This window comes from Castellaniella sp. (assembly GCF_041677825.1).
Classification (GTDB): domain Bacteria; phylum Pseudomonadota; class Gammaproteobacteria; order Burkholderiales; family Burkholderiaceae_B; genus Castellaniella.
The window spans coordinates 1-103,143 of the sequence record NZ_JBAYPG010000007.1 but is presented as its reverse complement, the minus strand read 5'-3'; the positions used below and the strand labels follow the sequence as shown (position 1 = coordinate 103,143).

Below are 103,143 nucleotides of genomic sequence, written 5' to 3'. Positions count from 1 at the left end.
CTAAGGGCGGGACACGCCCGGTTCGCCTGTGAAGTGAGCGATGCAGTAATGTCGCCAGCAGCAGGAACCCACCGAAGCGGCTCATTCCGGCTCGATGCTGGGGTGAGCGCCGTAGGAATCCCCCGACTTTAGGCAGGGGAGGATGTCAACAACTTGGCAATGGTCGTGGTCACGATGCCGCAATCGATGATCGCGATCAATCGGACAATCCACAAATTGGAGATATGATGAAAAATGCGCGCATGGCTGCTGAGCGGCTGATCCTTGAAAATCAGCAGAAGATCCGTTTTCATTCGCTGGGTTCGGCGTTCGGCATTGACGACCTGGCTGCGGCTTATGCGGTCCAGGACGAATTCGTGAAGATTTTACAAGATCAGGGCGAGGTGCCTGCAGGGTACAAGATTGGTCTGACCTCCAGGGCGATGCAGGACATGACCGGCATTCCTCATCCCATCTCCGGGGTGGTGCACGCGAGCATGGTGCGGCAGTCGCCGGCCACGCTGCATCTCTCTGACTACGGGCGTCTGGGGCTGGAACTCGAGGTGGCCGCCCGGATCGGCAAGACGATCGAACCCGATGCGCCATTGCGTGATCTGGCGCAGGCCGCAGAAGCAGTCGATGCCGTATGTGTGTCGATCGAGATCATCGATGACCGCAATGCCGACTACTCGGAACCCCTCGATCTCCTCACGCTGGTGGCTGAAAATTCATGGAACCATGGCATCGTGACGAGTGAATTCGTGTCCGAATGGCCCGATCTGGCGGCCTGCACAGGACAGATCTACCGCAACGGGCAGCTCGAGAGCGAAGGCAGCGGGCGGGGCGTACTGGGGCATCCCCTGATGCCGTTGGTGTGGCTCAGCGAGCACCTGTCCAGGCGAGGTGAAGCGCTGCCGGCCGGCACGATCGTCACGACCGGCAATTTCGTCCGAACGGTGTTTGCCGAAGAACCGTGCGTATTCCGCTTCGATATTGAAGGCCTGGGATCGGTCACGGTGAACGTCGAACACTGATAGGGGCACAGGCAGTCCGTACCCCGGAAATGCCTTTGAAAGGAGCAGAAAAAATGGATTTCGGTATTGCCGGAAAACGGGCGCTGGTCTGCGGGTCCAGCAGGGGTCTGGGCTTTGGCTGCGCCCAGGCCCTGGTGGCCGAGGGCGCACATGTCACCCTGGTGGCGCGCACGCCCGAACCCTTGCAGGCGGCTGTCGAGCGTTTGCGGGCGACAGCGGGCGAGGGAATACAGGTGCAGGCCGTGGCGGCCGACATCGTGACCGAGGCGGGGCGCGACGCCGTCCTGCAGCGCACGGGCGCCGACTACGATATCCTCGTGACGAACGCGGGCGGCCCGCCACCAGGTGACTTTCGCGATTGGGGAACGGCAGAATGGCAGGCCGCACTCAATGCCAACATGCTGACCCCGATCGCACTCATCAAGGCGCTGGTCGATGGCATGGCCGCACGCCGGTTCGGGCGCATCGTCAACATCACCTCGGTGGCCGTCAAGGCGCCGCTGGCGCAACTGGGGCTCAGCAATGGGGCGCGCAGCGGGCTGACCGGGTTCATCGCCGGCCTGGCGCGTGGGGAACTGGCGGCCCAGGGGGTAACCATCAACAACCTGCTGCCCGGGTTCTTTGCCACGGATCGCCTGCGGGCGACATTCGAGGCCGAAGCCGCGAAGCGGCAGGTCGATGTGCAGGCGGTCAAGCGTGCGCGCCTGGATGGCATTCCGGCCGGGCGCTTCGGTACCGCGGAGGAATTCGGCCAGCTCTGTGCCTTTCTGTGCAGCCAACAGGCCGCCTACCTGACAGGGCAGAACATACTCCTGGATGGCGGCGCCTATCCGGGGACCTTCTGATCAGGCGCGCGGCAAACCACGCCATCCTTCAGGGCGGGGCAGAATGGCCCAGCCGGTGAAACCGGCTCATGATCGGTCAGGTCGCCCGGTCGGGGCCGCCTTGAAATGCTGGAAGAGCGCGCCGGGGTTCATCAGCCCCTTGGGGTCGAACAGGGCCTTGATGCCCTGCATGAGGTCGAGATCGACAGCGCCCAGATAGGCCTGCAGTTCGTCGCGTTTCAGGCGTCCGATGCCGTGCTCGGCGCTGATCGAGCCATCGAGGGACAGCGCCACTTCATTGATCGTGGCATTGATGGCGGTTGCAATGCTGTCCAGATCTGCAGCATGGGCACTGTCGTGCGGCAGGATGACTTCGGCATGGATATTGCCATCGCCCGCATGGCCGACGAACACCAGCCTGGCGGTGGGAAAATGTTCTGCAACCTGTTTTTCCACACCACGAACGAAATCCGGAACCCGTGAAACGGGCACCGAGGTGTCATGCGACAAAGAGCGCCCCGCCCGGTGGTTGGCCTCTGTGACTGCGTGGCGAATGGCCCAGATCTGCCCGGCCTGGGCCTGGCTGGCTGCCAGAACCCCTTCGGTCACGATGCCCTGTTCCATGGCATCGTGCAGGCTGGTGGCCAACTGGTCCTCCAGCGCGGCTGCCGGGTCGGGATCGGTCAGTTCGACGATCGCCGCCCAGGGGTGGCGCACCGATAGCGGGTCATTGGGTTTGTTGGGCAGGGCCATGACGTGATCATACTGGGCGCTCGAGATGAGTTCGAAATTCGTCAGGGTGCCGCCTGCCCGGCGCTGGATTTCATCAAGCAGCCGCATGGCGGCATCGATGTCCTTCATGCCAGCCAGGCCAACCGCCTGTGAGGCCGGCTTGGCGAACAGCTTCAGAACCGCCCCGGTGATGACGCCCAGGGTGCCCTCGGAGCCGATGAACAGGTGTTTCAACGCATAGCCTGTATTGTCCTTGCGCAGTGCCTTCAGGCCATTCATGATGCGTCCATCGGGCAGGACGGCTTCGATGCCCAGGACGAGGTCGCGCATCGGGCCATAGCGCAATACATTCGTGCCGCCTGCGTTCGTGGCGATATTGCCACCGATCTGACAACTGCCCTCGCTGCCCAGGGACATGGGAAACAAGCGATCCGATGCTGCTGCTGCCGCCTGCACGGCGGCCAGCGTGCAGCCCGCATCCACGGTCATCGTGTTGTTCGAGGGGTCGATGGCGCGAATCCTGCTCATGCGGGCCAGCGCAAGGACGATCACATCGATGCCCGCTGGCGGGGTGGCGCCGCCGCACAGGCCGGTGTTGCCCCCTTGGGGGACCACGGCAACACCCGCCTCGTGGCACAGGGTCAGAACGCGGGAGACTTCCTGGGTGGACGCCGGCCGGACGACACACAGGGCACTGCCCTGGTACCGACGCTCTTCGTCCACCAGATAGGCGGCCAGGTCGCTGGCTTCCCTGAGGACGTTGGCCGGGCCAACCACCGATGCCAGGTCCTGCAGAAAGTTGTCGGATTTTTTCTGATCCATGGATTCACCTCTGTTCATGTTCGGATGTCGTCGACCGTTCGGCAGCCGGCGAAGCGCATGGTCGTGGTCAATTCGCCGGCCAGGATCTGCATCATCCGGGTCGCACCGTGCTGGCCATCGCAGGCCAGGCCGTAGAGCATCGCTCTGCCCGTGAGCACACCCTGGGCACCCTGGGCCAGAAGCTTGAAAATGTCGCTGCCGCGCCGCACTCCGCTGTCGGCGAGGATCGTCAATCGTCCGCCCACGGTCTGGACGATGGCCGGCAAGGCGTCCAGGACGGTCATGGCCGAATCGAAGTTGCGTGCGCCATGGCTGCTGACGACGATTCCCTCGGCCCCCATGTCGGCCGCCATGCGTGCATCGTCCGGGTGAAGAATCCCTTTGATCACGAAATGGCCTGGCCATTTCTCACGCAGTTGCCGCAGGATATCCCAACTCAGGCGCGGGTGGTGGGTCAGCGAGCCCGCCGCCCCCGGGCCCAGCAGGGTGGCGCGAAATGCGGGTGGGTAATTGGCGAAGTCGGGTAGCCGGCCTCTCCGGATATAAGGCAGCATGACCTGCGCAACCCAGCCACAGTGTCTGGCAAGATCCAGAATATTGCGCATGCTGAATCTGAAAGGTATGTCAAACCCGTTGCGGATGTTGTATTCCCGGTTGGGTGCCACCGGCGTGTCGACAGTCACCAGCAGCGTGGTCACCCCCAGCGCTCGTACATGATCCAGAAGTTCGAGGCTGTACTCCAGTGGTTCCCATACATAGAGTTGAAACCAGGGCTGGCGACGTACGGAGTGCGCAATGCCTGAAATGTCCGTGATGGCCTCGGTGGCGGCACAGAACGGGATGCCAAAGCGTTCGGCGGCCCGGGCCAGCTCGATTTCACCGTTGTAGTGCACCAGCCCTGCGCATGCTGTGGGGGCCACCATGAAAGGCTGGTTCCAGTTTTCACCAAGAATGGTCACACGGGTGTCGGGCGGTGCCTCGTTGCGCAGCACCCGTGGCATGATGCGGTGTGCATCGAAGGCGTGCCGTGTGGCCAGGATGGCCGTCTCATCCTCGGTGCCCCGGTCGATATATTCAAAGACCCCGCGAGGCAGACGGCGTTGTGCGCAGGCGCGCGCCAAGTCGAAATTCAGGATCTGCACGCCGCTGTCCCCTGGTCATGCGGGCTGTGCGCCCATGCCTGTGCCCCTGGCTGGTGTCATTTGATCAGACCTGCCACGCGCGGCAGCCACAGGGAAATGGCCGGTATGTAGGTAATCAGTGCCAGCGCCACGAGCTTGACGAAATAGAATGGCAGCAGTGCGCGTGCCACCTGCAGCATGGACTTGCCCGAGATCGACGAGATCACGAACAGGTTGGTACCGACGGGCGGCGTGTTGAGCCCGATCATCAGGTTGACGATGACGACGATGGCAAAGTGGATGGGCTCGATGCCGAACTGCACCGCCGTCGGCTGCAGAATGGGCACAAAGATCAGGATGGCAGGCACCGTGTCCACGAATGCGCCCACAATCAGCAGAAATACGCCCACGATCAGCAGGAACACGTGTGGATCGCTGGTCAGGGACATGAACAGTGCGCGGGTGGCATTGGGTACGTTTTCCATGGCCAGGTACCATGCGAACAGATTCGATGTCGCAATGATGACCATGATGGTGGCGGTGGTGATGGCGCTTTCCTGAAACACCTTGAACAGCGCCCGTGGCCCGACCGAGCGGTAGGCAATCCAGCACAGCACCAACGCATAGCCGCAGAGCACGGCAGCGGCTTCGGTGGCGGTGAACACGCCCCCCCGGACACCACCAATGACTACCAGGGGCGCGGCCAGTACCGGCAGGGCCGTGATGATTGCCGTAAGCATGACCCGCAGACCCAGCGCCCGATCCTGTACGAGTGGATGATTGCGACAGGCATATGCGAGATACAGCATGAGCAGTACAGCGATCAGCACCGCCGGCAGGATGCCCGCAAAGAACAGCGCGCCAATGGAGATCTTCGCGGGTATCGCGTAGATCACCATGATGAGGCTGGGAGGCAGGATGGGCGCCATGATCGCCCCCGAGATCGTCAGGGCGGCCGCGAACTCTACGGTATAGCCACGAGCCTTCATCATGGGCACCATCACCGAGCCCAGGGCAGCCGTGTCGGCCGTTGCCGAACCCGACAGCCCGGCCATCAGCAGATTGGACACGACGTTGACATACGCAAGGCCGCCCCGTATGCGGCCCACCATGATGTCGGCGAATTCGATCAACCTCTGGATGACGCCGCCCTTGACCAGAATATTGCCGGCCAGTATGAACAGTGGCAGTGCGAGCAGCGCATAGCTGTTCATCCCCGCGAACATGCGCTGCGCTGCGATGGAAGGGTTGGCGATGCCGGACATCCAGAGCCCGACAAGGGCCAGCACACCAATCGCAAAGGCAATGGGTACGCCGATGATGAACAGAACGGCGAGAAGGATGATCAGGATGGCGGCCGTCATTCCTGGCGCGGATCCTTTGTGTAGAGTTCAGCGAGTCGGCCGATCAGGGCCAGTACGGACAGGCCGCAGGCGACCGGTATGGCCAGGTAGAACCAGCCCATGGGCAGGCGCATGGCCATCGATGGCTGGTTCCAGCTGCGCAGGGCCAGCTCGTAGCCCCCGAAGCTGATATAGGCAAGGAAGGCGGTCGAGGCCAGAATCGCCACGGTTTTCAGCGCCCTGACGGCGACCCCCGACAGATGCGCAGGGATCAGATTCAACCGGATGTGCAGGTCTTCATCGATGGCGCGATACATGCCAAAGAATGACAGGATCACCAGCAGGAGCTGGGAGAGTTCTTCGGGCCATGGCAGCGCCGCATGATAAAGATAGCGTGCCCCGACCTGGTACAGCATCGCTGTTACGATGACGGCCAGAGCCAGGGCGAGCAGGGCGTCGACCACTTTCCGGAAGGCGTTGATCACAGCCACGGATCGGTTATTCGACGAGCGCGCGCCTCTTGGCCCGGATGGCATCGATCTCGCCATAGACCGATTTCACGAAAGCCGGGTCGAGTTCTTTGTTCAGGAATTCCTGGATCGGCGCTGTCACGGCATCGCGGAAGGTGGCGATTTCTTCGGGCGAGGGGAAGGCGATTTCCATGCCCTTTTCCTTCAGGTCATTCACACCGGTGACGCGGGCCTGGTAATTGCGTTCGCCGTATTCGGTGGCGCTGGCCATCTGCGCGCCGGTCCGGACGATTTCGCGCAGTTCGACGGGCAGGCTTTGCAGGAACTGCTCGCTGACGATGATGCTCGTGAGGCCGATCTGGTGGCCGTCGAGAGTCAGGTGCTTCTGTACCTCGGCAAATGAATAGTCGTTGATGATGCCGATCGGGTTTTCCTGACCGTCGACCACGCCGGTCTGCAATGCGCTGTAGAGCTCTTCCCAGGGGATCGGGGTGGGCGAGCCGCCCATGGCCTCGACCATGATGAGCGACATGGGGCTGGGTGGCACGCGCATGCGGATGCCGCTCATGTCGTCCTTGGACTGGATGGGCTTCTTGTTGTTGGTGAAGTTGCGAAAGCCGTACGAGCCGGCAGACAGCATGCGCAGGCCCGTTTCATTGGCCATGTCTTCGTTGATCCTGGCGAACAGATCACTGGCCAGAAAATCGCGTGCCTCTTCGTCATTGGAAAAAAGGTAGGGCGCGGCCAGAATCATCATGGGCTTGTAGAACGTATCCAGCGTCTGTTCATCGGCCTGTGCGACCTGGATGGCGCCTGCCTTCACTTGCTCGAGTACGTCGGTGATCGAGCCCAGCTGACTGGCTGGCGAGATGATGACTTCGATCTTGCCGGCACTGGCCCCTTCGACATACGCCTTGAAAACGTGGTAACCCTTGTCCAGTGGGCTATCTGCCGCTTCTGCATGGCTGGCGCGCAATGTGTAGTCAGCCGCATGGGCGATTGACGGCAGTGCCAGCGCCAGAGCCAGCGTCGAAGCACCCAGTAGCCCAAGAATGTTTCTTTTCATGTCTGAATCCAGTGTCCTGATAAACCGAACCCGCGCCATGATTGGCGCGGGCAGTGGCAGAATCATCGTTGATTAACGGCCATGCTGTCAACAGCAGGCGGTATTTGAGGCTGCCCGATCTCTCCCACATCCCCAGTGCCTTTCATCATCCAGGGTGGTTGCGACGGCCTTCTTCTTCAAGCGTGCTCAAGCGGTTGAATTTCTTCGGCGATCATTTTGGCCACTTTGGCCTCTGTGATCTTGAGGTCATAGGCCTGCTGCAGATTCAACCAGGATGCCGCGTCTCCGCCGAAGTACGCGGCCAACCGCAGGGCGGTATCAGGGGTAATGCCACGGCGTTCGCGAACGATCTCGTTCATGCGAGTGGCTGGGACGTGCAGTCTGGTGGACAGGGCGTTGACGCTCATCCCCAAAGGCGCGAGATATTCTTCTCGCAGGATTTCGCCCGGGTGGATCGGGCGCATACCGTTGTTGGACATGGCTATCTCCATTTCAGTGGTAATCGACGATCTCGACGTCTGTTGGGCCGTCATCTGTCCAGACAAAGCAGATACGCCATTGGTCATTGACGCGAATGCTGTGTTGTCCAGCTCTGTTTCCTTTGAGAGCTTCCAGCCTGTTACCCGGAGGGGATCGCAGAAAGCCAAGCGTGTTGGCGCTATCGAGCAACTGCAGCTTGCGCTCGGCGACAGCCCTCACGTTCGTGAATCGAAGAGCGCGATGCCCTTCGTATAAAGCACGGGTCTCAAGGCATCGGAAGCTTCTGATCACAACCAAATTCTATGTCGTTTAACGTTAAGCGTCAAATGCTTGTTTCAGGTCTTGCCACCTGCGAACTTGTTTTGGTGCAATGTGGATATTGCAACCCGACGGCTCGAAATCGACTGCTCGATACAGTACCCCACTACAGGGACAGCCCTGGGTCTGATGAGTCTGGGCCAGTTTACGGTCAATTCGCAACAGCAGCGAAAAAAAGCTTGGGTCGTTCAGCAGGTCATGGCACGCTGGGCGCGTCTCGAATCTTAGGAAGCAAGGGATTCCCCCAAAAGATGACTTTATTCAAGCATCTCGAGGAGGATTACCCCATATCCATCACACTACCCGACCAAATTCCAACAAATATCCATCAGGAGCGGTGGACGTGCCCACGCGCCCGCGCGGGGCGCGACGTATCGGTGTCGTTCGTGAAGCCGAATTTGCGCGTTTCAATCCACGCGCCCGCGCGGGGCGCGACCGAGCCATTCGCCGAAGCGCTTCCCTTCCAACTGTTTCAATCCACGCGCCCGCGCGGGGCGCGACTTGCTCAATGCGATCCTGGCGGGCTGGGCCGATGTTTCAATCCACGCGCCCGCGCGGGGCGCGACCGCCGGTTGGACGGACGGGTATTATACGCTCGCAGTTTCAATCCACGCGCCCGCGCGGGGCGCGACTTGTCATTGGCGCAGACACAACTGGGTTTCAGAAGTTTCAATCCACGCGCCCGCGCGGGGCGCGACTTACCTTTTCATGCTATATTATACTACACACAGGTTTCAATCCACGCGCCCGCGCGGGGCGCGACTGTGTCTTTATAAACCATTCTACGGTCAGAATAAAAACCCTTGTGTTTTGCGAACTGAAGCCATGCGCGTTGCTCAACGAGTGTGCTCGAACATACCGTTCAAAAATTTTGTTTTAAATCAATTGATTGAGACGGTGCGAACAGGTCAGGGAGATTGAGATCGATTGGGGTTCGCAGATCGGTGAGTAGGCCATACTCAAAAAATAAGGGGTGCATTCAAGTTCAATGTTGTTTTAGCACCAACGTGCTCGACTTTGCTCTGCCAATTCGCACCTAGATAGTAAAAACGTAAGCTGTCATGATCGCCATCAATGATGTCCTTCAGTCTCTCTTTGAGCCTGACCCACTGTGCATTATCTACTTCGATCTCAAATACTGAATACTGTACGCGCTGACCAAAATCCTGACAGGCTCTGGCGATATGGCGTAGCCGACGCGCTCCAGCTTTTTCTTCAGTGTGGCCAATGTCGTAACTGACGAGAACCATCATGACAACTATTTCCATAGAAAGGGCGGGTAAGCATCCAAATCTCTTCGCAGGTGGCGGGCAAGCAGTTGTGCCTGAATAAATGGCAGCAATCCAATGGCTACTTTTTCTCCAAGAAAGGGCTGTAGCAGTTCCTCGCGCTTGCGCTCCTGGTAGGCTGTGAGCACAATCTTGCGCGTGTCTTCCTTCAGCACTACGGCTCCCGAGTCCATGATGAGGAAGCCTTTGGCCGTGATCTGTCGACGATTGATTAAGGATAGAACCAAGCGGTCAGCCAAAAATGCGCGGAATTCTTCAGCCATGTCCAGCGCCAGACTGGGCCGTCCAGGCCGGTCACGGTGCAGAAAACCAACGGAAGGGTCGAGACCAGTGGTCTCCAATGCCGAACGACAATCGTGTGTGAGCAGCGTATAGACGAGAGAAAGGAGAGCATTGACGGGATCCGTTGGTGGCCGGCGATTGCGGCCGTGAAACCGCAGTTCGGCATCTGGTACCTGGATAAGGTGATCGAAGGTACCGAAGTAAGCCTGTGCCGCCTCTCCTTCATGGCCACGCAGCAGATCGACTGTTTGATCATCCATGAGTACCGTCCTGATGAATTTCAGGCGACGATGAGCATGTGCAAGTGCTGCACTGGCGGCAGTAGTGAGTTTATTGCCATGATCGCGCAAACCTCGACCGAGGACTGCTCTTTGATTATGGAGTTTGCCAGCGAGAATATTGCGCACGATGCGGGTGCAATGCGCTGGGTCGTCAGTCGCGCGATATTGCTCACGGCGCAGTAACACGTTGCCCGAAACAGGCCCCTCGACACGAGCAAGGAATTTTCCGTAATTGGTTAGGAAACTGACACTGATCTTCTGCTCGGCACAGTAGCCAAGCAATGGTGGAGACACCAATACGCGCCCGAAGCAGACAAGGCTTTCCAGCATGTGCGCAGGTACTCGAGCGCGCTCCTGATGATCGACGCTCATGACAATATTGGCGCCATCCTTGGTGAGCCATGCGCCTTCGGTAGCGACATATAGGGTGTTGAGTTGCTTGCGTATGATCGAGGCTCCTTTCAGCTTGCAAGTTCTCTTGTCAGCCAAGTTTGTACACTATATTCCTTGCATGTAACTCTCGGCAGACACAAATCAAACAGCGAGCAGTGATCACAACGCCCAGATTCATAGTGAGCAGGGGGCGTTTCATGGTTATTGAGCATCGCGCGTACGGCGGCTATCGTGTCGGTCGTCAGGCGACGCAGTACGGGGTCCATGGAGACCTGTTTGCGGCGGTGGGTCTTCCCATAATAAAGCGCACCTTCGGGTACTGACACCCCAAACATGGTCTCCAGGCATAGTGCCTGGGCACATAACTGAACTTCATCCGCTCGGTGTGCCTTTGGGCGCCCCCGCTTGTATTCCACAGGGAACGGCCGCTCCCCAGTGCCCATCTGCAAAAATTCCACAACATCGGTCAAACCCGTAATTTGCAGCTCCACATGTACTATTGGCATGGCTGTGACGGTACGCACGCCACGACGATTCTGGCCTTTAGGCTGATCAGCCCGCACATGCATCACACGACCCTCGGCAGTGTAGCGATTCTCAGCCCACTGCTGCTCCAGATGTATCAGTGCGCATTGACGAGGGCAATACAGATAATGCTGGAGTGCAGAAATAGGGATGTAATCGTCGGCATCCACGGCTGGATCTACAGGAGTACCTGCATGGATACACCAGATGGCATGGTCCCACGATCGATATCGACTGTGTAATCGGCATAGCTACGTGGCGCGCCTTCGACATCATCCGGGCGCTTTGTTCGGACTGTCTCGAATAAGAGATGTGCAGGGGCATTACCCATGGCACTATCATGCCTGAACACGATGAGCTTGCGGGCTGCCATTTCACCGCGTGCTGCTGAACGATCGTGTTCGAACATGTTGGTGAGTGCTTGCCAAAAGAGTTCCAGATCCTCTGTGGAGAATCCCGTCCGTTCAGCAAGCTTGGCTGAAATGAAGCCATGGGTACGATATAGGCCATATGGGATGATATGTTTGCGACCCATCGTACGGTTATCTCCGCTCTGGGCCTCGGCTTCCTGTTCTGTAGTGACAGCCATCCGAGTAATGGATATCTCCAGCGGAATGACAGGGTCGATGGATGTAGCGAAGGCCATTTGTATTGGGCCGCGCACCTGTCCTGCATTGACTCCCGTGGTCATGACTGCGCCAAACGCCCGCACGTCATAGAAATTGCTGCACATCCAATCAGTAATCCTGCGGGCATCAACCTCGCTTCTCGGCAGTCTTTTGTAGCCATCCTTTTTGTCGGGCTTGATGGCGGTGGCATCCCAGGCTTTCTGGTGCTGAAGATTGAGGATCGCCTTTTCTGCCATATAGATGGCATGACCGGGCGAACCTTCCTTGTCGAGAGCAATGAAATTTCGTACCTTTCGCTTCAGGCAGACATCGGTTACCAGGCCGTGGTTGGTTTCTGGGTCCAGACGCGGCATATTGCCTGCATCCGGGTCGCCGTTGGGGTTGCCGTTGGTGACGTCAAAGAGATAGACGAATTCATAACGGTTTTCGATGATGGTCATATGGCTATTTCCTCGATGTGCTCATCGTCTTTATCTTGCGTTGATTTTTGAAAGCGTGCCTGAAATTGATGGTAATAGCCGATGGCAAACTGGCCCTGCGCCTCCATGGGAAGGCTGCGTGGGAAGGCCTCAGGAAGACCATCGATGATTTCGCGAATGTCCTTTTCCAGGCTGGCAGCAAGGCCTGGTTTGTCCTTTCGAAGTTTGCTCAAGTGATTTTGTGTGTTGCGCAGCAGGATAGGGAAGACTGACGCTGGCGTGGATGACGCTGCGCCATAATAACGGTCTCGAATAGTTGCATTGATTTTCCCCTGCGCACAACGCTGCGCATCCTCCAGTGTGGCAAAAAGGCGTCCCAGCCTATAGCCAGGGTGTTTGGATTCCTTGTTCAAGCTCACAGGTGGTTTCTCCTCTTGCTGATGTAGGCCCAGCCGGCGTTCTCGGGTGGGGATGGCTTTGCAAATCGCAACACGAAGACCGGAAATGACATGATCCGAGCGCATACGCATCAATGTGGTCGCCAGCATGCTTCGCGGATACGGATGGCCCGTGAGCACCGAGCGCAGGATATCGCTGGCCAGGTTGGTGGCAACGTCATCTATCTTGGGTTTCGCGCCAGTGCGGATGGGGGCGGTGGCGAGCGCTACACGCCACGTTGATGGCGCCGTTTTCCATGGTAATGGTTCAATATGAAAATCCTCCGTGTGTTGCAAGATACGGTGGGCAAAGGTGCCTAATGTGGCGATCTCCCATAGGCGGATGGACAGACGCGAAGCATTGGGTGCCAGACCAAGGACATACATCAAGGTGGTGTCGTTGAGTTTTGGGTTGACATCATCGAGCGGACGACCTTGGGCAATGTTGTCCAGTATGTTGCGAATCTTCTGGGCCTCGCTGTCATCATCGGGCGCGAAGCCATTCAGGAGGGTGCCAAAGGTCAGTTCCGCCTCCTGCGCCTGCTCACTGTCATCGGCTTCAGCCCAGAACACTACCGTGATGTCACCGATCTGCAGCTTCTGAAAATTGTCAGGACCCGCGCGCAGCAGATGGTTGAGTGCAGTGGTGTAGGCAAACGCCGCTTCTTGCGAGACGGGGGCGTTGGCGCCCTGTTCCTTGCCAAATGATTTGAAGGCGTCGAGATTGAAGGAAACAATCGAGGCGCCCGAGCTCTGTGCACCCCGCACGCCCTTGATGAATGGATGCAAAAGGACTGGCGCTCCGATTTTTCCGGTAATCAGGCACGGTTGGGCAGCCACGGTGTCATCCGTACTGATCAGCCGTGCCCATGCAACGCGGGCTGTTTCACGTTCATGCAGATATTGTCGGCTGCCGTCCAGCCGAAACACCAGTGTGGCATCCAGCATGTCTTCATTGAAAATCCCTGTAGTGACAAATTGTTCTGGAGTCCAGCGCCTGAGGAATCTGCACAGAGCTTGCAGCCCCGGATCATCTGCATCATTCAGTGCATCCAGGTGTCGCGCCTTGAATGCTGCGTGCTCTTCTTTGGTTCGCTTGCTCGTAGCGCTCACTCCAAGTACATAGCTGGTCTTGTCCGATAGAAAACAGGGTGCAATGTTGCTTGAACGCTTGGGCGGTTGTGGCACGATCAGGGGTTTCGGACGGAGCTTGCCGCCTGAAGTTTCTCGGATGTCATTGACTGCCACGATGTCACCCACCATGTTCAGCACGATTTCGTAGCTGATGCCGACAGGACTGTAGCCTGGCGGTGCCAACCCTTTGCTGCCTTGCTCCCGCAGGCGTTCGTAGTAGCGCGTCAATGCCAGAAGAATCATGCCTTGATCTCCGTGCTGTGCCAGGGCGGTACATCGATCACACCATCGGTCATTTGCGCGCGGAAGAAATGAGGAACAGCGCCCTGTGCAAAAGATATGTCGTGGAGCATCCAGCCGAGATCGCGTACACCGGCAGCGCCATCCGGTGCGTCCGTTATGAGATCATCCTCTTCGAGCAGTGCAAAGTGTGCCGGAAATTCCCGTACACCCAAGCATGGTTGCTGAAAGCATTGGCCGTTGCGCGCGCGGCGCTTGAAGATGTCAAGGTGCTTGCCTTCTGAATCATCCGGACCGGCTTTGCCAGTAAGAGTAAAGTGCGCCGCAATCACGTAGGCTACGTCACGCAGGATAAGGGCTGCGCGTTGTTGTCGGTCTTCGTCAACGGCGTTACCGAGGCCGCTGAGCGAGTTCTTTTTCATTGCACTTTTCACATTGGCGCTCGATATTTTGCCACCAACCTCATTACGGCGGATGGATTCAAAACGTATGGGTTTCAGTACGTGAATGCGGTCGATATGCCATTGGATGGCAGGTTTCCAGTGGATGGCCTCCAGGATGCCGCGAGCAGCTGACGGCGTGATGACGTCATAGGAAACCCGCTCTACCTTCATTTCGGGGCGGGTGAAACAGGCGCGTTCACCCCAGATTTTCAACCTGATACCGTAAGCCATGGATGATTCTCCGTTGTGTGTCACCAGTTCAGGTATTCGGTACCGATCAAGTTGGGTTGATCCCAGCTCAGACCGCAATGCCTGTCGTACAGACCCTCATGTGCCAGTACCATGAACTGCTCCTCCCATTTGTCCGGCGCTACCGGAATGATGGCGCCGACGCTGCGCAAGGCATCGAATCCGTTGCGGTGCACCTGTACCAGATAAGGCTGCAGTCGGCGAGCTACACGCGCACAACCTTCAGCGAATTTCAATTGTTCGACCAATGCGCGTGCCGTGTCATCCCAGGGGATGATGACCGGTACCTGCGTATCCTCGATCATTCTGAATTTTTGTGCCAGTATTTCCATGGGTAGAGAGTCAGGACGGCTACGTGCCAGCAAGCCGAGCAAATCGTGTGAGTCCAATGATTGATCACCCTTTTGCCAATAGAGTTGTGTGAAATAGGCACGGATGGCATCCGGAGACAGTGGATCGCGGTCAAGGTCTCGCAATACTTCATGGGCTGTTTGTGCATATTGTTTGAGCTCAACTGGGGGGATCCAGTCCGGATTATCAGTTGCAAATATCATCACCTCGCTCGTAGCAGGGGTACGCAGGCCTTCGCGGTTACAGCGGCCAGCCGCCTGGGCAATGGAATCCAGCCCGGCTTCGGCACGAAGTACGATTGGGAAATCAACATCGACGCCAGCCTCGATGAGACTGGTGCTCACCAGCCGACAGGGCAGGCCTTTCTTCAAGCGGAGCCGTATTTCATTCAGTGTCTTGCTGCGGTGTCTGGCGCACATGAGTGTCGTCAGATGAAATGCGCCAGGTGCAGCGTCGATTGCCCGATAGAGCGTGCGTGCATGACTACGGTTATTGACGATGACAAGAATTTGTTCATGTTCGCGCATCTGCGAGACCAGCCATTCGTCATTTACCGAACCAACATGGCGGACATGAACACGTTTGAGCTGCTTGAAGAGTTGTACTGGCTCAGGTGCCAGTTCGCGTACGTTGGTGAGCCCGCCTTCAAATTCCGGAGCTTCGAGAACAGGCTGCGTAGCGGTGCATAATACCAGGCTCGTATGATAATTGCGGGCAAGTTCGTCTATTGCTGCAACGCATGGCTTGATCAGATTCAGTGGCATGGTCTGTGCTTCGTCCAGGACAACGACACTTCCAGCGATATTATGGAGTTTCCGGCAGCGAGATGGGTGTGCAGCAAACAGGCTCTCAAAGAATTGCACTGCCGTTGTGACCACAATGGGAGCATCCCAGTTTTCCATGGCAAGCCTCAGTTTTTGGCGTGCCTGGTATTTTTCTGGGTCGTTGTCGTGGGGTGGGCGTTCGATAAAGGCACTGTGATGTTCCAGAACCGTGTCTTCGCCCAGTGGTCCAAGCACGCGACGGAAAACCTGAGCAGTTTGCTCGACGATACTGGTATATGGGATGACGAAAATTACACGTTCAAGACCATGTTGAATAGCGTGATCGAGCGCGAACGCGAATGAGGTGAGTGTCTTGCCCCCGCCAGTCGGTACGGTGAGCGAAAACATCCCCGGTTCATGCCCAGCCTGCGCGCGCGCATGCGCCAATATATGGGCGCGCAATCGGTTGACCTTGCTATCGCCAGTGAACCCGGCCAAATGGAAATCGAGTTGTGCACGCAGGTCAGCCAACGATGGCATGCAGCGTTGCCGGTGGTCGGCACTGCCTTCGATCTGCTGGTAGAAACGTTCGGTGTCTATGTAATCAGCGTCGACCAGGCAAGAGAACAACATGCGTGTCAGGAATGCAAGCTGGAATGATCCACGGGCTTTGGATTCCTGCCTGGTCGTGCCATATGGGGTGAACCCTTCCGGTGCGTTCAAATCGGCCGGCAGCGTGACCTCATGCTCCCAGATCGGATCGAGTGGCGGCAATTGCGCTGCCAGGCGTTCGGCCAGTGCCGTCCGTTCACCGGTGCCCATGCCATTGGCCAGACCTGCATGATGGCCAGCGATACCGTAGGCCAGGATCTGGCCGATCGGGCCAAAACGATGCAGGGCGATTTGAGCGCCCTGGGTTGAATGATCGACTCGCTGGCGCTGGCCATGCAAGCGGGCCTGAAATTCCTGCGTGTACTTGCCCAGGTCGTGCAGCAGCCCAATCACTTTCCCCGCATCGGCTGCTCCGAACACGGATGCAAAGGTCGACGCGATGTCCCCCACATTTGAAAGATGCGTTGCGAGCAATTGCCATTGCTCCTGGCTCTTGTCGACGGCGGAATGAGCAAAGTATTGCAATCGTCTGAAGCCCCCATGGTGGGAAAGCAACGATATCGACAGCAGCGACGGCGTAGGCCGTCGCGGGCCATTATCGGCTACAGGCCGGCTGATGTAGTCAAATGTAAACGATATGGCCTAACGTTTCAAGGTGTTTGGTGGCATCAGGCTCTGGGTGATTCAGGTGCCACGTCAGCGTCCAGCCAGCAGTTCATCCAGCCGGGCCAGGAACAGCGCCTGCCCCAGGTGCACCCGAGTTGCCCAGTCCCGGCCCGAATTGTCGTTCGAGTCATCGGTGATGAATTTGAATGCGCGCCAGGGAAGCTGCCGGCGATGGCACACTGCGGCCAGGGCAAACAGCTCCATGTCGACCAGATCCACGCCCTGCTCGAGCAGCCAGGGGTCGCTGGCCTGCAGGAAATTGTCTCCGGTTGCGCAGCGCAGCCCGTCAGCGTTCGACGACAGCACGGGCGGCGTGTCATCGAATGGCGTGGTGCCGCGCGGGAACAGCGGCTCGGTATCCATGTCGCGCTGTATCACTTCGGCCACTTCGACCAGGCCATCGGCCCGGCCAGCGAGGGCCCCGGCCGTACCGTAGTTGATCAGCCGGTCCGGCCGGTGGCGTTCGATGGCGTCCATCAGCGACAGTGCGGCATTCAGCTTGCCCACGCCCGTGTAGATCACCGGGATATCGTGGATCATGGCTGCGTGTTCCAGTTCCTGGGGTAACGCAACCGCGATGAGCAACTTCTCTCGGGGCATACAGACCTCCAGCGGGAAATGGCATGGCTCATGGGGTTTCGGATCGGTTCACAGTGTAGCGAATCCCGTGGCCTGGATGGTCTGCTACCATTCGGGCATCGTTTGCGCCCGCACCAACAGATCAGGAGACAGCCATGCACGATTCAGCCCCGTTGCGTTTCGACGACTATCCACAGACGCCGCACGGTGGGCATCTGGTCGACCAGGTCGTACCGCCTGAACGGAGAAATCAGGAAATCGAACAGGCACGCAGCCTTCCGGCCATCATGGTCGACCTGCAGGCCGTCATCACGATCGAGATGATTTGCACCGGTGTCCTGTCGCCCAACAAGGGTTTCATGAATCAGGCCGACTATCTGTCGAGCCTCGAGAAGGGGCGCCTGGCCGATGGCACCATCTGGCCCGTACCACTGAGCTTTGCGCCGGTCGGGCGGCGCAATGCTGAAATCATCGGCAAGTTGTCGGTGGGCGACAGCGTGGCCCTGGTCGATCATGAAGGCAATCCGGTGGCCAGGCTCGAGGTCAACGACTTGTTCGACTACGATCGCGAGCATCGTGCGAAGCACTTGTTCGGCACTACGGATCGTAGCCATCCTGGCGTCGCGTCCATTTTCGAACGCATGGGTGACGTCTCGATTGGCGGCCACCTGTACCTGCTCAATCGTGTGGATTGGGGCCCGTTCGAGGCCCTGCGCCGAGAACCCAGGGACATCTGGCACCTGTTCTACGAAGAACGGAAATTCAAGTCGGTCGCCGGATTCATTACCGGCGCCAACCCACTGCATCGGGGTCATGAATACATCCATCGCAACGCGCTCGAAGAGGTGGATGGCGTTTTTCTGCAGCCATTGGTCGAGATGGCCAAGCGCGAGTTCGTGCGCCCCGAGTACCGGGTACGAGCCTATCGCAATGTGCTCGACACGTACTATCCCAAAGATCGCGCCATCCTCTCGCCGCTGCGCGTCACCTACATTTTTGCCGGTCCGCGCGAGGCCGTCCTGCATGCGCTGATCATGAAGAACTACGGCTGCACGCATGCGCTCATCGGGCGGGATCATGCCGGTATCGGCAGTTTTTATGACAAATACGCCGGGCACAGCATCTTCGATGAATACGACCCACAGGAACTCGGGATCTCGGTGCGCCTGTTCCACGAAGTGTTTTACTGCATGCGCTGTGCCTGTCATGCCACCGAGCAGACGTGCCCCCACGATGAACGTCATCACCTGAATATCTCGGGTACTGCAATTCGGGAAATGCTGCGCTTTGGCATCATTCCGCCCAAAGAGGTGGTCCGGCCCGAATCCGCGCTGCCCGCCATGCAGGGCGTGCAGCCCAAGGGGGTCGATGAGCGCGACTTCGGTACCATGCACGTGGGTGGCGTGGTCAGGAAAATATTCCCCTACTACATGAAATACGCGGCGCTCGGGGGTCAGGCCCGGGCTGTTCCCCTGAAGGAAGAAGACCTCGGCGTGGCCGATCTCGAGGCGGCCTGTCGTGACGTGCGTGAGCATGCCTCCCGCCTCTACGGTGACATCTACCGTGAATACAGCGCGCTGCTGGATGTCAACAGAAATGTCCAGCCCGGTTGGATCACGGAGGCCCGGGATGCTGTGGCTGGCTATCAGAAGGATCTCATCGGCGACCTCGAAAACAAACTCGCCCAGGCGCAGGATGAGACATCAGACCAGTTCATGTATCAGGATCGTGCCGAGGTCGAACGCGAGTTGCAGGCGGCGCGCGATCTTCTTCAGGATATTCCACCGACGGTCAGCAACAATCGTCTGCAGCAACGCATCTGGAATGACATGCCGTACCGGCGCTACCGCGGGGCGGACGAGGGTTCATGATCTGATGGCTGTCGTGGACCGAGCGTGCGGCAGCCAGTGCCAGAACATCCAGGCGGCCACATAGCCAATGGCGCCTATGGTCAGGATACCCCAGGCCAGCGAAGCCAGAGCCGTGATGGCCGAAAGCAGCAATGGCCCGGTGCCGCCCCCCAGATCGCTGATGGTGCGCCAGGCCCCCAGGAAATGCGTGCGCCCCTTCGAGGGCGAAGCATCGGCGCCGATGGTCATGACGATGCCCGAGCCGATGCCGTTGCCCAGGCCCAGGACCAGGCTGATCAGCAGCAGGCTGGCAAAACCGGTGCTCAGCGGCATGACCATCAGGCTGCTGGCCATGATCAGCAAGGACGGCAGTGCAATCCAGAGTCGGCCGCGCTTGTCCATGATCATGCCGGCCGGATAGAACAGCAACATGTCGACACCCCCCATCAGGCCATAGATCAGGGCGGTATCGGTGGCATCCAGGCCGATCTGGTCGGCCCACAGCGGGATCACGATCTGGCGGCAGGCGCGCAGCGCCGAGACCAGACTGCAGGCGATCCCCAGCGTCAGCAGCACGCGCGCATGCAGGCCGAGCAGTTCGCCCATGCGCGGGCTGGAGGCCGCGCCCCGTTTCTGCTGGCTGCCGGGCAGATCGGGAATCAGCAGCGACAGCAGGCCGGCCGCCAGAACGGCCAGCATGGCCGCCCAATAGGCGCCACGCAGGCCAAGCAGCTGAATGAACAGTGCGGCGATGAACGGCCCGACGAACAGGCCGATACGCATGGTGCCACCCAGGGTGGACATGGCGCGTGCGCGCAGTGGAATGGGTACCGCTTCGATCAGCCAGGTTTGCCGGGCCAGCAGGAACACGGCGCTGGCCATGCCGACCATCAATATGCCGACGCCCAGCAATATCGGTTCGGCAGCCAGCAGGCACAGCGCCAGCCCGAGCAGGCTGAATGCCGCCGCACCCACCATCGCCCGACGCTCGCCAAAGCGGGTGGTCAGCGCAGCAGCCGGGATGTTGGCCACCAGGGCGCCCAGCCCGATGAGTGCAACGATGAAACCCGCCCAGGCCGTGGATGCGCCAACGTCGCGGGCACTGAGTGCCACGACTGGAAATATCGCCCCTTCGCCGATCCCGAACAGCAGCGAGGGCCCGAATGCCGCGATTGCAATCTTGCGCAGGCTGAAATCCTGGGGGTCCTCGCTCACGGAGTATCAATAGCCATCGAATTCTTCAGTGCGGATATTGTCCTCGTCCACGCTCAATTCGTCCATCAGAATGGCGCGCATGGCCCGAACCATGCCGGCGGGCCCGGACAGATAGAACAGGGTACCAGGGATGTCCGCCACGTGGCGGCGGATCATGGCGGCATCGATCATGCCGTGCTCGGCGCCGTCCACGTGCTGCCCGGGGTCCGTGTAGACCGGCACAAAGGTGAAGTGCGGATTCTGCTGCGAACATTCGCGCAGGTCTTCGGTGAAAGCGGCCTGTGCGGGCGTCCTGTTGGCGTACAGTAGCGTAAGCGCCTGTGCTGATTGGTCGTGGCTGGCCTGCATGACCATGCTGCGCACCGGTGTGATGCCGATGCCGCCGATCAGGAAAGCCACGGGCGTGGTGGTCTGTTTGGGTAAAGTGAAGCTGCCAAAGCAGGCGTCGATCTTGACTTCGGTGCCATCCGGCAAGTCGCGGATGGCATTCTTGAATGGCGTACCGCGCATGCGGGTGGCGGCGGCCAGACTGGCTTCGAACGGTGCGCTCGCGAATGAAAACCCGTGTACGTAACTGCTTTTCGGGGCGTCGGCGATGGGTTCGAGCAGAATGTCGAAAAACTGTCCGGCCCGATACTTGAAGCCCTCGGGTTTGCTCAGCAGGAACTCGAAGGTGCCTTCGGCGACCTGTTTTTTTCCGCTGAGCGTGACGGTGTAGATGGCCATGTCTTTCCTCCTGAAATGTGAACAGGGTCTGGATTCATGATACGCCCCAAACACGCTACAATGCAGGGTTACCGATTTTTCAAATGGTGGTATTGGCATGGCAATGCGGCGGCCCCTGATCATGGGCAACTGGAAAATGCATGGCAGCCTGGCTGACAATGCAGTGTTGCTTGCGGGTATCCGGGATGGCACGGCCCGCCTGCGCGGCCAGCCTGAACTGGCTGTCTGCGTGCCCTTCGTTTATCTGGCACAGGCGCAGATGGCCCTGGCCGATAGCGTCATCAGTTGGGGCGCACAAGATGTCAGCGTCCACGAAAAAGGGGCCTATACGGGCGAAATCTCTGGCGCGATGCTGGCCGATTTCGGCTGTCGCTGGGTTCTGTGTGGTCATTCCGAGCGGCGTGCCCTGCATGGCGAAGGCAGCGCGCTGGTTGCGGCCAAGGCCGCTGGCGCCCTGGCGGCCGGCCTGACGCCCGTGGTCTGTGTGGGCGAAACGCTGTCCGACCGCGAAGCGGGTGAAACCGAATGCGTCGTCGGCGATCAGCTCGATCCGGTCCTGGCCTTGGGCGCGGATGCCCTGTCCCGTCTCGTGATTGCCTATGAGCCGGTATGGGCCATCGGCACGGGGCGCAGCGCCACGCCCGAGCAGGCCCAGGAAGTCCACGCACTGATCCGCGCCAGTCTGGCCCGGCACGGGGCCAGCGCCACCCGCATCCTGTATGGCGGCAGCGTCAAGCCCGACAATGCGGCGGCACTGTTCGCTCAGGATGATATCGACGGGGCCCTGATCGGTGGGGCCTCGCTGCAGGCCGACAGTTTTCTCGGCATTGCGGCTGCCGTGTCCTGATCCGGGCACGCAAACATTCGGCGGAGTACTCATTCATGCAATTGTTTTCCACAATACTGCAAACCCTGCAGGTCCTGTCCTCGCTGTTGGTCATTGCGCTCGTGCTCCTGCAACAGGGCAAGGGGGCCGACATGGGGGCTGCATTCGGCAGCGGTTCGGCCGGCAGCGTATTCGGTTCGGCGGGCGCGGCCAACTTCCTGTCGCGCGCCACCAAATGGGCCGCCATCGTCTTTTTCGCCACCACGGGTGGCCTGGCATGGATTGCGCACCACCCATCAGGCTCGCCGCTCGACTCCGGCATCATGCAGGGGTTCACTTCTTCGGCCCCGGCCGATACGGCGCCAACCGGTTCGGCGGTGCCTGAACTCGGGGCATCAGTGCCGGCCGCGCCCGAAGCGCCTGGTGCGCAAGGCGGCGCTTCGGGTGCGGCCGGCAGTGCGCCTGCCGTCCCGGGGGCTGTACCCAGTGGTGCCTCGTCTGCCGCGTCGGTCCCCGCGATACCGGCACCAGGCAGCACGGGCCAGGCTGCCGGAGACTGATCGGGTGTGCGTCAGACCCCGCCCTGCAGAGAAGGCCGATTCTTCATGCTACAATCGCTGACTTTCATGCAGTGCGCCGTCGTGGTGGAATTGGTAGACACGCTATCTTGAGGGGGTAGTGGCGAAAGCTGTGCGAGTTCGACTCTCGCCGACGGCACCATAGTTAAAAAAACAGGCTGTTTCAGAACAGCCCTGAAAGTACCGGAAACCCGCATGAACATTAGGTTCTTGCGGGTTTTTTCATGCTTGGGTGAATCAGATCAGGTCAGACAATCCCGCGTTTTTGGGTATGTGTTTGGGTATGTTAAAACCCAAATACCCAAGGATGGCCCAATTGAAGACCCGACATGCCCAAAATTGCCAAACAACTATCTGATCTTGCGGCCCGCAAGGCTCGTCCGAGAGATGTCGCCTATACCTTGGCATCGGGCAATGGCTTGTTCCTCGTAGTGCTTCCTACTGGTGGGAAACAATGGCGGGTCAGATTCCAGACGCCGGAAGGTAAGCGCGGCAACCGAGTCATTGGCATCTATCCCGACATGGGCGTTGCAGACGCTCACAAGGCCACAGAGGCGCTGCGCCAGCAAGTACGCATGGGTGACAGGCCTGAAGGCCTGTACGATCATCAGCGAGCCGCTGCGGCGTCTAAAGATGCGGAGCAGATCGCTGCACAGCAGGCTGTGGAAGAGGCTAGGAGGCTGTCGGGCTTGATCTTCGTAGGAACAAGATCTGGAGAATTATTTTCACAATATGAGAAAAAAGAGGCGTATCCGACTCAAAACAGATGATTTTGGTCAAAAATCGCCATTTCCCTGTGTTTTACGCTTACTGCGGACGCAATACGGCCATGCGTTTCAGATTCCACGCCAGGCACACCAGTGTCCACTCGTGATGCACGTGCTCCAGACCACGCATCGAGAACTGACGAAATCCCATCACCGACTTGATAATGCCAAATACCGGCTCGACCGTCTGTTTGCGTAGCGCGTAAGCGGCGCGCCCTGCGCGGGTCTTCAGCAGGTGCTTCATCTGCTGCTCGGGCTCGTTCAGACCCTCGGGCAGGCAGGCCACGCACTCAAGCATCGGTTCGACCTGTGCCTTGTCGTTGACCGCCTGGGTGGCATGAGGCACTACCACCAGCAGCGATTGCGTATCGACGACCAGCGCCTGCGCGTTATAGCTTTGCTCAAAGCCACCGCCCGAGACCTTCATGATGCGCGAGTCCTCATCAGTGAGGTTCACCTGATCACGCTCGCCGGGACCAGCCGTAGGCGGTGCCGGGGGCCGACCACCGGGTTTTTTGCCCGTGGCTTTCTCTTTGGCAGCACGCTTGGCCATCTTCGCTTCGTACTCAGCCTGCTCGCGCTCGAAGCGGCGCCGAAAGTTGGCCAGCGTATCGTGATCCGGGTGCTGATCGCAGGCGATATAGCGAAAGGCCAGCGAATCGTACGTGGCCCGTTCGATCTTGCGGCTTGAATGAATGCCTGTGGCATAGCCGTAGATCAGCAACGAGAGCAGCATCGCCGGGTGATATGCCGCCGAACCACGACCGGCGTACTCGCGCGCCAGCGCCGAGAGATCCAGCCCTTCGACCACATCGACCACGTAGCGCGCCAGGTGCGATTCGGGCAACCAGTCCTGAACCGAGGGCGACAGCAGGTATGGCGTCTGACGATCTATTGGGCGAAATCGGCTCATGTCTTCTGACCTCATGCACGGTACGCTATTTTACCGGTTATCGACGCAAAGCCCGACAGCCTCCTAGTGAAATCCGCCATCGGCGATGACTCGCCCAATGTCACGCGCTCCATGAAGGACGCGGATGATGGTGACGGCTGCAGGGCTATGCGTATAGTAGATCGCGTACGATCCATGAAAGGTCACACGCAGGCCGGGTGCAATGAGAGGCCGTGCAGGCTGGCTCTCGGGAAACGGCAATATTTTTTCGCAGGTGGTGTATAGCGTGGCAATCAGGCGGTTTGCCGTGGCTTCGCTGGAGTCCTCTGCGACATACGACCAGATTTCCGCTAGATCGGCTTCCGCGTTGTCGGTCAGGAGGAGCGTGCGGCTAATAGCTTTCTCCCCCGCTCAGCGATGTGCTGTGCATTGAATTCACGGATGCGACCGGCGGCGACATCAGCAAGTCCCTTGTCGATGTCCTGTTTGAGTGCTGCCAATTCATCCAGCATCAGTTGGCGTTTGAAAGACCAATCGCGTAGGGCTTCACGGATGACTTCGCTGGTGGATGCGTATTCACCCGCATCGACGGCGCTTTTGAGTGTGGCTGCCATTTCGGCAGGCATGGTCACGGTCAGGCGTTCAATGGTGGACATTCTGCTGTACCTTGGTGGATATTCATACTTAATCATACTTTATCCTCCTTCAAAGGGGCGTGGAAGCTCCATGGCCCATGGCGGGCAAGCGCCTGGTGAACAACCGAGAAATCCTCGGTTGTTGCGGTGCCTTGAAGTGCTTGTTTTTTTACTTGTACCGTAGTGTGCCCAGGCGCGGGTATACGGTGGGACTATTTAGCCCCACAAGTGCCAAGCCCGCCGTTTTGGGTATCTGTTTGGGTATTTCATCGGCCTGGGTCTTTCAAGACCCGCATGAATGCTAAGAATTCGAGTCTCGCCGACGGCACCACAGATTGAGATCGGGCTGCTCCAGAACAGCCCGAAAAGCACCCGAAACCCGCATGGCATCAGGCTTGTGCGGGTTTTTTGTTGTCGCTCAGGGCTGGCTGGGTGCCAGCATGTTTTCGATCAGCCGAATCATCACGTCTTTGGCTTTCGGGTCGGATTCAGCCACCAGCAAGGCCAGTGCTGCCAAGCCCACATCGTTGATTATTGCTTCGCCATTGCGTTGTAAGCGCCCGTTGCGAGCCAGGAAATCCACAAACAGATAAGAGCCGATGCGCTTGTTGCCATCTGAAAATGGATGGTTCTTGATGATGAAGTACAGGAGATGGGCGGCCTTGGATTCTGCCGTGGGGTAGGCGGGCTCGCCGAACACGGTTTGGTCCAGGTTGCCCAGAATGGCGCTCAAGCCGCCTTCGCGTTCGTTGCCGAACAGGGCCGTGGCTTCGTCTCGAGCCATCAGGTCGGCCTTCAGTCGGGCAATGCCACTGCGGGCTTCGTCAGTGGACGGAAGCGCCCCACCGGGGCTGCCGGGCGGCTGGGTCAGCAGGCCTTCATCGTAGCGCTGCAGCCATAGAAAGGTATGGGTATATCGGGCGATGACGTCCACCAGGCCGCGCCCTTGGTCGGTGGTCAGGGCATCACCGGCTGCGGCTTTCTTTATCAGGGTCAGAGCAGCTTCCAGCTCGGCGGCATTCTGTTCAAGGCGCTGGCGGTTCAGGGTGTAGCCTTGCGTCAGGTGCTCGCGCAAAGTTTGCGTGGCCCATTGGCGGAAGCGGGTGGCACGGCTCGAATTGACGCGGTAGCCTACGGAGATAATGGCGTCGAGGTTGTAGTATTCGATTTTTCGGATGACTTCCCGGCCTCCTTCGAGTTGAACCGTTGCATTTTTTGCAACGGTTGTCTCCCGGGTCAATTCGTCGGTGGCGAAGATGTTTCTCAGGTGGCGGGAAATCACTGATTTGTCCCTGCTGAATAGCTCCGCAATTTGCTGAAGGCTAAGCCAGACGGTCTCACCCCCCAGCCGTACTTCAACCTGACCGGCTTCGCCTTCAAAGATGATCAACTGCTGCTCGTCGTTCATGGGCGCTCCGGTTGGGCTGCGGTGAATTTACGTGGAATGTGCGGTTGGGGTGGTTTCAGTACCAGGCCCGTCTGTTATAACGTACCTTTCCTGCACCAGGCAGGCGGCGTGTGATGCTTGTGTCCTGGTCAGGCCTGCTGTATCAGACACCCGTTCGGATATCTCCAAAACGGCCCGAAAAGCACCAGAAACCCGTATGGCATCGGGTTTGTGCGGGTTTTCATATCCGTATGAGCGCTGGATGCACATAAAATGGCAGAAGAGCAGACGCCATCATAGTAAGGTATGGTCTTGTCCATCTCGCAGACAGAGACATCCATGCCCCGATTGCTCGCACGCTACACGACGTTCTATGCCGTCATCGGCCTGACCCTGCTCTGTGCCGTTCTGGCGCTGGTCTTTGGCGCGGCCTGGTGGTTGCCCGGGATCGTATTTCTGGCGCTCACCATTCTGGGCCTCTATGATCTGACCCAGACGCATCACGCCATCCGCCGCAATTACCCGGTCATTGGCAACATGCGTTTCCTGTTCGAATACGTGCGCCCCGAGATACGGCAATATTTTTTCGAGGATGACACCCTGAAGATGCCGTTCTCCCGGGTGGATCGTTCACTGGTCTACCAGCGGGCCAAGCAGCAGATGGACCAGCGCCCTTTCGGTACCCAGGGTGATGTCTACGACAAGCGCTATCAGTGGATCAACCACGCCATGGTGCCCACGCATATCGCCGATACGGATTTCCGCATCACCGTCGGTGGGCCGGACTGCACCCGGCCGGTCGAACTGTCCGTCTTCAACATCTCGGCGATGAGCTTTGGCGCACTCTCGGCCAATGCAGTGCGGGCCCTGAACCGCGGGGCGGCGCTGGGCAACTTTGCCCACGACACGGGCGAGGGCGGGGTCAGCCGCTATCACCTCGAACAGGGTGGCCGCCTGATCTGGAACATCGGCTCGGGCTACTTTGGCTGTCGCAACCCGGACGGCAGCTTCTCGCCCGAGCGGTTTGCCGAGATGGCCCGGCGCGACAACATCTGCATGATCGAAATCAAGCTGTCACAGGGTGCCAAGCCCGGTCATGGTGGCGTGTTGCCGGCACCCAAGGTCACGCCCGAGATTGCTGCTGCCCGCGGGGTCCCTGTCGGTCAGGACTGCGTTTCACCATCCAGCCACAGCGCGTTCGACTCACCCATCGGCCTGATGCATTTCATCGTCCAGTTGCGTGAACTCTCCGGCGGCAAGCCAGTGGGTTTCAAACTGTGCATCGGCCACCCCTGGGAATGGTTTGCCATCGCCAAGGCGATGCTGGCCACGGGCATCACGCCGGATTTCATCGTGGTCGATGGCGCTGAAGGGGGAACCGGAGCAGCACCCATCGAGTTTGTCGATCATGTCGGTACGCCATTGCGCGAAGGCCTGCGTCTGGTGCACAACACCCTGGTGGGCGTGGGCCTGCGCGACAAAATCCGCCTGGGCGCATCCGGCAAGGTCATCAGTGCCTTCGACATGGCCTACATCATGGCGCTCGGGGCCGACTGGTGCAACAGCGCGCGGGCCTACATGTTTGCCATTGGCTGCATCCAGGCCCAGGTCTGCCATACGGGGCGCTGCCCCACGGGGGTCACGACGCAAGATCCGAAACGCCAGAAGGCTCTGGTGGTTGCCGACAAGTCCGTGCGTGTCGCCAACTATCATGCCAACACGCTGAAAGCGCTGGGCGAACTTCTGGGGGCGGCCGGGTTGCAGCATCCATCCGATCTGCGCCCGCACCATATTGCCCGGCGCCTGGCCAGTGGTGAAGTCCGCGTGCTGTCGGCGCTCTACCCCGACCTGCAGAAGGGTGAACTTCTGGAAGGCAAGTTTCGCAATACGATCTTTCGCACGGCCTGGCCCATGGCCCAGGCAGAATCATTCGAGCCCCTGTACAGCCTCAGTGCGGCGCTGTCGGGTCATGCCGATCAGCAGATCCCCGACCAGCCGCACCCTGAAGCCGTCATTCATTGAGCGGCGTACCCTGCGAGACCAGGGCGCTGAATCGCTCGAGATCGACATTGCCGCCGCTGATGATCACGCCGATGCGCTGGCCACGCAGGGCGCCCTGCATCCCCAGCGCGGCCGCCAGCCCCAGGCAGCCAGTGGGTTCGACCAGCAGTTTCATGCGCTGCGCAAAAAAACGCATGCAATCGATCAATTCTTGATCGGTGACGGCAAGGATGTCGGTGACTTCACGCTGGATGATCGCGAAGGGATGGCGCCCCACGTGCTGGGTCTGGGCACCATCGGCGATGGTACGCGGCGGCTCGATGTGCACGATCTGGCCCGTGTGCAGGGAACGGCGCGCGTCATCGCCCGTGGCCGGTTCGGCCCCATATACGCGGCAGCCAGCCGACAGCGCCCGCGTTGCCAGTGCTGAACCGGCGATCAGGCCACCGCCGCCCACGGGCACGAACAGCGCATCCAGCTGACCCACATCGCCAAACAGCTCTGCAGCGGCGGTGCCCTGGCCCGCTATGATATGTGGATGATCATAGGGCGGAATGAAGGTCTGGCCATGCTGCGCCATGAGCGCGCGGGTGATGTGTTCACGATCGTCCGCATAGCGGTCGTACAGGACGACCTGCGCCCCGTAGCCCCGCGTCGCCTGCAGTTTTCCGGCGGGCGCATCGGAAGGCATGACGATGGTGGCCGGGATGTCCTGCATGCTGCAGGCCAGGGCGATGGCCTGGGCGTGGTTGCCCGATGAAAACGTAATCACGCCTGCGGCCCGCTGCCCGGGGGTGAGATGGTGCACCGCATTGCAGGCACCCCTGAATTTGAAGGCGCCCGTGCGTTGCAGGTTTTCGCACTTGAAGAAGAACCGCGCGCCCGTTTCTTCGTCGAGGCTGCGCGACGTCAGGGTGGGCGTGTGGTGCACCAGGGCCGACAGCAGCCTTGCGGCTGCGATGACATCATCCGGGGAAGGTAACAGGGGGGCGGCCGGGGCGTTCGGATTCGGCATGGTGTGATGGGTTCGGATAATGGGCGCGTGCGCTTCAGGTGGTCTCCTGGTTGTTCATTGTAGACCTCTTGCCGCAGGCCTCTTGCGGCCGCGTTGACACCCTCTGAAGGCCGAGGCTTGCCGCGCACTGGGTCAAGGTGCACCGGGCGGGCTGCCAGCCGCGCACTGGGTGCCTTTCCGGCAGCGGGGATCGACACCATGCCAAATGTCGTACCATATCCGCATTCCGATGACGGCGTGATCCGTCGGCCCACCATGGTATTGCGGCAGGGCACCCGGCATGATCATCTATACAAGGATATGCAATGAATACTGAGGCTCTGTTGAGCGGCACCCACGCCTTCAACCACGAAATGCAAAAAGTGGTGCCGGGTGCCGTCAACTCCAATATCCGGCTCAAACCGCCCAAAGTGGTGTTCCGCAAGGCCGAAGGCGCGTATCTCTGGGATGTCGACGGTCACATGTATGTCGATTATGTACTCGGTCAGGGGCCGGCCTTCATGGGCCATGCCAACCGGCACGTGAATCGCGCCGTGGCCGCGGCGGTGCAAGACGGCATGGTGTTCGGGGCAACGGCCAGCATCGAACTGGATGCGGCAAAGATTCTGCTCCGGGCGCTCGAGTGGCCCGAAGTCGTCCGTTTCGGGATGACGGGTACCGAAGTCGATCAGGCGGCGCTGCGAATTGCACGCGCGGTCACCGGGCGCACGCGCTTCATCCGCTTCGAGGGCCATTACCATGGCTGGCTCGACAATGTGCTGTCACTGTCGAAAAACGGCCAGTCCCTGCCGGCGTCGAAAGGGCAGGTTCCAGAGCACCTGACAGAATCCGAGATGCTGCCCTGGAACGATCTGGATGCGCTCGAGCAATGCCTGCGCGAACGCCCCAATGAGTTCGCCGCAGTCATCATGGAGCCGGTGATGGTCAACAATGGCGCCATCGAGCCTGTCGAAGGCTATCTGCAGGGCGTCAGGGCCCTGTGTGATCAATATGGCGTGGTCCTGATTTTCGATGAAATCATCACGGGCTTTCGCATCCATCGCCAGGGCGCCTACGGGCGCTACGGGGTCAAGCCCGACCTGGCCACCTACGGCAAGGCCGTGGCGGGTGGCTGGCCGGTTGCCGTATTGGCCGGCTCGCAGGAGATCCTGAAAGAATTCGGCACGGGCGTGGTCAATCATTCGGGCACCTTCAATGGGTCCATCATGGCCTGTGCCGCAGTCATTGCCGCACAGGAATACCTCGACATGACACAGCCCTATGACAGGGTCACGCAGTTGGGGCTCGAACTGCAGGGGGCGCTCGACCAGGCGGCCGGTGCGCTTGGCCTGCCGTGGCGCTCGCAGGGCCTGGGGCCGCTGTTTCATACCGGTTTCGGGGCGCCGGGTGTCATGAAGAACTACGCTGATGTGGCGCAACTGGACAATGCCGGCTATGAGGCGTTCAGGGCATATCTGGCGTTCAATGGCATCTGGACCACCACCCGCGGTACCTGGTATGTGTCGTGCGCCCATACGCAAGACGATGTACAGCTGACACTCGACAGATTCGAAAAAGCCGTCCGGCAATGGCAGCGTTCCGGCGGGGCCGGATAAGCGCGGGCCAAACGATCCCCACGCGCCGCTTGCAAATTCGCTATAGTAATCCTGATGCGGGCAATGGCCCCGATTGAAACGGAAGGAAATACAGACCATGACATCCATCCCGAAGTACCCGAATACCCAACTCCTCATCAACAACCAGTGGCGCGATGCCGCTGGCGGCAAGACCCTCGATGTCTTCAACCCGGCCACCGGCGAAGTCATCGGCAAGGTGGCGCGCGCCAGCACGGCCGATCTCGACGAAGCCCTGGAAGCCGCACAGAAAGGCTTCGACATCTGGCGCAAGATGGCCGCGCACGATCGTGCCGCCATCATGCGTGGTGCCGCGGCACTGATTCGCGAACGCGCCGACCATATCGCCTGCCTGCTCACCATGGAACAGGGCAAGCCGTTCATGGAAGCCCGCCTCGAAACCCTGGGCGGCGCCGCACAGATCGAATGGTTTGCCGATGAAGGCCTGCGCGTCTATGGCCGCATCATACCGGCACGCAATGTATCGGCCCTGCAAATGGCGCTCAAAGAGCCGGTCGGGCCAGTGGCGGCCTTTACCCCCTGGAACTTTCCCATCAATCAGGTGGTGCGCAAGATCGGTGCGGCGCTGGCCACCGGCTGCTCGTTCCTCTGCAAGGCGGCCGAAGAAACCCCGGCCGCGCCCGCCGCCCTCATGCAGGCCTTCGTCGATGCCGGCATTCCAGCCGGCGTGATCGGCCTGGTCTATGGCTCACCGGCCGAAATCTCGAGCTACCTGATCCCGAACCCCATCATCCGCAAGGTGACATTCACCGGGTCCACGGCGGTCGGCAAGCAGCTCGCAGCCATGGCGGGCAGCCACATGAAGCGTGTCTCCATGGAACTGGGCGGCCACGCGCCGGTCATCGTGGCCGAAGATGCCGATATCGAACTGGCGGTCAAGATCACTGCCGGGGCGAAATTCCGCAATGCAGGGCAGGTGTGCATTTCGCCCACGCGCTTCCTGGTGCATGAAAGCCAGGTCGACGCCTTCTCCAAGGCCATGGTGGCGCACGCCGAAAGCCTGAAACTGGGCGATGGCCTGGCCGAAGGCACGGCCATGGGGCCGCTTGCCAACCCGCGGCGTGTCACGGCCATGCTCGATGTCGTCGAAGACGCACGCAAGGGCGGGGCCAAGATCCTCACCGGTGGCGAGCGCGTGGGCGAGGCCGGCAACTTCTTTGCCCCCACCATCATTCTCGAGCCCGCGCTTGATTCCAGCATTTTCAACAACGAGCCATTCGGGCCAGTGGCCGGCATTCGCAGCTTCAAGACGCTGGATGATGCCATTGCCGAGGCCAATCGCCTGTCCTTCGGGTTGTCGGCCTACGCCTTCACACGGTCGTTCCAGAACGTGCAGCAGATCATGCACGATGTCGAAGCCGGCATGATCTGGATCAATCAGCCAGCGTCACCTTCGGCCGAATTGCCGTTCGGTGGCATCAAGGATTCCGGTTACGGCACCGAAGGCGGGCCCGAAGCCCTCGAAGCGTATCTGAACACCAAGGCGGTGTCTGTCGTCGGGGTCTGACCGGCATCCAGCGCGATGCAATTCGTCCGGCCCTTGCAGGCCGGATCGTTGCCCGCCCGGCATGGGCGTACATCGGCACAGGGGGCGTTCATTCGAACGGCGTCCTGTGCCGATTTTCAATCGTTGTCAGGGGCCTGCGCGCTTTCTTCAGGTTTCCATCGAGGTGCACCATGGATTTCCGGCATTTGCGCCAGTTCGTCGTGCTGGCCGAGACACTCAATTTCCGCAAGGCAGCCGAGCGTCTGCATATGTCGCAGCCGCCGCTGTCGGTCTCCATTCGCAAGCTCGAATCCGAGCTGGGCGTCACGCTGTTCGATCGCTCCAGGGAAGGCGTCAGGCTCACCCAGAGCGGGCTGGCGGCGCTCGATGAGGCACGCAGGGCGCTGTTTCATGCCGCAGAATTCATGCATGCTGCGCGTGCGGCCTCGAAGGGCGAACGGGGCGAACTGCGGGTGGGCTTCGTGGGCTCGGCCACCCACGGGATACTGCCGGCGATCCTGCCCAGGTTTCGCGCCCAGTTTCCCGGCGTGCGGTTGATTCTGAAAGAGTCCCGTTCCCTGCAGATCGTCGACGCATTGCAGGGCGCAGATCTCGATGTGGGTATCTTGCGCATCCCGGTGCAGTCCAGTGCCGTGCTGAAGATGTATTCCCTGCAGCGCGAGAACTTTCTGCTGGTCGTGCCTGCCCGCCATCGGCTGGCCGGGCTGTCCCGGCTGAGCATGGCTGATCTGGTGGACGAAGACTTCGTCTTTTATACCGAAGATGCAGCGGGCTTGCGCATGGCCGCCTTACTGGCCTGTGAAGTGCATGGCTACACGCCCAGGGTGGCCCAGGAGGCCGCCCAGGTGGCCACGTTGATCAGCCTGGTCGAAGCGGGCATGGGGGTTGCGCTGGTGCCGTCGATCAGCCGCGAGCCCGAACGCGAAAGTCTGGTCTGGAAGGCCTTGTCCGACGTGCCGGCCATGGCTTCGATCGGCATTTCTGCGGCCTGGTCTCCCGAGAATGAATCCGCCATGGTGAAAAATTTCCTCGGGGTGCTGCAGGATGTTTTCCCCCCGCAATCCACGCCCCCGGCAAGCGCCTGAAAGCCACCGCGCGTGGATGCAGGCGCCCCGCGTGCGGGTAGCCACGGGGCAACGCCCGGCTCATCATGAGGCAAGCCCGATGCATCACGGGGCAACGCCCGGCTCATCACGGGGCACGCCCGACCCATCATGAGGCAAGCCCGATGCATCACGAGGCATGCCCGGTTCCTCATGGCGCAAACTGGTTTCATGATACGCTGACCTTTTTTGCGGGAGTCTGTCCATGTGTTCGTCTGCGGCAATCCCACCCGGGGCAGCGGCTGGTGGCCTCGGGGCGTCAGGTCGTACGTTGGTGGATGACCCAACAGAATCCACGGGGCCTGCCGCGCGCTATGAGCGCGCGCTGGCACAGGGCACACTGGTGTTGCAACGCTGTCGGGGGTGTGCACGCCATATATTCCATCCGCGCGTGCTGTGCCCCCATTGTGGCAGTACTGATCTCGAAACACAGGGCTCCAGGGGTCTGGGGGTGGTCTATTCGACCACCATCGTGCGTCGCAGGCCCGAGCAGGGTGGGGACATCCAGGTTGCTCTGGTCGACCTCGATGAAGGGGTGCGCGTGATGAGCCGGGTCGAGGGCCTTGCAGCCGATGACGTCAAGATCGGCCTGCGGGTGCAGGCGCAGATCTGCAAGCCACCGCACCGGGCCTTTGCAAGCGCTGCAGAAGCGGCAGATGACGCAAAAGCCTCAAAGGCCTCAAAGGTGGCAGAAGCGGCAGAAGCGGCAGAAATCAGGCCGCTGCTTGTGTTCACGCCGTTCGAAGAGATGTCGGCATGAAGGCGTCTCTCAGGGGGTCGGCCGCCATTGTCGGTGTGGGGCAGGCGGGCATGGGTGAAGCCCATGGCTATACCGAGATGGAAATTCTCGCTCAGGCCGCGAACGCCGCGGTGGCCGATGCCGGGCTGCAATGGCGCGATATCGACGGCATCTGCACCGCCAGCGTCTCCTCGCCCATGTGGGTCATGTCGGTCATCGAATACCTCGGCCTGAAGCCAGGGTTCATCGATGGCACGATGCTGGGCGGTTCGAGTTTCATTGCCCATCTGATGCCGGCCATGCTGGCCCTCGAGGCGGGTCTGTGCCAGGCCGTGCTGATCTGCTATGGCAGCACACAGCGCAGCGCCGTCATGGGGCGCGCCCAGATCAACGCCGCGCGGCGCAGGCTCGACCCGCAGCCTTTCGAGGACCCCTATCAGCTTTTCAATCCAGTCAGTTCCTACGCGCTGGCCGCGACCCGGCACATGCACCAGTATGGTACGACGCGCGAGCAACTGGCCGAAGTCGCCGTAGCGGCCCGTCGCTGGGCACAGCTCAATCCCGAGGCCTTCATGCGCGGCCCCCTGAGCGTGGATGACGTACTGGCAGCGCGCATGGTGTCCGACCCACTCACGGTGCGCGATTGCTGCCTGGTCACCGACGGCGCCGGTGCCCTGGTGCTGGTGCGCGCCGATCGGGCCCGTACCTTGCCGCAGAAACCGGCATATGTTCTCGGGCAGGCCACGGCATCGTGGCACCGGCAGATTTCCGCCATGCCCGATCTCTGCGTGACGGCCGCCACCGAATCCGGCCGCAAGGCCTTCGAGATGGCAGGCTATGGGCCCGCCGATATGGATCAGGTGCAGCTGTATGACGCCTTTACCCTCAATGTCCTGCTGTTTCTCGAAGACCTCGGGTTCTGCGCCAAGGGCGAAGGCGGCGATTTTGTCTCTGGTGGGGGCATTGCACCGGGTGGGCATACGGTGGTGAATACCAACGGTGGCGGGCTGTCCTGCGTGCATCCGGGCATGTACGGGATTTTCCTGCTGATCGAGGCGGTGCGCCAGTTGCGTGGCCAGTGTGGCGCGCGCCAGCAGGCGCAGGCAAATCTTGCGGTGGTGCATGGCAATGGCGGCACGCTGTCCAGCCAGGCCACCGCAGTCCTGGGGGTGGCCGACACCCTGTGAACACAGGGTCGGCCCGGGCACCACGGGCCTGCCCTGCCATGATCCATCTGGAGGATATCCAATGAGTGAAAACCTGCTGTCGGGCAAGGTGGCGGTGGTCACCGGGGCGGGGGGTGGCATCGGCCACGCGATCGCGCTCGAACTGGTGGCACAGGGCGCCCGGGTGGTCGTCAATGACATGGCTGTCGAGGCCGCTGAAAAGGTCGTGGCCGAGATCACTGCGCTGCACGGGCCGGATCGCGCGGTGGCGCTTGTGGCCAGCGTGGCTGACCCAGAGGCCGCAGCCGGCATCGTGCAGTGCGCCGTGGACACCTGGGGGCACATCGATCTGGTCGTGAACAATGCGGGCAATCTGCGCGACCGCTGGTTTCACAAACTCAGCGTAGCCGAGTGGCAGCAGGTCATCGATGTCCACCTGAACGGCAGCTTCCACGTCAGTCGTGCGGCGGCCCCTTTCTTCAGGGAACAGCAGTCCGGCTCTTTCGTGCACATGACGTCCACCTCGGGCTTGATCGGCAATTTCGGCCAGGCCAATTATTCGGCTGCCAAGGCGGGGATCATCGGCCTGTCCAAATCCATCGCGCTCGACATGCAGGCCAGCGGCGTGCGGTCCAACTGCATTGCGCCCTTTGCATGGACGGCGATGACCCAGTCCATTCCGGCGCGCACGCCCGAAGAACAGGCCCGGGTCGAGAAGCTCAAGAAAATGGAGCCCGGCAAGATTGCACCCCTGGTCGCGTATCTGGGCAGCGACCTGGCCAGCGACGTCACCGGCCAGATCTTTGCGGTCCGGGCCAACGAGATCATGCTGTTCAGCCAGCCGCGCCCCTTGCGCAGCGTACACCTGTCCGAGGGCTGGTCGGCCGCGCGCGTGGCCGAAGTGGCCATTCCGGCGCTGCGCAGCCATTTCTATCCGCTGGAACGCTCGCCGGATGTGATCAGTTGGGACCCCATCTGAACCCGCAGGGGCTGGCGGGTAAGGGCCCCTCTTGGTGAACGATGGTGTATGGACCATGGCTCAGAGGACTGTATGGATTTGAACTGGAGCAAGGCCGATCTGGCGTTCAGGGATGAGGTGCGGCAATTCGTGGCAGACCGGTTGCCAGCGGACATACGCAACAAGTGCCGACGGCATCAGCGCCTCGAGAAGGACGACTACGTGCGTTGGCACCGCATCCTGGCCGCGCACGGCTGGGGGGCGCCCAACTGGCCGGTGGCGTACGGCGGCACGGGCTGGAGCCCCCTGCAGCGCCTGATCTTCGAAGTCGAATCATTCAAGGGGGGCGCGCCGCGCCTGCTGCCCCTTGGTTTGAACATGATCGGTCCGGTGCTCATACGCTACGGCTCCGAGGCCCAGAAGGCCCGGTTCCTGTCGCGCATCATCACGCTGGAAGACTGGTGGTGCCAGGGGTATTCCGAACCGCAGGCGGGCTCTGATCTGGCTTCGCTCAAAACCCGTGCAGAACGGGCCGCTAACGGCTACGTGGTGCACGGCCAGAAAACCTGGACGACGCTCGCGCAGCATGCCAACTGGATGTTCTGCCTTGCCCGTACCGATCCGGATGCCCGTCCGCAGGCCGGGATCTCGATGCTGCTCATCGATCTGCGCCAGCCCGGGGTCACGGTGCGCCCCATCCGTACGCTCGATGGCGGCACCGAAGTCAATGAAGTATGGCTCGATGGCGTGCACGTACCAGAAGATCAGCGCGTGGGCGAGGAAAACCAGGGCTGGACGTATGCCAAATACCTGCTGGGTCACGAACGCACCGGGATCGCCGGGCTGGGTCATTGTCATCGTGAACTCGCACTGCTGAAAGACATGGCGGCACGGACCTGTGCCGATGGCCGTTCGGTGGCATCCAATGCACGCCTGAACGATCGGATCGCGCGCGTGGAAATCGATATGCTGGGTCTGGAGATGCTGCTGCTGCGAGTGGCTGCCGGTTCCGACGCACATCCGGGGCCGCAATCGTCCATCCTCAAGGTGCTTGGCTCCGAGATCCAGCAACGCTTGGCGCGCCTGCAGTTCGAGGTCATGGGGCTTGAATCCTGGCCGTATGACCCCGCCTGGCGATTCGCCGAGGCCGACTTTTTCGGCCCTGGGCCCGACGGGGCAGCCGCGGCGGGCGCAAGTTACCTGGACATGCGCAAGACCACCATCTATGGGGGATCCACCCAGATCCAGAAGGGCATCATCGCCAAGATGTTGATGGGGGTCGCATGACGAACCAGAGTGCTTTCGGCAAGGGGTACCCATGGATCTGACATACCGTGACGAACAGCGCATGCTGCTCGACAGCCTCGACCGGCTGCTGGCATCCGAGTGGGCGCTCGACTCGCGTCGAGCCCGGGCCCGGGATCCTTCACTGGATCGCGCGGCCTGGCAGGGGCTGGCCGATCTGGGCGTGCTGGCGCTGCTGGTGCCCGAGGCGCACGGGGGGTTTCAGGAGACCCCGGCCACCTTGATGCTGGCGCAGATCACGCTGGGGCGGCATCTGGTTCAGGGGCCGCTGATCCCCAGCGCAGTCATGGCGACGGCGCTGCTGCGCGACAGCGGCCACGCGGCTGTGTGTCAGTCCTGTCTGCCAGCCATGGCCAGCGGCGAGCGCGTGCTTGCCGTGGCGTGGCTCGAGGGCGATCAGCGCCATGAGGTCGTGGCCCGGGCGGTCACTGCACGCCCCGATGCCCAGGGTTGGGAGATTTCCGGCACGAAAAAACTGGTCTGGGCGGGTGCTCAGGCCGACCAGATCATCGTGTCGGCCGCACTGGGCGATGAGCAGGCGCTTTTTCTGGTGCCGGCCGGGGCCCGGGGTGTTGCCGTGCAGGATTACCCCACACTGGATGGCCAGCACTGCGCCACGCTGGTCCTGGATCGGGTCGGCCTGCCTGCGGGCGCGCTGGTGGCCCGGGGCGCAGCCGCCCGCAAGGCGCTCGAGTCAGCCCTGGATCACGGTCTGGTCGCGCTGTGCGCCCATGCGGCGGGGGCCACGCAGCGGCTGGTCGAAATCACGACCGGATACCTCGAGGTGCGCGAGCAGTTCGGCCGTAGCCTGGCGCGCTTTCAGGTGTTGCAGCACGCCCTGGCCGACATGCTCATGCACCAGGAGATGGCCCTGTCTCTGGCGCATGTGGCAGCGCGCGGGTTGGGTGACACAGACCCGTCAGAGCGCCGGCGCCTGTTGTCGGCGGCCAAGGTCGGGATATCCGCGGCCGCCCGGTTCGTGGCCGAGCAGGCCGTGCAGCTGCACGGCGGCATGGGCATGACCGATGAGCTCGAGGCCAGCGACTATGTGCGCAGCCTGGCCATGTTCGAATTCCTGCTGGGTGATTCAGACTGGCACCTGAGCCGTTTCCAGGATCATGCCGTGTGCTAGCGTGTCGGCGGCGCTCACGGTTTTCATGGTCATGCCATGCTCCATTTCATCTGAACGCCCACTGGCCGACCAGGTACGGCAAGCCTATGCCCGCCAGACAGATCACGGCAAAGACCAGTCGCACCCACAGAGTAACCAGGAACCACTGGCACGGCCGAGGCCGTGAGCGCACACAATAATCATGTGGTCCATGAACTCCATGCCTCAGTACCCCGCTTCCTTCTGATGCCGGAAGGCCAGCACATACACCGCATCGTCGGCCGGCTCGTGGCGGTACAGGGCCACATAGCCGGAATCCCCGAAGGCAATCACCAGCTCGCGCAGCTCGGGCATTTCAGGCAACGGCCGGCCAATGCCCGGGGCCGTCTCCAGCAGCAGGAATTGCTGCTCGATGGCTTTGCCGGCACGCCTGGCGGCGTCCTGTGCCTTGGCGACCAGGAACCGCCGGCATCGTTCCAAGCCTTCCGCCGCGCCTTCGGTGATGATTACTTGTGGCACCCCGGCACCGCCCTTTCGTCATCGGTGCCCCAGGTGCTCAACCAGGTGCGAGCTTCCTGGCCGGTCAGATGGCGGCCGGTTTCCTTGTACGCCGCCCAGGATGCCAGGGCTTCCTGTTTGAAGCTCTCGCGGGCTTCTTCACGCTCGACGTACTGCTGGATCGCTTCGAGCATGATCCAGTGGGGCGAACGGCGGCGCAGGCTGGCGAGGTGGTGAACTCGGCTTTTCAGCGTGTCGTCGATCTTGAGAGACGTTGCCATAGTGGGCCTCTTATCACTTGGTAATACCAAGTGATAATCTAGCCTTTTTCTGTCCCCGAGTCCAGGTCAGGAACAATCAAGTGAAGCGTATTGGCGCTAGCTGGCCATCAGCACCGCGCGACCCGTGACGCCGCCCTTGCGCAGCCGGCTCAAGGCCTCGTCGGCTTCGTTCAGCGCGAAGGTCTCGATGGGCATGGGTGGTACCTTGCCCGTCTTGACCAGCTCGATGAGTTCCTGCAGTTCGCCCAGGTTGCCCACGAAACTGCCCAGGATCTGTATCGCCTTGATTGGGATCAACGCCATGGACCACGGTGCAAGGCCGCCGAACAGGCCGATGATGACCAGCTTGCCGCCCTTGGCCAGGCAGTTGAAGGCCAGTTCGGAGGTGGCCGGTGCGCCGACCAGATCGATGGCTGCCTGTGCCGGGCCGCCCATGGCCTGGGCGATCTGCTCGGCCACGTCGGGCGCATTGCCGTCGATCGCCGCCAGTGCGCCTGCTTTCAGCGCGGCCTCGCGCTTGACGGGGTCGATGTCGACCACCACGGCGCCCTTGCCGCCCAGGGCCTTGAGCAGTTGCAGGCTCATCAGGCCCAGTCCGCCCGCACCGAAGATCAGGATGGGGTGCTCGGTATAGGTATCGGCGCCAATCTTCTTCAAGGCCGAGAACGTGGTCAGGCCCGAGCAGGCATAGGGCGCGAGCTGGGCTGGATCGAGATCGCCGATGTCGATCAGGTATTTGGCATCCGGCACCAGCAGGTACTCGGCGTAACCGCCGTGGCGCAGGATCCCCAGTGTGCGGGGGGCGGCGCAGTAGTTTTCGCGGCCCGCCCGGCAGGTGGCGCATTCGCCGCAGCCGATCCAGGGATAGGCCAGGTAGTTGCGCCCTTTTTCGACGCCCTTGGCGTCTGGCCCCATGGCTTCGAGCGTGCCGACGGTCTCGTGGCCGAGCGCCAGCGGCAGGCTGACCCCGCGGTCCTGGAGCGACAGGATGCGCCCGTTGCCCAGATCGTAGCCACCTTCCCAGAGGTGGATGTCACTGTGGCAGACACCCGCCGCCTTCACCTTGAGCAGGACTTCGGCGCCCTTGGGCTCGGGGATGGGCATGTCCAGCTCGGCCAGGGCTTCGCGAAAATTGACGATGCAGTAACACTTCATGGGTCTTCCTTGTGTGGACAGAATCTAGAGCAGGCAGCTGGAGCCGGCCGAGACCAGGCCCTGGCTGTCCTTGACGAATTCGACATCGGCGTCACGCGTCAGGGTGACGCCGTTCTTGATGGCCAGCACTTCGGCCATGACGCTGACCGCGATCTCGGGCGGGGTCTTGCTGCCGATGTAGATCCCCACCGGACCACGCAACCGGGCCAGGGACGCTTCGGTCTGGTCGAGATAGTCGATCATGCGCTGGCGGCGTGCGTGGTTGTTGCGCCGGCTGCCAATGGCCCCGATATAGAAGGCGGGCGTCTCGAGGGCCTGCAGCAGGGCCAGGTCATCCAGCTTCGGGTCATGCGTGAGGGCGATCACGCAGGTGCGCGCATCGGGCCTGAAATCGAGCACCGTATCATCGGGCATGGTCGACACCACCTGTACGCCCGGCACGTTCCAGACGGTGGCGTATTCTTTGCGCGGGTCGCACACGGTGACTTCGAAGCCACAGAACTGCGCCATGGTGGCCAGATATTCGCTCATCTGGCCGGCGCCGATGATGAGCATGCGGTATTCCGGGCCAAAGGTATTGACCAGCCGCTGCGCATCGAGTTCGAGATCGGCCGGCACCTGGCTGGGGCTGAGGCTCGCCTGGCCCGTGGCCAGATCGACATGCCGGTGCATCAGTGCGCCCGTATCGAGCGCGGCGACCAGTTCGGCCAGCAGGGTGGCATCGGGGTCGAATTCGAGCACGACTTCGAGCGTGCCCCCGCAGGGCAGCCCGAAGCGGTGCGCTTCGTCGGCTGTCAGGCCGTACTGCAGGAACAGGGGCGGGCCGGTGCGCGGCAAGGCATCGGGGATATCGTGGCGCGTATAGCGCAAAATGAGATCATCCTCGATGCAGCCCCCCGAGACCGAGCCGACGATCACCCCATCATCGCGCATGGCCATGATGGAGCCTATGGGCCGCGGCGAAGAGCCCCAGGTACGCACGACGGTGACCAGGACGGCGCGGCGGCCCGCTTCGCGCCAGCCCTGTATGGTGCGCAGAACAGTGAGATCCAGATTTTCCATGACACGCCCCCGTCGGATGGTTGGATAGGTCGTATTGTGGTCGCCCGTGCCTCAGCCCTGGCTGGCCCAGGCAATGAGCACGATGAGGATCACCACGATGGCGCCCCAGGCCCAGCCCGGCATTCTGGCCCGCGCACCCGCCGCGGGCGTATCGGCCGCAGCGGCCTGAGCCTGCGTGGCAGCCGGGTGGCGGCGCTGCATTTCTTCGTCGAAACTCTTGAAGAAGCGCTCTGACATGGATTTGGCGACCCCGTCGATCAGGCGCTGGCCCACCTGGGCGATCTTGCCGCCGACCGTGGCCTGGACATCGTAATCCAGCTGCGTGCCGTCGCCCTGCGGGCTCAGGCGGACCCTGGCCGTGCCCTTGCCAAAGCCCGCGGCCCCGCCATTGCCGTCGAAGTTCAGCGTATAGCTGTCCGGAGCCTGAATGTCGGTGAGTTCGATCGTGCTCTTGAATTTCGCGGCAACCGGGCCGACCTTGATCTGGCTGACCACGGCATAGGTGTTTTCCGCCGTGGATTCGATGCTTTCGCAGCCCGGCACACAGGCCTTGAGGACCTCGGGGTCGTTCAGGGCCTGCCAGGCCTGCTGCTGGCTGACGGACAGCTGTCGTGATCCTTGCATTTGCATGCGGGTGTCTCCTTATTGTCTTGCCAGAGCGGCCAGCGCGCCGGCCAGGGCCTGCAACCGGCTGACGTTGTGTATGGCCAGCATGGCATCGGCGTGCGCGTGCAGGACGGCTGCCCCTTGTGCAAGCGGTGCGTAGCCGTCGAAGCGCAGCAGCGGGTTGAGCCACAGCAGCTGGCGCACATGCCGCCGAAGCCATTGTAACTCGTGGTCCAGTTCGATCGGGTCGCCGGTATCCAGCCCATCGGAAATCAGCAAAACCAGGGTGCGGCGCCCGATCAGGTGGCGGGCATGCCCGCGGCGCAAGGTCGCCAGGCTGGCCGCCAGCCGCGTACCGCCGGCAAAGTCGCGCAACAGGGGTGCGGCGCGCAGCAGCATGGCATCGGTGTCCGCAAGCCGGAAGGCCGGATTCAGGTCGGTCAGGTCCGTACCGAACGCGTAGACCTGGCGGTTCACCCGCCGCACCCGACCCCGTATGGTCGTGCGCCGTGTGGCGGCATGCAGAAAAGCCAGCAGGATGCGGGCATAGCGCTCCATCGAGCCCGAGACGTCGAGCAGTACCAGAAGCGGCAAAGGGGCCAGGCGGCGCTGGTGGTGGCGCAGATGGATCAGCTCGCCGCCGTGCGCACCGGCCGCCTGCAGGCTGGCGTGCCAGTGCAGGCGCCGGCCGCGCGTGCCCGCATGGCTGCGGCGGCTGGCCACGGCGGGCAAGGGCAGCGGGATCTCGCGCACCAGGCGTTCGATCAGGTGGTATTCACTGGCGCTCAGCTGGTTGAAGTCGGCCTGCTGCAGGCGCTGGATCGTGCTGGCGGTCATGGCGGCATCCAGCTCGACGTCGCCTGCCGCAGACCGGGGCACGGCCGGGTTGGGTGAAGACAGCGCCGCCTGCACCCTGGGCCGGGGCGCGTCGTGCCTTGGGCGTGCGGGCTGTGCTGCCATGCGGGCCAGCAGCTGCTGCGCCAGTTCGGGGTCCTTGAAGAAGGCTGCGAACATTTCGCGGAATACGGCAATGTCCTGCTGACGGCTCACCAGCACGCTTTCGAGTACCGCTTCTGCTTCGGCCTTGCCGCCTGGTCGGGCCAGCGCCCAGGCCTGCTGCGCCAGCGCAATGCGGGCCGAATCCAGCGGCAGGCCGGCGCGCCGCAGTGCGCGCCCGAACGCCGCAATATTGCCAGCCAGCTTGCCGCGGCGCGCATCGCCCAGCTGCGAAACCCAGTGCGGCTGCGGGCCGGATGAAGAAGGTGATTCAGGTTTCACGCGCCGCCTGAAGCAGATCGGCCAGCAGCGGGGTGTCCAGGCTGGCCAGGTCTTCGCGCTGCTTGAAGAGGATGCCGGCCGTATCGAGCACCACTTCGGGATCTAGTTCGAGCGTGTCCAGTGCCACCAGCGCGCGCGCCCACTCGATGGCCTCGGCGACCCCGGGGGCCCGCTCGAAGCCGGCCGACTGCGCATTCAGGCGCAGTCGGGCCACGAAGCGCGACACCTGCTCGGCCAGCTGTCGGGGGGCCTCGGGCACCAGCGCGCGCAGAATGGCCAGTTCACGGCCACGGTCGGGGTAATCCAGCCAGTGGTACAGGCAGCGCCGCTTGATTGCGTCGTTGAGTTCGCGGGTGCGATTGCTGGTGAGCAGCGTGACGGGGGTGACATCGGCACGCACGGTACCCAGTTGCGGAATGCTGATCTGGTACTCGCCCAGGTATTCGAGCAGGAAGGCTTCGAAGGGCTCGTCGGCGCGGTCGACTTCGTCGATCAGCAGCAGGGCCCCGGGGGCTGGCGTTTGCAGGGCCTCGAGCAGCGGCCGGCGAATCAGGTAGCGCGGCTGGTAGACCCCCCGCTCGAGGGTATCGGCGGGCACCAGGCCTTCGCTGGCGCGCACGTGCAGCAGTTGTGCGGCGTAATCCCATTCGTACAGCGCATCCTGCTGTTCGAGGCCATCGAAGCACTGCAGCCGGACCAGGCTGCGCCCCAGCACCCGGGCCAGGGCCTTGGCAAGCTCGGTCTTGCCGACCCCGGGCTCGCCTTCGAGCAGCAAGGGCCGCTGCAGTTGCAGGGCCAGAAACACCGCGGTCGCCAGCCGGCGGTCGGCAAAATAGCCCTCGGCCTCCAGGGCGGCCGACAGGGCCGCAATGGAGGCCGCAGGAGAGGCTGTCGAATCCGGGGTTTCGGGCATGCATCAGGTGCCTGAGGGGGATCAGCCCAGTGCCTGCGCAACAGCCCGGCGCGCCATGACCTTGACCAGATGGGCCCGGTAGGCGCTGCTGCCGTGTAGGTCGGCCGACATCTCGCTGGCATCGGTGTCGATGCCGGCGATGGCTTCGGGGCGGAAGTTGTGTGCCAGCGCCTGTTCCATGGCCGTGTGCCGGAACACGCCGTTGCCCGCCCCGGTGACGGCCACGCGCACGCCCTGCTCGAAGCGCGCCACGAAGACCCCGATCAGGGCGAACAGGGAGGCGGGTTGCACGAATTTGGCGTAGGCCGCCTGCTGCGGGATGGGAAAATGCACCGCCGTGATGAGCTCATCTGGTTCGAGTGCGGTGGCAAAAAGCCCCTGGAAGTAGTCGTCGGCCGCGATCGTGCGCGTGCTGGTGTGCACGGTGGCCCCCAGGCCCAGGACTGCGGCGGGGTAATCGGCGGCTGGATCGTTGTTGGCCAGTGACCCGCCCAGCGTGCCCATGGCGCGCACCTGCTTGTCGCCGATGCCGGCGGCCAGGCGTGCCAGTGCAGGAATCGCGTGCTGGACCTCGGCGCTCTCGGCGACTTCGGCGTGGCGCACCATGGCCCCGACCACGAGTGACGGGCCTGCGGGCCGGATGCCCGTGAGTTCGGTGAGGGCCCGCAGGTCGACCAGCTGCTCGGGGGCGGCCAGGCGCAGCTTGAGGGAACCCAGCAGCGTCTGGCCGCCCGCCAGGGGCTGGCCCCCCGCCTGCATCGCCTGCAGGGCCTCATCGAGCGTGGCCGGGCTGGTGTAGCTGAATGCGTACATGAGCGATCTCCTTAGTGGGCGGCGGCCTGGATGGCCTGCCAGACGCGGTGCGGGGTGGCCGGCATGTCGATGTCGTGCACGCCCAGCGGGGCCAGCGCATCGAGCAGCGCGTTGATGACCGCAGGCGGCGAGCCTATGGTGCCGGCTTCGCCGCAGCCCTTGCTGCCGATCGGATTGTGCGTGCACGGGGTGCAGACGGTGCCCAGCCGGAAATCCGGAAAATCGGCCGCTCGCGGCATGGTGTAGTCCATGTAGCTGCCGGTGAGCAGCTGGCCGTTGTCATCGTAGACGCATTCTTCGAGCAGTGCCTGGCCGATGCCCTGCATGATGCCGCCCTGCACCTGCCCCTCGACGATCATGGGGTTGACGATGACGCCGAAGTCGTCGACCGCCGTGAAGCGGTCGACGCGCGCCGCGCCTGTTTCAGGGTCGACCTCAACCTCGCAGATGTGGGTGCCCGCCGGATAGGTGAAATTGCCCGGGTCGTAGAAGGCGGTTTCATTGAGGCCGGGCTCGAGCTTGTCGAGCGGATAATTGTGCGGCACATAGGCGGCCAGCGCCACCTGTGCGAAAGGCACGACCTTGTCGGTGCCCTTGACACGGAATTCGCCGCGCACGAACTCGATGTCGGCCTCGGCCGCTTCCATGAGGTGCGCGGCGATCTTTTTGGATTTTTCTTCGATCTTGTCGACGGCCTTCATGATGGCCGCGCCGCCCACGGCCAGCGAGCGCGACCCATAGGTACCCATGCCGAATGGAATGCGCCCGGTATCGCCGTGCACGACTTCGACGTCTTCGATGGCCAGGCCCAGGCGCCCGGCGACCAGCTGGGCAAAAGCCGTTTCATGCCCCTGGCCGTGGCTGTGGGTGCCGGTGAAGACGGTGACCGAGCCGGTGGGGTTGACGCGCACCTCGCCGCACTCGTACAGGCCGGCGCGCCCGCCCAGCTGGCCCACGATCTGCGAGGGCGCCAGGCCACAGGCCTCGATGTAGCTGGAGTAGCCGATGCCGCGCTTCAGGCCCCTGGCCTCGCTGGCCTGGCGCCGGGCCTCGAAGCCGTCTGCGTCGGCCAGCTTCATGGCTTCATCCAGGCATTTCGGGAAGTCGCCCGTATCGTAGAGCAGGGCCACCGGCGTCTGGTAGGGGAATTCGGTGATGAAGTTGCGCCGGCGGATCTCGTCTTGCGCGAGGCCGAGTTCCCAGCCGCAGCGCGTGACCAGGCGCTCGATGAGATAGGCCGCTTCGGGGCGCCCGGCGCCCCGATAGGCATCGACCGGTACCGTGTTGGTGAACCAGCCGTCGACCTGGACATGGATCTGCGGCGTGGTGTACTGCCCGGCCAGCAGCGTGCCATACAGGATGGTGGGCACCACCGGGCCGAAGGTGGCCAGGTAGGCCCCCAGGTTGACATGCGAATGCACGCGCAGGGCCAGGAACTTGCCGTTTTCGTCCATGGCCATTTCGGCCACCGTGACGTGATCGCGCCCGTGGGTGTCGGAGACGAAGCTTTCGCTGCGCTCGGCCGTCCATTTGACCGGGCAGGCCAGGGTGCGCGCGGCCCAGGCCACGGCGGCATCTTCGGCATACAGATTGATCTTCGAGCCGAAGCCGCCACCGACGTCTGGCGCGATGACTCGCATCTTGTGCTCGGGCACCTGCAGCACGTTGGCCGCCAGCAGCAGGCGCGCCAGATGCGGATTCTGGCTGGTGGTATACAGCGTGGACTCGCCCGTGGCCCGATCGTGGCGCGCGTTGTCGGCCCGGGGTTCCATGGCGTTGGGGATCAGCCGGTTGTTCACCAGTTCGATGCGCGTGACGTGCGCGGCCGCAGCGAACGTGGCATCGACGGCGGCCTTGTCGCCCAGCACCCAGGTATAGCAGTGGTTGTCGGCGGCTTCGTCGTGCAGCGCCGGGCCCGCGCTGGCCTTGCGCATGTCGACCACGACATCGAGCGGGTCGTAGTCGATTTCGATGGCTTCGGCGGCATTCTTGGCCTGCTCGAGCGTATCGGCCACCACCATGGCCACCAGTTCGCCCACGTAGCGCACCTTGCCCTGGGCAAGAAATGGATGGGGCGGCTCTTTCATGGGGCTGCCATCGGGGTTGGTGATCAGCCAGCCGGTGGGCAGGCCGCCCACCTGGCCTTCGATGTCGGCCCCGCTGAAAATGCCGGCCACCCCCGGCATCTGGCGCGCTTCGGTGGCGTCGATGTGGCGGATGGTGGCATGCGCGTGGGGCGAGCGCACGAAGACCGCGCGTTTCTGGCCATCGTGGTGGACGTCGTCGACATACTGCCCGGTGCCGGTGAGGAAACGGGCGTCTTCGACACGGCGTACGGATTCGCCCACGTGGGGCAGGTTCGCCATGGGATTGCTCATGATGGTGTCTCCTTTGCCTCAGGCGGCCATGGTTTTCCGGGCGGTCTGCACGGCACGGACGATATTGTGATAGCCCGTGCAGCGGCACAGGTTGCCTTCGAGCAGTTCGCGGATCTGGGCTTCATCGGCGTCTGGATGATGGGCCAGCAGGTCGACCGTGCTCATCACCATGCCGGGCGTGCAGTAGCCGCACTGCAGCCCGTGGCACTCTTTGAAGGCCGCCTGTACGGGGTGCAGCGTGCCATCGGGCGCCGCCAGGCCTTCGATGGTGGTGACTTCGGCCCCCTGCATCTGCGCCGCCAGCACGTTGCACGACTTGATGCTGCGGCCATTGGCGATCACCGTGCAGGCGCCGCACTGGGCCGTGTCGCAACCCACGTGGGTGCCCGTGAGGCGCAGGTTCTCGCGGATGAACTGGACCAGCAGGGTATTCGGTGCGACGTCTGCACTGACGTCTTGCCCGTTGACCTTGAGCGCGATTTTCATTGCGGCTGTCTCCTGATTGTTGGTTTGACCGTTCAACCTTAGCATTCTCGGGGCACCGGGTCTGTGTGCGCCACCTAGGGATTACCCCTGAGCAGGTCCCGGGGGGTGTCGATGTCGCGAAAGATGCCCGGATCCGCCACCATGACGTGTTCGACGGCCCAGTGGCGCAGCAGCGCCCGCGCGCCCGCATCGCCTTGCACCTGCAGCAGCCGGTCGCGATGGGCCGCGCCGAAGGCCACCGGGTTGCCGCGCCGGCCCTGGCAAAACGGCGCGGCGATATCGGCCCCCCGTTCGATGGCCTGTTGCAGGGCCCGGAGCGTGGCGCCTTGCACGAAGGGCATGTCGGCCAGCGCCACCAGCCAGCCGTGCGCGTACCGGCTGGCCCGTATGCCGCACACCAGCGAGGCGCCCATGCCCAGAACCGCGTTCGGGCAGGCCACCAGTTCGCATCCGGCCCGTTGCAGGCAATCGGCCAACGGACCCTGTGGATCGCGTACCACGGCCAGGACGCGCGGCAGGGCAGCGCACAGGGCGCGAGCGCTGGCTTCTGCCACGGTCTGCCCATTGGGCAGCACCTGCAGCAGTTTGTTCTGCCGGCGCTGGGGGTCGAAACGCAGCCCCTGGCCGGCGGCAAGCAGGATACCGATCATGTGCCAGGTCTCCTCCTGGAATCCAGTGGCGTCTCCAGTGGATCTTGTAGCAGAAAACCAGCCAGGCGCCTCATGAAAAGTGTGGGGCGCCTCATGAAAATGCTTTTCACCGGCCCCGATTTCTTGATACATTGACAGGGTTACTTCACGTGGGGCTCGATCATGATCGACATGGCTTTGGTGGATTTATCCCGCATCCAGTTCGCCGCCACCGTGATGTACCACTTTCTGTTCGTGCCGCTCACCCTGGGCCTCGCATTCCTGCTGGCCATCATGGAATCGGTCTACGTGCTCACCGGGCGCGACATCTGGCGGCGCATGACCCAATTCTGGGGTACGCTGTTCGGCATCAACTTCGCCCTGGGGGTGGCCACCGGCGTGGTGATGGAATTCCAGTTCGGCATGAACTGGGCCTATTACAGCCAGTACGTGGGTGATATTTTCGGCGCGCCCCTGGCCATCGAAGGGCTCATGGCCTTCTTCCTCGAGGCCACGTTCGTGGGGCTGTTCTTTTTTGGTTGGGACAGGCTGTCCAGGGTCGGGCACCTGGTGGTCACCTGGCTCGTGGCCATAGGCTCCAATTTTTCGGCCCTGTGGATATTGATCGCCAACGGCTGGATGCAGAATCCGGTGGGTGCCGTGTTCAACCCGGCCACCATGCGCATGGAACTGAGCGATTTCGGCGCCGTGATTTTCAACACGGTGGCCCAGGCCAAGTTCGTGCATACGGTCAGCGCCGGCTATGTGCTGGCCGCCGTATTCGTCATGGGGGTCAGTGCCTGGTATCTGATGCGCAACCGGCACCATGAACTGGCACGTCGTTCCATGGTCGTGGCGGCCAGTTTCGGTCTGGCGGCCTCGCTTTCGGTGGTGGTATTGGGCGATGAAAGCGGCTACCTCACCAGCGAGCACCAGAAGATGAAGATCGCCGCCATCGAGGCCATGTGGGACACGGAACCGGCGCCCGCCAGTTTCAACCTCTTCGCCATCCCGGATCAGGAACAGAAGAAGAATCATTTCGAGATCACGATTCCCTATGCGATGGGCATCATAGGCACGCGCTCGCTCACCACGCCATTGCTGGGCATCAATGACCTGGTCGAGCGGGCCAAAATGTGGGTGCGCGAGGGCCTGGTCGCCTACGAGGCGCTGCAGGTCCTCAAGGAAAGCCCGCAGGATGCCGATGCACTGGCGCGGTTCGACAAATACCAGCACAACATGGGCTACGCCCTGCTGCTCAAGCGCTTTCGCAGTGACATCACCCAGGCCACCGACGCCGACATCGCGCTGGCGGCTGAAAGCACCGTACCGCAAATCGCGCCGTTGTACTGGCTGTTTCGCATCATGGTCGTCTGCGGGTTCTATTTCATCGGTTTCTTTGCCTATGCCTTCTGGCTGGCCAGCAAGCGGCGGCTGCTGGTCTCGCCGCGCTTCTGGCGCGTGGCCCTCTGGACCCTGCCGCTGCCCTGGATTTCGGTCGAGGCAGGCTGGTTCGTGGCCGAGTTCGGCCGCCAGCCCTGGGTGATCGAGGGCGTGCTGCCTACCTTCTATGCCGTCTCCGGCCTGACGGTAAGCGACCTGCTCGTCTCACTCACCATCTATCTCGTGCTCTACACCGTTTTGCTGGTCGTGGGCATCAAGGTGATGCTGCGCGCCATACGGCAGGGGCCACACGAGGCACCCAGCCCGCAGCCGATGGCCGCGGCACTGGAAACCCAAGGCCTGTAGGAGAACCCCATGGACGCGCTGATCCCCCTGGATTTTTCCACCCTGCGCATCATCTGGTGGCTGCTGCTGGGCCTGCTGCTGGTCGGTTTCGCCGTCATGGACGGCTTCGACCTGGGCCTGGCTTCGGTGCTCCTGCTGGTGGCACACACCGATGCCGAGCGGCGCATTGCCTATAACGTGATCGGCCCGGTCTGGGAAGGCAACCAGGTCTGGCTGATCCTGGCGGGCGGGGCCATCTTCGCTGCCTGGCCGCTGCTCTATGCCATGTCGTTTTCGGGCTTCTACCTGGCCATGCTGCTTCTGCTGCTGGCGCTCATCCTGCGCCCGGTCTGCTTCCAGTTTCGCAGCAAGGTAAAAAGCGTCCGCTGGCGCCAGAACTGGGACATCCTCATGTGCCTGTGCGGGGTGGTGGCCAGCCTGGTGTTCGGCGTGGCGGTGGGCAACGTCATCCTCGGGGTGCCGTTCGAGTACGAAGCGGCCACCCTGCGGCCCGTCTACCAGGGGTCGCTGCTCGATCTGTTCACGTTGTTTCCGCTGCTGTGCGGCGTGCTCACGCTGGCCCTGTTTGCCCAGCATGGTGCCATCATGCTGGCCTGGAAAACCGAAGGCCCCATCGCGCAACGCGCGCGCCGGTGGGCGCGCATCAGCGGGCTGCTGGCCGTGCTGCTCTTCGTGCTGGCCAGCTTCTGGGCCACCGGTTTGCCGGGCTATGTCATCGCCGGCAGCATCGACATCGATGCCGTGGCCACGCCCCTGGGCAAGTCGGTGCAGGTCGTCGATGGCGCCTGGCTGCTCAACTTCACACGCTGGCCGCTTGCCTGGCTGGCGCCGGCGCTCGGGGTTCTGGGGGGCGTGCTTGCCGTGGCGCTGGTCGGGTGGCGCCGCAAGGGCGGGGCGTTCCTGGCCTCGGCCATCGGCATCACCGGCGTCATCTTCACCTTCGGCCTGGGCCTGTTCCCGTTTCTGATGCCTTCTTCACTGAACCCCGGCATGAGCCTGACCGTCTGGGACGCCTCGGCCAGCCGCACGTCCCTGTGGTTCATGTTGCTGGCCACCTGCATTTTCCTGCCGGTGGTGATCCTCTACACCGCCTGGGTGTACCGGGTCATGCGCGGCAAGGTCACCGAAAAAAACCTCGATGGCCACGCCTATTGAAGCGGGCCATCATCATGCATGCTTGAGGAAACCTATGTGGTATTTTGCCTGGGTCCTGGGTCTGGGCCTGGCTTGCAGCTTTGCCATACTCAACGCCTTGTGGCACGAACTGCAGGAAGACGAATAACGTCCGGCAGTCGGCGCCGAACGATGCGCCAGGTTGCCGCCCATGGCCACTGACGACGCGTCAGCGGCGCACTGGCTTGCCGCGCTCCGGCGCCACGAATCCCGGTGCTTCGCCGCGGCGATGGGGGCGCCGCTGGCGGCCGGCCTGCTGCTCGTCGCGCAGGTCTGGCTGCTCGCCCAGGTCCTGGGCCGCATGGTTCAAGGGCAGATGGCGCTGGCCGAGCTGGCGCCCTGGGTGCTGGGCATCGTCACGCTGCTCGCCCTGCGCGCGCTGATCCACTGGTTGGGTGAACGGCTGGCCAGCCGGGCCGCAGAGCGGCTCAAGGCACGCGTGCGCCAGGCGCTGTTTGCACGGCTGTTCGAACTGGGGCCGCAGTGGACGCGCCAGCAGATATCGGGCGAACTGGCCAGCGTGCTGGTGGACCAGGTCGAGCAGCTCGATGGTTATCTGACGCGCTACCTGCCGGCCGTGCTGGCGGCCGTCGTGTTGCCACTGGCCTTTGCCGTGGTGCTGCTGCCCTTCGATTGGGTGGCCGCCCTGATCCTGCTCGTGACGGCTCCGCTCATTCCGGTCTTCATGGCCCTCGTGGGCTGGGGCGCGCAGGCGGCCAGCGCGCGTCATCAGCAGGCGATGGTGCGCCTCTCCGGCCGCTTTGCCGACCGCCTGCGCGGCGCCTTCACGCTCAGGCTGTTCGGGCGTACCCAGGACGAGGTGGCGGCAATGCGGGCCGCCAGCCATGCCCTGAGCCAGAAGACGCTGGGCGTGCTGCGCATTGCCTTTCTGTCTTCGGCGGTGCTTGAATTCTTCGCGGCGCTGGGGGTGGCGGGCATTGCCTTGTACATCGGCCTGAGTTATCTCGGTTTCCTGCAGGTGCAGGCCCGGCCGGTCGACTTGCCCCTGGGGCTGTTTGCCCTGTTCATGGCCCCCGAGGTCTACAACCCCCTGCGCCAGCTGGCCGCCAGCTATCATGACCGCGCAGCCGCCGTGGCCGCCGTCGATCAGATCGCCCACTTGTTTCAGGGCCTGCCGCAGCCTGCAGCGCCGGGCGCCAGGCCCAGGGTACGGACGCCGGCGTACGCGCCCAAAGAGGCCGGAACCGGGGCCGGGGCCGGCGGGCGGGCCGCGGCCCCCGACGCCGCAATGGCCCAGGACGCCACAGCAGCCCCCGGCACCGCAGCGGCCCCCGCGTGGATTCCGGTGAGTCCGGAACCGCCGGCTGCGCTGCAGGTTCGCGGGCTGGACATGCCGGACCGGCACGCGGGCGCGCTGTGGTCAAGGCCGCTGGACCTGACCCTGATGCAGGGCGAACACCTGGCCCTGATGGGTGCCAGTGGCGTGGGCAAGACGAGCCTGCTGGAAGCCCTGGCGGGCCTGCGTGTGCCCCTGGCGGGCGAAGTGCAGGTGCTGGGCTGGCGGTGGATGGCCGCTGCACAGGCGGGTCTCGAGCCTGCCCGCGTGGGGCCGCCGCCGGCTGTGGCAGGGGCAGGGGCAGGGGCAGGGCGCTGCGGGAGCATGGTCGGGGGCGTGGCGACTGGGGTGCATGCACACCCTGAACTGGGCGCACGCCTGGTGTTCATCAGCCAGCGGCCCTTTTTTCTGGCCGGCACGGTGGCCGACAATCTGCGCCTGGCGGCGCCGGCCACGGACGCAGGGCAATGGCAGGCGGCGCTGCAGCGGGCCTGTGCGTGGGACTTCGTGGCGGCCAGTCACGAGGGCCTGTACACCCGCCTGGGCGAGATGGGCCACGGCCTCTCGGGCGGGCAGTTGCGCCGCCTGGCCCTGGCACGCCTGTTCCTGCTCGATCCCGGCGTCGTTCTTCTGGACGAACCCACGGCCCATCTGGATGCCGCCACGGCACATCGCGTGCTCACGGAGATCGTCCGCTTCTGCCGCGGCCGCACCTTGATTCTGGCCACGCATGACGCCAGGGTTGCAGATGCGCTTGGGCGTTGCCTGGTCCTGCAGGCCGGGCGGGATTCGGCATGCGCGGGCTGAGGCTGCTCTGGCCCTGGTTCGCAGCGCGAAGGGCCAGGCTGCTGCTGGCGATCGGGGTGGCATTGGTCACCGTCTGGGCGGGTACCGGGCTGTTCATGGTGGCAGGCTGGTTTCTGGGCGCTGCCTTTCTGGCCGGCACCACGTTCGGGTTCGACCTGTTTGCGCCCTCGGCGCTGATCCGGGGCCTGTCCTTCCTGCGCATCGGTTCGCGCTATGGCGAGCGCATTCTCGGCCATGCCGTCACCCTGGAACTTCTGGCCGATCTGCGCACCCGGGTGTTTGCCCACGTCCTCACGCTCAGTCCGGCACAGTTGGCGGGCTACCGCGAAGGGGATCTGGTGGCGCGCCTGACCGGCGACATGGATGTGCTGGATGGCCTTTTCCTGCAATGGGTGGCACCGGCCCTGGTGGCGGCCCTGGCCGGCCTGTCCTTTGCCCTGCTGGTGGGCTTGCTGGACGCGCGCCTGGCCTGGCTGGTCTGCGCGGTGCTGTTCCTGGGGGCCCTGTGCGTACCCGCCTGGATGGCCTGGCAGGCTCGCCGCCCCGGCCTGGCGCTGCAGGACAGCCAGGCCCGCATGCGCGATCTGGTCCAGCAGAGTGTGCAGGCGCATGTGGACATCGTCGCATTCGACCTGCAGGCGCGCACGCTGGCGCAGTTCGAGGCCCTGGGCAAGGAACTGGCCTGCGGGCGTGACCGTCTGTCGGCCCAGGGTGCGCTGGGCCAGTTGCTGCAGCAGGCGTTCATGGGGCTTGCGCTGGCCCTGCTCCTGTTTCTGGGGGCGCTGGCCTTTCATGCCGGCCGGCTCGACGGGCCACAGTGGATCGGCGTCGTGCTGGGCGGCATAGGCCTGTTCGAGGTGCTCGGACCCCTGTTGCGCGGCGCATCGCGCACCGCCGTGATCACCCAGGGTATGCGCCGTGTGCAGGCGCTGCTGCAGACCCGGGCCGCCTTGCCGGCCCCTGCCGGGCCCCGCGAACTGCCCGAGACCGGCGCCCTGGAGCTGGCAGGCGTTTCATTTCGTTATCCCGGCGGGCGCTGGGTGCTGCGCGACCTGACTCTGCGCTGGCCTGCCGGACACCGGGTGGCCATCGTCGGGCCCAGTGGCGTGGGCAAGTCCACGCTGCTGAACCTGCTTTTGCGGGTGGTGGATCCAGTCGAGGGCGAGATCCGCCTGGGCGGGGTGCCGCTGCAGCGGGCCGACCCGGCACAGGTTCAGGCCCGTGTGGCTTTGCTGAGCCAGTTCTCACCCGTGTTTCTCGGTACCCTGCGCGAAAATCTGCACATCGCCGATCCGCAGGCCAGCGATGCGCGGCTCTGGCAGGTTCTGGAGCAAGCCCAGCTGGCCGATTTCGTGCGTGGCCTGGACGCCGGCCTGGATGCCTGGGTCGACGAGCGCGGCGCCACCTTGTCCACCGGGCAGGTACGCCGGCTCTGCCTGGCGCGCATCCTCCTGTCGCCAGCCCGCATCTGGGTGCTGGATGAGCCCACCGCCGGGCTGGATGACGCGACCGCGCGGGCCTTTTTCAGGGTGCTGGCCGACCAGATCCAGGGCCGGACCCTGATCGTCGCCACGCATGCGGATCTGCCTGCGGGGCTGTTTGACCAGGTGCTTGCGCTGCAGGCGCCCTGATGGCTGGGGGCACGGGCGCCGTGCCGGGTATATACAGATTCCAGGCACCCAGGGGAAACGGGCCGCGCGCCCAGGAGACCGGCGCACCGCGCGCCAGCCGTCGGGCCAGCGTATCGCCCCCGGCGTCGGTACCGGCGTTGGTGCCGGCATCCGCATCGGCACACTGCAGGATGTACTGGATGCCGCGCTGGGCCACGATAGCGCGCGCGCGTGCGTCATCGCCTTCGGACAGCCAGACGTGATAGGTATCCAGAAGGCCGGCGGTATTGTGGTGATAGTTGCCGGCGATCACGCGGTGATGGGTGCGCCAGAGCAGTTCCGGGGCCTGGTTCAGGTGCACCAGGATAGTCGCCGGGGGCACGGCGTTCAGCTCGTCTGCAATATCGGCCAGCCTGCATGGGCTGGGGCTCGTGGGGGTGTCGCCCAGCCATCGCTCGAGGGCGACGCTGCCCAGCGACAGCACCACCAGCAGGATGGGCACGAGCAGCCAGAAGGCCGCCCTGTGCTGCGCGCGCGCCGGCAGGGCGGTGGGGGTTTCGGAGATGAAGACGGCCTGCCGCGTCAGCCAGATCCCCCAGGCCAGCGCGGCCGCCAGGGCCGCTGCGGCGCCCATGCGCACGTGCCAGGCGGCCAGCGCCGCGTAGGCCGTGGCCATCAGGCCGAGCAGCGCCCACCACAGGATGCGGGCCCGCCACGCGGCGTGCAGCAGCAGCCCGCCCGCCAGGGCCGGCATGGCCACCCAGGCGAGAATCTCCGAGGCTTTTCTGGATGGCCGCAGTTCGTTGATGTGGCGCCACCACAGGGTTTTGAGCTCATCGGGCAGCAGGCCCGCAGGGCCCGCCAGCGCGCCCGGGGCCAGGGCCAGCCACAGCGCGGCGCCGGCCAGCGCCGCCGCAGCGATCAGCCCGACCTTCCAGGCCAGGGGCAGGCGGGGCCGGCTGGCCAGGATGTCGGCAAGGCAGAGCAGGGCCGCGACGATGGCCGCCCAGGCGAGCCAGGCCAGGCTCAGGTGGTCCAGCGCCCAGGCGTCGAACGTGGGCGGTGGTGGGTCGATCCACCAGCCCAGCAGCAGCATCAGGCCCAGGCCCAATGCCAGGGGCCAGCACGCAGCGCCACCGGCACCCTGCAGGCGCCGGCCTGCCTGCAGCGCGGCCAGCCCTGCGATGAAGGGCATGGTCTCGGGTGAAATCCACAGGCTCAGCCCCAGGCCCAGGCCGGCCAGAAATGGCCTGCTGCGCGGGCGCAGCAGCAGCCAGGCCGCGCACGCCAGCGGCACCAGCATGAAGATGTGGTGCGTGATCTGGAGCGGCTGCGCGTAGGCCAGCAGCCCGCGCGCGCTGATCAGCGCCAGGGCGGTGGCGATGGCCGCCAGCCGCCCCCCCTGTGCCAGAATGGCCAGCACGCTGAACAGGCCCAGCAGCAGCGTGCTGAGTTCGGTGATCCCGGCGCCCGCGAGCAACAGGGCCTTGTCCTGCGGCAGCCCCAGCCACTGCAGCGCCTGGGCCAGGTGCTGCAGGGTCCAGGTGTGCACCATTGCCCAGTGCAGGTAGCTGCCGTGGGGCGCCGCATCGCGCGCCATGTACTGGTAGCCCGTCGCGGGCTGCCAGTCGCGCACCAGCACCAGCCGGGTGTAGCTGTCGGGGTTGGCCAGCCGGGCGGCCAGCAGATCCGGCATCTGGCGCCCCAGGCTGAAGGCAATCGCCAGCAGAAAGATGGCTGACGCTAGAATGAGGACTTTGCGCTTGTCCAGAGGATTCAGCATGTGATGGAGCCCGATGATACCGATGAGACTGACGGCATGCGGCCGCGCCCGGCCGGGGCCGGCCATCGCCACGATCGCGGCGTCGATGCTCGCGGTCGCGGCGATAGCGATGGCGGCGGCAGCGAACGCGGCGATTGCGGCAGCAAAGCCGCCATGCTAGCAGAAGCGCGTATCGCCCTGCTGGTGCCCTGCTATGACGAAGCGCCCACCATTGCGCAGGTGGTGCGCGACTTCCGTGCGGCCGTACCCGATATCCAGGTCTACGTGTTCGACAACGGCTCGCGTGATGAAACGGCCGCGATCGCCCGCCGGGCCGGTGCCCAGGTGCACCACGTGGCGCAGCGCGGCAAGGGCAGCGTGGTGCGGCGCATGTTTGCCGACATCGAGGCCGACTACTACATCATGGTCGATGGCGATGCCACCTATGATGCCGCCAGCGCCCCGCGGATGCTGGCGCATCTGGTCGGGCAGCGGCTGGACATGCTGGTCGGCTGCCGGGCCGACGCGGGGCAGGCCGAGAATTACCGGCCCGGGCACCGGGCCGGCAACCGGCTGCTGAGCGCGGCGGTGCGCCATGTGTTCGGGGGCGCGTTCACCGACATGCTGTCGGGCTATCGGGTGTTTTCGCGGCGCTACGTCAAGTCGTTTCCCGGGCAGTCGGCCGGTTTCGAGATCGAGACCGAGCTCACCGTGCACGCGCTCGAAATGGCCATGCCCTGGGGCGAGCTGCAGACCCCGTATGGGGCGCGGCCTGCGGGCTCGGCCAGCAAGCTGTCCACCTGGCGCGACGGGCTGCGCATCGCCAGCGTCATCCTGCGCCTGTACATGCTCGAGCGGCCGCTGACGCTCTTTGGCCTGCTGGGCGTGCTGCTGTGCGCCCTGGGTGTGGGCCTGGCGGTGCCGCTGTTCATCGACTACGCCCACAGCGGCCTGGTCCCGCGCCTGCCCACCGCGGTGCTGGTCACCGGCCTGTGCGTGCTGGGTCTGTTGCTGGCGGCCGTGGGGGTGGTGCTCGATTCCCTGGCGCGGGCCCGGCGCGAGATCCGGCGGCTGGCGTACCTGGCCATACCGTGGCGCCGGCCCGGCGGCGGGCCTGCTGGCGCGCCGTGATCCGCCGACAGGCGGCGGGCTGCAGCTCAGCCGGCATCCGCCAGCACCAGGTCGGCCCCCTTTTCGGCGACCATCATCACCGCCCCCTGGGTATTGCCCGAAATCATGGCCGGCATCACCGACGCATCGATCACGCGCAGGCCCGACAGGCCCTGGACCCGCAGTTGCGGATCGACCACGGCCTGGGCGTCGGTGCCCATGTGGCAGGTGCCGATCGGATGATAGATGGTCTGGCCATTGGAGCGCGCGAATTCCAGCCACTGCGCATGGCTCTGCGTATCGGGGCCCGGGCTCATTTCATGGTCGACATAGCGCGCCATGGCCGGCTGAGCCATGATGCGTCGCGCCAGCTGCATGCCGCCGATCAGGCTGTCCTGGTCCTCGGGCTGAGCCAGGAAATTGGGGCGGATCAGCGGCCCGGCCAGGGGATCGGCATTGCGGATGTGGATGCTGCCGCGCGACTGCGGGCGCATCTGCGCCACGCCCAGTGTCATGCCCGGAAGATGGTCCAGAATCCGCTCGGCGGCGTTGGCATAGCTGGCGTGCATGAAGAAATACTGCACATCGGGCGCGGCCAGCCCCGGGCGGCTCTTGACGAAGCCCGATACCAGGCCGGTGCCCAGGGTCAGGATGCCGGTGCGCCGGGTGAAGTATTCGGCCACCGCCCTGGCCAGGCGCCAGCCCCGGGTCAGTTCGTTCAGAGAGCGGGCATTCTGCACGCGCCAGTTCATGCGCGTGCAGAAGTGTTCGATGTAGTGTTCTCCAACGCCCGCCAGCGCGTGTTGCAGGGGGATGCCGGCGCGGGCCAGGATGTCGGGTGCGCCGATGCCCGAGAGTTCGAGGATCTGCGGGGTCTGCACGGCACCGGCGGCCAGGATGACCTCTTTTGCGGCATGGGCCTGGTGGACCTGCCCGTCCTTGCGGTACGTGACCCCCGTGCAGCGCCGGGCTTCGTCCAGATCGACATGCAGCACGTGGGCGCCCGTGCGCACCGTGAGGTTGCGCCGGTGGCGGGCCGGATTCAGGTAGCCATCCACGATGCTCCAGCGCCGGCCTCGGTGTTGCACGACTTGGTAATAGCCAAAGCCTTCCTGGGACGCACCGTTGTAGTCCGGGTTGATGATCTGGCCATCTTCCCGCGCCGCATCCAGCAGCGCGCTTGCCAGAGGGTGCCTGTGGGCGACCTCGGTCAGGTGCATGGGGCCTTCGTGCCCGCGGGCCGGGTCGCTGCCGGGGTAGTTTTCCAGGCGCCGGAAATAGGGTTCGACGTCCTGCCACGACCAGCCGGTGGCGCCCAGGCTCTGCCAGTGATCGTAGTCGGCGGGCTGGCCGCGTACGTAGATCATGCCATTGATGAGCGTCGAGCCCCCCAGGCCCTTGCCGCGGGGTACCGCAATGCGGCGATTGAGCGTGTTGGCTTCCGGCACGGTTTCGAACTGCCAGTTGAAGCGCGGATCGACCAGCAATTTGCTGAAGCCCGCCGGGATGCTGATCCACAGGCTGCCAGCGTTGGTGCCGGCCTCGAGCATCAGTACGCTGTGCCGGCCCGACGCGGTCAGCCGATTGGCCAGAATGCAGCCCGCCGTGCCGCCCCCCACGATGATGTAATCATGAATGTCCAACTTCGGTGCCTCTCAGTTCACTGCCTCGGGCTGGCCCTGCAGCAGAAACTGCGTCATCAGCGCCACCTGCCGGTCCAGCATGTGGCGCCCGTGGTGGATCGGGCAGCCGCGCCGTTGGGCTTCATCGAGCAGGCGGGTCTGCTCGGGTTTCATGATGATCTCGGCCACCAGCATGTCAGGCGCCAGGCGTTCGACATCGAGCGGCAGGGCATCTTCGGCGCGCATGCCCAGGGACGTGGCATTGACGATGATGTCATGGCCTTCGGGTTCGGGCGCGCCAGCCTCGATGGTGGCCTGTGGCAGCGCCTTGCGCACCCGCTCGACCAGGGCGTGGGCCCTGGCCGGCGTGCGGTTGGCCACCGTCACCGAGGCCGCGCCCGCCTGGGCCAGGGCGAAGGCAATGGCCGATCCCGCCCCGCCGGCCCCCAGCAGCAGGACCCGCTTGTGGGCCAGGTCGTGCCCCTGGGTCTGCAGGCCGCTCACGAACCCGGCGCCATCGAACATCTCGCCCACCAGGCGGCCATCGGCTGTGCGGCGCACGGTGTTCACCGAGCCGATCGCCTGCCCGGCCGGGCCGAGTTCGTCGCAGCGTTCGGCGATTGCCGTCTTGTGGGGTACGGTGACGATGAAGCCCCCCAGGTTGCGCATCCGGCGCAGGGCATCCAGCACCGCGTCCAGATCGCCGGCCGGCACGTGCATGGGCACCAGCACGGCATCGACCTGATGCTCGCGGAACCAGGCATTGATGACCTGCGGCGTGCGCACCTGCGCCACCGGATCGGCCAAGATGGCATAAAGCCGTGTGTTTCCAGTAATCATTTCATCGTGTTCCGTTGGTCTGCGGCCGGTGTCCGGCCGGCGCCGGGGCTCGCAGGCGGGCCGGCGCCGGCCCATTGTTGATCGTCAGGTCATCAGCCAGCCGCCGGCGACGTCCACCACCTGCCCCGTCACGAAGTCGGCTTCGTTCGATGTCAGGAAGGCGCAGGTCTGCGCGACTTCGGAGGGCTCGCCCAGGCGGCGCAGCGCCGTCTGGGCGATCACGGCGTCATTGGCCTGTTGGGCCACGGTCTTCAGCAGCGGTGTGTCGATGCGCCCCGGCGCAATGGCATTGACCGTGATCCCGTAGGGGCCCAGTTCGGCCGCCGCGTGCCGCGTGAAGCCGATCAGGGCCGCCTTGGTGGTGCTGTAATGGATCGCCACGATGTCGGCCAGGGCGGCCTTGCCCGCCACCGAGGACATCGAGACGATGCGCCCGAAGCCGCGCTGCTGCATGCCGGGCGCCAGCAGGCGGGTGAGATAGAAGGCCGCGCTGAGGTTGACGGCGACCACCCGATCCCATTCTTCGGGGGCCATCTCGCCGACCGCGGCCGGATGGCCGGCGTGCTTGGGGGAAATGCCGGCGTTGTTGATCAGCGTATCGATCTCGCCCAGAGCCGCACGCGCCTGCTCGACCGCCTGCTGGCAGCCTTTGAAAGTGCCCACGTCGGCGGCCACGAAGACGACGTCGTGGCCTTGGGCCGCGAGTTCATCGGATTGCGCCTGGCCGCGCGCGGCGTCGAGATCGACAATCGCCACGCGGGCGCCTTCGGCAAGATACTGCGCCACGATGGCGCTGCCTATACCGCCGGTGCCCCCGGTGACCAGCACCGTTCTGCCCGCATGCCTCATGCCGGATCCCCCTGCACCTGGAGGATGATCTTGCCGATGTGCCGGCTGCTTTCCATCAGGCGATGCGCCTCTTGCACCTGGTCGAAGGGGAACACCTTGCAGATCACCGGCAGGCAGCGGCCGGAGGCCAGGATCGGCCATACGCGTTCGCGCACGTCGGCCACCAGCGCCGATTTCTGGGCCACCGAGCGGGCGCGCAGGGTGGACCCCGTGAAGGTCAGGCGCCGGAGCATGATGGGCATGGCATCCAGCTTGATGCGGCTGCCTTCCAGGAAGGCGATCTGCACCAGCCGGCCTTCGAGGGCCAATGACTGGATATTGCGCTCGATGTAGTCGCCACCCACCATGTCGAGGATCACGTCCACCCCCTGGCCCCCGGTTTCACGCGCCACGACATCGGTGAAATCCACCTCGTGGTAGTTGATGGCGACATCGGCGCCGTACTGCAGGCAGGCGCGCTCTTTGTCGGCATTGCCGACCGTGGTGAACACGCGGGCCCCGTGGGCCTTGGCCAGTTGAATGGCGGTCAGGCCGATGCCGCTCGAGCCGCCATGGACCAGCATGCTTTCACCCGCCTGCAGGCGGCCGCGCTGGAACAGATTGGTCCAGACGGTCAGGTAGGTTTCGGGCAGGGCGCTGGCCTGCAGCATGGACAGGCCCTGCGGGATCGGCAGGCAATGGCCGGCGTCGACGATGCAGAACTCGGCGTAGCCGCCACCCGGCGTGAGTGCACAGACCCGGTCGCCCACCTGCCACTGCGTGACCCCTTCGCCCAGTGCCGCAATTTCACCCGAGACCTCCAGGCCCAGGTACGGCGAGGCATCGGCGGGCGGCGGATAGGAGCCCGAACGCTGCAGGATGTCGGGGCGGTTGACGCCGGCGTAGTGCACGGCGATCAGTACCTGCCCGGCGCCCGGCTGCGGTGTCGCGGCATCCACCACGCGCAGTACGTCTGCATTGCCGCCCCGGCCGTGATCTATCAGTTTCATGTCAATCCTTCATCTGTGTTGCGAAAAACATCCGGTGCGCATTCGGCACCGGCTTCAGTGTCCGAGGTAGGCCCGCTTGACGTGCGGATCGGCCAAGAGGTCGGGCCCGCTGCCTTCGAGCACGATGCGCCCGTTTTCGAGTACGTAGCCGCGGTCGACCAGCTGCAGCGTCTGAAACACATTCTGTTCGACGAGCAGCACCGTGACCCCGTCGGCCGCGATCTGGCGGATGATCTCGAACATCTGCTCGACCAGCAGCGGCGACAGGCCCACGGAGGGTTCGTCGAACACCAGCAGCCTGGGCTGCGCCATCAGGCCGCGGGCGATGGCCACCATCTGCTGCTCGCCGCCCGACAGCGAGCCGGCCAACTGCCCCAGCCGTTCCCGCACCCGGGGAAACCGTTCGAGTACGGCGTCCATGCGCTGTTGCACGCCCGTCCGGGCCGCGCGCTTGTACGTACCCATGATCAGATTATCGCGCACGGTGAAGTTCGGGAACAGCTGGCGGCCTTCGGGGATCATGGTGATCCCGGCGTCCACGATCTCGTAGGAGCGCAGCCGGGTCAGTTCGCGGCCCTCGAATGCCACGCGGCCTTCGGTGGCCTTCAGGATACCGCACAGCGTCTTGAGCGTGGTCGTCTTGCCGGCCCCGTTGGCGCCGATCAGCGTCACCACCTCGCCCGCCTCGACGTGGAAATTCAGGCGCTCGAGGACCTGGGTCTTGCCATAGCCCGCGCACAGGTTGGTGACCTCAAGCATGCTGATACCCCTTGCCCAGATAGGCTTCGATCACCCGCGGGTCTTCGACGACCTCCTGCGGGGTTCCGGCCGTGAGCACCTGGCCCTCGTTGATGACGATGATCCGGTCGGACAGGGCCATGATGGCCTGCATCATGTGCTCGATCATGATGACCGACACGCCCGACTGGCGGATCTGCCGGATCATGGCGATGGCGCGCTCGATGTCGGCCGGATTCAGGCCGGCCATGACCTCGTCGAGCAGCAGGATCCGCGGGCGCGTGGCCAGTGCGCGGGCCACTTCCAGGCGTTTCATGCCGCCCACCGTCAGGTTGCGGGCCTCGACCTGCAACTGCTCGGTGAGCCCCGTCTGCCCGGCGATCGCCAGGGCCGCCTGCTCGGCCTCGCGGCGGTCCTTGGTGTGGATGAAGGCGCCCAGCATGATGTTCTCCAGCACGGTCAGGCCGGTGAACGGCTGGGCGATCTGGAACGTGCGGCTCAGGCCGATGTGGGCATATTCGAACGGCGCGCGACAGCTGGTCCACTGGCCGTCGCGCCCCAGCAGGCGCACGCTGCCGGCATCCGGCTGCAGAAAGCCCGAAAGCTGGTTGAAGACGGTGGTCTTGCCGGCGCCGTTGGGGCCGATGATGCCGAGGATCTCGTTTTCGCGCAGTTCGAGGGACACGTCATGGGTGGCGCGCAGGCCGCCGAAACTCTTGAACAGATGGCTGGCTTCGAGCACCGTGGCATCGCCGCGGGTGTGAACGGTGGCCGATGGCCCGCCGGACGCCGCCATGGGCCGGGGCCGGCCCAGATAGGGCAGGTGGCGGCCGATCCAGGCTTCGATCGGCGCGCCGAAGGCACCGACCAGGCCCCTGGGGATGGTGAGCACCACCACGATCAGGATGATGCCGTAGATCAGGCCGTGGATGCCGCTGCCCACGCCACTGAGCCAGGCGCGCGCCAGTTCGGCGATGGGCAGGACGAGAAAGGTGCCGGCCACCGGGCCGGCCACCGTGCCCATGCCGCCGATGAGCGCGAACATCGCGATCTGGATGGAGAGTTCGAGCGAGAATGCCGAGGCCGGATCGATGAACGTCAGGTAGGTGATGTGGAAGGTGCCGACCAGGCTGGTGAGCATGGCCGAGAGCACCGCGGCCAGGGTCTTGACCCGCGCCGTATGGATGCCCACCGCCAGGGCGGCGTCTTCGCGTTCGCGGATGGCCAGCAGGTAATGGCCCAGGCGCGCCTTGCGGATCGCCCACGACGCCCACAGGACAAACAGGAACAGCACGAAGGCGATCAGCAGGTAGTTGGTCTTGTTGCGGAACACCATCCATTTCCAGCCGATCTGCAGCGGCAGGCTGATGCCGCTCGAACCGCCCGTCCAGCTTTCTTCGTGGATCACCAGCAGGCGCACCACCTCGAGGATGGCGATGCTCGCCAGGGCAAAGAACGGCCCCTTGAGGCGCAGGGTCGGATAGCTGATGATCACCGCCACCAGCCCGGAGATGAGCGCGCCCGCGAGCATGCCGATCCACGGCGAGATGGAGAAATCCTGCGTCAGCAAAGTGGCGGTATAGCCGCCGATGCCGTAGAACACGGCGTGGCCCAGCGAGAGCTGGCCCGCGTAGCCGCCCACGATGTTCCAGGCGACCGACAGGGCCGAGAAGGTGAACAGCAGCACGAACAGGTTGGTCCAGAATGCGCTGTTCAGGGCGATGGGGATGAGCAGCACCAGCACGAACAGGATCAGGCTGGTGTAGGTCTTGGGGTGGCGAAGGTCGGGAAACACGGCTGGCGCTCCTGGTGTGTCAGTCCGTGCCCAGGCCGAACAGCCCGCTGGGACGCAAGATGAGGATCAGCAGGAAGACGCCGAAATAGACGACTTCCTTGAGATCCGGCGAAATGTAATAACCGGCCATCGTGTCCACCACGCCGATGATCAGCGACCCGGCCATGGCGCCGTACAGGTTGCCCATGCCGCCCAGCACGACGATCACGAAGGCGGTGAGCACGAAGTACGAGCCGACCGTGGGAAACACCGGATATTGCGGCGCCAGCAGGCCCGCGGCAATGCCCACGAAGGCCGTGCCCAGCCCGAAGGCGAAGATGTACACCGCGCGCACGTTGATGCCCATCAGCTGGGCGGCGTAGCGGTGCTGGGCCACGGCCCGCAGGGCGCGCCCGAGGTAGGTGCGGTGCATGAACAGGTGCAGGAAAATGGCCAGGGCCACCGCCACCACGAAAGTGAAGATCTGCCCGGTCAGCAGTGACAGCGGGCCCACGGTGAGCGACGTGGTGCCCAGCGTCACGTGGGCGCGAAAGACATCGGCGCCGAAGATGACCAGCGCCAGGTTCATGAGCATGATGGAGACGCCCACCGTGGCAAAGATCTGGATTTCCTCGCTGGCATCGAGCAGGGGCTCGATGACCACCTTCTGCATGAAGGCCCCCAGCGCAAACAGAATGATGGCCGCCGGCACCAGGGCCACGTAGGGATGCAGGCCCAGGTAGTGGGCCATCAGGTAGATCAGGTACATGCCCACCATCAGGAATTCGCCATGGGCGAAATTGACCACGCGCACCACCCCGAAGATGAGCGTCAGGCCCAGGCTGATGATGGCGTACACGCCCCCCAGCAGAATGCCGTTGATCAACAGCTGCAAGAAAATATCCATGAACCCCGTTCCGGAATGCGTCCCGGCGAAGGCAGTGCGCCGGGCTGGCCAGGTTGGCCGGGTGGCGGGCGGGCGGCCCGCTCAGGGGCCGCCGGATGCCCGTTGCTCAGTGCTTGTAGATTGGTTCGGCCTGGGCCACATTCTCGGGCGCGATGGTCTTCAGGACGCCATCCTGCCACTGCATCAGGTAGAGGTCGGCCCTGGTGTTCTGGCCGTCTTCATCGAACTTGAAGCCCCAGCCATTGGCCGTCTGCCCCACCGGTACCTCGTAGGCCATGACCGCTGCACGCACCTTGTCCTTGTCGAATGAACCCGCCCGGTCCATGGCCTCGAGAAAGCCCACGGCACCCACGTAGTTGGCCAGGCTGTGGCCGGATTGCGGCGAGCCGTTGTAGGTCGACTGATAATCGGCCAGGAAGCGGTCCAGCCCGGGCGCCCCTGCCGGGTTGATGGTGATCTGCGGGAAGTCCATGTCGAAGACGCCGTTGATGTCGGGCCCCACCGCCTTGGCCGTATCCACCAGCGAGTAGCCCCCGCCGGCCCCGATCACGATGGTCGGATTGAAATTGGCTTCTTTGGCCTGGCGGAAGTACAGCACCGAGTCATTCTGGTAGGAGGTCTGCAGCACCACATTGGCATCGCTGCCCTTGAGCCGCAGGATGAGCGAGGACAGGTCCACCGCCTTGGCGGAGTAGGGCAGCTTCTCGACCACCTTGAGGCCCAGCTCTTTGGCGTGCGCTTCTTCGGTGGCCGCCACGTCGGACCCGTAGGGGCCGTCTTCGTGGATGATGCCGATGCGGATGTCTTCGGGCTTCAGCCCCATGCCCGGGGCGATCGAATCGCGCAGGGTATCGAGGATCGCCGTGCCGTAGGTCACCGTGGTCGAGTTGCTGCGGAACAGGTATTGATAGCCGCGCGTCGTGATCTTTTGCGACACGGCGCCCAGTTCGAAGTAGGGGATGCCGGCCAGCTCGGCCACCGGCGTGGCCGCGTACGACAGGCCCGAGGCATAGGTGCCGAAGATGGCGGCGACCTCATCGGAGACCAGCTGCTTGGCGCCCGCCACCGCCTGGTTGGGGTCGACCGCATCCACTTTTACCAGCTCGATCTGCTGGCCATTGACGCCGCCGGCGGCGTTGCGCTGGTTGACGGCCAGCTCCAGGCCGCGGAAGCTTTCCTGGCCCAGCGACGCCAGGCCGCCGCTGAACGGGTACAGCGCCCCGATCTTCACGGTGGCCGCACTGGCCGACGCCGCCATCGCGCTCGTTGCCAGTGCAAGAATCAGCATTCTATATTTCATGTCTACACTCCTTTGGCCCCGAGCGTTTGCCACACCCGGGTAATAGGGTCGAGCCGGGCGGCCCTGGCCAGCAGTGCCGTGCAAGACGCAGACGCTTCGCATATACTGCTGCACGCGGGGACACCCGACCCATCTCGATGGACGCATGAGGCGCCAGAAGCCCCCTCGCGATGCCTCGCGGGGCACCCTTCCAGACACGGAAGGATTGTTCGCGCAGCCAACTTGAAGCGCTTCATTTTCGTCCGTGAGCAAATTATTGCGATAAGCAAACACCTTGTCAATGAGCGAGCCGTCCGTACAAACCCGTAAGAGTGCGCGCCGCCCCACGCTGGCGGATGTCGCGCGCCTGGCCGGTGTGTCGCTGGGCAGCGCCTCGCGGGCGCTCTCCAATCCGGCCCAGGTCAGGCCCCGGACGCTGCAGGCCGTGAACCAGGCCGTGGCGCAGCTGGGGTACATCCGCGACGGTGCCGCACGGGCCCTGGCGTCGCGGCGCACCCAGACCATCGCCGCGGTATACCCGACGCTGAACAACCCGATCTTCGCCCACTCCACGCACTCCATCCAGCAGACGCTCTGGTCGCTGGGCTACCAGTTGCTGATCGTCAGCCACGAATACCACGCCGAAGACGAGGCCGCGTTCATCCGCACCGCGCTCGAGCGCGGCATCGACGGCCTGATCATGGTCGGTACTGACCACCCGGCTTCGGTGTACGCGATGCTGGACCAGTACCAGCTGCCCTATGTCCTGACCTGGTCGGTCGACGAAAGCCCGCACCCGTACTGCGTGGGGGTCTCGAACTTCGATACGGCCCATCTGCTGGCAAGCAAGGCCCTGGCCCTGGGGCACCGGCACCTGGGCATCTGCGGCGGCGACATCACGCGCAACGAACGGGCCCGCTGCCGGCGCAAGGGCATCCTGGCGGCGGTCGCCGAGGCGGGGGCCGAGGTGCGCGACGAATGGATCGTCGAGTTCCCGTTCTCCTACGATGGCGGGCGGGCGGCGATCCGGCATTACTGGGCCCTGGCGCAGCGGCCATCGGTGATTCTCTTTGGCACCGACCTGCTCGCCATGGGGGCGCTGGACGAGTGCCGCCGCATGGGCGTGCGCGTGCCCGACGAAATCTCCCTGATCGGCTTCGACGGCATCGAAGAGGCCGCCATGCTGCAGCCGGCGCTGACCACGGTGCGCGTGCCCGCGCCCGAGATCGGCCGCCGCGCCGCAGAACTCATCGTCCGGCTCGTCGAGGGCCAGCCCGTGGCGCCGACCGTGCCCATGCAGGCCGTCTTCGTGCCCGGCGAGAGCCTGGGGCCGCCGGCAATGATCGCAGTGGGGGGATGAACGCGATGCGGTGCATGACCAGGGGGTGGTGAGCGATGCGTAGGGCACCGGGACGGATAGGTCTGACCCTGTTGCCCTACGGGATATTGATCGCGGGGCGCTGGATTTTGACCATGTATTTCGATGGTCATGCCCAGACGCTTTTGCAGGCGTTTGTACCTTTCCTGTTTTCTCTGCTGCTGTTCTACGTGGTGGCCATTTTCATCCACCCTCTGTGGGCGGCCTGCGTCAGCCTGGGCCTGGAAATGTTGCTGTTGCAGGCCGGTCAAATCAAGATCGAGAAAATCGGTGACCCAGTCACGGCGCGGGATCTGCTGGATATCGGCCAGGCGTTTTCGCTCACGGGATATGCCCCGGTCAGCTTGTACGTTACTGCAGGCCTGACCCTGCTGGCGTTGGTGCTGGGCTGGAAGTATCGTCGACGCGGCTGGCGCGAGCTGGCTGGGCGCCTGCCACTGGCTCTGCCCATGTTTCTACTGGTCTGGGTGTATGCGGGGGCCGAAGGACATGTTGCTCAGGCGGCGCGCGAGGCGCTGTGCCGCATGAGCATTTGCTACTACAGCTGGAACCCGGTGGGCAATGTTCAGGCCAACGGGGTTCTGGCTCATGTGCTCATGACGGCGGAAGCCGTGCAGGTTCCTCAGCCCGGTCCCCACGATTTCTATGTGCATCAGGCGCCTTTGGTGCTGAAGCCCGATCGGCCCGATGTGATGATGATCCTGTGCGAGTCTTGCTTCACTACGTCGGATGACCGGTTCCGGACGGCACTGCACGCGCTCGATCGCCATGGTTTCGATCCGTTTGTATTGCTCAGCCCCGTGTATGGCGGCAATACCCCAGAAGCCGAATTTGAAACCCTGACGGGGCTTTCATCGGCTGTATTTCCGGGGGTGGATTACCAGGATTTTCATGATCTTTATCGCCCGGATGCGCGGACCCTGGCGCGTCGCTTTGTCGATGCCGGCTATACAACCCTGAGTTTGCACAATTTTCACGCCAGCTTCTGGAAGCGCAATCGCGTGCTGCCCAGGTTTGGCTTTCAGCGTTCCATATTCATCGAAGACATGGATACGACTGGCATGCCGGCCGACAGCTGGCCACCGGACGGCATCCTGTACCGGCAGGCCCTCAAGGAATATGACGCACTCCCGCCGAATCAGCCCGTGTTCATGTATTTGCTGACCATGTATTCGCATGGCGATTATGTGCCTGAAACGGGTGACTTCGGGGAAGCGGATTACCGCCGTCGGCTGGCGTCTGCCGTCGATGACCTGCTGGCCTTCCTCGACGCGATCGAGGCGGCGGCGCGCAAAAAAGGGCGCCCGCTGGCCGTCGTCATCTTCGGTGACCACAAGCCGTCCCTGACGGGCGTGTTTCAGCGTCGGCACGTTTTACCCGCGGATTTGTTCAGTTCCGTTCCTGAAGCGGGTACGGTTCCGCGCTTCGTGCTGCAACCTTCTTACCCTCTGTGGAAAGCGCGCGCCCGCATCAATGCTTATGTTCGCCTGCCCGACCCAGCGGCGTCAGCGGCGCTGGCCCGGCGGCTGAACGACAAGCCCATGTTCTGCCTGGCGTCCGAATTGAGTGCATTGACAGAGGGCGAGGATGATGCCTTCTGGATGGCCGTGAATGCCATTTGCCAACGCTCTGACGATGAGTTAGCTGCTGAAACGGGCAACGCCTGGGCACGCTATTTTCCCAAGCCTGTCTATGCCGAACGCCTGTTCTGAACGATCGTCTTGCTATCTTGCGGCCTGGGGTTGGCCGCCTGATTGCAGCGCGTTCAGGATTTCCCGCTCCAGTTGGCCCGTGGCCACGCAGCGGGTGGCCTTGTCGAAGCCCGGGAAGCGCCCCTGGGCCTTGCTGGTGAAGGCGATGGTATCGGTGATGGCCGGGTAGTCGCGCTGGGTGGCGTTGCGGATCTGCACCGTGCGGGTGAGTTTGTACTCTACCTGGACGCTGGCGCGCGTCTGTGCCTTGCCCACTGCATCCAGGTGTACCTGCACCGTGCTCAGCAGGGCCATGCGGCGGTTCACGTCGTAGATGTTGCCGCGCATCAGCTGCTCGTAGGTCTGCTGCCCGGCTGCAGCCGGAAAGGTGTAGGTGCGCACGATCTTGTCGCGGCCCGTGGCCACCATGGACTGCACGTCACCGCAGTCCACGTACTGCTGCGGCAGGCCCGCCACCTGCAGCGTGATGCTGGCCGTGGCGGGGTCGGCCTGCAGGATGCGGTAGCCGTGTCTTTCCAGTGCCTGCAGGGCGTGGGCCCAGCCCGCTTGCAGGCCGTACGGCAAGAGCACGCTGCCGGCCTGAGCAGCCGGTACGGCCGGGCCGGTGTATGTCAGGCGGCCGGCGCAACCCGCCAGCAGGCCAGCCAGCAGGGCGAACAGGGCAAGGCGGCGTATCATGGCGGCTCCCCGGGGCCTGGTCCAAAGGCGACAGCTTAGACCAGACGCAACGGAGCTGCAATTGTCGGCCAGATCGGATGTCGGCCAGATCGGATGTCGGCCAGATCGGATCACCCCTTGCCTTTCCATGGGTATGCTTGATCTTGGTCAACAGAACGGTTTGAAGAACGGCCGGAAAGTGTTGTTTTTCGGGGGATGCATGCAGACTTGCATGCGGTATGTTGACAGGGCTTGGGTATAATAGGCCCATTGCCAGGGCCTTCAGGCCTGCCCGTCACGGGTGCCTGAGCCCGTTTTTAATGTTTGTTTCATACAGGAGCCGTGCTCATGTTTACCACAGCGTGTCGCAAAGTCTATGTTGCTGCCCAAAACCTCAAGGACGACGCGCGCGGCGTGTCAGCGATTGAATATGCCATTCTGGCTGCGGTGATTATCGTGGCAGTGGTTACGGGTTTGAGTATGTTTGGTAACAGCATCAAGGATATTTTCAATACGGCTCAAGGCGCACTTAATAATGTATCGTAATAATAATTGGATTTATTTTCAGTTTTATTGAATGGAGCTTCTGCCCTCGCTAGATTGCTGATTCCAGTGTGCACATCTTTTTTTTGCTGGCCTCAGCAGTTATTTTGGCTTACCTAACCACCACTGACCTGCGATTCCGGCGCCTGCCGAATCGCTGGGTCGTGGTTCTTGCCGTGCTGTATCCAGTCCATGCCCTGCTGGCGCCACAAACCGGCTGGCCGGTCGTGGGCTGGCATGTGCTGACGGGCCTTCTGGCCTTCGTCCTGCTGTTCATCCTGTACGTGCTGGGCGCCATGGGCGGCGGCGACGTCAAGCTGGGCGCGGCGGTATACCTGTGGGCCGGGCCGGCGCTGGCCCTGCCGGTCACGGTGATCGTGGCCTGGCTGGGCGGGCTGCTGGCGATTGCGGGCTGGCTGGTCGACCGGCCAGGCCTGCAGCGCTTTACGAATCGACCCTGGCGCAGCATGAGTAACGCGCTTTCTGCTCGCAGGGGGGTACCCTACGGGGTGGCCCTGGCTGTCGGTGGCCTGTTCGTGCTCTGGCGGCACGTTCCACTCTAGGGATCGCCTGAACCCATGTCCTCCGTTCTCAAGTTTGTCCTGATCCTGCTGGCGGCCACCGTGCTGGCGATCGGCGCGCGCATTCTGTATGTCAACAGCCAGGCCCCCAAACAGGTGGCTGATCCCGAGGTGCGCCTGCTGGCGGTGGCCGGTGACGTGCCCGCGGGCCTGTTGCTGCGCGAGGCCGACCTGGCGTGGCAGGCCACGCCCAAGTCGCAGGTGCCCAAGAACGCACTGGTCGAGGGTACTGCACAGGCCGATGTGGCGGGTGCGCTGTTGCGCAACAGGCTCGAAGCGGGCAGCCTGTTGAAGAGCACCGACATCATCCGGCCGGATGCGCCGGGGTTTCTGGCCGCGGCGCTCAAGCCCGGCATGCTGGCGGTGTCGGTGCCGGTCAATGACGTCTCGGGCAATGCCGGCCTGATCCAGCCCGGTGACTATGTGGACATGATTCTCACCCAGCACCTGGGCGGGCGCGGTGATTTCGATCGCGGCGAGAAGCAGGTGGTCAGCGAAACCGTGGTCGAGCAGGTGCGCGTGATTGCCGTGGGCTCCAGTTTCCAGCGCAGTTCCGAGGGCAACGAGCCCAGCCGGGCGCGCACGATCACCATCGAAGTGCGCCCGCGCATTGCCGAAGCGGTGACGGTGGCCTCCGAACTGGGCAGCCTGTCGCTGGCCTTGCGCAGCTTTGCCAAGGCCGACCGCGACGCGGCCGCGCAGGACGAAGAAGCCTCGGTGCCGGCCTGGGATGGCCAGCACGATGACGCGCGCGGGCCGATATGGGGCAGTGACGTGTCTCGCGCCCGGCAGAACGCCCGTGGTGAGCCCGCAGCCGCGGCGCCGGCCCCGGTGGCGGCCGAGCCCGCTGCCCAGGCAACGCCCAAAAATCCTGCGCGAGCCACTATCATACGGGGGATGGACAGCCAGACCGTGGAGTTGAATCCCGATGCATGACAAGCGTTCGATCCGGCTTTATCCCGCGCTGGCCCTGCTGCTCGGGGCCATGGGCCTGCCCGGGGCCGCCCTGGCGCTGACCCTGGCCATTGGCGCAGGCGACATGCTCAGCATCCCGGGGGCGCGCACGGTGTTCGTGGCCGACCCGACCATTGCCGACGTGCAGATTCCTGCCGAGCAGCGGGGCGAGCAGCTGACCGTGCTGGTCATGGGCAAGCGCGCGGGCACCACAACCTTGTACGCCCTGGATGGCGAAGGCCGGCAGCTGCGCCACGAGGCCATCGTGGTGCGCCACAACCTGGCCGAGCTGCAGCAGATCCTGCGCCAGCGCTTTCCGGCCCTGCGCCTGGGGCTCGAATCGGCACCGGGCACGCTCATGGTCACCGGCTCGGCCCCCAACCCCGAAACGGTAGAGGCCATTGCGCGCACGATCCAGCCGTATCTGGGCGAAAACGACAAGCTCATCAACCGCATCGGCATCGACAGCCCGACCCAGGTGTACCTGCGCGTGCGGGTCACCGAAATGTCCAAGGCCATCACGCAGAAGCTGGGCATCAACTGGAACGTGGTCGCCACCCCGGGCCAGTTCGTCACCGGCCTGATCGGCGGGCGCACCTTCTACGATGGCGCGGGCGGCTATATCGCCGCCAGCGAAGGCTATTCGCTGCTGGGCGGCTATTCCAAGACCGGGGCGCCGGCCCAGGCCATGATCGACATGCTGGATCGCGAGAACCTGATCACCGTGCTGGCCGAACCCAACCTGACGGCGGTCTCGGGGCAGACGGCCAGTTTCCTGGCGGGCGGCGAATTCCCCGTGCCGGTCAAGCAAGACAAAGACACGATGAGCATCGAGTTCAAGCCCTTTGGCGTGTCGCTCGATTTCACGCCCACGGTGCTGGCCGATGACCGCATCAGCCTGAAGGTGCGCCCCGAGATCAGCGAGCTCGACCCGTCGGCCAGCATCGTCATGGATGGTCTGTCGATCCCGGGCATCCGCGTGCGGCGCGTCGAAACCACGGTCGAGGTCGCCAGCGGGCAAAGTTTCGCCATCGGCGGCCTGTTGCAGAACAACATCACCGACCAGCTCGACAGGATCCCGGGCCTGGGCAGCCTGCCGGTGCTGGGCGCGCTGTTTTCCTCGGCCGACTACCGCAATCACAAGAGCGAGCTGGTGGTCATCGTCACGCCGTATCTGGTGCGGCCCACCAGCCCGGATCAGCTGACCTCGCCGGTGGCCAGCATGCGGGCCAACAACGACATCGAGTACATACTGGGCCAGAGCATTGGCTATGATCCCCTGAAGGGGGCGGTGCCGCGCCTGAGCGGCACGGCAGGCTTTGTGTACTGAGGGGGCGGCATGAACGAGCAGATCCGTCGCGGGCAGGTCCGCAGCCTGCGTATCCTGGCAAGTGCCGGCCTGGTGCTGGGGCTGGCCGCCTGCGCCTTTCCGCAGCGCGACTACAGCCTGGTGCCGGATGCCAACGTCATCCAGGTGCAGTTGCAGGACGGCCGTTGGGTGGCGCTGCCGCCGCAGTGCAACACCCTGTATCCCGAGGCGCCGCGTTCCCTGTACGACAGCCGGCCCCAGGTCGCCTATGGCTGCGCCACGTACACCAATCTCGCCAACAGCGTGGCCAACCCGCGCGACCTCGTGCAGCCGGCGCCCTACGCGGGCCAGCAGGCCGACAACGCGGCGGCCGCGGTCACGCGCTATCGCGAGAATCAGGTCACCCCGCTCAAGGAAACCCGAACCACCAAGTCCGGGCAATAAAAGAGAATCCCCATGGCCACCGCCGCCAAAGTCAGAGACACCGACCGCCTGTATGCTTTTGTGGCCTTCCTGGAAGACAGGCACAGCCAGGAAGAAATGCAGCGGGTCATGGATGCCGACACGGTCAGCGATACCCTGGTGGCGCCGGGCGGGGTCGACGCGGCCATTGCCTGGCTGCAGAAGCAGAACAAGTCGCCCCAGCGGCTGCTGGTGGATATCTCGACCTCCGAGCGGGCCCTCGATGACCTCGACCGGCTGGCCGATGCCTGCGATCCGTCGGTGCTGGTCTACGTGGTGGGCGAGCGCAACGACGTCGGGCTGTATCGCAATCTGCTGGCGCGCGGCGTGCAGGATTATCTGGTCAAGCCCCTGGGGGTCGAGCTGATCCGCCGCCTGCTGATCCAGGAGAAGTCCAATGTACGGCGCAGCCGGCATGGCCGCTGCGTGGCCATCATGGGCACGCGCGGCGGGGTGGGCGTCTCCAGCGTGGCGGCCCATCTGGCGCGCGCCCTGGGGCAGGGCGGGGTACGCCGCCGCGTGGTGTACGTGGACCTGAACCCGTTCGATGGCTGCGGCGCCGGTATTCTCGGGTGCCCGGGCGGCACCGCGCTGCTCGACATCCTGGGCAACATCGACCGGCTCGATCATCAGTATCTCGAACGTACCCTGGCGCAGGCCGGGCCCAACCTGTTCGTGCTGGCCGCCGAGCTCGACTATTCCGACGAGTTCCTGCCCTCGGCCGATGCCTTGCGCCGGCTGCTCGAAGCGCTGACGCAGTATTTTCATTATGTGGTGGTCGATGTCCCCAGCCGCCGGGGTGCGCTGGTCAACGAGGTGCTCTTGCGCGCCTCGCTGGTGGGCCTGCTGGCCGATCCTTCGGTGCATTCCGCGCGCACGCTGGCGCGCCTGGCCCGGCACATCGAAGCGCGCCCCAATCCGCCTACCGTACTGCCGGTGCTCAACCACCCCTGGGCCCCGGGCCGCAGCCAGGTGCAGGATGCGGATTTCAAGGATGTCAGCACGCACCCCATCCGCGTGAGCATCGCCCACGATGCCAAGGGGCCGGCGCTGGCCGAGAACCTGGGCCAGGAATTGCCCTCGGGCAGCGAATTCGCCCGCGGTGTGCAGGCGCTGGCGGCACTGGTCACGGGTGAAGCCCTGAAAGCGTCCGGCTCGTCGTGGTGGCGCCGTCTGTTCAGGGGGCGCGCATGAATTTCGGCCGACGAAAACCCGAGCCCGCGCCGGTCGAACCGCAAGGCCGGTCATCGGCGCCTGTCGCGGACCATGTGCCGGGCGAATCCGTCGAACTGGCGGGCCACAGCGCCGGCAGCCCGGTGCCGGCGCACGAGGGCGGCAATCCGGCCGAGGCCGTACCGTTGGCGCAGCGCAGCCGGGCCAGCCAGACAGATGCCGCCCAGGAACCCTCCGAGCCGGTCACGTCGCTGTTGCGCTCGAATGTGCTGGGTTCATCCACGCCTTTGCGGTTCAACGAATCGGTGGTGCGCTCCGAGCATTACGGGCACATCCGCCAGGCGGTGTTCGGCACCATAGACGTATCCACTGCGCTGTCGCAATCGGCCGAGGCCATGCGTACCGAGGTCGATGCCATCATCGACGAGACGGTGCGCAGCGAAAATCTCCCGGTGACCCTGTCCGAGCAGCGGCTGATGCGCCAGGAGATCCTGCACGACATGTTCGGGGTGGGGCCCATCGAGCCCCTGCTGCAGGACGAGAGCGTGAGCGACATCATGGTCAATGGGCCGGATCAGGTCTATGTAGAGCGCTACGGCAAGCTCGAACTCACGCCGCTGAAATTCCGCGACAACGCGCACGTGGTCAATGTGGCGCAGCGCATCGCCTCGACCATTGGGCGGCGGGTGGACGAAAGCAGCCCCATGGTGGATGCGCGCCTGCCCGACGGCAGCCGGGTCAACGTGGTGCTGCCGCCGCTGGCCATCGACGGCGCCTCGATCTCGATTCGCAAGTTCTCGCGCAAGGACCTGACCCTGCAGCGCCTGGCGGCGCGCGGCAGCCTGTCGTCGGCCATGTCCCGGGTGCTCGAGATCGCCGCCTCCTGCCGCATGAACATCATTGTCTCGGGCGGCACGGGGTCGGGCAAGACGACCCTGCTCAATGCCTTGTCGCGGCATATCTCGGTCGATGAGCGCATCGTCACCATCGAGGATGCGGCCGAGCTGCAACTGCAGCAGCCGCACGTGGTGCGGCTCGAGACCCGGCCGCGCAACCTCGAGGGCCTGGGCCAGATCACCCAGGGCGATCTGGTGCGCAACTCGCTGCGCATGCGCCCGGACCGCATCATTCTGGGCGAGACGCGCGGCCCCGAGGCCCTCGACGTGCTGCAGGCGATGAACACCGGGCACGACGGCTCGATGACCACGCTGCACGCCAACAGCCCGCGCGATGCGATCACCCGCCTGGAAAGCATGGTGATGATGGCCAATGGCAATCTGCCGCTGTTCACCATCCGGCGCCAGATCGCCAGCGCGGTCAATCTCATCGTGCAGGTCGAGCGCATGCGCGATGGCAGCCGCAAGGTCACCAGCATCGTCGAACTGGCCGGCATGGAAGGCGAGGTCATCGTCACCCAGGAACTGTTCCACTTCACCTACGATGCCAGCTCGTTCGACGAGGAAGTGCGCGGCACGTACGACACGACGGGCCTGCGCCCGCTGTTTGCCGACCGGGCCCGCTATTTCGGCATGGAAAACGCGCTGGTGGAGGCGATGCGGCCATGAACCGGATCGATGCCATCACCCTGATCATCTTTGTATCGGTCATTTTGGTGGGGCTGAGCGTGCTGGTGTTCATGGACATGTGGCGCAAGCGCCCGAGCAACCTGCTGCGCCAGCGCCTGCACAGCGTGAGCGGGCGCGGCGGCAGTGAAAGCCGCGAGCGGCTGCTGCAGAATCTGCAGCGCGCGCAGATCGAAGCGCGCCGGCGCAAGCGCCGCGAGGCCATGGGCGGCCTGGGCTACCACCTGAACCGCCTGGATACCGTGGCCGGCAGCAAGGGGGTCCGCATTCTGGGTCTGTTGATGCTGGGGCTGGTCGCGCTGGGGCTGCTGCTGCTGGCCACGGGCATTCTGCCGCGGGTGCTCTGGGTGGCGCTGCTGGCCGTGCTGGTGGTGCCGCTGCTGGTGGGCGCCTGGCTGTACCGCTGGCTCATCAACCGGTTCAGCCGGCGCTTTCTCAACCAGATGGCCGATGCCATGGGCATGATCGTGCGCGCCAGCCAGGCCGGCATCCCGGTCACACAATCCATCCACAACGTGGGCTTGCAGTTCGAAGCGCCATTGGGGGCCGAATTCCTGCGCATGGGCAACAGCCTGCTGCTGGGCGAAGATCTCGAAGACGTGCTCGACAAGGCGGTGCGCCGCATCGAACTGCCCGACTTCACGTTCTTCTCGGTGTGCGTGCTGCTGCAGCGCGAGTCGGGCGGCTCGATCGCCGAGGCGCTGGAAAACCTCTCGGCCATCATTCGCGCGCGGCGCGACCTGCAGCTCAAGGCCCGCGCGCTCACTGCCGAAGGGCGGCTGTCGGGGCAGATGCTGTCGGCCATCCCCTTTGTCATCGCCGGCCTGCTCTATGCCAGCAATCCGCAGTACATCGAGATGCTGTTCATCACCGACGGCGGGCGCAAGCTGCTGTGGGTGGCGGGGGGCATGCTGCTGGTGGGCATTCTGTCCATCCGCCATATCGCCAACCTGAGGGTGTGAGGCATGACGGATACGGCCATCTGGCTCAACGCCTCGCTCATCCTGCTGATCCTCATGGGTGCCGGAATTTACCTGTATGGCCGCTCCAACCAGCGCCAGCGGCTGCGTGAGCGGGCGGTGGCCGAGATCGAGCGCCGCGGCGCGGCGCTCGATCAGCGCCGTGGCCTGGCGCAGGTACGCAGCGGGAGCGTGGGTTTCCTGCTGCATCTGGGCACCATGCTGCCCATGCTGAGCGCGACGCAGCGTGCCGAATCCAGCACCAAGCTGATGGCCGCCGGCTACCGCTCGAGCCAGGCGATGTTCGTGCTCATGGGCACCATCGTGCTCAGCGTGCTGGGCACCATGGCACTGACGGCCTGGCTGGCCGAGCCCTGGCTGGCCGAGCGCGGTGCCGCCGCCTGGCTGGCGGCCCTGCTGGTGGCCGCCTACCTGGGCAGCCTGTTGCCGCGCCTGGTGCTCGATCGGCTCGTCAGCCGGCGCCAGGAAGCGATCCGCCTGGCCTTGCCCGATGCACTGGACCTGATGGTCATCTGCACCAATGCCGGGCTGGCCCTGAATGCCGCCCTGGATCGCGTGGCCGACGAGATGACCGAGGTGTCCCCCGAACTGGCCGACGAGCTCAAGCTCACCGCCACGGAACTCAAGCTCAGCAGCGATGTCGAAAGAGTGTTGAATGGTCTGGCCAACCGCACCAACATCGAGGGCATGCGCACGCTGGTGAGCACGTTCCTGCAGGCGCGCCAGTATGGCACGGCAATCACCCAGGCGTTGCGCATCCTGGCGCGTTCAGAGCGCACGGCGCGCATGATGCGCCTGGAAGAGAAAGCGGCCAAGCTGTCGGTCAAGATGTCGGTGCCGATGATGCTGTTCATCCTGCCCACGGTCATCATCGTGGGGGCGGGTCCGGCCATCCTGAACCTGATGAAGTTTTTCGCCTCCCAATGAGGCAAGGCAGCCAGAGCGCATGTCCATGATCCTGCATCCCGTCCGACCGCTGTTCCTCAGCGCCCTGCTGCTGGCGCTGGCCGCCTGTGCGCCGCTGCGCAGCGCGCTGAATACCGAAGTGCGACCCGTCAGCCCGGCCATGGACGAGGCCGCGCTGGCGGCAGGTGAACTGCGCATTGCCGCGAGCGCCCTGCAAAGCGGCGATCTGGACGTGGCGCAGTCCCTGTATCGCGAATTGAGCGAGTCCCACCCGGGCCAGACCGCGGTGTGGATGGGCCTGGGCAATACCTATTTTCTTCAGGCCAATTACGAAGCGGCGCGCACGGCCTACGAGCGCGCGGCGCAACGCTCGCCCGATCTGCCCGAGGCGCAATTGGCGCTGGCGCGCGTCGATGTGCGCGTGCGGGCCTTCGACGAGGCCCGGGCCCGTTACCAGCGCATTCTGGCCCAGGCGCCGGATGACCCGGTAGCGCTTGCAGGGCTCGGGGTGGTCTACGACCTGACCGGCCAGCATGACCTGGCCCAGCAGACCTATCGCAAGGGCCTGGCCGTGCACAAGCAGGATGAAGTCCTGCGCACCAACCTGGGGCTGTCGCTGGCGCTCAGCGGCAAGCCGCGCGAGGCGGTGAACATGCTGCTGGGCTATGATGGGGTGGCCAGTGGCCTGCCGCAGCGCCGCGACAACCTGGCGCTGGCCTACGGTCTGCTCGGGCGCGAAGATGCCGCAGAGAACATCCTGCTCACCTATCAGCCGCGCGGCCAGGTGCAGGACAATCTGGCCTTCTATCGCTATCTGCGCGAACATATCAAGTAGCGTGCCCATGGAGACCCGATACGTGCATACACTCAAGGCGCGTTGCCGGCGGGCAGGGCGCTGCCAGAAGGGGGCCGCGGCGCTCGAGTTCGCCATTGTGGCGCCGCTGGTGTTCATCGTCATTTTCCTGAGCCTCGAGATGGCCTTCATGCTCGTGGCCGATGCCACGCTCGACCGCGCGGCCAGCCGGATTGCCCGCGAGAGCAAGATCATGGAACGCGATGAAGGGTTCGGCACGCAGGACTGCCACGACATGGTCATGGGCATACTCGAAGACACGCTGTCGATCTGGGGCGACCGGCGTGGCCTGTACGCCGATGCCAAACTCTACAAACCGGGCGAAGACAACAGCTTCAAGAGCAAGGATGACCCGGATTACAAGGACAAGATCGTCTGCGATCTGGGCAATGCGGGTGACATGGTGGTGTTTCGCGTCGGCTTCGAGCGCCCCGGCATGACGGGCCTGATTTCATTGATGGGGCTGGATGTCCTGCAGTTCGAGCGGACTGTGATCATCCAGAACGAGCCATGAGGCGCGCTTGGCCTGCGCGCGCCTTCATGCGCGCCCAGCAGGGGGTGGCAGCCATCGAGGCGGCCCTGGTGCTGCCCATCATGGTGTTCTTCATCGTCGGCATCGTCGAACTCTACCAGTACTACCGTGCCGATGCCATCATGACGCGGGCCTCGTTCTCGGTGGCCGATGGCCTGGCCATGCAGCCCGACCTGCATGCCGGGGGCCCGTGCAACCTGACGGACCATGTCTGTACCTATGGCGCCATCATGCCCGAGCTGATGCGCCCTGTGGATTATGCGCAGGGCGGCACGCTGCAGATCCGCCTGTTCACGACCCAGGAAAAGACCACCGGTTCGGGCAAGAACATCACCAGCCAGACCGTCTGGAAAACCAGCCCCGAGTGGGGGCGTACGTGCAATGGGGCGGGCACGTGCAGCAGTTTTACCGGGGCCTACCAGGGCACCGACATGCCGGCGCCCAACAAGGATGACACGATCCTGGTGGTCGAGGTGATCCAGGAGTACGAGCCGTTCATGATCAGTTCCAGGTTCTGGCAGGCATTGGGCGGCAAAAAGACCCTGAAATCCACGTCGTTCTACCGCCCGCGGTTCGATGACCTCAAGACCTTGCAGAATTGAGGGCTGGCGTCCTGAAAGGCAGCGTCCTATTTGAGAGGCAGCGTCACATGAAGACCAAGACCATCATGCCGATACCCCTGATGCGGCACTTGCGGCAGCTGGCCGGCGACGAGCGCGGCGCCGTGGCCGTCATCAGCATATTGTCCTTTTCGGTGATACTGGCCAGTTCGCTGTTCGCCATGGACATGGTACGCCACAACGTGGCCCAGACGCGGCTGCAGAACGCCCTGGATACGGCGGTGATCTCGGCCGGGCGCAAGCTGGCGGATTTCGACCCGGGCAAGCCGGCCGAACACCAGGCCTGGCTCGATGACGCCTACAATTATTTTCGCGCCAACATGCCTGCAGAATACCTGGGCATGGCCATACCGCGCGAGGCGCTCGAAATCGAATACCTCGAGGACAAGGCGCCGGGCAGCGCGATCCGCACGGCCCAGCGCATCCGGATGTCGGTGGCCGGCGATTTGCCCCTGCTCAGCACGGGCTATTTCAAGCAGACCGCCTGGCCGGTAGGGGCCAGCAACGAGGCACGCCGCAAGGTGCGCAACGACCTCGAACTGGTGCTGGCCCTGGACAACTCCGGCTCCATGGACGATTCGGCGGGCTCCAAGATGGGCACGCGCATGGCGGTGCTCAAGTCCTCCACCCAGGATCTGATCCAGACGGTCATGGAAGCAGCCGCGGCAGGGGCGGCTGATTACGACGAGGACGATGACGAGGTGCGCGGCGCGTTCATCGGCCTGGTGCCATTCAACGATGTGGTCAACGTGGGCAATGTGGCCACGGCGCGCAGCGCCTGGATGGCAGGCTGGCTGGGCCGCTATCCCGATCAGCAGAACTACATCGCCACCAACTGGCCGGGCTGCATCGTCGAGCCGGCGGGCAACTGGAGCGACAGCAACCGCCTGCCACCCGAGGCCTTGACGCCCCTGGCGGGCTTCCAGCCGCTGGTGAGCGTGTATGCCAGGGCGTACACCGGCAGCGACCTTGGGCTGGGCAACAACCAGCGGCTGGTCGCCCGGGCCGATTATCCGGATGCCGGCGTGGGGTTCCTGGCGCCGGCCAGTGCGTCCAAGGATCGGCGGGTGACGGCCAATTTCGTGCCATCAGCCAGCAACATCCAGACCCGCTTCACGCTCGAGCCGCAGTACTGTACGCGTTCGAAGGTGCGCTTTTTCGTGGGCACCGAAGAAGAGCAGAAGAACAAGAGCCTGAGCAATGCGGTGGCGGCCATGCAGAGCTACGGCGGCACCAACGTGGGCATGGGCCTGCTGTGGGCCTGGCGCATGCTCGATCCGGCCTGGCGCGGGGCCGACAGCGGCTGGGGCCACGCCGGGCTGCCGCGTGATTATGAGACCGACAAGCTGAACAAGGTGATCGTCCTGCTCAGCGATGGCGACAATGCCCCCAGTGGCGTGGTGCAGCGCGTGTCCGAATCCTATTCGAACAAGTTTGCCGGGTTTCAGATGGCCTATGCCTACGAGGAAACCAGCAAGCAGACCTGTACAGGCGTCATCATCAAGAACTGTACCTACAAGTGGGACGACCCGAAGCAGATCAGCCTCAAGACCGCCACCAAGAGCATGGAACTGCCCAGCGTGAGCAGTTTCAACCAGTGCCCGGTCTCGGGGCTGCGCATCGTCGACCCGGGCAACATCACTTCGAGCAACTATACGCAAGGCTGCACGGCGGCCAGCACCAACATCGGCTGGGCTGGCAGCAAGCCGCCGGCCACGGCGATCACCGTCGGGGCCATGGACAGCTACATGGCGCAGTTGTGCACGAACATCAAGGCCAAGGGCATCCGCATCTTCACGCTGACTCTGAGCAATGATGTGACCAACAAGTCATTGATGCAGAACTGCGCTTCGGGCGACAATTATTTTGATGTCGCCGACGCCAGCAACCTGCCCAACGCATTTGCGCAGATCGCCGGCGCGCTGACCGAATTGCGCCTGATCGATTGATCAGGCGCGCGCCTGGCGCCGGGCTCAGGCCACGGCCGGCCGGCGCAGCAGACGCAGCCCGCCCGCCCGATACAGCAGGAACACGACGATGGCGGCGTTCAGCAGGTTCCAGGCGATGCCGTTCATGAATGCCGCCTGATACGAATTCGACAGGTCACGGATGGCGCCCGACATCCAGCCGCCCAGGGCCATGCCCACCATGGTGGCCATGAGTACGGTGCCGATGAAGGTGCCGGCATGGCGCGGCGAGAAGTACTCGCGCACGATGACCGCGTAGGCAGGCACGATGCCGCCCTGGAACAGGCCGAACATGGCCGAGGTGATGTACAGCGACATGAGGCCATGGCTGAACAGGTACATGACCAGGGCCAGGGCCTGCAGGATCGAACCCAGCAGCAGCACGCGCAGGCCGCCGATGCGGTCGGACAGCAGGCCGAACAGCAGCCGGCTGACGACGCCCATGGCCAGCATGAGCGAGAGCATGTTGGTGCCGTTGGTCATCCCGTAGCCCAGATCGAAGCACAGGGCCACGATCTGCACCTGGGGCATGGCCATGGCGACGCAGCACGCCACGCCGGCAATGCACAGCAGGATCATCAGGGCGCGGGGCGACATGCCCAGTGGCCGTTCCTGGGCGCGCGCCTGGGCCAGTTGTGCCGGATCGGGTTCGGCCCGGGACAGATCGAGCTGGCGGTTGGCTTCGACTTCGGGCGAGCGCCGGCGCAGGAAGAACGCCAGCGGCACCAGGCTGGCCAGGCAGAACAGGCCGATGCCGACGTAGGTGGCGCGCCAGCCGTGATCCTGCATGAAGAACTGCATGATGGGCGGCCAGACGGCCCCGGCAAGGAAGTTGCCGCTCAGGCAGATGGCCACCGCAATCCCGCGGCGGCGCGTGAACCAGTGCGATGCATCGGCCACCAGGGGCGCGAACATCGCCGATGTGCCCAGGAAGCCGATCAACAGGCCGTGGGCCACGATGAACCAGGTGATGCTGGTGGCCGCCCCGGCCGCCAGAAAGCCCAGGCACAGGGCGATGGCCCCGGCGACGACGGGCATGAAGATGCCCATGCGGTCTGAAAGCTTGCCCATGACGACACCGCCCAGCCCAAAGCCCACCATGGTGGCGGCATAGGGCAGCGAGGCATCGGCCCGGCCGACACCGAAATCGGCCTGGATCATGGGCAACACCACGCTGGAGGCATACATGCCCACGTTGCCGATGGTGACGACCAGCAGCGAAATGACCAGGCGTACCCAGGCATACGGTGATTCGATGTCGGGGGTCAGCCAGCTTCGGGCGGCTGAAGAGGGCGTAGTCATGCGTGCGTTCCGTATTTTGTGGCCAGGGCGACCGTGGTGGCCGCAAGTCAATGATCATAGCTGCTTTCTGCCGTGTCGGCAGAAGTGTGCTACATGAGCAGCATCACACCGCCAATGATCACGGCACAACCCAGCCAGCGACCCCACGAGGCCCGTTCGCGCAGGATCAGGACGCCGGCCACGGTACCCATCATCAGGGAAATCTCGCGCAGGGGTGCCACCACGCTGATCTCGCCGCCCCACTGATAGGCATAGAGCACCAGGATGTAGGCCAGTGGCGAGAGCACCGCCACCCCGATTGCAGCGGACCAGCGGCCACGCATGGCCTGTTGCAGGGCACCGCGCCGGGTCAGCCAGCGGGGTGAGAGAACGATCACGTTGCCCAGCGCCGCGCACCAATCGAGCACCACGGGTACGATCAGCAACACTTTCACGCTCCACGCATCGACGACGGTGTAGGCGGCGATGAACAGCCCCGTAAGCGCCCCCCAGCGTACCGCCCTGCGGGCGTGGCGGTCCGCCAAGCGGCGCAAGCGGCCATCGGCAGCAATCAGCAGGATGCCCGCCACCACCAGCGCGATGCCCGCCAGGCGTTGGGGGCCGCCCGCCTCGCCCAGGACCAGGATGGCGAACACACTGGCGAGCAGGGGGCCTGTGCCCCGTGCCACCGGGTACAGTACGCTCAGGTCGACTTTCTGGTAGCCGCGCTGCAGGGTCAGGCTGTATCCCAGGTGCAACAGGCTGGCCAGGGCGATGAAGAGCAGCACGGGCAGGCTCCAGATCATTCCGTCGTGCCACAGCACCCAGGCCACCCAGGGGGCGTAGAGCACGATGGACAGACAGCGGTAGGCCAACACAAAGGCCACGGCCGAACCCGTCGAGGCCGCGCTTTTGGCGAGCAGATTCCAGCCTGCATGCATGGCCGCCGCGCCGAGCACAAGAACGACAACCATAGAATTCATGGAGATTTCCAGCGGAATGAAAGTGGATGTTGTAACATCCCTTGTCGGACTCGGGCTTTTTCTGTGCCGGGTCAAGGGCACATGGCCCACCCCCGAGTCCTTCTCGCACGATGCATATCGTCTCTCCCCGCACCCGCATTTTCCTGCAATTGCTTCTTGTGCTGCTGGCGCTGCCCCTGGCCGATGTGGCCACCGCCATCACCTGCCGCGAAGGCGAGTACGCCACGCTCGCGCAGCCCATTGAGCTGACCGCGGCCGAGCGCGCCCTGATCCCCCAGGCCGAGCTCCAGGTAGGCGTGGTGCTGGATGCAGCCCCGCTGTCCGTGTACGATGCGGCCACCGGCCACTACAAGGGCATTGCGGTCGACGTGTTCTGCTTCATCGCCCAGGAGCTGGGCCTGGCCTTCCGGTTTCTCGAACCGTCCGAACAGGATCTGGGCGCGGCGCTGCGGGCCGTGCAGGCAGGAACCCTGGACGTGCTGCTGCCCCTGAGCTCGAATGCCGAGCGCGAGCGGCATGGCCTGTTCAACCAGCCGTACTATCAGACCCATTATGTTGTCGTGGCGCGTGATGGGCACGATTTCGATATCCGGCGCGTGGCAGACCTGAATGGCCTGCGGGTCGGGTATTTCGATCGCTCGTCGATCGAGCCCGTACTGCGCCAGCATCTGGCCGCCGAGGCCCTGCATCCCTTTACCGTGGGCCCGGGCAACGACGGTATCTACCAGGCCCTGCGGGCCGGCGAGATCGATGTGGCCGTGATCGGCCGGGCCTTCTTCGAGGAAAATCGCTACCGGAATGATTATTTCGATCTCCAGGCCATCTACACTTTTCGCAGCGACCCGCGCAACTACAGGTTCTATTTCAGCCCGTCAGAGCGCAATCGGGGCCTGGTCCCGCTGTTCGACAGGTATCTGGCGGCCATCGATGCCTCGGTCTCGTTCAACGAGCACGAAATCGGCGAAGAGCAGTTCATTCAGCGCTACCTGCAGCGGCTGCGCGAACGGAATGTCCTGTGGCTGGCAATCCTCATCAGCAGCCTGCTGCTGCTGGCCCTGGCTGCGTCCTTCTGGCACTATCGCCGAAGCACACGCCGCCAGCTGGCCAACAGCGCCCTGATCCGGGATCAGCAAGAAGCACTTGAACGCGCCAACCAGCAGCTGGAGCGGCTCAGCCAGACCGATGCGCTCACCAACCTGTACAATCGCCGCCGCTTCGATCTCAGGTCGAACGACGTGTTCACGGCGGTCAGGGCAGGGCGTATCGCGGTGGGCGAGGTCGCGCCGCTGAGCATGTTGCTGCTGGATCTGGACCGCTTCAAGGTGGTCAACGACCGCTATGGCCACGCAGTGGGTGACGACTACCTGCGCAAGGTGGCCGATGTGCTCAGGCAGCACTGCCGGCGCAAGGGCGACGAGGTGATCCGGTACGGCGGCGAAGAGTTCCTGTGCGTGCTGCCCACCACCACGGCCGAACAGGCCTTCGAGATGGCCGAACGCATCCGCCAGGCCGTCCTCGACCTGCGTTGCCCGAACCCGACCGAAGTGGGTGAATTCCTCTCGACCAGCATTGGGGTCGCGACCTCGACCACGCTCCAGCACGATCCCCAGGGCCTGGTGCAGGCGGTCGATGAGCAGCTGTATGCCGCCAAGGCCGCGGGGCGGAATCGAACGCATGCCGTCGTACTCGACTGACGAATCCGCCATGCGCCTGGCCCTGGTCCAGGCGCATCGGGCGGCCGGGCAGGGTGAAGTGCCGGTGGGCGCGGTGCTGCTCGATGCCCAGGGGTACGTGCTGGCGGCCGGGCACAATCGCACGCTCATGGATCATGACCCCAGTGCGCATGCGGAAATCGTGGTCCTGCGGCAGGCGGCACGGGCCGTGGGCAATCACCGCTTGCCGGGCGCGCGCCTGTATGTCACGCTGGAGCCCTGCGCCATGTGCCTGGGCGCGGTGTTCCATGCGCGGCTGGCTGAAGTGGTGTATGCCGCGGCAGATCCCAAGACCGGGGCCTGTGGCGGGGTGCTGGACCTGTCTGCCGAGCGCCGCCTGAACCCGCATGCGCGGGTGCGTGGCGGGGTGCTGGCCGATGAGGCCAGTGAGTTGTTGCGGGCCTTTTTCAGGGCGCGGCGTTCTGCAGGCGGGGCACGTATGCTGCCGCAGGCCGGCGCGGCCGATTGTCTCGATTCAAAAGCCATTGCCATGCCTTCTTCCCGTACTGCGCCGCGCCGCGCCGGCATCTATCTGATTTCTCCGTCCAGCGCCATTGCGGATGCGGCCGCGCTGGATCTGGCGATCCAGCGCCTGCGCGCGCTGGGTCACCCCGTCGCGCAGGACCGCGCCGCCCGGCTGGTGCATCAGCGCTTTGCCGGTACCGACCGGCAGCGCGTGGCGGGCGTGCACCGGGCGCTGAAACAGAAGCACCCGGTGGTCATGGCCACGCGCGGCGGTTATGGCCTGAGCCGCATCCTGCCCGCCATAGACTGGCGGGCCGTGGCCGACAGCGGCAAGATCTTCGTGGGCCTGAGCGATTTCACGGCCTTCAATCTGGCCCTGCTGGCCCGCGCCGGGGCGTGCAGTTATTCCGGCCCGACCGCGGTGTTCGATTTTGGTGCGCCGGAAGTCGATGAGCTGACCCGGGATCTGTTTCAAGAGACGTTGTCGGGCGAACTGCAGGTGCTCAGTTTCGAGGCCCCGGGCGCCGACGCAGTGGACGCCCGCGGCGTGCTCTGGGGTGGTAATCTGGCCATGGTGGTGTCCTTGCTGGGCACGCCGTATTTTCCGCAGATCGAGGGCGGCATCCTGTTTCTCGAAGATGTCTGCGAGCACCCGTTTCGCATCGAGCGCATGCTGACCCAGCTGTGGCACGCCGGGGTGTTGCAGAAGCAGCGGGCCATCGTGCTGGGGCAGTTCACCGGTTACCGGCTGGTGCCCCATGACAACGGCTTCGATCTGGCGGCGGTGGTGCACTGGTTGCGCAGGGCCGTGCGCGTGCCGGTCGTCACCGGCTTGCCGTACGGGCACGTGCGCGTCAAGGCCATGCTGCCGGTGGGGGCCATCGTGGGCCTGGCCACCGAAGATGGCATGGCGCACCTGCTCTTGAACGAACACGATCATGCGGCCCACCACGGAGATTGAAAACCGGCCCATGACAGGGCTTGAAATGCAGCCCCCATGGAGATCGAGATTCGGCCCACCACGGAGATTGAATCATGAGCGCACATCTGTTTGATCGCGGCTTGCCGCAGACCCCGGCCAATTTCGCGCCGCTGACGCCCCTGCTGTATCTCGAACGCGCCGCCGAGGTCTACCCCGAGCGGCTGGCCGTGGTGCACGGCCTGGGTGAGTCCGCCATCCGCCATACCTGGGCTGCGCTGTACCAGCGTTGCCGGCGCCTGGCCAGTGCCTTGCAGTCGCATGGTGTGCGGCGTGGCGATACGGTGGCGGCCATGCTGCCCAATACCCCGGCCATGGTCGAGGCCCATTTCGGCATTCCCATGTGCGGGGCCGTACTGAACACCCTCAATACCCGGCTGGATGCCGAAGCCATCGCCTACATGCTGGATCACGGCGAGGCCCGTGCCGTACTGGTCGACCGCGAATTTTCGGCCACCATGCAAAAGGCACTGGCCCTGCGCGAGCGGGCCACGCCGGTTCTGGTGGTCGATGTGGATGACCCGCAATACGACGGCCCGGGCGAGGCCATCGGCATGCTTGAATACGAGGCCTTGCTGGCACAGGGCAACCCGCAGGCAGACTGGCAGCTGCCCGCCGACGAATGGGATGCGATTGCGCTCAACTATACGAGCGGTACCACGGGCCACCCAAAGGGGGTGGTCTACCATCATCGTGGTGCCGCCATCAATGCGATTTCCAATATTCTCGAATGGGACATGCCCAGGCATGCCGTCTACCTCTGGACGCTGCCCATGTTCCATTGCAATGGCTGGTGTTTTCCCTGGACAGTCGCCGCCCGGGCCGGCGTGAATGTGTGCCTGCGCCGGGTGGATGCGCAGGCCATGGTGGCGCGCATGGTCGAGCACGGCGTCACCCACTATTGCGGTGCGCCCATCGTGCAGAGCATGCTGGTCAATGCGCCCCAGGCGCTGCGCGCGGCCATCCCGCCGGGCATCAGCGCCATGGTGGCCGGCGCAGCGCCGCCCGCTGCCATGATCGAGGGCATGGAGGCGCTGGGCATCGACCTGACCCACGTGTATGGGCTGACCGAAGTCTACGGGCCGGCCACGGTGTGCGCCCGGCACGACGCCTGGGCGGCGCTCGATGTGGGCGAGCGCGCCGCGCTCAATGCGCGCCAGGGGGTACGCTATCATTTGCAGAAGGCGGCGAGGGTGCTGGATCCCGCCACCCTGCAGCCGGTACCCGCCGATGGGCAGACGATGGGTGAAATCATGTTCCAGGGCAACATCTGCATGAAGGGCTATCTCAAGGACCCCGAGGCCACGCGCCAGGCTTTTGCCGGTGGCTGGTTCCACAGTGGCGATCTGGCCGTCCAGTATCCCGACGGCTATATGCGCATCATGGATCGCAGCAAGGACATCATCATCTCGGGGGGCGAAAACATCTCGTCCATAGAAATCGAAGACGCGCTGTACCGCCACCCCGCCGTGCTGGCGGCTGCGGTGGTCGCGCAACCCGACGAGCGCTGGGGCGAGACGCCGTGCGCCTTCGTCGAACTCAAGTCCGATGCGCAGGTCACGGCCGAAGAGCTGGTGACGCATTGCAAGGGCTTGCTTGCGGGCTTCAAGGTGCCGCGCCATTTCATTTTTGGCGAACTGCCCAAGACATCCACGGGCAAGATCCAGAAATTCGATCTGCGCAAGAAGATCACGCAGTCGGGCTGAGTCTGGCATGGCCACTCCGACCGCGCATCCGGATCCGCAGCCAGGGCCTGCTCTGGTTGCGCACACGCGATCTGTGGCAGTGCAGCAGACCGGCGCACAGGGCGGCGGCGCCGGCGCCGCCTCGCTGTGGCCGCATGTCCTGCTCGATCCGCAGCAGATGGCGCAGGCCGATCAGGCCGCCATGGCGGCCGGGGTGCCCGGGGTTCAACTGATGGCGGCGGCCGGCAGCGCGGTGGCCCGGGCGATCTGCGCGCGCTGGTCGCCGCGGCCGGTACACGTCCTGTGTGGCCCCGGCAACAACGGCGGCGATGGTTTTGTCGTGGCCCGGCTGTTGCAGCAGGCCGGCTGGCCCGTCCGGCTGGCGCTCTGGGGCGACCGGGCGGCGCTGCGAGGCGATGCGGCATGGGCGGCCAGTACCTGGACGGGCCCGGTCGAACGGGCCGATGCGACTTTTCTGCAGGGCGCCGCACTGCTGGTGGATGCCTTGCTGGGGGCCGGTCTGGATCGTGCACCGGCAGGCGCACTGAAGGCGCTGCTCGAAGCCGTGCGGGCCAGCGGCCTGCCGGTGTGCGCGGTGGACGTGCCGACGGGCCTGCACGGCGGCAGCGGGCAATGCCCGGGCGTGGCCCTGCAGGCGGAACTCACCGTTACCTTCTTTCGGCGCAAGCCGGGGCATTTGCTGCTGCCGGGCCGCGCCCTGTGCGGCACGGTGGTGTGCGCCGATATCGGCATCCCGGCCACTGTCCTGCCCGCACTGTCGGTGGCCACGCAGGCCAACCATCCGGATCTCTGGCGGGCGTGCTTTCCCTGGCCGGCCATCGATGGGCACAAGTATCGCCGCGGCCAGGTGCTGGTGATCGGCTCGGCACACATGACGGGCGCCAGCCGCCTGGCCTGCCTGGCGGCCGCACGCGTGGGGGCCGGGCTGGTCACGCTCGCGGTGCCGCCAGCCGCCTGGGCCGTGCAGGCGGCTGCGCTCACGTCCGTGATGGTCGAGACGCTGCCCGACGATGGCTCGCTGCACGGCGCCCTGGCCGATGCACGGCGCAACGCGCTGCTCATCGGGCCGGGCCTTGGGCGCCATGCCCGCGCGCGCATGCAGGTGCGCCAGGTATTGGCAACCGGACGGCCCTGCGTGCTCGATGCCGACGCACTCAGCGCCTTTGCCGACCACCATGTCGGCGAACTCTTTGGCGCGCTGCACGGGCGGTGCGTGCTGACGCCGCATGAGGGTGAGTTTGCACGGCTGTTCGGCAGCTCGATGCCTGGTAGTTCGATGCCTTGTAGTTCGGTGTCTGACAGTTCGGTGCCGGGTGATCCGGTGCCGGGCAGTTCGGTGTCTGGCGGCGCGGGCGACAAGCTGCAGCGTGCCCGCGCTGCGGCCCGGCACACTGGTGCCGTCATTGTGCTCAAGGGACCGGACACGGTGATCGCCGCAGCGGACGGCCAGGCTGTGATCAACGACAATGCGCCGGCGACACTGGCCACGGCGGGCACGGGTGACGTGCTGGCGGGTTGCATTGCGGGGCTTCTGGCCGCCGGCATGCCCGCCTTCCAGGCCGCCTGCGCGGCGGTCTGGCTGCACGGCCTGGCGGCCGATCAGCTGGGCTGGGGCCTGTTGGCCGAAGATTTGCCCCGGGCGCTACCGACGGCCCTGAATATTCTCCAGGGCTGCTAAAATGGCAGGTTTACCTGTATCTGGCCCAGAAAGCCGGTGCCAGCCATGCATCCCGCCGCGCCACGCCATGACCAGCGCCGTGGCCGCGGCCTTTCGTTGATTCCCTATCGTGATATCCACCAGCAATCTCACCATACAGTTTGGTGCCAAACCCCTGTTTGAAAACGTCAGCGTCAAGTTCGGCGATGGCAACCGCTACGGCCTGATCGGCGCCAATGGCTCGGGCAAGTCCACCCTGATGAAGATCATTGGCGGCGATCTGGACCCCACCTCGGGCCACGTCAGCCTCGAACCCGGCCTGCGCATGGGCAAGTTGCAGCAGGATCAGTTCGCCTACGAGGCCCATCGGGTCCTGGATGTGGTACTGATGGGGCACGTCGAGATGTGGCAGGTGATGAGCGAGCGCGATGCCATTTATGCCAACCCGGACGCCACCGAAGAAGACTACATGCGGGCGGCCGAGCTCGAGGGCCGGTTTGCCGAGTACGATGGCTATACCGCCGAAGCCCGCGCCGGTGAACTCCTGCTGGGGCTCGAAATCCCCGTCGAACAGCACGAACGCCCCATGAGCGAGGTCGCCCCGGGCTGGAAACTGCGCGTGCTGCTGGCGCAGGCGTTGTTTTCGAACCCCGACGTACTGCTGCTCGATGAGCCCACCAACAACCTGGACATCAACACCATACGCTGGCTCGAAGGGGTGCTGAACAGCTACGACAGCACCATGATCATCATCAGCCACGACCGCCATTTCCTCAACCAGGTCTGCACCCACATGGCCGATCTCGATTATCGGGCGCTGCAGATCTACCCGGGCAACTACGATGACTACATGCTGGCGTCCACCCAGGCGCGCGAGCGCCAGATGGCGGCCAATGCACGGGCCAAGGAGCGCGTCTCCGAACTTCAGGACTTCGTGCGCCGCTTTGCCGCCAACAAGTCCAAGTCGCGCCAGGCCACGTCGCGCCTGAAGCAGATCGACCGCATCAAGGCCGAAACGGTGCAGGTCAAGCCCTCGTCGCGCCAGAATCCCTACATACGCTTCGAAGTCAACAAGGTCCTGCACCGCCAGGCGGCTCACGTCGAAGACCTGGTCAAGGCCTGGGACAGGCCCATCATCCAGGGGCTGTCCACCATGATCGAGGCCGGCCAGAAGCTGGCCATCATCGGCGCCAACGGGGTGGGCAAGACCACCTTGCTGCGCCTGCTGGCCGGTGATCTGAAGCCGGACGCCGGCCAGGTGCGCTGGTCCGAAAACGCCGATCCGGGCTATATGGCGCAAGACGTCTCCGACCAGTTCGATTCCGACCGCAACCTCTTCGACTGGCTCGCCGATTTTCGCCAGCCGGGCGACGAGGATCAGGCAATCCGTTCGGTGCTCGGGCGCCTGCTGTTTTCGGGCGACGAGATCGGCAAGGCCGTCCGGGTGCTTTCGGGGGGCGAGAAGAACCGCATGAGCTTCGGGCGCCTGATGCTCGGGCGCCATAATGTCCTGCTCATGGACGAGCCCACCAACCACCTGGACATGGAGTCGATCGAATCATTGCAGTATGCGCTCGAGCAGTACAAGGGCACGCTGGTGTTCGTCTCGCACGATCGCCAGTTCGTCTCGGGCATCGCGGACCGGATCATCGAGATCTTCCCGGACGGCCGGCTGGTCGATTATCCCGGCTCATACGACGATTATCTTTTTTCGCAGGGCATCGAGTCCTGAGCGTGCACGAGGGGGCTGGCGCATGTTGCACACGCTGACCGGGCTGGCCCGCCACGAAACGCAGGTGCGCAAGAGCCGCTTTCTCGCTCTGGCAGGCCCGATCACGTCCGCAGAAGCGGCATCGGAATTTCTGCAGGCTCACGCCCATGCCGGCGCCAGCCACCACTGCTGGGCCTGGCGCCTGGGGCAGCAGTACCGTTTCCATGATGATGGCGAGCCCGGTGGTACGGCGGGCAGGCCTATCCTGCAGGCCATCGATGGCCAGGGCTGCGATCGGGTGGTCGTTCTGGTGATCCGCTGGTTCGGCGGCATCAAGCTGGGTACGGGCGGGCTGATCCGGGCGTATGGGGGGGCTGCCGCCGAGTGCCTGCGCCTGGCGCCCAAAAGCCCGCTGCGCGACGAATGCCGGGTGCGTTGCGCCTGCCCCTATCCGGACATCGACCGGGTACAGGCACGCCTGCTGGCCGGTGGCGCCCGGATCGAGCAGGCCGATTATGATGCTGCGGGCGTGGTCTGGCACCTGTGCCTGCCGCGCGACGCGCTGCCGCACTGGCAGGCGCTGCTGGCCGATCTGACCCGTGGCCAGGGGGACTTCAAGGTGCTGGACGACGCCTGAGGCGCCGCGGCGCGGGCGCGCTCAGTGCCTGGTGGCCGAGGCCTTTTCCTGTTCGGCGATCTCGGCGTGCACCTTGGCCATGTCGAGATCCTTGACCTGCTGCAGCAGATCTTCGAGCTGGGCCGGTGCCAGGGCACCCGCCTGCTGGAACAGCAGCACGTTTTCGCGAAACACCATCAGCGTGGGGATGGAGCGGATGCGCAACGCCGAGGCGAGCTCGGTTTGTTCTTCGGTGTTGATCTTGGCGAACGTGACATCCGGGTGCTTTTCGGCGGCGGCTTCGAATACCGGGCCGAACTGGCGGCAGGGGCCGCACCACGGCGCCCAGAAATCGATGATCAGGGGCTGTGTGGCCTCGGTGGCGGTCTGGAAGGTGTCTTGGTCGAGTTCGATGACGCTCATGGAGCCTCCGTAAGAGTGGCAGGACAGGAGCCTGGCTCCTGTGCATACGGTGCATATGGGGTCGATGTACGCATTTGCAAGCCACCGGTCACTCGGGGAACAGGGCGTATTTGATGACGAACAGGATGGCCACCAGCAGCGTGGCGGGGTGGATTTCGCGGTAGCGCCCGGAGAGCGCCTTGATGACCACGTAGCTGATGAAGCCGAATGCCAGACCATTGGCGATGGAGTAGGTGAGCGGCATGGCAATGGCGGCAATCGACGCAGGCACGGACTCGGTGATGTCGTCCCAGGAAATGTCGACCAGTTCGCGCAGCATGAGGCAGGCGACATACAGCAGGGCAGGGGCCGTGGCGTACGGTGGCACTACGGCGGCCAGTGGCGAGAGGAACAGGGCCAGCAGGAAGAGGATCGCGATCACCAGTGCCGTCAGCCCGGTCCGCCCGCCGGCCTGCACGCCCGAGGCGCTTTCGACGTAGGCGGTGGTGCTGCTGGTGCCCAGCATGGAACCCGCCACGATGGCGCAGCTGTCGGCCATCAGGGCGCGCCCCAGGCGCCCGGGATTGCCCGGGGTGATCAGGCCGGCGCGGGTGGCCACACCGATCATGGTGCCCGTGGCATCGAATACTTCGACCAGCACGAACACCAGAATGATATGGAAGAAGCCCGTGTTGAGCACCCCGGGAATATCGAGCTCGAAGAACGTGGGCGCGAGGCTGGGCGGGGTGTCGACGATGCCCTGGAATTCGGTGAAGCCAGCCAGCATGGACAGCACCGTGATGGCGAGAATGCCGATCAGGATGGCGCCGCGCACCCGGAGGGCGGCCAGCGCGGTGATGATGAAAAAGCCCAGTATGGCCAGCAGGGTGGTGGGTTCGGTGAGATTGCCCAGGCCCACCTTGGTGGCGGGGTTTTCAACCACGATGCCGGCCGATCCCAGTGCGATGATGCCCAGGAACAGGCCGATACCGGCTGCGATGGCAGAGCGCAGGGACGGCGGGATGCCGGCCACCAGCCATTCGCGTATGCCGGTGACCGTGAGGATCACGAAGATCACCCCCGAGATGAATACCGCGCCCAGCGCCTGCTGCCAGGAATACCCCATCTGGGCCACCACGGTGAAGGCGAAGAAGGCGTTGAGCCCCATGCCGGGCGCCATGCCGATGGGCCAGTTGGCCAGGAAGGCCATGATCAGTGAACCAAGGGCCGCTGCGGTGCAGGTGGCCACAAAGACCGCGCCGCGGTCCATGCCGGTGCTGGAGAGAATGTCGGGATTGACGAAGATGATGTAGGACATCGTCAGGAATGTCGTCAGTCCGGCCAGTACTTCGGTACGCATGGTCGTACCGTGTTCGTGCAGCTTGAAGAATTGTTCGAGCATGGTGTCTCTTCCTGGGTTGTTTTTCGCGTGGCGTGTCAGTTTGTCGTTGCCATTCTAAAACCCTTTTACTCGTGGATGTACACTCACGGCTGATTATGCTGATCATCGGATTTGAAAGTTCGTGTGACGAGACCGGCGTGGCCATTGCCTGTACAGGGCGCGGCCTGCTGACGCACGCCCTGTACAGCCAGGTGGCCATGCACCGTGAATACGGCGGTGTGGTGCCCGAGCTGGCCTCGCGCGATCACATCCGGCGCATCGTGCCGCTCACCCGGCAGGTGCTGGCCGAGGCGGGCGTGCAGCCCAGGGCGCTCGGGGCCGTCGCCTACACTGCGGGCCCCGGTCTGGCCGGTGCCCTGCTGGTCGGCGCGAGCTTTGCGCGCTCGTTTGCCTGGGGCCTGGGGCTGCCGGCATTGCCCATACATCATCTCGAAGGGCATCTGCTGTCACCGCTGCTGGCCGCCGAGGCGCCAGGCTTCCCCTTCGTCGCGCTGCTGGTGTCCGGGGGGCACACGCAGCTGATGCGCGTCGATGGGGTGGCACGCTACACCTTGCTGGGCGAGACGCTGGATGACGCCGCGGGCGAGGCCTTCGACAAGAGCGCGAAGCTGCTCGGCCTGGGCTATCCGGGGGGGCCGGCCCTGTCGCGGCTTGCGCAGGCCGGCAATCCGCAGGCGCATGCCCTGCCGCGCCCCATGCTGCACAGCAAGACTCTCGATTTCAGCTTCAGCGGGCTCAAGACGGCCGTCCGGACCCGGCTCGAGGCGCTCGAACAGCAGGGCCTGGCGGCCGATCCTGCGGCGCGCGCGGATCTGGCGGCGGCCACTGAAGCCGCCATTGTGGACGTGCTGGCGGGCAAGGCCTTGCAGGCCCTGGACCAGACGGGGCTGAAGACCCTGGTCGTGGCCGGCGGGGTGGGGGCCAATGCGCCGCTGCGCGCACGCCTGCAGCAGGCATTGGCCGCGCGCGGCGGGCAGGTCTTTTTTCCACCGGTGGCCTTGTGTACGGACAACGGCGCGATGATTGCCTGGGCGGCCGTGCTGCGCGAGCGTGCCGGTCTGGTCGACTGGGCCGCCCTGCGTGGCGAGACCGGCTTCGACGTGCGCCCGCGCTGGGATCTGCAGGATGTTTGCGTGGCCTGAATCGGCACCGCCTCTTCAGCTGCTTTTGCGCCCGCGCCTGTGCCGCCCGGAGGCCGGGGTGGCCTTGCGCGCGCCGATCTTGCCTTCCTTGCCAGCCAGCAGGCGGCTGATGTTGGCCTGATGGCGGGCCAGCAGCAGCACGCTGATGGCGACGATCACGCTGGCGGTCAGCGTATCGACGCGCCAGACCACGCCGTTGCCCAGAATGTAGTAGAAGGGTGCAAAAATGGCCGCCAGGATGGCCGCCAGTGATGAATAGCGCGTGACTGCGGCCACCAGCAGCCAGGTCAGCAGCACGGCAAGCGCGAGCCAGCCGTGCAGCCCAAGCAGTACGCCCAGTGCGGTGGCCACCCCCTTGCCGCCGTGAAAACGCAGGAACACCGGATACAGGTGCCCGAGAAACGCGCCCAGGCCCGCGAGGGGCACCGCTGCCGCGCCGACCCAGCCCTGCTGTACGGCCCAGGCCGCCAGCACGACGGCCAGCCAGCCTTTGGCGGCATCGCCCAGCAGGGTGAGCACGGCAGCCGATTTGTTGCCGCCACGCAACACATTCGTGGCCCCCGGGTTGTGCGAACCAAAACTGCGTGGATCGTTCAGGCCCATGGCCTTGCTGACCAGTACGGCAAAAGACACGGAGCCCATCAGGTAGGCGATGAGCAGCACAGGCAACAGCGCGCTGGCCGCCAGCAGGTTGGTCATGGTCATGTTCAGGCCCGGTGGGCAGGCTGGTCTGGATGCCTGTCATTCTATACCGGGTACAATCAGCAGCATCTGGTTTCAGCTCGGGGCAGGGTTCATGCGCATACTGGTTTCCAATGACGACGGCTACAGCGCTGCCGGCATCGAGGCGCTGGTGGCCGCACTCAGGCCGCTGGGCGACATCACCGTGATCGCGCCCGAAACCAATTGCAGCGGGGCCTCCAATTCGCTGACGCTCAGCCGGCCGCTGTCGGTACGCCAGGCGGCCAACGGGTTCTACCATGTCAATGGCACGCCATCCGACTGCATACACGTAGCGCTCACGGGCCTGCTCGATTTTCGCCCCGACCTGCTGGTGTCGGGCATCAACAATGGCGCCAACCTGGGCGAAGACACGCTGTACTCGGGTACCGTGGCGGCGGCGTCCGAAGGTTTCCTGTTCGGCGTGCCCTCGATCGCCTTCTCGCTGGTGCAGCGCGAGTGGCGGCATCTCGACTGCGCCGCGCAGGTGGCCCGCGAACTGGTCGGCCGGTTTCGCGACAGCCCGTGGCCCGAGCCCATGCTGCTCAATGTCAATATCCCGGCGGTGCCCTATCATGCCCTGAAGGGTTTTCGCACGACCCGCCTGGGGCGCCGCCATCCGTCCGAACCCGTGATCCGCAGCACGTCGCCCTATGGCGATGAAGTCTACTGGATCGGGCCGGTGGGCCGGGCCCGAGACAGTGGCCCGGAAACCGACTTCGGCGCCATCGAAGCCAATGCGGTCTCGATGACGCCGCTGCGCCTCGACCTGACCGATCATAGCCGTACAGAGGCGATCGCCAGTTGGGCCGGGTTGTCGATGGCGCCATGAACAAACCCCGGCGACCGGCCGCGGGCCCTGGCCCGCACAACACGCATCCGGGGGCCCGTTCGGGTGACGGGCGTGCTGCATTTTCGGCCGCCAACAGCAATACGCGCATTCTGGGGCCGCGCCCATTCGTGCTGCCCAGGCCTGCCGCCACCGAGTCCGCCGCCAGCGCAGGCCCGCCGGCCAATCTTGGCCTGAATTCCGAACGCCAGCGCCACGAAATGGTGCGCCGCCTGCGTGCGCAGGGCATCACCGACGAACGGGTGCTGGCGGCGATGGGGGCGGTGCCGCGCCACCTGTTCGTGGACCAGGGGCTGGCCAGCCGGGCCTACGACGATGCCGCCCTGCCCATTGGCTACAGCCAGACGATTTCGCAGCCCTGGGTGGTCGCCCACATGATCGAAGCCATGGCGCGCGATCGCACGCCGCAGAAGGTGCTCGAAATCGGCGCGGGTTGTGGCTATCAGGCCGCCGTGCTGGCGCAGTTCGTCCCGGTGGTCCACGCCGTCGAGCGCGTGCAGGGTCTCTATGAACAGGCCCGCCGGCACCTCGACGCACTGGCCTTGCCCGGGCGGGTCCATCTGTCCTTTGGCGACGGCATGGCCGGGCTTGCGCGCCATGCGCCCTTCGAGGGTATTGTGGTCGCGGCCGCGGGGGTTAAAATCCCCGAAGTACTGTTCGATCAGCTGGCCGTGGGTGCGCGGCTGATTGCCCCCGAAGGCAGTACGCACCAGCGGCTCATGCTCATCGAGCGCACGGGCCCCGCCAGCTGGCAGCGTACCGAACTTGAACCCGTCCGTTTTGTACCTCTGCGTCCCGGAACGCAGGCCTGAGGAGATCCCCCATGTACCACGGCACGCTGCCTGTCACAGCTGCTCTGTCCCAACCGCTGCGCTGGCATCGCGTGGCCTTGCTGGCTGCCGTGTGCAGCGCCCTGGTCCTGGCCGGCTGCGCATCGCGCAAGGCGCCGGCCCCGGTGGCCGATCATTCCAGCAGTGCCGTCGCGCCGGCGCAGGGCACCTATGTCGTGCGCTCGGGCGATACGCTCTACGGCATTGCCCAAAAGCATGGCCTCACGGTCGATCAGCTCAAGCAGCTCAACGGCATCACCGACCCCACGCAGCTGGCGATCGGGCAGGTGCTGCGGCTCGATTCAGGTACGGCCCGCCCGGTGGCCGATGCTGCGGTCACTGCACCGGTCACCACGGGCAGCGCAGGCAGCAGCGCAGCCGCCACCCCGCCTGCGGCCGACACCTCCAGCGCGCGGGCCGCCGACGCCAATCTCATCCAGTGGGGCTGGCCGGCATCGGGCAAGATCATCCAGGGCTTCAACAGCACCACCAAGGGGGTCGATATCGAGGGCGCCGTGGGCAGCCCCGTGGTGGCGGCCGCCGATGGCAAGGTCATGTATGCCGGCAACGGGGTGCGCGGCCTGGGCAACCTGATCCTGCTGGGCCACTCCGACGGTTTCATCACGGCCTATGCGCACAACGAAAGCCTGCTGGTCAAGACGGGTGAAACCATTGCGAAAGGCGCGAAGATCGCTACGCTGGGGCAAAGCGACACCACCTCGCCGCGCCTGCACTTCGAGATCCGGCGCCGTGGCACGCCGGTCAACCCGCTCGCCTATCTGCCGCCCCGATGATCCCCACCCTGGTCTTCGATCTCGAAACGATACCCGATGCCCAGGGCCTGCGGCGCCTGAATCCCGAGTGGGCCGATCTGCCCGATGACCAGGTCATCGAGCACGCGCTTCAGGCGCGGCGCGAGACGCACGGGCACGATTTCCTGCCCCTGTATCAGCACCAGATCGTGGTCATCGGCTGCGTGTTTCGCGATGAACAGGGGTTTCGCGTACGCGCCCTGGGGCAGGCCGACGACCCCGAGTCCAGCCTGATCTCCAGTTTCTTCAAGACGATTGGGCACTATACGCCCACGCTGGTCAGCTGGAACGGCTCGGGGTTCGACCTGCCCGTGCTGCACTACCGCAGCCTGGTGCACGGGGTGCCGGCCGCGCGCTATTGGGAAACCGGTGAAGACGATCGCGACTTCCGTTTCAACAATTACCTCAATCGGTACCATAACCGCCATGTCGATCTGATGGATGTGCTCGCCGGCTACAACGCCCGTGCCAGTGCGCCACTGGATGCGCTGGCCAGGCTGTGCGGCTTTCCTGGCAAGCTCGACATGGACGGCGGGCAGGTCTGGCAGGCCTGGCACGCAGGTGAACGCGAATCAGTCCGCCAGTACTGTGAAACCGACGTGGTCAACACCTGGCTGCTGTATTGCCGCTGGCGCCTGCTGAAGGGCGAACTCGACCCCAGCGCCTATGCCGCCGAGCTGCAGCTGGTGCGCGATGCGCTCGAAGCCGAACCCGGTGCGCATTGGCGGGCATTTCTCGCCGCCTGGCCAGGCCACTGATCTGTCCATGGCCGATTCCGATCACCTGGTGCTCGACATCGAATCGCTCGACTCCGACGGGCAGGGCATCGCCCATCATCAGGGCAAGGTCGTGTTCGTCGAGGGGGCTCTGGCGGGCGAAACCGTGCGGGTACGCATCGTGCGCCGCAAGCCGACGTTCGACAAGGCGCGGGTCGAGGCCGTACTGCGCCCCTCCAGTCAGCGGGTGCAACCGCCGTGCCCCCATTTTGACGTGTGTGGTGGCTGCGCCCTGCAGCATCTCGATGTGGCCGCGCAGGTCGCCGTCAAGCAACGCACCCTGGAAGACGCACTGGCCCATATCGGCAAGGTCCGGGCCCTGCAGATCCTGCCGGCCATTCACGGGCCGTCGGCCGGCTACCGGCATCGGGCACGCCTCTCGGTGCGCCTGGTGGTCAAGAAGGGGGGGGTACTGGTTGGGTTTCACGAAAAGGCCAGCAGCTACGTGGCCGATATGCAGCAGTGCCTGATCCTGCCGCCCCACGTGTCCGCGCTGCTGGTCCCGTTGCGCAGCCTGATCGGGGGGCTGTCGCGGCCCGATCGCATGCCGCAGATCGAGGTGGCGGTGGGCGACCGGGCCACAGTGCTGTGCCTGCGCCACCTCGAGGCGCTGACAGACGATGATCGAAGCCAGCTGCGCGCCTTCGGGGCACGCCATGGGGTCGATTGGTGGCTGCAGCCGCGGGGGCCCGAGACGGCTCATCCGCTGGATCCGGCGCGCGCCGACGTGCTGGCCTATGCCTTGCCGGCCTGGGGGCTGCGCATGGGGTTCCGGCCCACTGATTTCACGCAGGTGAACCCGTACATCAATCAGGTTCTGGTCACGCGTGCGCTGGCCCTGCTCGAGGCACGGGCCGACGACCGGGTCATGGATCTGTTCTGTGGCCTGGGCAACTTCAGCCTGCCCCTGGCCACCACGGCGCAATCCGTGCTGGGTGTCGAGGGCAGCGCCACGCTGGTGGCGCGCGCGCGTGATGCTGCCGCGCAGCACGGCCTGCAGGGCAAGGCGCGGTTTGGCGCGCAGAACCTGTTCGAGGTGGATGCGGCCTGGTTCAGGGCGCAGGGGCACTTCGACCGCCTGCTGGTGGATCCGCCGCGCGAGGGGGCGCTCGCCGTGGCCCGCGCGCTGTGCGAGCTCGAGCCCGCCGAACGGCCGCAGCGTATCGTGTACGTGTCCTGCAATCCGGCGACCCTGGCGCGTGATGCGGGCATTCTGCACCACGTGGGCGGCTGGGTGTTGCGCGCTGCGGGCATCATCAACATGTTCCCGCATACGGCGCACGTCGAATCCGTGGCGGTGTTCGACAGGTCCTGAAGGGCGGTGCCTTCGGCAGCGCCTCGATGGCAGCCCCTCGACGGTGGCTCCTTGACGGTTGCTCCTTGACGG

Annotated in this window: 96 protein-coding genes, 1 tRNA gene, 1 pseudogene and 1 CRISPR repeat array; of the genes and pseudogenes, 50 read left to right on the top strand and 48 right to left on the bottom strand. The window is 64.3% G+C overall.

The features are described from left to right. Nucleotides 1–242: 242 nt before the first annotated feature. Both WCY17_RS05040 and WCY17_RS05035 read left to right on the top strand, forming a co-directional pair. Nucleotides 243–1,013: a 2-keto-4-pentenoate hydratase gene (locus WCY17_RS05040; protein ID WP_372701076.1), complete on the top strand. Its 771-nt coding sequence runs from the start codon at nt 243–245 to the stop codon at nt 1,011–1,013. Between the two features lie 53 nt (nt 1,014–1,066). Next, on the top strand, nt 1,067–1,858 hold the full coding sequence (locus WCY17_RS05035; RefSeq protein WP_372701075.1) for an SDR family oxidoreductase: 792 nt from the start codon (nt 1,067–1,069) through the stop codon (nt 1,856–1,858). 66 nt (nt 1,859–1,924) lie between these two features. Here WCY17_RS05035 and WCY17_RS05030 read toward each other — a convergent pair whose 3' ends face one another. The 15 genes from WCY17_RS05030 to WCY17_RS04960 all read right to left on the bottom strand — a co-directional run bounded on the left by WCY17_RS05030 (nt 1,925) and on the right by WCY17_RS04960 (nt 17,503). After that, the gene (locus WCY17_RS05030) at nt 1,925–3,391 is read right to left on the bottom strand and encodes an FAD-binding oxidoreductase (protein WP_372701074.1); all 1,467 of its coding nucleotides are present in this window, start codon (nt 3,389–3,391) and stop codon (nt 1,925–1,927) included. Nucleotides 3,392–3,405: 14 nt separating this feature from the next. Continuing rightward, complete coding sequence (locus WCY17_RS05025) at nt 3,406–4,533, bottom strand: alpha-hydroxy acid oxidase (RefSeq protein WP_372701073.1); 1,128 nt, start codon at nt 4,531–4,533, stop codon at nt 3,406–3,408. A gap of 56 nt (nt 4,534–4,589) precedes the next feature. Then, on the bottom strand, nt 4,590–5,876 hold the full coding sequence (locus WCY17_RS05020; RefSeq protein ID WP_372701072.1) for a TRAP transporter large permease: 1,287 nt from the start codon (nt 5,874–5,876) through the stop codon (nt 4,590–4,592). After that, the gene (locus WCY17_RS05015; RefSeq protein ID WP_372701071.1) at nt 5,873–6,346 is read right to left on the bottom strand and encodes a TRAP transporter small permease; all 474 of its coding nucleotides are present in this window, start codon (nt 6,344–6,346) and stop codon (nt 5,873–5,875) included. The genes WCY17_RS05020 and WCY17_RS05015 overlap by 4 nt, the downstream gene beginning before the upstream one ends. A gap of 7 nt (nt 6,347–6,353) precedes the next feature. After that, the gene (locus WCY17_RS05010; RefSeq protein WP_372701070.1) at nt 6,354–7,391 is read right to left on the bottom strand and encodes a TRAP transporter substrate-binding protein; all 1,038 of its coding nucleotides are present in this window, start codon (nt 7,389–7,391) and stop codon (nt 6,354–6,356) included. Nucleotides 7,392–7,567: 176 nt separating this feature from the next. Next, complete coding sequence (locus tag WCY17_RS05005; protein WP_372701069.1) at nt 7,568–7,870, bottom strand: HigA family addiction module antitoxin; 303 nt, start codon at nt 7,868–7,870, stop codon at nt 7,568–7,570. 13 nt (nt 7,871–7,883) lie between these two features. Next, nucleotides 7,884–8,168: a type II toxin-antitoxin system RelE/ParE family toxin gene (locus WCY17_RS05000; protein ID WP_372701068.1), complete on the bottom strand. Its 285-nt coding sequence runs from the start codon at nt 8,166–8,168 to the stop codon at nt 7,884–7,886. A gap of 360 nt (nt 8,169–8,528) precedes the next feature. Beyond that, nucleotides 8,529–8,952: a CRISPR direct-repeat array (repeat unit 32 nt; unit sequence GTTTCAATCCACGCGCCCGCGCGGGGCGCGAC). A gap of 196 nt (nt 8,953–9,148) precedes the next feature. Continuing rightward, the gene (gene cas2 / locus WCY17_RS04995; RefSeq protein WP_372701067.1) at nt 9,149–9,442 is read right to left on the bottom strand and encodes a CRISPR-associated endonuclease Cas2; all 294 of its coding nucleotides are present in this window, start codon (nt 9,440–9,442) and stop codon (nt 9,149–9,151) included. Nucleotides 9,443–9,447: 5 nt separating this feature from the next. Then, nucleotides 9,448–10,488, bottom strand: coding sequence for a type I-C CRISPR-associated endonuclease Cas1c (gene cas1c, locus WCY17_RS04990; RefSeq protein WP_372701082.1), 1,041 nt, complete (start codon nt 10,486–10,488; stop codon nt 9,448–9,450). 14 nt (nt 10,489–10,502) lie between these two features. After that, complete coding sequence (gene cas4 / locus WCY17_RS04985) at nt 10,503–11,129, bottom strand: CRISPR-associated protein Cas4 (RefSeq protein WP_372701066.1); 627 nt, start codon at nt 11,127–11,129, stop codon at nt 10,503–10,505. 8 nt (nt 11,130–11,137) lie between these two features. Next, nucleotides 11,138–12,028 (bottom strand): type I-C CRISPR-associated protein Cas7/Csd2, encoded by an 891-nt coding sequence (gene cas7c / locus WCY17_RS04980; protein ID WP_372701065.1) that lies wholly within the window; start codon nt 12,026–12,028, stop codon nt 11,138–11,140. After that, on the bottom strand, nt 12,025–13,821 hold the full coding sequence (cas8c, locus tag WCY17_RS04975) for a type I-C CRISPR-associated protein Cas8c/Csd1 (protein ID WP_372701064.1): 1,797 nt from the start codon (nt 13,819–13,821) through the stop codon (nt 12,025–12,027). Before cas8c ends, cas7c begins: the two co-directional genes overlap by 4 nt. Next, nucleotides 13,818–14,492 carry a type I-C CRISPR-associated protein Cas5c gene (cas5c, locus tag WCY17_RS04970; RefSeq protein ID WP_372701063.1) on the bottom strand — a complete coding sequence of 225 codons (675 nt, stop codon included), beginning with the start codon at nt 14,490–14,492 and terminating at the stop codon, nt 13,818–13,820. The genes cas8c and cas5c overlap by 4 nt, the downstream gene beginning before the upstream one ends. Before the next feature lie 20 nt (nt 14,493–14,512). After that, a complete protein-coding gene (gene cas3 / locus WCY17_RS04965; protein ID WP_372701062.1) occupies nt 14,513–16,762 on the bottom strand; it encodes a CRISPR-associated helicase Cas3' in 2,250 nt (749 codons plus the stop codon). 171 nt (nt 16,763–16,933) lie between these two features. Further along, nucleotides 16,934–17,503, bottom strand: coding sequence for a 5'-methylthioadenosine nucleosidase (locus WCY17_RS04960; RefSeq protein ID WP_372701061.1), 570 nt, complete (start codon nt 17,501–17,503; stop codon nt 16,934–16,936). Nucleotides 17,504–17,637: 134 nt separating this feature from the next. Between WCY17_RS04960 and WCY17_RS04955 the strand changes: the two genes are divergently transcribed. After that, the gene (locus WCY17_RS04955; RefSeq protein ID WP_372701060.1) at nt 17,638–19,353 is read left to right on the top strand and encodes a sulfate adenylyltransferase; all 1,716 of its coding nucleotides are present in this window, start codon (nt 17,638–17,640) and stop codon (nt 19,351–19,353) included. Here WCY17_RS04955 and WCY17_RS04950 read toward each other — a convergent pair. Continuing rightward, on the bottom strand, nt 19,348–20,547 hold the full coding sequence (locus WCY17_RS04950) for an MFS transporter (RefSeq protein WP_372701059.1): 1,200 nt from the start codon (nt 20,545–20,547) through the stop codon (nt 19,348–19,350). The genes WCY17_RS04955 and WCY17_RS04950 overlap by 6 nt on opposite strands. A 6-nt stretch (nt 20,548–20,553) precedes the next feature. After that, on the bottom strand, nt 20,554–21,273 hold the full coding sequence (locus tag WCY17_RS04945; RefSeq protein WP_372701058.1) for an FAD-dependent oxidoreductase: 720 nt from the start codon (nt 21,271–21,273) through the stop codon (nt 20,554–20,556). A 97-nt stretch (nt 21,274–21,370) separates the two neighbouring features. On the opposite strand from WCY17_RS04945, the gene tpiA reads away from it, so the two are divergent. The 4 genes from tpiA to WCY17_RS04925 all read left to right on the top strand — a co-directional run bounded on the left by tpiA (nt 21,371) and on the right by WCY17_RS04925 (nt 23,447). After that, nucleotides 21,371–22,120, top strand: coding sequence for a triose-phosphate isomerase (gene tpiA, locus WCY17_RS04940; RefSeq protein ID WP_372701057.1), 750 nt, complete (start codon nt 21,371–21,373; stop codon nt 22,118–22,120). A gap of 35 nt (nt 22,121–22,155) precedes the next feature. After that, the gene (gene secG, locus WCY17_RS04935; RefSeq protein ID WP_372701056.1) at nt 22,156–22,659 is read left to right on the top strand and encodes a preprotein translocase subunit SecG; all 504 of its coding nucleotides are present in this window, start codon (nt 22,156–22,158) and stop codon (nt 22,657–22,659) included. Between the two features lie 75 nt (nt 22,660–22,734). After that, nucleotides 22,735–22,819: transfer RNA gene (locus WCY17_RS04930), tRNA-Leu, on the top strand. Nucleotides 22,820–23,006: 187 nt separating this feature from the next. After that, nucleotides 23,007–23,447 carry an Arm DNA-binding domain-containing protein gene (locus WCY17_RS04925; protein ID WP_372701055.1) on the top strand — a complete coding sequence of 147 codons (441 nt, stop codon included), beginning with the start codon at nt 23,007–23,009 and terminating at the stop codon, nt 23,445–23,447. Between the two features lie 37 nt (nt 23,448–23,484). Here WCY17_RS04925 and WCY17_RS04920 read toward each other — a convergent pair whose 3' ends face one another. The 4 genes from WCY17_RS04920 to rhuM form a co-directional block, all read right to left on the bottom strand. Beyond that, nucleotides 23,485–24,357, bottom strand: coding sequence for a transposase (locus WCY17_RS04920; RefSeq protein WP_372701054.1), 873 nt, complete (start codon nt 24,355–24,357; stop codon nt 23,485–23,487). A 63-nt stretch (nt 24,358–24,420) separates the two neighbouring features. After that, nucleotides 24,421–24,681, bottom strand: a complete 261-nt coding sequence (locus tag WCY17_RS04915; RefSeq protein ID WP_372701081.1) for a type II toxin-antitoxin system RelE/ParE family toxin — start codon at nt 24,679–24,681, stop codon at nt 24,421–24,423. A 29-nt stretch (nt 24,682–24,710) separates the two neighbouring features. After that, nucleotides 24,711–24,992 carry a type II toxin-antitoxin system ParD family antitoxin gene (locus WCY17_RS04910; RefSeq protein ID WP_372701053.1) on the bottom strand — a complete coding sequence of 94 codons (282 nt, stop codon included), beginning with the start codon at nt 24,990–24,992 and terminating at the stop codon, nt 24,711–24,713. Nucleotides 24,993–25,389: 397 nt separating this feature from the next. After that, nucleotides 25,390–26,379 carry a RhuM family protein gene (gene rhuM, locus WCY17_RS04905; RefSeq protein ID WP_372701052.1) on the bottom strand — a complete coding sequence of 330 codons (990 nt, stop codon included), beginning with the start codon at nt 26,377–26,379 and terminating at the stop codon, nt 25,390–25,392. A gap of 318 nt (nt 26,380–26,697) precedes the next feature. Between rhuM and WCY17_RS04900 the strand changes: the two genes are divergently transcribed. Beyond that, complete coding sequence (locus WCY17_RS04900) at nt 26,698–28,380, top strand: FMN-binding glutamate synthase family protein (RefSeq protein ID WP_372701051.1); 1,683 nt, start codon at nt 26,698–26,700, stop codon at nt 28,378–28,380. Here the strand turns inward: WCY17_RS04900 and WCY17_RS04895 are convergent. Beyond that, nucleotides 28,370–29,374 (bottom strand): threo-3-hydroxy-L-aspartate ammonia-lyase, encoded by a 1,005-nt coding sequence (locus WCY17_RS04895; RefSeq protein ID WP_372701050.1) that lies wholly within the window; start codon nt 29,372–29,374, stop codon nt 28,370–28,372. The genes WCY17_RS04900 and WCY17_RS04895 overlap by 11 nt on opposite strands. A 305-nt stretch (nt 29,375–29,679) precedes the next feature. Here WCY17_RS04895 and WCY17_RS04890 point away from each other — a divergent pair, with 305 nt between their 5' ends. The 8 genes from WCY17_RS04890 (at nt 29,680) to WCY17_RS04855 (ending at nt 38,918) form a co-directional block, all read left to right on the top strand. Beyond that, entirely contained in the window at nt 29,680–30,969 is a 1,290-nt protein-coding gene (locus WCY17_RS04890; RefSeq protein WP_372701049.1) for an aspartate aminotransferase family protein, read from the top strand. A gap of 97 nt (nt 30,970–31,066) precedes the next feature. Further along, a complete protein-coding gene (locus WCY17_RS04885; protein ID WP_372701048.1) occupies nt 31,067–32,515 on the top strand; it encodes an NAD-dependent succinate-semialdehyde dehydrogenase in 1,449 nt (482 codons plus the stop codon). A 170-nt stretch (nt 32,516–32,685) separates the two neighbouring features. Next, nucleotides 32,686–33,600, top strand: coding sequence for a LysR family transcriptional regulator (locus tag WCY17_RS04880; RefSeq protein WP_372701047.1), 915 nt, complete (start codon nt 32,686–32,688; stop codon nt 33,598–33,600). 292 nt (nt 33,601–33,892) lie between these two features. Continuing rightward, nucleotides 33,893–34,378, top strand: coding sequence for a Zn-ribbon domain-containing OB-fold protein (locus WCY17_RS04875; RefSeq protein ID WP_372701046.1), 486 nt, complete (start codon nt 33,893–33,895; stop codon nt 34,376–34,378). Then, a complete protein-coding gene (locus tag WCY17_RS04870; RefSeq protein WP_372701045.1) occupies nt 34,375–35,544 on the top strand; it encodes a thiolase in 1,170 nt (389 codons plus the stop codon). Before WCY17_RS04875 ends, WCY17_RS04870 begins: the two co-directional genes overlap by 4 nt. A 61-nt stretch (nt 35,545–35,605) precedes the next feature. Further along, the gene (locus tag WCY17_RS04865) at nt 35,606–36,502 is read left to right on the top strand and encodes an SDR family NAD(P)-dependent oxidoreductase (protein WP_372701044.1); all 897 of its coding nucleotides are present in this window, start codon (nt 35,606–35,608) and stop codon (nt 36,500–36,502) included. A 72-nt stretch (nt 36,503–36,574) separates the two neighbouring features. After that, nucleotides 36,575–37,768, top strand: a complete 1,194-nt coding sequence (locus WCY17_RS04860; RefSeq protein WP_372701043.1) for an acyl-CoA dehydrogenase family protein — start codon at nt 36,575–36,577, stop codon at nt 37,766–37,768. A 31-nt stretch (nt 37,769–37,799) separates the two neighbouring features. Further along, complete coding sequence (locus tag WCY17_RS04855) at nt 37,800–38,918, top strand: acyl-CoA dehydrogenase family protein (RefSeq protein WP_372701042.1); 1,119 nt, start codon at nt 37,800–37,802, stop codon at nt 38,916–38,918. A 204-nt stretch (nt 38,919–39,122) separates the two neighbouring features. Here the strand turns inward: WCY17_RS04855 and WCY17_RS04850 are convergent, their stop codons facing one another. From WCY17_RS04850 to WCY17_RS04800, 11 genes are all read right to left on the bottom strand, one after another. Next, nucleotides 39,123–39,377, bottom strand: a complete 255-nt coding sequence (locus WCY17_RS04850) for a type II toxin-antitoxin system RelE/ParE family toxin (protein WP_372701041.1) — start codon at nt 39,375–39,377, stop codon at nt 39,123–39,125. A 26-nt stretch (nt 39,378–39,403) separates the two neighbouring features. After that, the gene (locus WCY17_RS04845) at nt 39,404–39,676 is read right to left on the bottom strand and encodes a CopG family ribbon-helix-helix protein (protein WP_372701040.1); all 273 of its coding nucleotides are present in this window, start codon (nt 39,674–39,676) and stop codon (nt 39,404–39,406) included. Nucleotides 39,677–39,772: 96 nt separating this feature from the next. Then, entirely contained in the window at nt 39,773–40,831 is a 1,059-nt protein-coding gene (locus WCY17_RS04840; protein WP_372701039.1) for an alcohol dehydrogenase, read from the bottom strand. A 24-nt stretch (nt 40,832–40,855) separates the two neighbouring features. Beyond that, on the bottom strand, nt 40,856–41,893 hold the full coding sequence (locus WCY17_RS04835) for an XdhC family protein (protein ID WP_372701038.1): 1,038 nt from the start codon (nt 41,891–41,893) through the stop codon (nt 40,856–40,858). A 51-nt stretch (nt 41,894–41,944) separates the two neighbouring features. Beyond that, nucleotides 41,945–42,523, bottom strand: a complete 579-nt coding sequence (locus tag WCY17_RS04830) for a CoxG family protein (RefSeq protein ID WP_372701037.1) — start codon at nt 42,521–42,523, stop codon at nt 41,945–41,947. A 12-nt stretch (nt 42,524–42,535) separates the two neighbouring features. Continuing rightward, a complete protein-coding gene (locus tag WCY17_RS04825; protein WP_372701036.1) occupies nt 42,536–43,777 on the bottom strand; it encodes a VWA domain-containing protein in 1,242 nt (413 codons plus the stop codon). After that, on the bottom strand, nt 43,767–44,690 hold the full coding sequence (locus tag WCY17_RS04820) for an AAA family ATPase (protein ID WP_372701035.1): 924 nt from the start codon (nt 44,688–44,690) through the stop codon (nt 43,767–43,769). The genes WCY17_RS04825 and WCY17_RS04820 overlap by 11 nt, the downstream gene beginning before the upstream one ends. Nucleotides 44,691–44,711: 21 nt before the next feature. Then, nucleotides 44,712–45,503: a xanthine dehydrogenase family protein subunit M gene (locus WCY17_RS04815; protein ID WP_372701034.1), complete on the bottom strand. Its 792-nt coding sequence runs from the start codon at nt 45,501–45,503 to the stop codon at nt 44,712–44,714. Between the two features lie 11 nt (nt 45,504–45,514). Further along, nucleotides 45,515–47,881 (bottom strand): xanthine dehydrogenase family protein molybdopterin-binding subunit, encoded by a 2,367-nt coding sequence (locus tag WCY17_RS04810; RefSeq protein WP_372701033.1) that lies wholly within the window; start codon nt 47,879–47,881, stop codon nt 45,515–45,517. An 18-nt stretch (nt 47,882–47,899) separates the two neighbouring features. Then, the gene (locus tag WCY17_RS04805; RefSeq protein ID WP_372701032.1) at nt 47,900–48,367 is read right to left on the bottom strand and encodes a (2Fe-2S)-binding protein; all 468 of its coding nucleotides are present in this window, start codon (nt 48,365–48,367) and stop codon (nt 47,900–47,902) included. A gap of 74 nt (nt 48,368–48,441) precedes the next feature. Beyond that, nucleotides 48,442–49,017, bottom strand: coding sequence for an NTP transferase domain-containing protein (locus WCY17_RS04800; RefSeq protein ID WP_372701031.1), 576 nt, complete (start codon nt 49,015–49,017; stop codon nt 48,442–48,444). 162 nt (nt 49,018–49,179) lie between these two features. Here WCY17_RS04800 and WCY17_RS04795 point away from each other — a divergent pair, with 162 nt between their 5' ends. From WCY17_RS04795 to cydC, 5 genes are read left to right on the top strand one after another with little or no spacing between them, the layout of a single operon-like run. After that, nucleotides 49,180–50,745, top strand: coding sequence for a cytochrome ubiquinol oxidase subunit I (locus tag WCY17_RS04795; RefSeq protein ID WP_372701030.1), 1,566 nt, complete (start codon nt 49,180–49,182; stop codon nt 50,743–50,745). Nucleotides 50,746–50,754: 9 nt separating this feature from the next. Beyond that, on the top strand, nt 50,755–51,900 hold the full coding sequence (cydB, locus tag WCY17_RS04790; protein ID WP_372701029.1) for a cytochrome d ubiquinol oxidase subunit II: 1,146 nt from the start codon (nt 50,755–50,757) through the stop codon (nt 51,898–51,900). Between the two features lie 34 nt (nt 51,901–51,934). After that, entirely contained in the window at nt 51,935–52,027 is a 93-nt protein-coding gene (gene cydX / locus WCY17_RS04785) for a cytochrome bd-I oxidase subunit CydX (protein WP_372701028.1), read from the top strand. 42 nt (nt 52,028–52,069) lie between these two features. Continuing rightward, on the top strand, nt 52,070–54,022 hold the full coding sequence (cydD, locus tag WCY17_RS04780) for a thiol reductant ABC exporter subunit CydD (RefSeq protein ID WP_372701027.1): 1,953 nt from the start codon (nt 52,070–52,072) through the stop codon (nt 54,020–54,022). Then, a complete protein-coding gene (gene cydC, locus WCY17_RS04775) occupies nt 54,010–55,653 on the top strand; it encodes a thiol reductant ABC exporter subunit CydC (RefSeq protein WP_372701026.1) in 1,644 nt (547 codons plus the stop codon). Before cydD ends, cydC begins: the two co-directional genes overlap by 13 nt. On the opposite strand, the gene WCY17_RS04770 is transcribed toward cydC, so the two are convergent. After that, the gene (locus tag WCY17_RS04770) at nt 55,547–57,415 is read right to left on the bottom strand and encodes a hypothetical protein (RefSeq protein WP_372701025.1); all 1,869 of its coding nucleotides are present in this window, start codon (nt 57,413–57,415) and stop codon (nt 55,547–55,549) included. The genes cydC and WCY17_RS04770 overlap by 107 nt on opposite strands. 153 nt (nt 57,416–57,568) lie before the next feature. Between WCY17_RS04770 and WCY17_RS04765 the strand changes: the two genes are divergently transcribed. After that, nucleotides 57,569–58,525: a glycosyltransferase family 2 protein gene (locus WCY17_RS04765; protein WP_372701080.1), complete on the top strand. Its 957-nt coding sequence runs from the start codon at nt 57,569–57,571 to the stop codon at nt 58,523–58,525. A 26-nt stretch (nt 58,526–58,551) separates the two neighbouring features. Here WCY17_RS04765 and WCY17_RS04760 read toward each other — a convergent pair whose 3' ends face one another. The 8 genes from WCY17_RS04760 to WCY17_RS04725 all read right to left on the bottom strand — a co-directional run bounded on the left by WCY17_RS04760 (nt 58,552) and on the right by WCY17_RS04725 (nt 67,523). Beyond that, on the bottom strand, nt 58,552–60,147 hold the full coding sequence (locus WCY17_RS04760) for a GMC family oxidoreductase (protein ID WP_372701024.1): 1,596 nt from the start codon (nt 60,145–60,147) through the stop codon (nt 58,552–58,554). Nucleotides 60,148–60,159: 12 nt separating this feature from the next. Further along, a complete protein-coding gene (locus tag WCY17_RS04755) occupies nt 60,160–60,933 on the bottom strand; it encodes a shikimate dehydrogenase (RefSeq protein ID WP_372701023.1) in 774 nt (257 codons plus the stop codon). Between the two features lie 117 nt (nt 60,934–61,050). Then, on the bottom strand, nt 61,051–61,815 hold the full coding sequence (locus tag WCY17_RS04750; RefSeq protein WP_372701022.1) for an SDR family oxidoreductase: 765 nt from the start codon (nt 61,813–61,815) through the stop codon (nt 61,051–61,053). Further along, nucleotides 61,812–62,804: an NAD(P)H-quinone oxidoreductase gene (locus WCY17_RS04745; RefSeq protein WP_372701021.1), complete on the bottom strand. Its 993-nt coding sequence runs from the start codon at nt 62,802–62,804 to the stop codon at nt 61,812–61,814. The genes WCY17_RS04750 and WCY17_RS04745 overlap by 4 nt, the downstream gene beginning before the upstream one ends. 54 nt (nt 62,805–62,858) lie before the next feature. Continuing rightward, the gene (locus WCY17_RS04740; RefSeq protein WP_372701020.1) at nt 62,859–63,563 is read right to left on the bottom strand and encodes an ABC transporter ATP-binding protein; all 705 of its coding nucleotides are present in this window, start codon (nt 63,561–63,563) and stop codon (nt 62,859–62,861) included. Beyond that, complete coding sequence (locus WCY17_RS04735; protein WP_372701019.1) at nt 63,556–65,337, bottom strand: ATP-binding cassette domain-containing protein; 1,782 nt, start codon at nt 65,335–65,337, stop codon at nt 63,556–63,558. The genes WCY17_RS04740 and WCY17_RS04735 overlap by 8 nt, the downstream gene beginning before the upstream one ends. 19 nt (nt 65,338–65,356) lie before the next feature. Next, nucleotides 65,357–66,223: a branched-chain amino acid ABC transporter permease gene (locus WCY17_RS04730; RefSeq protein WP_372701018.1), complete on the bottom strand. Its 867-nt coding sequence runs from the start codon at nt 66,221–66,223 to the stop codon at nt 65,357–65,359. A gap of 106 nt (nt 66,224–66,329) precedes the next feature. Continuing rightward, nucleotides 66,330–67,523: an ABC transporter substrate-binding protein gene (locus tag WCY17_RS04725; protein WP_372701017.1), complete on the bottom strand. Its 1,194-nt coding sequence runs from the start codon at nt 67,521–67,523 to the stop codon at nt 66,330–66,332. Between the two features lie 280 nt (nt 67,524–67,803). On the opposite strand from WCY17_RS04725, the gene WCY17_RS04720 reads away from it, so the two are divergent. Both WCY17_RS04720 and WCY17_RS04715 read left to right on the top strand, forming a co-directional pair. Next, the gene (locus WCY17_RS04720; RefSeq protein ID WP_372701016.1) at nt 67,804–68,862 is read left to right on the top strand and encodes a LacI family DNA-binding transcriptional regulator; all 1,059 of its coding nucleotides are present in this window, start codon (nt 67,804–67,806) and stop codon (nt 68,860–68,862) included. A 113-nt stretch (nt 68,863–68,975) separates the two neighbouring features. Continuing rightward, a complete protein-coding gene (locus WCY17_RS04715) occupies nt 68,976–70,592 on the top strand; it encodes an LTA synthase family protein (RefSeq protein WP_372701015.1) in 1,617 nt (538 codons plus the stop codon). Nucleotides 70,593–70,604: 12 nt separating this feature from the next. Here the strand turns inward: WCY17_RS04715 and WCY17_RS04710 are convergent, their stop codons facing one another. Further along, nucleotides 70,605–71,270, bottom strand: a complete 666-nt coding sequence (locus WCY17_RS04710; RefSeq protein ID WP_372701014.1) for a hypothetical protein — start codon at nt 71,268–71,270, stop codon at nt 70,605–70,607. A 327-nt stretch (nt 71,271–71,597) separates the two neighbouring features. Here WCY17_RS04710 and WCY17_RS04705 point away from each other — a divergent pair, with 327 nt between their 5' ends. The 13 genes from WCY17_RS04705 to WCY17_RS04645 all read left to right on the top strand — a co-directional run bounded on the left by WCY17_RS04705 (nt 71,598) and on the right by WCY17_RS04645 (nt 83,694). Next, complete coding sequence (locus WCY17_RS04705; protein WP_372701013.1) at nt 71,598–71,795, top strand: Flp family type IVb pilin; 198 nt, start codon at nt 71,598–71,600, stop codon at nt 71,793–71,795. A gap of 68 nt (nt 71,796–71,863) precedes the next feature. Next, on the top strand, nt 71,864–72,355 hold the full coding sequence (locus WCY17_RS04700; RefSeq protein WP_372701012.1) for a prepilin peptidase: 492 nt from the start codon (nt 71,864–71,866) through the stop codon (nt 72,353–72,355). A gap of 15 nt (nt 72,356–72,370) precedes the next feature. Continuing rightward, the gene (gene cpaB, locus WCY17_RS04695) at nt 72,371–73,309 is read left to right on the top strand and encodes a Flp pilus assembly protein CpaB (protein ID WP_372701011.1); all 939 of its coding nucleotides are present in this window, start codon (nt 72,371–72,373) and stop codon (nt 73,307–73,309) included. Beyond that, nucleotides 73,302–74,657, top strand: coding sequence for a type II and III secretion system protein family protein (locus tag WCY17_RS04690; RefSeq protein WP_372701010.1), 1,356 nt, complete (start codon nt 73,302–73,304; stop codon nt 74,655–74,657). Before cpaB ends, WCY17_RS04690 begins: the two co-directional genes overlap by 8 nt. Before the next feature lie 9 nt (nt 74,658–74,666). Beyond that, complete coding sequence (locus tag WCY17_RS04685; RefSeq protein WP_372701009.1) at nt 74,667–75,080, top strand: CpaD family pilus assembly lipoprotein; 414 nt, start codon at nt 74,667–74,669, stop codon at nt 75,078–75,080. A 12-nt stretch (nt 75,081–75,092) separates the two neighbouring features. Continuing rightward, nucleotides 75,093–76,292: a CpaE family protein gene (locus tag WCY17_RS04680; RefSeq protein ID WP_372701008.1), complete on the top strand. Its 1,200-nt coding sequence runs from the start codon at nt 75,093–75,095 to the stop codon at nt 76,290–76,292. Then, nucleotides 76,289–77,836 (top strand): CpaF family protein, encoded by a 1,548-nt coding sequence (locus tag WCY17_RS04675; protein WP_372701007.1) that lies wholly within the window; start codon nt 76,289–76,291, stop codon nt 77,834–77,836. Before WCY17_RS04680 ends, WCY17_RS04675 begins: the two co-directional genes overlap by 4 nt. After that, nucleotides 77,833–78,816, top strand: a complete 984-nt coding sequence (locus WCY17_RS04670) for a type II secretion system F family protein (protein ID WP_372701006.1) — start codon at nt 77,833–77,835, stop codon at nt 78,814–78,816. Before WCY17_RS04675 ends, WCY17_RS04670 begins: the two co-directional genes overlap by 4 nt. 3 nt (nt 78,817–78,819) lie before the next feature. After that, on the top strand, nt 78,820–79,761 hold the full coding sequence (locus tag WCY17_RS04665) for a type II secretion system F family protein (protein ID WP_372701005.1): 942 nt from the start codon (nt 78,820–78,822) through the stop codon (nt 79,759–79,761). 25 nt (nt 79,762–79,786) lie between these two features. Then, nucleotides 79,787–80,575, top strand: a complete 789-nt coding sequence (locus tag WCY17_RS04660) for a tetratricopeptide repeat protein (protein ID WP_372701004.1) — start codon at nt 79,787–79,789, stop codon at nt 80,573–80,575. A 7-nt stretch (nt 80,576–80,582) separates the two neighbouring features. Further along, nucleotides 80,583–81,107 (top strand): TadE/TadG family type IV pilus assembly protein, encoded by a 525-nt coding sequence (locus WCY17_RS04655; RefSeq protein WP_372701003.1) that lies wholly within the window; start codon nt 80,583–80,585, stop codon nt 81,105–81,107. Then, entirely contained in the window at nt 81,104–81,727 is a 624-nt protein-coding gene (locus WCY17_RS04650; protein ID WP_372701002.1) for a TadE/TadG family type IV pilus assembly protein, read from the top strand. The genes WCY17_RS04655 and WCY17_RS04650 overlap by 4 nt, the downstream gene beginning before the upstream one ends. A 65-nt stretch (nt 81,728–81,792) precedes the next feature. Continuing rightward, nucleotides 81,793–83,694, top strand: coding sequence for a pilus assembly protein (locus tag WCY17_RS04645; RefSeq protein ID WP_372701001.1), 1,902 nt, complete (start codon nt 81,793–81,795; stop codon nt 83,692–83,694). A 24-nt stretch (nt 83,695–83,718) separates the two neighbouring features. Here the strand turns inward: WCY17_RS04645 and WCY17_RS04640 are convergent, their stop codons facing one another. Together WCY17_RS04640 and WCY17_RS04635 are read right to left on the bottom strand one after the other, a co-directional pair. Further along, complete coding sequence (locus tag WCY17_RS04640) at nt 83,719–85,014, bottom strand: MFS transporter (RefSeq protein ID WP_372701000.1); 1,296 nt, start codon at nt 85,012–85,014, stop codon at nt 83,719–83,721. A gap of 89 nt (nt 85,015–85,103) precedes the next feature. Next, nucleotides 85,104–85,976, bottom strand: coding sequence for an EamA family transporter (locus tag WCY17_RS04635; RefSeq protein WP_372700999.1), 873 nt, complete (start codon nt 85,974–85,976; stop codon nt 85,104–85,106). 110 nt (nt 85,977–86,086) lie between these two features. Here WCY17_RS04635 and WCY17_RS04630 point away from each other — a divergent pair, with 110 nt between their 5' ends. The 7 genes and pseudogenes from WCY17_RS04630 (at nt 86,087) to WCY17_RS04600 (ending at nt 94,843) form a co-directional block, all read left to right on the top strand. Next, nucleotides 86,087–87,670 (top strand): diguanylate cyclase, encoded by a 1,584-nt coding sequence (locus WCY17_RS04630; RefSeq protein ID WP_372700998.1) that lies wholly within the window; start codon nt 86,087–86,089, stop codon nt 87,668–87,670. Next, nucleotides 87,606–88,097, top strand: a pseudogene (gene tadA / locus WCY17_RS04625) (tRNA adenosine(34) deaminase TadA); the annotation flags it as partial. The gene WCY17_RS04630 and the pseudogene tadA, both read left to right, overlap by 65 nt. A gap of 81 nt (nt 88,098–88,178) precedes the next feature. Beyond that, the gene (locus tag WCY17_RS04620) at nt 88,179–89,114 is read left to right on the top strand and encodes an LD-carboxypeptidase (RefSeq protein ID WP_372701079.1); all 936 of its coding nucleotides are present in this window, start codon (nt 88,179–88,181) and stop codon (nt 89,112–89,114) included. A 74-nt stretch (nt 89,115–89,188) separates the two neighbouring features. Beyond that, complete coding sequence (locus WCY17_RS04615; RefSeq protein WP_372700997.1) at nt 89,189–90,838, top strand: acyl-CoA synthetase; 1,650 nt, start codon at nt 89,189–89,191, stop codon at nt 90,836–90,838. 7 nt (nt 90,839–90,845) lie between these two features. Next, on the top strand, nt 90,846–92,516 hold the full coding sequence (locus tag WCY17_RS04610; protein WP_372700996.1) for an NAD(P)H-hydrate dehydratase: 1,671 nt from the start codon (nt 90,846–90,848) through the stop codon (nt 92,514–92,516). A 109-nt stretch (nt 92,517–92,625) separates the two neighbouring features. Continuing rightward, nucleotides 92,626–94,227 (top strand): ABC-F family ATPase, encoded by a 1,602-nt coding sequence (locus WCY17_RS04605; RefSeq protein ID WP_372700995.1) that lies wholly within the window; start codon nt 92,626–92,628, stop codon nt 94,225–94,227. A gap of 22 nt (nt 94,228–94,249) precedes the next feature. Next, a complete protein-coding gene (locus tag WCY17_RS04600) occupies nt 94,250–94,843 on the top strand; it encodes a YigZ family protein (protein WP_372700994.1) in 594 nt (197 codons plus the stop codon). 21 nt (nt 94,844–94,864) lie between these two features. Here the strand turns inward: WCY17_RS04600 and trxA are convergent, their stop codons facing one another. Further along, the gene (gene trxA, locus WCY17_RS04595) at nt 94,865–95,245 is read right to left on the bottom strand and encodes a thioredoxin (RefSeq protein WP_372700993.1); all 381 of its coding nucleotides are present in this window, start codon (nt 95,243–95,245) and stop codon (nt 94,865–94,867) included. 88 nt (nt 95,246–95,333) lie between these two features. Beyond that, nucleotides 95,334–96,626: an NCS2 family permease gene (locus WCY17_RS04590; protein WP_372700992.1), complete on the bottom strand. Its 1,293-nt coding sequence runs from the start codon at nt 96,624–96,626 to the stop codon at nt 95,334–95,336. Nucleotides 96,627–96,721: 95 nt separating this feature from the next. On the opposite strand from WCY17_RS04590, the gene tsaD reads away from it, so the two are divergent. Further along, nucleotides 96,722–97,768, top strand: coding sequence for a tRNA (adenosine(37)-N6)-threonylcarbamoyltransferase complex transferase subunit TsaD (tsaD, locus tag WCY17_RS04585; protein ID WP_372701078.1), 1,047 nt, complete (start codon nt 96,722–96,724; stop codon nt 97,766–97,768). 15 nt (nt 97,769–97,783) lie between these two features. On the opposite strand, the gene plsY is transcribed toward tsaD, so the two are convergent. Beyond that, nucleotides 97,784–98,467: a glycerol-3-phosphate 1-O-acyltransferase PlsY gene (gene plsY / locus WCY17_RS04580; protein ID WP_372701077.1), complete on the bottom strand. Its 684-nt coding sequence runs from the start codon at nt 98,465–98,467 to the stop codon at nt 97,784–97,786. Nucleotides 98,468–98,564: 97 nt separating this feature from the next. On the opposite strand from plsY, the gene surE reads away from it, so the two are divergent. Genes surE through rlmD form a run of 5 tightly spaced genes read left to right on the top strand, consistent with a single transcriptional unit; the run spans nt 98,565 to nt 103,071 of the window. Beyond that, nucleotides 98,565–99,320, top strand: a complete 756-nt coding sequence (surE, locus tag WCY17_RS04575) for a 5'/3'-nucleotidase SurE (protein ID WP_372700991.1) — start codon at nt 98,565–98,567, stop codon at nt 99,318–99,320. Next, nucleotides 99,317–100,150: a protein-L-isoaspartate(D-aspartate) O-methyltransferase gene (locus WCY17_RS04570; protein WP_372700990.1), complete on the top strand. Its 834-nt coding sequence runs from the start codon at nt 99,317–99,319 to the stop codon at nt 100,148–100,150. The genes surE and WCY17_RS04570 overlap by 4 nt, the downstream gene beginning before the upstream one ends. Nucleotides 100,151–100,161: 11 nt before the next feature. Next, on the top strand, nt 100,162–100,962 hold the full coding sequence (locus tag WCY17_RS04565; RefSeq protein WP_372700989.1) for a peptidoglycan DD-metalloendopeptidase family protein: 801 nt from the start codon (nt 100,162–100,164) through the stop codon (nt 100,960–100,962). Further along, complete coding sequence (locus WCY17_RS04560; protein ID WP_372700988.1) at nt 100,959–101,738, top strand: 3'-5' exonuclease; 780 nt, start codon at nt 100,959–100,961, stop codon at nt 101,736–101,738. The genes WCY17_RS04565 and WCY17_RS04560 overlap by 4 nt, the downstream gene beginning before the upstream one ends. A gap of 7 nt (nt 101,739–101,745) precedes the next feature. Further along, nucleotides 101,746–103,071 (top strand): 23S rRNA (uracil(1939)-C(5))-methyltransferase RlmD, encoded by a 1,326-nt coding sequence (gene rlmD, locus WCY17_RS04555; protein ID WP_372700987.1) that lies wholly within the window; start codon nt 101,746–101,748, stop codon nt 103,069–103,071. The last annotated feature ends 72 nt before the right edge of the window (nt 103,072–103,143 follow it).

What these genes read in the sequence shown, in the direction of transcription:
- WCY17_RS04620 (WP_372701079.1), top strand. Translation starts at nt 88,179, where the DNA reads ATGCCTTCTTCCCGTACTGCGCCGCGCCGCGCCGGCATCTATCTGATT.
- WCY17_RS04675 (WP_372701007.1), top strand. Translation starts at nt 76,289, where the DNA reads ATGAATTTCGGCCGACGAAAACCCGAGCCCGCGCCGGTCGAACCGCAA.
- WCY17_RS04885 (WP_372701048.1), top strand. Translation starts at nt 31,067, where the DNA reads ATGACATCCATCCCGAAGTACCCGAATACCCAACTCCTCATCAACAAC.
- WCY17_RS04665 (WP_372701005.1), top strand. Translation starts at nt 78,820, where the DNA reads ATGACGGATACGGCCATCTGGCTCAACGCCTCGCTCATCCTGCTGATC.
- WCY17_RS04600 (WP_372700994.1), top strand. Translation starts at nt 94,250, where the DNA reads ATGTTGCACACGCTGACCGGGCTGGCCCGCCACGAAACGCAGGTGCGC.
- WCY17_RS04710 (WP_372701014.1), bottom strand. Translation starts at nt 71,270, where the DNA reads ATGATACGCCGCCTTGCCCTGTTCGCCCTGCTGGCTGGCCTGCTGGCG.
- plsY (WP_372701077.1), bottom strand. Translation starts at nt 98,467, where the DNA reads ATGACCAACCTGCTGGCGGCCAGCGCGCTGTTGCCTGTGCTGCTCATC.
- cydC (WP_372701026.1), top strand. Translation starts at nt 54,010, where the DNA reads ATGCGCGGGCTGAGGCTGCTCTGGCCCTGGTTCGCAGCGCGAAGGGCC.
- WCY17_RS04650 (WP_372701002.1), top strand. Translation starts at nt 81,104, where the DNA reads ATGAGGCGCGCTTGGCCTGCGCGCGCCTTCATGCGCGCCCAGCAGGGG.
- trxA (WP_372700993.1), bottom strand. Translation starts at nt 95,245, where the DNA reads ATGAGCGTCATCGAACTCGACCAAGACACCTTCCAGACCGCCACCGAG.
- WCY17_RS04740 (WP_372701020.1), bottom strand. Translation starts at nt 63,563, where the DNA reads ATGCTTGAGGTCACCAACCTGTGCGCGGGCTATGGCAAGACCCAGGTC.
- WCY17_RS05040 (WP_372701076.1), top strand. Translation starts at nt 243, where the DNA reads ATGGCTGCTGAGCGGCTGATCCTTGAAAATCAGCAGAAGATCCGTTTT.
- WCY17_RS04800 (WP_372701031.1), bottom strand. Translation starts at nt 49,017, where the DNA reads ATGATCGGTATCCTGCTTGCCGCCGGCCAGGGGCTGCGTTTCGACCCC.
- WCY17_RS04560 (WP_372700988.1), top strand. Translation starts at nt 100,959, where the DNA reads ATGATCCCCACCCTGGTCTTCGATCTCGAAACGATACCCGATGCCCAG.
- cpaB (WP_372701011.1), top strand. Translation starts at nt 72,371, where the DNA reads ATGTCCTCCGTTCTCAAGTTTGTCCTGATCCTGCTGGCGGCCACCGTG.
- WCY17_RS05020 (WP_372701072.1), bottom strand. Translation starts at nt 5,876, where the DNA reads ATGACGGCCGCCATCCTGATCATCCTTCTCGCCGTTCTGTTCATCATC.
- WCY17_RS04630 (WP_372700998.1), top strand. Translation starts at nt 86,087, where the DNA reads ATGCATATCGTCTCTCCCCGCACCCGCATTTTCCTGCAATTGCTTCTT.
- cas7c (WP_372701065.1), bottom strand. Translation starts at nt 12,028, where the DNA reads ATGACCATCATCGAAAACCGTTATGAATTCGTCTATCTCTTTGACGTC.
- WCY17_RS04645 (WP_372701001.1), top strand. Translation starts at nt 81,793, where the DNA reads ATGCCGATACCCCTGATGCGGCACTTGCGGCAGCTGGCCGGCGACGAG.
- WCY17_RS05010 (WP_372701070.1), bottom strand. Translation starts at nt 7,391, where the DNA reads ATGAAAAGAAACATTCTTGGGCTACTGGGTGCTTCGACGCTGGCTCTG.
- WCY17_RS04955 (WP_372701060.1), top strand. Translation starts at nt 17,638, where the DNA reads ATGCACGATTCAGCCCCGTTGCGTTTCGACGACTATCCACAGACGCCG.
- WCY17_RS04845 (WP_372701040.1), bottom strand. Translation starts at nt 39,676, where the DNA reads ATGGCAACGTCTCTCAAGATCGACGACACGCTGAAAAGCCGAGTTCAC.
- cydB (WP_372701029.1), top strand. Translation starts at nt 50,755, where the DNA reads ATGGACGCGCTGATCCCCCTGGATTTTTCCACCCTGCGCATCATCTGG.
- WCY17_RS04590 (WP_372700992.1), bottom strand. Translation starts at nt 96,626, where the DNA reads ATGCTCGAACAATTCTTCAAGCTGCACGAACACGGTACGACCATGCGT.
- WCY17_RS04920 (WP_372701054.1), bottom strand. Translation starts at nt 24,357, where the DNA reads ATGAGCCGATTTCGCCCAATAGATCGTCAGACGCCATACCTGCTGTCG.
- WCY17_RS04685 (WP_372701009.1), top strand. Translation starts at nt 74,667, where the DNA reads ATGAACGAGCAGATCCGTCGCGGGCAGGTCCGCAGCCTGCGTATCCTG.
- WCY17_RS04805 (WP_372701032.1), bottom strand. Translation starts at nt 48,367, where the DNA reads ATGAAAATCGCGCTCAAGGTCAACGGGCAAGACGTCAGTGCAGACGTC.
- WCY17_RS04855 (WP_372701042.1), top strand. Translation starts at nt 37,800, where the DNA reads ATGGATCTGACATACCGTGACGAACAGCGCATGCTGCTCGACAGCCTC.
- rlmD (WP_372700987.1), top strand. Translation starts at nt 101,746, where the DNA reads ATGGCCGATTCCGATCACCTGGTGCTCGACATCGAATCGCTCGACTCC.
- WCY17_RS04820 (WP_372701035.1), bottom strand. Translation starts at nt 44,690, where the DNA reads ATGCCCGAAACCCCGGATTCGACAGCCTCTCCTGCGGCCTCCATTGCG.
- WCY17_RS04660 (WP_372701004.1), top strand. Translation starts at nt 79,787, where the DNA reads ATGATCCTGCATCCCGTCCGACCGCTGTTCCTCAGCGCCCTGCTGCTG.
- secG (WP_372701056.1), top strand. Translation starts at nt 22,156, where the DNA reads ATGCAATTGTTTTCCACAATACTGCAAACCCTGCAGGTCCTGTCCTCG.
- WCY17_RS04795 (WP_372701030.1), top strand. Translation starts at nt 49,180, where the DNA reads ATGATCGACATGGCTTTGGTGGATTTATCCCGCATCCAGTTCGCCGCC.
- WCY17_RS04895 (WP_372701050.1), bottom strand. Translation starts at nt 29,374, where the DNA reads ATGCCGAATCCGAACGCCCCGGCCGCCCCCCTGTTACCTTCCCCGGAT.
- WCY17_RS04640 (WP_372701000.1), bottom strand. Translation starts at nt 85,014, where the DNA reads ATGACTACGCCCTCTTCAGCCGCCCGAAGCTGGCTGACCCCCGACATC.
- WCY17_RS04900 (WP_372701051.1), top strand. Translation starts at nt 26,698, where the DNA reads ATGCCCCGATTGCTCGCACGCTACACGACGTTCTATGCCGTCATCGGC.
- WCY17_RS04730 (WP_372701018.1), bottom strand. Translation starts at nt 66,223, where the DNA reads ATGGATATTTTCTTGCAGCTGTTGATCAACGGCATTCTGCTGGGGGGC.
- WCY17_RS04635 (WP_372700999.1), bottom strand. Translation starts at nt 85,976, where the DNA reads ATGAATTCTATGGTTGTCGTTCTTGTGCTCGGCGCGGCGGCCATGCAT.
- WCY17_RS05030 (WP_372701074.1), bottom strand. Translation starts at nt 3,391, where the DNA reads ATGGATCAGAAAAAATCCGACAACTTTCTGCAGGACCTGGCATCGGTG.
- cas8c (WP_372701064.1), bottom strand. Translation starts at nt 13,821, where the DNA reads ATGATTCTTCTGGCATTGACGCGCTACTACGAACGCCTGCGGGAGCAA.
- rhuM (WP_372701052.1), bottom strand. Translation starts at nt 26,379, where the DNA reads ATGAACGACGAGCAGCAGTTGATCATCTTTGAAGGCGAAGCCGGTCAG.
- cas5c (WP_372701063.1), bottom strand. Translation starts at nt 14,492, where the DNA reads ATGGCTTACGGTATCAGGTTGAAAATCTGGGGTGAACGCGCCTGTTTC.
- cydX (WP_372701028.1), top strand. Translation starts at nt 51,935, where the DNA reads ATGTGGTATTTTGCCTGGGTCCTGGGTCTGGGCCTGGCTTGCAGCTTT.
- WCY17_RS04925 (WP_372701055.1), top strand. Translation starts at nt 23,007, where the DNA reads ATGCCCAAAATTGCCAAACAACTATCTGATCTTGCGGCCCGCAAGGCT.
- WCY17_RS04810 (WP_372701033.1), bottom strand. Translation starts at nt 47,881, where the DNA reads ATGAGCAATCCCATGGCGAACCTGCCCCACGTGGGCGAATCCGTACGC.
- WCY17_RS04720 (WP_372701016.1), top strand. Translation starts at nt 67,804, where the DNA reads ATGAGCGAGCCGTCCGTACAAACCCGTAAGAGTGCGCGCCGCCCCACG.
- tpiA (WP_372701057.1), top strand. Translation starts at nt 21,371, where the DNA reads ATGGCAATGCGGCGGCCCCTGATCATGGGCAACTGGAAAATGCATGGC.
- WCY17_RS04655 (WP_372701003.1), top strand. Translation starts at nt 80,583, where the DNA reads ATGGAGACCCGATACGTGCATACACTCAAGGCGCGTTGCCGGCGGGCA.
- WCY17_RS04715 (WP_372701015.1), top strand. Translation starts at nt 68,976, where the DNA reads ATGTATTTCGATGGTCATGCCCAGACGCTTTTGCAGGCGTTTGTACCT.
- WCY17_RS04945 (WP_372701058.1), bottom strand. Translation starts at nt 21,273, where the DNA reads ATGGCCATCTACACCGTCACGCTCAGCGGAAAAAAACAGGTCGCCGAA.
- WCY17_RS04830 (WP_372701037.1), bottom strand. Translation starts at nt 42,523, where the DNA reads ATGCAAATGCAAGGATCACGACAGCTGTCCGTCAGCCAGCAGCAGGCC.
- WCY17_RS04865 (WP_372701044.1), top strand. Translation starts at nt 35,606, where the DNA reads ATGAGTGAAAACCTGCTGTCGGGCAAGGTGGCGGTGGTCACCGGGGCG.
- WCY17_RS04705 (WP_372701013.1), top strand. Translation starts at nt 71,598, where the DNA reads ATGTTTACCACAGCGTGTCGCAAAGTCTATGTTGCTGCCCAAAACCTC.
- WCY17_RS04680 (WP_372701008.1), top strand. Translation starts at nt 75,093, where the DNA reads ATGGCCACCGCCGCCAAAGTCAGAGACACCGACCGCCTGTATGCTTTT.
- WCY17_RS04870 (WP_372701045.1), top strand. Translation starts at nt 34,375, where the DNA reads ATGAAGGCGTCTCTCAGGGGGTCGGCCGCCATTGTCGGTGTGGGGCAG.
- WCY17_RS04610 (WP_372700996.1), top strand. Translation starts at nt 90,846, where the DNA reads ATGGCCACTCCGACCGCGCATCCGGATCCGCAGCCAGGGCCTGCTCTG.
- WCY17_RS04745 (WP_372701021.1), bottom strand. Translation starts at nt 62,804, where the DNA reads ATGAAACTGATAGATCACGGCCGGGGCGGCAATGCAGACGTACTGCGC.
- WCY17_RS04670 (WP_372701006.1), top strand. Translation starts at nt 77,833, where the DNA reads ATGAACCGGATCGATGCCATCACCCTGATCATCTTTGTATCGGTCATT.
- WCY17_RS04770 (WP_372701025.1), bottom strand. Translation starts at nt 57,415, where the DNA reads ATGCTGAATCCTCTGGACAAGCGCAAAGTCCTCATTCTAGCGTCAGCC.
- tsaD (WP_372701078.1), top strand. Translation starts at nt 96,722, where the DNA reads ATGCTGATCATCGGATTTGAAAGTTCGTGTGACGAGACCGGCGTGGCC.
- WCY17_RS05035 (WP_372701075.1), top strand. Translation starts at nt 1,067, where the DNA reads ATGGATTTCGGTATTGCCGGAAAACGGGCGCTGGTCTGCGGGTCCAGC.
- WCY17_RS04815 (WP_372701034.1), bottom strand. Translation starts at nt 45,503, where the DNA reads ATGTACGCATTCAGCTACACCAGCCCGGCCACGCTCGATGAGGCCCTG.
- WCY17_RS04750 (WP_372701022.1), bottom strand. Translation starts at nt 61,815, where the DNA reads ATGAGGCATGCGGGCAGAACGGTGCTGGTCACCGGGGGCACCGGCGGT.
- WCY17_RS04835 (WP_372701038.1), bottom strand. Translation starts at nt 41,893, where the DNA reads ATGGAAAATCTGGATCTCACTGTTCTGCGCACCATACAGGGCTGGCGC.
- WCY17_RS04910 (WP_372701053.1), bottom strand. Translation starts at nt 24,992, where the DNA reads ATGTCCACCATTGAACGCCTGACCGTGACCATGCCTGCCGAAATGGCA.
- WCY17_RS04570 (WP_372700990.1), top strand. Translation starts at nt 99,317, where the DNA reads ATGAACAAACCCCGGCGACCGGCCGCGGGCCCTGGCCCGCACAACACG.
- WCY17_RS04725 (WP_372701017.1), bottom strand. Translation starts at nt 67,523, where the DNA reads ATGAAATATAGAATGCTGATTCTTGCACTGGCAACGAGCGCGATGGCG.
- WCY17_RS04565 (WP_372700989.1), top strand. Translation starts at nt 100,162, where the DNA reads ATGTACCACGGCACGCTGCCTGTCACAGCTGCTCTGTCCCAACCGCTG.
- WCY17_RS04880 (WP_372701047.1), top strand. Translation starts at nt 32,686, where the DNA reads ATGGATTTCCGGCATTTGCGCCAGTTCGTCGTGCTGGCCGAGACACTC.
- WCY17_RS04615 (WP_372700997.1), top strand. Translation starts at nt 89,189, where the DNA reads ATGAGCGCACATCTGTTTGATCGCGGCTTGCCGCAGACCCCGGCCAAT.
- surE (WP_372700991.1), top strand. Translation starts at nt 98,565, where the DNA reads ATGCGCATACTGGTTTCCAATGACGACGGCTACAGCGCTGCCGGCATC.
- WCY17_RS04765 (WP_372701080.1), top strand. Translation starts at nt 57,569, where the DNA reads ATGCTAGCAGAAGCGCGTATCGCCCTGCTGGTGCCCTGCTATGACGAA.
- WCY17_RS04840 (WP_372701039.1), bottom strand. Translation starts at nt 40,831, where the DNA reads ATGAAGTGTTACTGCATCGTCAATTTTCGCGAAGCCCTGGCCGAGCTG.
- WCY17_RS04860 (WP_372701043.1), top strand. Translation starts at nt 36,575, where the DNA reads ATGGATTTGAACTGGAGCAAGGCCGATCTGGCGTTCAGGGATGAGGTG.
- cas2 (WP_372701067.1), bottom strand. Translation starts at nt 9,442, where the DNA reads ATGATGGTTCTCGTCAGTTACGACATTGGCCACACTGAAGAAAAAGCT.
- cydD (WP_372701027.1), top strand. Translation starts at nt 52,070, where the DNA reads ATGGCCACTGACGACGCGTCAGCGGCGCACTGGCTTGCCGCGCTCCGG.
- WCY17_RS04890 (WP_372701049.1), top strand. Translation starts at nt 29,680, where the DNA reads ATGAATACTGAGGCTCTGTTGAGCGGCACCCACGCCTTCAACCACGAA.
- WCY17_RS04960 (WP_372701061.1), bottom strand. Translation starts at nt 17,503, where the DNA reads ATGCCCCGAGAGAAGTTGCTCATCGCGGTTGCGTTACCCCAGGAACTG.
- WCY17_RS04690 (WP_372701010.1), top strand. Translation starts at nt 73,302, where the DNA reads ATGCATGACAAGCGTTCGATCCGGCTTTATCCCGCGCTGGCCCTGCTG.
- WCY17_RS05005 (WP_372701069.1), bottom strand. Translation starts at nt 7,870, where the DNA reads ATGTCCAACAACGGTATGCGCCCGATCCACCCGGGCGAAATCCTGCGA.